The sequence below is a fragment of the Nocardioides korecus genome (assembly GCF_054778395.1).
This window is the reverse complement of the sequence record NZ_BAAGZO010000003.1, coordinates 1-115,343: the sequence shown is the minus strand read 5'-3', so window position 1 is coordinate 115,343 and position 115,343 is coordinate 1. Positions and strand designations below refer to the sequence as shown.

The window sequence follows — 115,343 nt, the reverse complement described above, 5'->3', positions numbered from 1 at the left end:
CGTACGCAGACCATCATCGACAGCGTCGACGTGGGGCTGCTGGAGCTGGACCCCGAGGGCGCCTACCGCTCGGTGAACCGGCAGCACGAGCACTTCATGGCGCTGGCCTCCCCGGACGGGCACCCCCGGACCGTGGGCACCCGCGGGTCGCTGTTCTGCGCCGACGGCGTCACCCCGCTCCCCGACGACCAGGTCCCGACCACCCGGGCGATGCGGGGGGAGCAGCTGGCCGACGACCTGTGCTGGGTGGGTCCCGACCCCGCCACCCGCCGCGGCCTGGCGATCTCCTCCACGCAGCGCCGGGCGCCCGACGGCCGGCTGCTCGGCGTCGTGCTGGTCTTCAAGGACGTCACCGAGCTGATCCGGGCGCTGCGGGTCAAGGACGAGTTCGTGGCCTCGGTCAGCCACGAGCTGCGCACCCCGCTGACCTCGATCATCGGTTACGTCGACCTGGTGCTCGAGGACACCGACGACGTCCCGGACGAGGTCCGCCACCACCTCGAGGCCGTGCGTCGCAACGCCCGGCGCCTGCGCCGGCTGGTCGACGACCTGCTCACCACCGCCGGCACCGGGGCCCGGTCCTCGGCCACGGACCTGCGCCCCACGCCGGTCCGGGTGAACGACCTGGTCGCGACCTGCCTCCGGGAGGCCCGCGGCCCGGCCGAGGAGAGGGGTCTCGCGCTGGAGCTCACCCCGACCGACGGCCCCGAAGACCCCGCCGGCCCGGGGGCCCTGGTGGTCCACGGCGACGAGGAGCGCCTGGCCCAGGTGCTCGACAACCTGGTCGGCAACGCCGTGAAGTACACCCCGCGCGGAGGCCGGGTCACCGCCGGGGTCACCGCCGAGGGCGACCAGGTGGTGGTCCGGGTCAGCGACACCGGCCGCGGGATCGCACCCGAGGACCTCGGCGAGATCTTCGACAGCTTCTACCGCACCGACGACGTGCAGGGCGACGCCATCCCCGGGGTGGGGCTGGGACTGGCCATCACCAAGCGGCTCGTCGAGGCCCACCACGGCGAGATCAGCGCCACCAGCCGGCTCGGCGAGGGCACCACCGTGGAGGTCCGGCTGCCCCGGATGACCGGGCCTCAGGCGTCCTTGCCCACGAACGGCGTCGAGTAGTCGCTCGCCGGCAGGGCGTCGAGCACCGCCTCGGCCTGCGCCGGCGTCATCTCGGCCCGCTCGCGCTCGGCCTGGATCACCTGGCGCAGCAGACGGGTCTCCCCCGCGGTCGCCAGGCCGGTGACCTCGGGGTGCCCGCCCAGGAGCCAGGCGATCGAGGCGGTGATGTGGTGCTGGTCGTCGAAGGGCTCGTACCAGGTCGCGTAGCGGTGCCGGTCGGTCGACTGGTCGGGCCAGGGCCGCCGGGCGATCATCTTGATGGTCATCAGGCCGACGTCGGCGGCCTGCACGGCCCGGACCAGCGCGGCGTAGTCCTCGGCGTACCCGGGGACCTGGAACAGCTTGCGGTTCAGCGGGGTCAGCACGGTGTCGAAGGGGAAGCGGCGCAGGCCCTCCAGGTGGACGGCGGGGGCGGCGTGGGTGTGCCCGGTGATGCCGATGGCACCCACCAGTCCCTCGTCGCGGGCTCGGACGGCGGCCCGGAGCGACCCGTCGTCGCCGGTGACGCGGTCCAGGTCGTCCATCGTGCAGACCGCGTGCATCTGCAGGAGGTCGACCCGGTCGGTCTGCAGCCGCTCGAGGGAGGCGTTGATCTGCGCCCACGCCTCCTCCTCGGTGCGCAGGCCGGTCTTCGTGGCCAGGAACACCCGGTCGCGGATGTCGCCCATCATCGGGCCGAGGCGGAGCTCGGCGTCGTCGTAGTCGGCCGCGACGTCGAGGTGGTTGATGCCCGCCTCCAGCGCCTCGGCGACCGAGGCGTCGGCCGTGTCCTGGTCGACCTCGGCGAGCGAGGCCGCGCCGTAGATCAGCACCGAGGAGCGGTGCTCGAGCCGTCCGAGCCGTCGGGTCTCCATGGGGTTCCTCCCTGAGTGGGGTGAGGGTGGGGTGAGGGTGGGGTGGGGGTTGCGGGACGAGGGGTGCCGGGGTGGCAGCGAGCGGCGCGGGCCGCTCGGGGACGGAGTACCCAGTCCGGGCCGGTCGCACCGTAGATTGACCTCCGTGACGGTCGTCCCCCTCTTCCCGCTCAACACGGTGATCTTCCCGGGGGTGAGCACCCCGCTGCACGTCTTCGAGGAGCGCTACCGCCTGCTCGTCAAGGAGCTGCTGACGATCGAGGACCCCGCCGAGCGCGTCTTCGGCATCCTGGCCATCCGCGAGGGCTACGAGGTGGGCGACTTCGGGCTGCAGTCGCTGCACCGCGTCGGCACGCTCGTGCAGCTCGGCGAGGTGGAGGAGTACGACGACGGCCGGTTCGACATCGAGGTGCTCGGACGCCAGCGGCTGCACGTGGTCGACTCCGACGCCACGGGGCCGTTCCTGCGCGGCGAGGTCGTCCTGGTCGACGACGTCGAGGAGCCCGGCGCCGCCGCCGAGGCCGAGCGCACCTTGACCACCTTCGAGGCCTACCGCGAGCAGCTCTCCCAGCTGCGGGGAGGACCGGTCCTGGCCGGCGACCTGCCGCACGACCCGGCGTACCTCTCCTACGCGCTGGCCAGCACCTGCCTGCTCACGCTCCCCCAGCGCCAGCTGCTGCTCGAGGCCGAGGGCGCGCAGGAGCGCCTGGGCACCCTGCGCCGCACGCTGCACGAGGAGATGCGGGCCATGCGCGCGCTGCCTTCGCTGCCGGCCACCGAGGTGGCCCGTACGCGCTGGTCGCCCAACTAGGACCGCGGCCGTGGCGCGACGCACCCCCGGCGGCACCCCGGCGACCGTGGCCCTGGAGCGGGCCGGCGTGCCGTTCACCCGGCACGCCTACGGCCACGACCCGGCCGTGGCGTCGTACGGCGAGGAGGCGGCGCAGGTCCTGGGACTGGACCCGGCCGCGGTGCTCAAGACCCTCCTGGTCCAGCTCGAGGGCCGCCCCGCCGGTCGCGCCGCCGAGCAGCTGGTCGTGGCCATCGTCCCCGTCGCCGGGACGCTGGACCTCAAGGCGCTGGCGGCGGCCGTGGGCGTCAAGCGGGCCGTGATGGCCGCCCCCGAGGCGGCCGAGCGCGCCACCGGCTACGTGGTCGGGGGGATCTCCCCGCTGGGGCAGCGCACCCGCCTGAGGACGGTCGTGGACCGGTCGGCGACGGACCTGCCGGTCGTCTACGTGAGCGGCGGCCGGCGCGGCCTCGACCTGGGGCTAGCCCCGGCCGACCTGGTGCGGCTGCTCGACGCCGTCGTCGCGGACGTCGGCCGCGCCTGACTCCCCGGGCCGCTCGGGCCCGTGCCGCTCCTCGGTGTGCTCGTCGCGGCGCAGCACCCACAGCTGCACCAGCGCCCCCAGGGCGGCCGCGGCCGGCAGCAGCAGCGTCACGCCCTGGGCGTGCAGCTTCAGCGGCACCGACGCCTTGCCGCCGTCGGGCAGCGCCCGGAGCGCGGTGACCACGTCGCCGGGGCCGAGGACGCGACCGAGGACCACCATGAGCAGGCTGGCCAGCGCCGCCCCGGCGACGGTGAGCACGACCATCAGCAGCGGGTCGCGGCGCCGCCAGGCCAGCAGCGCGATCCCACTGAGCAGACCCAGCGGCGTCGCGACCACCGCGAACCAGCCGTCGATGGCCACCTCGCCGGTGAGCTGCTCGGGGTCCAGCGAGGCCGCGTTGCCCACGCGGGTGGCCTCGGGCAGCGGGGTCAGGGCCCACCACAGCACGCCGGCCACCACCCCGAGGACGACGAACCACACCAGCACCACCAGCAGGTCGCCGACCCAGCCGGGCCGGCCTCCGTCGGCGCGCCCGGCGGACCCGGTCGTGGGAGCCGGTGCCGTGCCGGCGCTCATCCGAGGCACCCCGGACCCAGGATGTGCTTGAGGTCGCCGTAGAGCGCCGGCGAGGGCGAGACCCGCAGCCGGTCGTCGAGCCGCAGCAGCTGGGCGCCCTGCCGGGTGACCAGCTTCAGGCGCACCTCGGTGGTCCCCACGTGGGTGCGCAGCACCTCCTTGAGCTGCTCCACCACGGGCGGCGTGCACCGCGTCGAGGGCATGGTGATCACCACCGGCCCGGTCGAGCGGTCCTCCAGGATCGGGGTCGAGACCACCTTGCCGCGCAGCTCGGGCTGGTCCTTGCTCTTGTCCAGCCGGCCCTGCACGGCCACCACGGTGTCCTCGACGAGGAGGTGCGCGGCGAGCTGGTAGTCGCTGGGGAACAGCAGCACGTCGATCGCACCCTCGAGGTCCTCGATGGTCACGATCGCCCAGGCGTTGCCGGTCTTGGTGATCTTGCGGGTCACCGTGGTGATCAGTCCGCAGATCGTGGCGAAGGCGCCGTCGGGCCGGTCCTCGTCGGTCACCAGCTGGCCGATGGTGCAGTCCGCGGCGCTGGACAGGACGTGCTCGAGCCCGGTCAGCGGGTGGTCGGAGACGTAGAGGCCGAGCATCTCGCGCTCGTGGCCCAGCAGCGTCATCTTGTCCCACTCGGGGATGACGGGGATCGCGACGGAGACGCCGAAGCCGCCCTCGTCGGCGTCCATCCCGCCGAAGAGGGAGTCCTGGCCGATCGCCTCGTTGCGTTTGATGTCGACGTACTGGTCCACGGCGAGCTCGTGCACCGCCAGCAGCGCGCGCCGCCCGTGCTTCATCTCGTCGTAGGCGCCGGCCTTGACCAGTGACTCGATCAGGCGCTTGTTGCAGACCTGGGCCGGCACCTTGTCCATGAAGTCGGCGAAGTCGGCGAACCGCCCCTTCTCCTGGCGCGTGGTGATGATCTGCTCGACGACGTTCCACCCGACGTTGCGCACGGCGGTCAGGCCGAAGCGGATGTCGGTGCCGACCGGGGTGAAGTTGGCCTGCGACTCGTTGACGTCGGGCGGGAGCACCTTGATCTTCATCCGGCGGCACTCGTTGAGGTAGACCGCCATCTTGTCCTTGTCGTCCTTGACCGAGGTCAGGAGCGCGGCCATGTACTCGGCCGGGTAGTTGGCCTTGAGGTAGGCGGTCCAGTAGGACACCACGCCGTACGCCGCGGAGTGGGCCTTGTTGAAGGCGTAGTCGGAGAACGGCAGCAGGATGTCCCACAGGGTCTTGATCGCCGCGGCGGAGTAGCCGCGCTCGGTCATGCCCGCGGAGAAGCCGGCGAACTGCTTGTCCAGCTCCTCCTTCTTCTTCTTGCCCATGGCGCGCCGCAGGATGTCGGCCTGGCCCAGGGAGTAGCCGGCGAGCACCTGGGCGATCGCCATCACCTGCTCCTGGTAGACGATCAGCCCGTAGGTCTCGCCCAGCACCTCGGCCAGGGGCTCCTCGAGCTCGGGGTGGATCGGCACCACCGGCTCGCGGCCGGTCTTGCGACGGGCGTACTTGTTGTGGGAGTCGGCGCCCATCGGGCCGGGCCGGTAGAGCGCGCCGACCGCGGAGATGTCCTCGAACACGTCGGGCTGCATGCTGCGCAGCAGCGCGCGCATGGGGCCGCCGTCGAGCTGGAAGACGCCGAGGGTGTCACCGCGCTGGAGCAGGGCGTACGTCGCCTCGTCGGTCAGCTCGAGGTCCTCCAGCACGACCTTCTCGCCCCGGTTGGTCTCGATGTTGATCAGGGCGTCGTCGAGGACCGTGAGGTTGCGCAGCCCCAGGAAGTCCATCTTGATCAGGCCGAGCTTCTCGCAGGTCGGGTAGTCGAACTGCGTGATGATCGCGCCGTCGGCCTCGCGCTTGAGCACGGGGATGACGTTCTGGATCGGCTCGCTGGACATGATCACGCCCGCGGCGTGGACGCCCCACTGGCGCTTGAGGCCCTCGATGCCGATGGCGGTGTCGACGACGGTCTTGACGTCGTGGTCGCCCTCGTAGAGCGAGCGGAAGTCGCCGCCCTCGCTGTAGCGCTTGTGCTCGGGGTCGAAGAGCTGCTTGAGCGGGATGTCCTTGCCCATCACCGCGGCCGGCATCGCCTTGGTGATCCGGTCGCCCATGGCGAAGGGGTAGCCCAGGATGCGGCTGGAGTCCTTGACCGCCTGCTTGGCCTTGATCGTGCCGTAGGTGACGATCATCGAGACCCGCTCGCTGCCGTAGCGCTCGGTGACATAGCGGATCACCTCGCCGCGACGACGCTCGTCGAAGTCGATGTCGAAGTCGGGCATCGAGACCCGGTCGGGGTTGAGGAACCGCTCGAAGATCAGGCCGTGCACCAACGGGTCGAGGTCGGTGATCCGCATCGCGTAGGCGACCATCGAGCCCGCGCCGGACCCGCGCCCGGGCCCGACCCGGATGCCGTTGTCCTTGGCCCAGCCGATGAAGTCGGCCACGACCAGGAAGTAGCCCGGGAAGCCCATCTGGGTGATCACGCCGACCTCGAAGTCGGCGCGCGCCCGGACGGCGTCGGGGATCCCCTGGGGGTAGCGGAAGCGCAGGCCCTTCTCGACCTCCTTGATCATCCAGGAGGTCTCGTCCTCGCCCTCGGGGCACGGGAAGGCCGGCATGTAGTTGGCCTGCTCGTTGAACTCCACCTCGCAGCGCTCGGCGATCAGCAGGGTGTTGTCGCAGGCCTCGGGAAGGTCGCGCCACAGGTGGCGCATCTCGGCCGGGGACTTGATGTAGTAGCCGTCGCCGTTGAAGCGGAACCGCTTGGGGTCGCTCATCGCGCTGCCCGAGGAGACGCACAGCAGGTGCTCGTGGGCGCCGGCGTCCTCCTTGCGCACGTAGTGGGAGTCGTTGGTCGCGATCGGCGGGATGCCGAGGTCCTTGGACAGGCGCAGCAGGTCCGCCCGCACCCGGGTCTCGATGGACAGGCCGTGGTCCATCAGCTCGAGGAAGAAGTTGTCGCGCCCGAAGATGTCCTGGAACTCCGCGGCGGCCTGCCGGGCCTTGTCGTAGTCGCCGATCCGCAGCCAGGTCTGGACCTCGCCCGAGGGGCACCCGGTGGTCCCGATGATCCCGGTGCCGTGGGTCGAGAGCAGCTCGCGGTCGATGCGCGGCTTGTAGAAGAACCCGTCGATGTAGGCCTGGGAGGAGAGCCGGAACAGGTTGTGCATGCCCTGGGTGGTCTCGGCCAGCAGGGTCATGTGGGTGTAGGCGCCGGAGCCCGACACGTCGTCGTCGCCGCCGTCGTTCCAGCGCACGCGCTTGCGCTCGTTGCGCGGGGTGTTGGGGGTGGCGTAGGCCTCCATGCCGATGATCGGCTTGACGCCCGCCGACCGCGCCTTGGACCAGAAGTCGTAGGCGCCGAACACGTTGCCGTGGTCGGTCATCGCGATCGAGTCCATGCCCAGCTCGGCCGTGCGGTCCATCATGTCGGTCAGTCGCGCGGCACCGTCGAGCATGGAGTACTCGGTGTGCACGTGCAGGTGGGCGAACCCCTCGCGGCCTGTGCTGGTCCCTGAGGTCATGGGGTGCGATCAGCCCTTCCCGGGTGGTCTCGGTGCGGCAGGCGGGGTGGTGCCCCGGCACGCGTGCCGGGGGTCGAACGGGGGTCGAGCAGGGGGTCGAACGGGGGTGGAACGGGGGTCGTGCGGGTGCTGCGGGGAAGGCGGTCAGCCTACGTCAGCCCGGGGACAGGTCCCGACCCACCGGCGCGTCGGATCGGGTGCTGCGGGCGACGTACGCCCCTGCCAGGAGACCGCCCACGACCAGTGCCCCGACGGCGAGGACCACCCCGCCCCAGGCGTACGTCGACCACGCCTGCCCCACGGCGAGGCCGAACACGCTGGACCCGGCGTAGTAGGCCGCGACGTACAGCGCGCTCCCCCGGGTCGCGTGCGGCGCGGCCACCACTGGCGCCCACCCGGACGCCGTGGCGTGGGCGGCGAAGAACCCGGCCGTGAGCACGACCAGGCCCACGACGACCACCCAGAGCCGGTCCGGGAGCGTGAGCGCCAGACCGGCGCCCATCACCAGCGTGGCGCCCAGCAGCACCGGGGGCCGACCGACCTGGTCCGCGAGCCGTCCGGCCACGGCCGAGGCCACCGTGCCGGCCAGGTAGGCCAGGAACACCAGCCCGAGCACCGCCGGCGGCAGGTCGAAGGGGGCGGCCGAGAGCCGGTAGCCCAGGTAGTTGTAGACCGCCACGAAGCCGCCCATCAGCGTGAACGGCACCAGGACCACGGCCACCAGCGCGGGACGTCGCAGCAGCCGCGGCGCCGGCTCGCCGTCGGCGCTCGGGCCGGCGCCCCGGCCCAGCGCGGGGTCGGCCCGGGCCGGGGGGATCATCTTCCAGAAGGCGGCCGTGGCCACGGCCGCGGCCAGCGCCAGCGCGGCCACGCCCCAGCGCCACGAGGTGCCGTCGGAGACCCCGGCGGTGACCAGCCGCCCGCCGACGCCGCCCAGGGAGTTCCCGGCGACGTAGAGGCCCATCGCCGACCCGAGCCCGCGCGGGTCGACCTCGGCGCCCACGTGGCCCATCGCCACCCCCACGACCGCGGCCAGCGACACCCCGGAGAGCGCGCGCAGCACCACCAGGGTGGTCAGGTCGGGCGCCAGGGCCACCGCGGCGGTCAGCAGCACCGAGGCGACCAGGCCGACCCGCATCACCCGCACCCGGCCGACCCGCACCGCCACCGCGGCGACCGGGAGCACCGTCAGGGCCAGGGCCCCGGTGCTGGCCGAGACGGCCAGGCTGGCGGCGCTCGGCCCCGCGCCCAGGTCGGCCCCGATCTGGGGCAGCACCGGCTGCGCGGCGTACAGCAGACCGAAGGCGGCCAGCCCGGCCAGGCCGACGGCGGTGTTCAGCCGCCGGAAGCCGGGCGTCCCGGGGGCGTGGAGCTCCGGGCCGGTCACGGGGCGGAGGTCTGGCGGCGCTCCCAGGCGGCGAGGCTCTCCTCGATGACGGCGTGCATCAGGCGACGCACCTGCGCCGGGTCGAGGTCGGGCACCTGCCGGGCCATCCGCTCCACGATCTGCGCCTCGCGCTCGGGGTCGCGACCCTCGTGGCCCCCGGGGTCACCGGCGGCCAGCTTCTGGTCCTGGACGGCGGCGGTCAGCGCCGTGCGGCGCGCCAGCAGCACGGCCAGCTCGTCGTCGACGGCGTCGATGCGCCGGCGGAGGTACGCCGTGGGGTCGGCGCCCAGCCAGGCCATCTGGAGGTCGGGCTCGCCGTCGGCGTACCCCCGTCCGTCGGTGCGCTCCAGCTCGACCAGGCCCTGACGGCGGTAGAAGGCGCGGGCGCGGTCGTTGGACAGGTGGACGCGCAGCCCGAACCCCTCGGGACGCAGCGCGCGCACCAGGTCGAGGAACGCCGCCCCCACCCCGCGAGCAGCCCGCCCGGGGTGCACGAAGACGAGGTTGATCCACTCCCCCTCGAGCAGCAGGAACCCCAGCAGGGTGCCGTCGCGCTCGGCCACCCACAGCTCGCGTCCGGGGAGGTCGAGCAGGCCGAGCACCCAGGCACGCACCTGCTCCGGCGAACGCCGCTCGGGGATCTGGCCCGGTCCGCCGCTCGCGGCGACGAACACCTCGTGGACGCCCTCGAGGTCCTCGGGCTCGCCGGGACGCAGGTCGAAGGTCTCGGCCTCAGGCGGCACCGCGGACGACCTCGAGCGCCTCGGCCAGGTCGTCGGGGTACGACGACTCGTAGCTGACCTGCTCGCCGGTGCCCGGGTGCTCGAAGCCGAGCCGGACCGCGTGCAGCCACTGCCGCTCCAGGCCGAGCCGCTTGGCCAGGGTCGGGTCGGCGCCGTAGGTCAGGTCGCCCACGCACGGGTGCTTCAGCGCGGCCATGTGCACCCGGATCTGGTGGGTGCGGCCGGTCTCGAGGTGCACCTGGAGCAGGCTCGCGAAGCGGTGGGCCTCGAGGGTCTCGTAGTGGGTGACGCTGTGCTTGCCGTCGTCACGGACCGCGAACTTCCAGTCCGAGCTGGTGTGCCGCCCGATGGGGGCGTCGATGGTGCCCTCCAGCGGATCCGGGTGACCCTGGACCAGCGCGTGGTAGGTCTTGTCGACCGTGCGCTCCCGGAAGGCGTTCTTGAGCAGGGAGTAGGCGCGCTCGCTCTTGGCGATCACCATCACCCCGGAGGTGCCGACGTCGAGGCGCTGCACGATCCCCTGGCGCTCGGAGGCGCCGCTGGTGGAGATCCGGAAGCCGGCGCCGCGCAGGTGGCCCACGACCGTGGGACCGGTCCAGCCCATCGAGGGGTGGACGGCCACGCCGACGGGCTTGTCGATGACCACGATGTCGTCGTCGTCGTGGATGATCCCGATGCCCTCCACGACCTCGGCGACGACCTCGAGCGGGTCGGTCTCGTGGGGGAAGAACACCTCGAGCTGCGCGCCGGGCAGGAGCCGGTCGGACTTGACCGCACGGGCCCCGTCGACCTGGACGTGGCCGGCCGCGATCAGCTCGGCGCCGTGGCTGCGGGAGACCCCGAAGAGCCGCGCCAGCCCGACGTCGACGCGCTCGCCGCCCAGCCCCTCGGGGACGGGCAGGGTGCGGGACTCGCCGTCGGCGCTCACGAGCGGCCCTCGTGACGGGTGCCGTCGAGGCGCACGCCGCGCAGGAGCAGCACCACGAGCAGGACCGCCGCCAGGTCGATGCACACGTCGGCGACGTTGAAGATCGGCCAGTGGGGCAGGGCCAGGAAGTCCACGACGTGACCGCGCAGCGGACCCGGCGGCCGGAACAGCCGGTCGGCGAGGTTGCCGACGACCCCGGCGAGCAGGAGCCCGAGGGCCACCGCCCAGCCGCGGTGCCGCACCCGGCGCACGTAGGTCAGGACCACGACGGCCGCGACGACCGCGACCACCGAGATCACCGGGGTCATCGAGGCGCCGGCGCTGAAGGCCGCGCCGGGGTTGCGGATCAGCCTCAGCTGCAGCACCTCGCCCAGGACCCGCACCGGCGCGCGGCCGGTGAGCTCCTGCACGGCGAGCTGCTTGGTGCCGAGGTCGACCAGGAGGCCGAGGAGGCCCACACCGAGGGCGAGCGCGGGAGCGCGCCGGGACCCGCCGTGCCGGTCGCTGGGCAGGTCCGCGGGGTGGTCGTCGCGCGAGGTGCTGTCGGGCGACCGGTCGGTGCTCAGCGACGCTCCTCCCGCTGCTTGCACTTCAGGCACAGGGTCGCCCGGGGGAACGCCATCAGGCGGTTCTTGCCGATGGCCTGGCCGCAGACCTCGCAGGCGCCGTACGAGCCGTCGGCGATGCGCTCGAGCGCGTGCTGCGACTGCTCGAGCATGTCGCGCGCGTTGTGCACGATGACCATCTCCTGGTCGCGCTCGAACGACGCGGACCCGACGTCGGCCTGGTCGTGACCGGCGCCCTCGCCGGAGTTCTCGATCATGCCCGCGAGGTCGCCCTCGACCTCGGCGAGCTCGCCGGCAAGACGCTCGACGTCGTCGACGAGCTGGACCCGCACGGACTTCAGCTCGGCCTTGGTCCAGGGGTCCTCGCGGTCGAGGACGAGCAGGCCGGCGGCGGGCGCGACCTTCGTGGGCACGTCAGGGGTGGCCGGTGTGGCCGGAGTGGTCTGGGTCGTCATGTTCTCCACCGATGCCTTCTTCGCGGGGGTCGTGATGGCGGCGGACGGCGTGCTGGCCGCCGCTCCGCTCGCCGTGGTCGTGGCCGCTCGGTTCTCGACGGCTGGGGTGGCGGGGCTGACCGCCTGCTTCGTGGTCGCTGCTGCCATGGCGGAGAGATCCCTGTCAGTCAGGCGGTGCGCCCCGAGCGCACACGTGCTGGGCGTGAGGATATGTGGCCGCTCCAACCCCTACAAGCGCGACGACCCGGCGCAGGGGCGGGCCGGCTCCCCCGGGCGTGCGTAGACTGCTCCCACCGCACGGCGTGGACGGGGAACCGAGCCGCTGCACGGCCAGGAGCGAGTCGGGGACGGTGCGAGCCCGGTGGCACGGCAGTGGGGAGCATCACCCCCGAGCCGCCGGAAGAAACGTGTCCCTCCCGGGGGCCACGGACTAGACCCGGCAGCGGTGCCCAAGGAGCGGGTCGGCACGCACCACGCCGGCCAAGGAGGGTGGTACCGCGGGGCCCGGCGCACGCCGACCTCGTCCCTTCGTCACTGCACGCCGACGAAGGACACCCCCGTGAGCACCTACCAGCCCGTCCCGCCTCAGGTCGACCTGCCGGCCCTCGAGCGCGACGTCCTCGCCTTCTGGCAGCGCGAGGACATCTTCAGCCGGTCCGTGGCCAAGAACGCCGACCGCGCGGAGCCGGGTCCCTGGACCTTCTACGAGGGCCCGCCGACCGCCAACGGCCGCCCCGGCACCCACCACATCGAGAGCCGCACCTTCAAGGACGTCTTCCCGCGCTTCCGCACGATGCGCGGCCACCAGGTCAACCGCAAGGGCGGCTGGGACTGCCACGGCCTCCCGGTCGAGCTGGCCGTGGAGAAGGAGCTCGGGTTCTCCGGCAAGTCCGACATCGAGGCCTTCGGGATCGCGGCGTTCAACGAGCGCTGCCGCGAGTCGGTGCAGCGCCACGTGGACCTGTGGGAGCAGATGACCGACCGGATGGGCTGCTGGCTCGACATGCGCGAGCCCTACCGCACGATGGACCCCGAGTACGTCGAGTCGGTGTGGTGGGCGCTGAAGGAGATCCACTCCCAGGGCCTGCTCGTGCAGGACTACCGGGTCGCGCCGTACTGCCCCCGCGACGGGACGGGCCTCTCGGACCACGAGGTCGCGCAGGGCTACGAGACCGTGACCGACCCCAGCGTCTACGTGCGCTTCCCGCTCACCTCCGGCCCCCTGGCCGGCCGGGCCGCGCTGCTGGTCTGGACGACGACGCCGTGGACCCTGGTCTCCAACACGGCGGTCGCGGTGCGTCCCGACGTGACCTACGTCGTGGCCAGCAACGGCGAGGAGTCCCTCGTCGTCGCCGAGCCGCTCCTCGCGGCCGCGCTGGGCGAGGGCTGGACCCCGGGCGAGACCTTCACCGGGGCCGAGATGGAGCGCTGGACCTACCAGCGTCCCTTCGACCTGGTCGAGTTCCCGCCCGTCGAACCCGGCGCCACCGCCCCGCACCTGGTGGTGCTGGCCGACTACGTCACCACCGAGGACGGCACCGGCCTGGTGCACCAGTCGCCGGCCTTCGGCGAGGACGACATGGCCGTGTGCCGCGGCTACGGCCTGCCCGTGGTGGTGCCCGTCCAGGGCGACGGGCACTTCAAGGACGACATCGCGCTGGTGGGCGGTCAGTTCTTCAAGCACGCCGACGCCGACCTGGTCCGCGACCTGGAGACCCGCGGGCTGCTGTTCCGCCACGTCGCCTACGAGCACAGCTACCCGCACTGCTGGCGCTGCCACACCGCGCTGATGTACTACGCCCAGCCGTCCTGGTACGTCCGGACCACCGCGATCAAGGACCAGCTGCTGGCCCAGAACGAGGCCACCACCTGGTTCCCAGAGACGGTCAAGCACGGTCGCTACGGCGACTGGCTCAACGGCAACGTCGACTGGGCGCTCTCGCGCAGCCGCTACTGGGGCACGCCGCTGCCGATCTGGCGCTGCCACGACGACCACCAGGTCTGCGTCGGCTCGCGGGCCGAGCTCTCCGAGCTCACCGGCACCGACCAGTCGGCCCTGGACCCCCACCGTCCCTTCGTCGACGACATCACCTTCGCCTGCCCCACCTGCGGCGAGGTCGCCCGGCGGGTGCCCGAGGTCATCGACGCGTGGTTCGACTCCGGGTCGATGCCCTTCGCCCAGTGGGGCTACCCCCACGTCGCGGGCTCGGCCGAGCGGTTCGACCAGGCCTACCCGGCCGACTTCATCTCCGAGGCGATCGACCAGACCCGCGGCTGGTTCTACACGCTGATGGCCGTCGGCACGCTGGTGTTCGGCGAGTCGGCGTACCGCAACGTCGTCTGCCTGGGCCACATCCTGGCCGAGGACGGCCGCAAGATGTCCAAGCACCTGGGCAACATCGTGGAGCCGATCCCGCTGATGGACGAGCACGGCGCCGACGCCGTGCGCTGGTTCATGGCGGCCGGCGGGTCCCCCTGGGCCGCGCGCCGCGTCGGGCACACCACGATCCAGGAGACCGTCCGCAAGGTCCTGCTGACCTACTGGAACACCGTCGCGTTCCAGGCGCTCTACGCCAACCTCTCGGACTGGGAGCCCGGCCACGACGCGCCCGCGGCCGCCGACCGGCCCGTGCTCGACCGCTGGGCGCTGTCGGAGGCGCACCGCCTGGTCACCGACGTCACCGCCGCCTACGAGGGCTTCGACACCCAGCGCGTGGGCACCCTGCTCGCGGGCTACGTCGACGACCTCTCCAACTGGTACGTGCGCCGCTCCCGGCGGCGTTTCTGGGCCGGCGAGCCCGCCGCGCTGGCGACGCTGCACGAGTGCCTGGAGATCGTCACGCTGCTGATGGCGCCGATGACGCCGTTCGTGACCGAGCGGGTGTGGGGCGACCTGTTCGTCGCGACCTCGCCGCAGGCGCCCCGGTCGGTGCACCTGGCGGACTGGCCCGAGGCCGACGCCGGCCTGGTCGACCCCGAGCTCGGTGCGCAGATGTCGCTGACGCGGCGGCTGGTCGAGCTGGGCCGGGCGGCCCGTGCCGAGGCCAAGGTCCGCACCCGGCAGCCGCTGGGTCGCGCCCTGGTGGCGACCTCGGCGCACGACCGGCTCAGCGAGGAGCTGCGCCGCGAGATCGCCGAGGAGCTCAACATCGGCCGCATCGAGCCGCTCTCGGCGGCCGGGGCCGACCTGGTGGAGCACTCCGCCAAGGGCAACTTCCGGGCCCTGGGCAAGCGGCACGGCAAGGACACCCCGCGGGTCGCGGCCGCGATCGCCGCGGCCGACGCCACCGCGCTCGCGGCCGACCTGGCCGAGCACGGCCGGGCCACCGTCGAGCTCGACGGTGCGCCGGTCGAGGTGCTGCCCGAGGAGGTCATCGTCTCCGAGCGTCCCCGCGAGGGCTGGTCGGTGGTCAACGAGCAGGGCGAGACCGTGGCCCTGGACCTCGAGGTGACCCCCGCGCTGCGCCGGGCCGGGCTCGCCCGCGAGGTGGTGCGGATGGTGCAGGAGGCGCGCAAGACCAGCGGCTTCGAGGTCTCCGACCGGATCGTGCTGCGCTGGGCCACCGACGACTCCGCTGCCGGCGCCGAGCTCGCCGAGGCGCTGGAGGAGCACGTCGACCTGGTCGCCCGCGAGGTGCTGGCCACCACCGTCGAGCGGGTCTCCGTCGACGGCCCCGGGGCGGCCGGGGCGGACGGGGCGACCCACCGCGACGAGGACCTGGGGCTGGCCTTCTCCGTCGAGCGCGTCACCGGCTGAGCCGGGCACGCCGGCGCTCGGCCCGGCGTACGCCACGAGGGGGCCGCGCCGGTCGGCGCGGCCCCCTGGTGGGCGGCGGCGTGCTGGGCTCCGGCCGGGTCAGGACCGGGGCTGCTCCTCGCCCGGCGTGGCCGCGCCCTCCTGCTCGGCGGGGGCGTTGGTCGGGGAGGCGGCGGGGGCCGCGTCGCCCTGGCGGGCCTGGCCCTGGACGTGCTCGCTGGCCGCGCCCAGGATCGACTTGAGCCGCTTGGGGGCCGGGCCGTCACCGCCGTCGACCGAGCCGCCCTCGAGCTCGCCACCCTCGGAGTCGAGGGCCTCGAGCTGCTGGGTGAAGTAGCTGCGCAGACGGCTGCGGTACTCGCGCTCGAAGGCCCGCAGGGTGTCGACCTCGGCGTCGAGCCGGCTCTTCTCGCGCTCGACGTCCTCCAGGGCCGCACGACGGCGCCCCTCGGTCTCCTCGTCGAGCCGCTGGGAGCGACCGCGCGCCTCCTCGGCCACGCGGTCGGCCTCGGTGCGGGTGTCGGCCTTGAGCTTCTCGGTCTCCTCCTGGGCCCGGGCGCGCAGCGACTCCGCGTCGGTGCGGGCCGAGCCCACGATGGTGGCGGCCTGCTCCTCGGCCTCGGCCACGACCTGGTCGGCGTTGCGGGTGGCCAGCTCGAGCAGGCGGGTCGCGGCGGCGCCGGCCTCGGCGGCCGTGGTGACCTTGATCTGCTCGCTGGGGCGGGGACGGGTCGTGCCGGACGCGGCGGGCGTCGCCGGCTGGTCCTCCCCCGAGTCCTTCGCCGTCGCCGTGGCGGCGGCCGGGGTCGTCGTCGTGGGGGCCTTCGGGGTCGCCGACCCCGTGTCGCCGTCGTCACCTGTCGAGGCGCCGGCGCCCTTGCGCAGGCTCTCGTTCTCGGCCAGCAGTCGGGCCAGCTCGGCCTCGACCTCGTCGAGGAACGCGTCGACCTCGGCCATGTTGTAGCCCTCGCGCAGCTTCACGGGGGTGAACCGCTTGCTGCTCACGTCCTCGGGGGTCAACGCCATGTCTGTCACCTAGCTCTCGGGTCGCGGTGGGGCCCCGGGCCGCGCCGCCGGGTCGGGCCCGGCCGGGCGCGCACCGCGTCGGGGCCGCGGGCGCCTGCCACCCTAGCGTCGGAACGCCCCCGGCCGGCACCGCGGTCCGCGGCCACGACCGATGCGGGCGGTAGCGTCCGATCTCGTGATCGTCTGGCTGAACGGCACCCACGGCGCGGGCAAGACGACCACCAGCGCCCTGGTCCAACCGCTGCTCCCGGACGCCCGGGTCCTCGACGCCGAGAAGGTCGGCGAGACGCTGATGGACATCACCCCCGGGCTGCCGGAGACCGACGACTTCCAGCACTGGCCGCCGTGGCGGCCGCTCGTGGTCGAGACGGCCCGACGGGTCCTGGACTACACGGGCGGCACGCTGGTGGTCCCCATGACGGTCCTGGTGCAGGAGTACTGGCAGGAGATCAGCTCGGGGCTCGCGGGGCACGGGATCCCGGTGCGGCACGTCGTGCTGCACGCGGAGCAGGACGTGCTCCGCGATCGCATCCTCCACGACACGGTGATGGGGCCGTCGGCCTTCCGGCTCTCCCGCCTGGCGCCGTACGCCGAGGCGGCCCGCACCTGGCTGCACGAGGCCGCCGAGGTCGTCGACACCACGGGCAGGAGCCCCGCCGAGGTCGCTCGCCTCGTCGCGGAGGTCGTGACGGGCTGAGGACGACGTGGTCCGGGGCCCGCCCGGCGACCGGGTCAGCCGCGGAGCAGCAGGGCGGCGTTCAGGGCCCGGAGGACGTAGCAGATCAGGAGCAGGGCGATGAAGCTCAGGTCGACGGCCATGCCGCCCAGCCGCAGCGGCGGGAGCACGCGGCGCAGCGCCCGGACCGGCGGGTCGGTGGCGGAGTAGACGCCCTCGAGCACCACCAGGACAGGGCCGTGGGGGGTCCAGGAACGGGCGAAGTACTGGATCCAGTCGACGATCAGCCGCACGAAGAGCAGGGCGATGAAGACGCTGAGGACCAGCTCGATGACCTGGCCGACGATGTTCACGGGGCAGAGCCTAGGAGACCGCTCCTGAGCACCGCGATCAGCTCTGGTTGAAGAAGCCGTTCTCGGCCATCCGACGCTTGTCCTCGGCGGCGACCTCGACGTCGGGCGGGGACAGCAGGAAGACCTTGTTGGTGACCCGCTCGATGGAGCCGCGCACGGAGAAGACCAGGCCGGCGGCGAAGTCGACCAGGCGCTTGGCGTCGGTGTCGTCCATCTCGGAGAGGTTCATGATCACCGGGACGCCGTCGCGGAAGTTCTCGCCCACGACGCGGGCCTCGTTGTAGGTCCGCGGGTGCAGCGTGGTGATGCGCGAGAGCGGGGCCACGGTCGTCTCCGGACGGGGGGCGGGGGCCGGGCGGCGACGCTCGGCCAGGTGGGCCACGGTGGCGGGGTCGGACTCCTGGCGCGGGACCCGGGTCTCGGCACGGGGCTCGCGGCGCTGCTCCGGCTCGTCGTGGCCCTGCTCGGGATCGGCGTAGGCGCCGTCGGCGTAGTGACCGTCGGCGTCCTCGAGCAGGCCGAGGTAGACGCCCATCTTCCGCATCGCGCTCATGTCGTGGGTTTCCTCTGCTCTCGTGGCGCTCAAGGTGCACGCCGAGGTGTCTCGACGGCAGTGGGGACTTTACTTGACCGCGGGCCTCTGTCCGAGGACCGCGGAGCCGATCCGCAGGTGTGTCGCGCCGCTGGCGACCGCCTGCTCCAGGTCGCCGCTCATGCCGGCGGAGATCCAGGTCGCACCGGCGTGCGACTCCCGCACCTGCGCGGCCACCGACGCCAGCTGCGCGAAGGCGGCGGCAGGGTCGCCATCGCGCGGGGCGACCCCCATCACCCCGCGCAGGACGAGACCCTCGGCGCCCAGCACGCGCTCCACCAGGGCGGGCACCTGCTCGGGGTCGGCGCCGGCGCGACCGTCGGCCCCGGGCGGGTCGAGGCTGACCTGCACCAGGACGTCGAGGTCGCGGCCGCGCTCGACGGCACCCCGGGACAGCCCGGAGACCAGCTTGGCCCGGTCCAGGGAGTGCACCACGTCGACGTACGACGCGACGGCGGTGGCCTTGTTGCTCTGCAGGCCCCCGATGTAGTGCCACGTCAGCCCCAGGTCGGCGCACTCCTCGGCCTTCTCGACCGCCTCCTGGTGGCGGTTCTCCCCCACGTCGTGGACGCCGAGGGAGGCCAGCAGGCGCACGTCGGAGGCGGGGAAGAACTTCGTGACCGCGACCAGCGTGACCTCGCCCGGGTCCCGCCCGGCCTGCTCGCAGGCGGCGGCGATCCTCGCGCGCACCCGGGCCAGGCCCTGCTCCAGCGCGACGGCGCGATCGGGGGTGCGGTCGGGGGGTTTCATGCGCGCCTCCGCACGAGCCCGGCCAGACGGCCGGCGCGGGCCCCGTCGCGGCGGTAGGAGAACAGGTCCGGGGACTCCAGGGTGCAGCGCGACACGTCGTGCACCGGCACCCCGGCCCGGCGCAGCTGGGCGGCGACGGCGGCGCCGAGGTCCAGGGCAGTGGTGCCCCACGACGTGGTCGAGGCGGCCGACGGCTCGCGCTCGGCGACCTGCTCCCGCATCCGGGGTGGGACCTCGTAGCAGGCGCCGCAGACGTGCGGCCCCACCCAGGCCTCCACCTCACCGGCCCCGAGCTCACGCATCCGCTCGACCGCGGCGGTGACCGCGTCGAGCTCGACCCCCCGGCGGCCGGCGTGCACGGCGCCCACCACGCCACCGGGACCGCGATCCGGACCGGGCTCGTCGGAGCCGGTCTCGTCGGGCCCGGCACCGACCAGCAGGACCGGGACGCAGTCGGCGACCCGGACCACCAGCGCGACGTCCGGGAGGGTGGTCACGAGGGCGTCGCACCGCTCGAGGCCGGCCGCGGCCCGCGCGGGGTCGGTCACGGTGACGACGCGGTCACCGTGGACCTGCTCCATCCCGACCACGGTCGCCCCGGGCGCGAAGTCGGCCACCACCAGCTCGAGGTTGCGTCGTCGTACGCCGGTGGCACCCGCGAGGTGGGACCTCCCCGACGCCCCGGCGTGGTCCGGGTCCACGGCGAGGTCCAGGCCCGGAACCGGGCCCGGACCCGACTCCGGGGAGGGCTCCGTGGCGGGCACGCCACCGACCCCGCCGTGCCTGTCGGTGAACGCCAGGTCGACGGGGCCGGTGGTGCTGCGGTGGGAGTACACCGGTGAGCGACCGCCCTACTTCAAGAAGTCCGGGACGTCGAGGTCGTCGTCGCCGAACCCGTTCTGACGCGGCGCGGGCCGCGGGGCCGAGGTCGGGGCGGAGCCGCCCTGCGGCGCCGAGCCGGAGGTCTGCTGACCGCCGAACCCGCGCTGGGGGGCACCGGTCGAGCCGACGGTCACCGGCTCCCGACGCGGGGTGGACTCGGGCGCCCGACGCTGCTCGGCCAGGGCCCGGGCGGCGGCCCGGGTCTCCTCCTGGCTCTGCGGCTGCGCCTGGGGCGTACGCCGACCCAGCGGGGCCTCCTCGCGACGCTTGGGACGACCACCCTCGAAGCCGGCGGCGATGACGGTCACGCGGACCTCGTCACCCAGCGCGTCGTCGATCGTCGCGCCGAAGATGATGTTGGCGTCGGCGTGGACGGCGTCGGCGACCATCGCGGCCGCCTCGTTGATCTCGAACAGTCCGAGGTCGGAGCCGCCCGCGATCGAGAGCAGCACGCCCTGGGCGCCGTCGATGGACTCCTCCAGCAGCGGGCTGGAGACGGCGAGCTCGGCGGCCTCGACGGCGCGGTTCTCACCGCGGGCCGAGCCGATGCCCATCAGGGCCGAGCCGGCGTTGCTCATCACGGACTTCACGTCGGCGAAGTCGAGGTTGATCAGGCCGGGGGTGGTGATCAGGTCGGTGATGCCCGAGACACCCTGGAGCAGCACCTGGTCGGCCTGCTTGAAGGCGTCGAGCATGCTCACGTTGCGGTCGCTGATCATCAGCAGCTTGTCGTTGGGGATGACGATGAGGGTGTCGACCTCCTCGCGCAGGGTGGCGATCCCCTCCTCGGCCGAACCGGCGCGACGGCGACCCTCGAAGGCGAACGGGCGGGTGACCACACCGATCGTCAGGGCGCCGAGCGAGCGGGCGATCTTGGCCACGACCGGCGCGCCGCCGGTGCCGGTGCCGCCACCCTCGCCGGCGGTCACGAAGACCATGTCGGCGCCCTTGAGCACCTCCTCGATCTCCTCGGAGTGGTCCTCCGCTGCCTGCGCGCCCACGTTGGGGTTGGCGCCGGCGCCGAGGCCCCGGGTCAGCTCACGACCGATGTCGAGCTTGACGTCGGCGTCGCTCATCAGGAGTGCCTGCGCGTCGGTGTTGATGGCGATGAACTCGACGCCCTTCAACCCGACCTCGATCATCCGGTTGACGGCGTTGACTCCACCTCCACCGATACCCACGACCTTGATCACGGCCAGGTAGTTCTGGGGTGCTGCCACGGTGGGTGCCTCTCACTCTGTGCGGGCCGTCCCGCCCTGCTGCGGGACGGCTCCTGGGTGGATCCGCGAGGCGGATCCGGGGTTCGTGCGGGGGTCTGGCTGGACTGCTGCGGGGAAGGCCACCGGCCGGGAACCCTAACCCTGCAGTAGAGGGTTAATGTTATGTCAACCTGTGGTGGTGAGACGAAGTTAGGCGCACGGCCCCGGCACTCCAGCACCGACACGCGGCGCGCCGGAAAACTTTTGCCAGGAGATCGCCGGGCCCGGCGTGTCCCACCGCGTGTCGGCCCCGACGGCGGCCGACCGGCAGCAGGGCGCGCGCCGGTGCGCCGGGTCAGTGCGTCCGGGTCAGCGCGCCCGGGTCAGCGGGTGGTCGGGCGGCTGGGCACCGAGACGTCGATCTGGCGCACCGAGGCCGCGACCGACGGGAGCATCGCCTCGACGACCTGCGCCTTGAGCGCGGACTGCTCCGCGCTCCCCCACACGATCTTGCGACCACTTCTGAGCACCAGCGTGACCTGGTCGACGCTGGCGACGTCGGTGGTCTGCACGCGCCGGGCGATCGCCGGCGCGAGCGAGGCCACGACGCGGGCCCCCTCGGCCAACGCCTCGGACGCCGTGCCCGCCGGGGTGGTGATCAGCGGCAGACCGGCGGGACGCGACTGGTAGGAGCCGAAGAGCACGCCCTGCTCGTCGACGGCGCGCAGGCCCTGGCCCTGGTCGACCACCGCGACCGGGACCCGTGCGGTCACCACGATCCGCACGGTGTGGGGCCAGGAGCGGGAGACCTCGGCCCGACGCACGGCCGGGATGGTCTCGACGCGGGCGCGCACGGCCGACAGGTCGACCCGGGCCAGCGGCGTGCCCAGCGGCACCCGGGCGACCCGCTCGACCCGGGCCGCGGGCACCGAGCCGGACCCGCCGACCGAGGTCCGCTCCGCGGTGAGGTACGGCGAGGCGAGGACCAGCCAGCCGGTCCCCGCCACGAGGGCGGCGACCAGCACCAGCGCGAGGACGATGCGCCAGCGACGACGACGCCCGGCGTGGCGCCGCTTGGCGAACTCCGACCGCGCGATCCGCACGGTCGGCTCGTCAGGCCCCGCGGAGGTCGGCACCCGCGCACCGTCCCGGCCGTGGGAGGACCGCGAGGAGCGCGCGCGGCGGTCAAGCATCGACATCGGGTGCGCCTCCCCGGTCCCCACCGCGTGCTCCGGCGCCACGCTCGGCGAGCAGCTCGAGGACCTGCGGGCCGAGGAGGGTGACGTCCCCGGCCCCCAGCGTCAGGACGACGTCGCCGGGACGCGCCCGGTCGACCAGGTGACCGGCCACCGAGGACCAGGACGGCTCGAAGAGCACGTGCTCGGGGTCCAGCGGGACCGCCGAGGAGACCAGGAGGCCGTCGACGCCGGGCTCGGGCTCCTCGCGGGCGACGTAGACGTCCATCACCACGACCTCGTCGGCGGCCCCCAGCGCCACCCCCATGTCGTGACCGAAGATCCGGGTGCGCGACACCATGTGCGGCTGGAAGGCCACCACGACCCGGCCGTCGCCGGCCAGGGACCGGGCGGCCTGGAGGTCGCCGCTGATCTCCTGGGGGTGGTGGGCGTAGCTGTCGTAGACGCGTACGCCGCCGACCTCGCCCTTGAGCTCCATCCGGCGACGGGTGCCGCTGAAGGCGCCGAGCCCACGGGCCAGGTCCTCGAAGGCGAACCCGAGCCGGAGCCCGCAGGCCAGCGCGCACAGCGCGTCGAGCACGTAGTGGCGACCCGGGATGCGCAGCGTCACCTCGCCGAGCTCGCGGCCCCGGTCGACCACGGTGAAGGTGCTGGTCGAGCCGGCGAAGGTCAGTCCGGTGGCGCGGACGTCGACCCCCTCCTGCGTGCCGACGGTGACCACGCCGCGCCCGCGCTCCCGCGCGGTGACGGCCAGCGCCGCGGCCCCGGGGTCGTCGGCGCACAGCACCAGGAAGCCGTCGGGGTCGACCCGGTCGACGAACTGGTCGAAGGCGGCCCGGTAGGCCTCCTCGGTGCCGTAGTTGTCGAGGTGGTCGGCCTCGACGTTGGTGACCAGGGCGGCGTGCGGGGAGTAGACCAGGAAGGCGCCGTCGCTCTCGTCGGCCTCGGCGACGAAGATCTCGCCGCTGCCGTCGTGGGCGTTGGAGCCGGTCTCGTTGAGCTCCCCGCCGATCGCGAAGGACGGGTCGGCCCCGGCGTGCTGGAGGGCCACGGTGAGCAGCGAGGTGGTGGTGGTCTTGCCGTGCGTGCCGGCCACGGCCACGACCGTGCGGCCCTGCATCACCGACTCCAGCGCCGCCGAGCGCGGCAGCACCCGCAGACCCCGGCGTGCGGCCTCGACCACCTCGGGGTTGGTCTCGCGCACCGCGGTCGAGACCACGAGGGTGTCGGCGTCGGCGACGTGCGCCGCGTCGTGCCCGACGTGGCAGGTCGCACCCAGGGCGCGCAGGGCCTCCAGGGTGGTGGACTCCTTGGCGTCGCTGCCGCTCACCCGCAGGCCGCGGGCGAGCATGATCCGCGCGATGCCGGAGAGGCCGGCACCGCCGATGCCGACGAAGTGGACGGCACCGAGGCGGTCGGCCGGCAGCAGCTCGTCGGGAACGGGGACCTTCACGCCGCACCTCCGGCTGCTGCGTGGGACGGACGGCCGGCGGCGGCGAGGACGACCTGGGCCAGGCGTTCGTCGGCGTCGAGCGGGATCACCCCGGTGGCGGCCGCGGACATCGCGGCGAGGCGGGCGGGATCGGTCAGCAGGGCGGGCAGGTTCGCCGCGACCCACTCGGGGGTCAGCGCGGCGTCGGAGACCAGCAGCCCGCCGCCGGCGTCGACGACCGGGCGCGCGTTGAGCGCCTGCTCGCCGTTGCCGATCGGCAGCGGCACGTAGACGGCCGGCAGGCCCACCCCGGACACCTCGGTGACGGTGTTGCTTCCCGCCCGGCACAGGACCGCGTCGGCAGCGGCGTAGGCGAGGTCCATCCGGGACACGAACGGCACCACGACGTACGCCGGCCCGCCCGGGACGGTCTCGGGGGTGGCCTCGCCCGCGGGCCCGACCACGTGCAGGACCTGCACGCCGGCGGCGGCCAGCGCCGGCGCGGCGGCGGCCACGGACCGGTTGAGTCGCCGAGCCCCCTGCGAGCCGCCGGTGACCAGCAGCGTGGGGGCGTCGGCGTCGAGCCCGAACTCGGCGCGGGCCTGCGCGCGCAGCGCGGCGCGGTCCAGGGTGCTGATCATCCGGCGCACCGGCAGACCGGTGCAGGTCGCGTGGCGCAGCTCGGTGCCGGGGAAGCTGGTCGCCACGTGGCGGGTGAGCCGGGCGCCGAGCTTGTTGGCGACCCCGGGAAGGGCGTTGCCCTCGTGGACCACGATCGGCAGGCCGCGCCGCCGGGCGGCGAGGTAGGCCGGCACCGAGACGTAGCCGCCGAAGCCGACCACCACGTCGGGCTGCACCCGGTCCAGGACCTCCAGCGTGGCGTTGAGCGCACCGCGCAGCCGACCGGGGACGCGGGCCAGGTCGGCGCCGACCTTGCGGGGCAGCGGGACCGGCGGCACCAGCTCGAGCGGGTAGCCCGCCTCGGGGACCACCCGGGTCTCCAGCCCGCGGGCCGTGCCCAGGGCGGTGATCTCGACGTCGGGCACCAGGCGGCGCAGGGCCTCGGCGGTGGCGAGCAGCGGCGAGGTGTGACCCGCCGAGCCGCCCCCGGCGAGCAGGACCCGCAGCGGGGCCGGCGAGGCCGGCGAGGAGGACGCGCTCATCGGCCGCGGCCGTTCGAGGAGGAGCGCGTGCGCCGACCGGCGGCGGAGACGGTGCCGGGCCGGCCCGCCCGGGCAGCGCGGCCCGCACGGGGGGCGCGGGCACCCCGCCGGTCGGCCAGGGCGGCCTTGGCCTCGGGCTCGTTGCGGGCGAAGCCCACGAGCAGGCCCAGCCCGATCAGCGAGGGCACCAGGGCCGAGCCGCCGTAGGAGACCAGGGGCAGCGGGATGCCGATGACCGGGAGGAGCGCCAGCACCATGCCGATGTTGATGATCATCTGGACCATGAGCCAGATCGTCACCCCCGCGGTGACGTAGCGGACGAACGGGTCCTGGGTGGTCGCGGCCAGCCGGATGGCCGCCCAGGCGATGGCGCCGAACAGGCACAGCACGAGCAGGGTGCCGATCAGCCCGAGCTCCTCGCCCAGGACGGCGAAGATGAAGTCGGTGTGGGCCTCGGGCAGGTTGCCCCACTTCTGCTGGCTGGCCGAGAGGCCCTTGCCGAGCACGCCCCCGCTGGCCATGCCGAGGAGGCCGTGGCCGGCCTGCCAGCCGGCGCCCTTGAAGTCGGCGAAGGGGTCCATGAAGCTGGTCATGCGCAGCATCCGCTCGGCGTTCGAGGCCGCGAGGTAGAACACCAGCACGCCGACGGCGGAGAACGCGATCCCGAACATCCGGGCCGGCAGACCGACCACCCACAGCATCCCGAGCAGGATCGCGAACAGCACCAGCGCGGTCCCGAGGTCGTGCTGGATCACGACCAGGGCGCAGATCAGCACGATGACGGGCGCGACGGGGACCAGGGCGTGCTTGGGGTCGTCGAGCAGCCGCTCCTTGCGGGCGTAGACGTCGGCGGCCCAGATGATGACCGCCAGCTTGGCGATCTCCGAGGGCTGCACCGTCAGCGGCCCGAGCGCCAGCCAGTTGCGGTTGCCGTTGACGGCGAAGCCGAGGCTGGTCTGGGTCAGGATCAGCAGGACCACGGCGATGCCGACCGCGGGCCAGGCGAGCCGCCGCAACCAGCGGCGGTCCATCCGGCTCGCGGCCCAGGCGGCCGGCAGCCCGATGGCGACCCAGGTGAGCTGCTTGAAGAAGATGTAGTAGCTCGATCCGTGCAGCCGGAAGGAGTAGACGCTGGAGGCGCTGAGCACCATCATCAGCCCGATCGCCAGCAGCAGCGTGGAGCCGCCGAGGAGCAGGTAGTAGGACGCCAGAGGGCGCCGGAGCTGGTGGCGCAGGCCCACGAACCAGGTGCGCACCCCGCTCAGGACGCCGGTGGTGGCGCCGACGGACCCGGGGCTCCCGGTCCCGCCCGTCCGGGTGGAGACCCGTGGCTGGTGCTGCGTCTGGCTCGTGACGCTCACGGGTCCTCCTCGTCGCAGGTCCGGTCAGGACCTCGTTCCAACCTCTAGGTCTGGCTCCCCCGCCTGCGGACCACGGCCTCGGCGAAGGCGTCGCCGCGCGCGCCGTAGTGGGCGAACATGTCCATGGAGGCGCACCCCGGCGCCAGCAGGACGGTGTCGCCGGGTTGCGCCAGCGCCGCTGCCTCGGCCACGACACGGTCCATCGGACCGACCCCCGAAGTCTCTCCGGAGCCCACCTCGATCACCGGAACATCGGGCGCGTGTCGCGAAAGCGCCTCGGCGATGAGGGGGGCGTCACGTCCCAGGAGCACCACCCCGCGCAGCCGGTCGCGGACCGCGGTGACGAGGTCGTCGAACGAGGCTCCCTTGGCCAGTCCCCCGGCCACCCAGACCACCGGGTCGTAGGCCTGGAGGGAGGCCGCGGCGGCGTGCGGGTTGGTGGCCTTGGAGTCGTCGATCCAGGTCACCCCGTCGAAGGAGGCCACCTCGGCGATCCGGTGGCCGTCGGGGCGGAAGGCCCGCAGGGCGTCGCGCACGTGCACCGGCGCCACCCCGTGGGCGCGGGCCAGCGCGGCGGCGGCCAGGGCGTTGGCCACGAAGTGCGGTGCGGTGGTGGCCAGGTCGTCCAGGGTGGCCAGCTCGGCGGCCGAGCGGTCGCGGTCCTCCACGAAGGCCCGGTCGGCGAGCACGTCCTCGACCAGGCCGACCATCCCGATCGACGGCGTGCCGAGGGTGAAGCCGATGGCGCGGGCCCCCTCCGTGACGTCCGCGTCGCGGACCAGCTGCTCGGTGACGGGGTCGGCGACGTTGTAGACGCACGCACGGCGCACGCCGGCGAAGATCCGCCCCTTGTCGGCGGCGTACTCGGCCATCCCGTCGGGACCGGGGTACCAGTCGAGGTGGTCCTCGGCGACGTTGAGGACCACCGCGGACTCGGCCTGCACCGAGTGCACCCAGTGCAGCTGGAAGCTGGAGAGCTCCACGGCGAGCACGTCGTAGGGGTCGGGGTCCATCACGGCCTCGACGATGGGCAGGCCGACGTTGCCGCAGGCCACCGTGCGCAGGCCGGCCTGGCGCAGCATCGCCTCGAGCATCTGGACCGTGGTCGTCTTGCCGTTGGTGCCGGTGACGGCCAGCCAGGGGGCGGGCCGGGCGGGGTCGCGCAGGCGCCAGGCCAGCTCGACCTCGCCCCAGACCGGCACACCGCGCTCGACGGCCTGGGCCAGCAGGGGCGCCCGCGGGGACCAGCCCGGCGAGGTCACGACCAGGTCGACGTGCTCGGGCAGCACCGCGGTGGTGCCGGCGCCGAGCCGGACGGTCGCGCCCAGGCTCTCCAGCAGGTCGGCGCGCTCGCGGCGCTCGCCGGCCTCGGACTCGTCGAGCGCCGTGACGCGAGCGCCCAGGAAGGTGAGGTTGTCGGCCGCGGCGTAGCCGGAGACGCCGAACCCGGCCACGACGACGTGGACGTCGCTCCAGTCGCTCGTGCGGCCGAGCGCGGCGACCTGCTCGGGGGTGGGGCTCACGTGCCGGCCACCCACTCGGCGTAGAAGACCCCGAGCCCGGCGGCCACGAAGATGCCCGCGATCAGCCAGAACCGGATCACCACGGTGATCTCCTCCCACCCGAGCATCTCGAAGTGGTGGTGCAGGGGCGCCATCCGGAACAGGCGCTTGCCCTTGGTGGCCTTGAAGAAGCCGACCTGGAGGATCACCGACAGGGTCTGGATCACGAAGAGCCCGCCCAGCAGGGCCAGCAGGATCTCGGTCTCGGTCAGCACCGCGAGACCGGCCAGCGCGCCGCCGAGCGCCAGCGAGCCGGTGTCGCCCATGAAGATCTTGGCCGGCGAGGCGTTCCACCACAGGAAGCCGAAGCAGGCCCCCGTGATCGCCGCGGCCACCACCGCGAGGTCCAGCGGGTCGCGCACCTCGTAGCACTTCGGGCCGGCGGCGCGGCCGCACCACTGGTTGTTCTGCCAGATGTTGACCAGCGTGTAGGCGCCGAAGGTCATCACCGAGGCGCCGGCCGCCAGACCGTCGAGGCCGTCGGTCAGGTTCACCGCGTTGCTCGACCCCGCGATCATCAGCCAGATGAACAGGATCAGGACGACCGCCGGGAGGGTGAAGTCGCGGGGGTCGCGGATGAAGGAGATGGCGTGCCCGGCCGGCGTCTCGCCACGGCTGTCCTCGAGCCACTTCGAGGTGGCCAGCCACCCGAAGACCAGGGCGACGAAGGTCTGGCCGATGAACTTGGCGCGGCTGCGCAGGCCCAGGCTGCGCTGGCGCGAGATCTTGATGTAGTCGTCGAGGAAGCCCACGGTGCCCAGACCGACGAACAGGAACAGCAGCAGCAGCGCCGAGGCGCTGATGTGGTTGCCCGTGGTCAGGCTGGCGATGAAGTAGGCCAGCACCGAGGCCAGCACGATCACCAGACCGCCCATCGTCGGCGTGCCCCGCTTGGTGTGGTGCGTGGTGGGGCCGTCGTCGCGGATCAGCTGGCCGTAGCCGCGCTCGGCCAGCACCTTGATCGCGTAGCGGGTCCCCACGAGCGTGAACACCAGCGACAGGCCTCCGGACAGCAGGATGGCTCTCATCCGGCGTCCTCCTCTCCCCCGGGACGTGTCGCCGACCCAGCGTCGGCGAGCAGACGGTCCGCCACCTGCTCGAGCCGACCGGACCTGGACGCCTTCACGAGGACGACGTCGGGGCCCGCGACATTCTCGCTCAACCAGGACACCGCCTCGTCCACGCCGGGCACCAGACGGCTGCGTGTCGCGCCGTCGACGCCGGCGTCGCGGCCGGCAAGGGCCTCGTGCACGCCCCGCGCCCCCTCGCCCACCACGACGACCTCGTCGATGCCGAGGTCGGCGGCGAGCAGCCCCAGGGCGCGGTGCTCGTCGGACGCCGTCCCGCCCAGCTCGCGCATCTCGCCCAGGACGGCGACGGTGCGGCGCTCCCGGCCCATCCGGGCCAGGGTCTCCAGCGCCGACCGCATCGAGTCGGGGTTGGCGTTGTAGGCGTCGTTGACGACCACGAGCCCGTCGGCGCGCTCGTGGACCTCCATCCGCCACCGCGAGAGCCGCTCCAGGGAGCGCAGGCTGGCCGCGACCCGGTCCAGCGGCAGCCCCACCGCCCGGGCCACCCCGGTGACGGCCGCGGCGTTGAGGGCCTGGTGGGCACCCAGCAGGCGCAGGTCGACGTGCTCGGTGCGACCGAGCGCGGTCAGGTCGAAGGAGGGGCGGCCGAGGTCGTCGAGCACCACCCCCGAGAGGCGTACGTCGGCCCCGGCGGCCTCGCCGAACAGCACGACCGGGGCGTCGGTGCGACCCTCCATCGCGCTGACCCGGGCGTCGTCGGCGTTGAGGACCGCGACGCCGGTGCCGTCGTCGAGCGCCTCGACGATCTCGCCCTTGGCCTGCGCGATGGCCTCCTGGGAGCCGAACTCGCCGATGTGGGCGCGTCCGACGTTGAGCACCAGGGAGACGTCGGGCCGCGCGATCGCGCACAGCTCGGTGAGGTGGCCGATCCCCCGCGCACCCATCTCGAGCACGAGGTAGCGGGTCTCGGCGCCGGCGCGCAGCACGGTCAGGGGCAGCCCCAGCTCGTTGTTGAAGGACCCGGCCGTCGCCACGGTCGGCGCGTGGTCGGCCAGGACGTGGGCCAGCATGTCCTTGGCGCTGGTCTTGCCCTGGGAGCCCGTCAGCGCGATCACGGTCAGGGGCGCGGGTCGCCCGTCGGGTCCCTCGAGCCGGCGGCGCCGGTCCAGCACGACGCGCGCCAGCTCCTGCAGCGCGGCGCGCACGTCGTCGACCACCACGCCCGGCTGCCCCGTCGCCCGGCTGCCCAGGACGGCCGCCGCGCCCGAGGCGACCGCGGCGGCGGCGTGGTCGTGGCCGTCGGCCCGCTCCCCCACGAAGGCCACGAAGAGGCCCTCGGGCTCGGGCGACCGGGTGTCGAGGAAGGCGGGGCCGCGCACCACCGTGGCGTCCCCGGCGGCTCCGGCGTCGACGACACGGCCACCGACGGCGCGGGCGATCTCTCCCAGCGTGAGCGGGATCACGGGCGCTTCCTCTCCGAGGACCCCAGGGCGGCCCGGAGCTCCTCGCGGTCGTCGAAGGGGTGCACGGTGCCCGCGACCTCCTGGCCGGTCTCGTGGCCCTTGCCGGCCAGCACGACGGTGTCGCCGGGGCGGGCGAGCGCGACGGCACGGCGTACGGCCTCGCGGCGGTCACCGACCTCCAGCACCTCGGCGCGCTCGGCGTCGGGCACGGCATGGGCCCCGAGCAGGACCGCGGCCCGGATGGCGGCGGGGTCCTCGCTGCGGGGGTTGTCGTCGGTCACGACGAGCACGTCGGCCAGCCGCGCGCCGATCTCGCCCATCACCGGGCGCTTGCCGGTGTCGCGGTCGCCGCCGGCCCCCAGGACCAGCACCAGGCGACCGGCGGTGAGCGGTCGCAGGGCGGTCAGGGCGGCCTCGACCGCGTCGGGCTTGTGGGCGTAGTCGACGACGGCGAGGAAGTCCTGGCCCTCCTCGACCCGCTCGAGCCGACCCGGGACGCCCTCGCCGCGGGCGATCCCGTCGGCGACCGCGGCGGGGTCGAGGCCGCCCTCGCCGGCCAGCGCGATCGCGCACAGGGCGTTGTCGACGTTGTAGGCGCCCGGGAGCGGGACCGAGGCCGCGATCCGGTCGCCCTGCGGCGTGACCACGACGAAGGTGGAGCCGGTCGGGCCGGGGTCGACGTCGACCGCCCTCCAGTCGGCCTCGGCGCCGGACGGGGAGAACGTCACCATCGGCACGCCGGCGTCGCGGGCGACGTCCAGCAGCCGGCGACCCCAGGGGTCGTCGACGTTGGTCAGGCCGCGGCGGGTGCGCTCGGTGGTGAACAGCGAGGCCTTGGCGGCGAAGTAGTCCTCGACGTCGGCGTGGAAGTCCAGGTGGTCGCGCCCCAGGTTGAGGAAGGCGGCCGCGTCGTAGACCACGCCGTCCACGCGCCCCTTGACCAGGGCGTGGCTCGAGACCTCCATCGCGCACGCGCTGATCCCCTGCTCGACCATCACCGCGAAGAGCGCGTGCAGGTCGGGGGCCTCCGGCGTGGTGAGCGCGGTCTTGACCTCGACCCCGCCGATGCGGGTGCCGACGGTGCCGATCACGGCGGCGGGCACGCCGACGGTGGTCAGGGCCCCCTCGAGCAGCCGCGTGGTCGTGGTCTTGCCCTGGGTGCCGGTCACCGCGAGCAGCGTCAGCGCGCGGGCGGGCTCGGCGTGCAGGCGGGCGGCCAGGTGCCCCAGGACCGAGCGCGGGTCGTCGTGGACCAGCACCGGCACGTCGGCCAGGCGCGCGTCGGCGGCCACCAGCGCGGCCCCCTCGGGGTCGGTCAGGACGGCCACGGCGCCGGCGGCCACGGCGTCCGCGGCGTACGCCGCCCCGTGGACGCGGCTGCCGGGAAGCGCGGCGTAGACGTCACCCGCGCGCACCCGCTGGGAGCTCAGGGTGATGCCCGAGACCTCGACGGCGTCGGCACCGCGGGGCTCCAGGGTCGCGCCGGTCCACGCCACCACCTGGGCCAGGGGTGTCTGCGGCGGCGAGCTCGGCCTGAGCAGGTCGAGCGGGTCGGGCTGGTTCGAGTCGGACACCACGTGAGGTTACTGGTGGGGCAGGGTGGCGCCGCGACCCCACTGCGTCGGCAGGGCCGCCGGCGTGGTGCCGGTCGGGGGGACGGCGTACTTCTGGAGGACGTAGCTGAGGATCCGGCGGAAGACCGGGCCCGCGGTGCCGCCGCCGCTCGCGCCGGCGCCGGGCTGCTTGATCACGACGTAGACGGTGAAGCGGGGGTTGTCGGCCGGCGCGAAGCCGGCGAAGGAGACCGCGAGGCCGCCCTGGGCGTAGCACTTGCAGGCGCCACCGACCTCCTGGGCGGTGCCGGTCTTGCCGGCGACGCGGTAGCCCGCGATGCCGGCGCCGGGCGCGGTGCCGGCGCCCTCGGTGGTGACCATCTCCATCATCTGGGCGGTCTTGCTGGCGGCGTCGGCGCTGATCACCCGGCGCTGGGTCGTGGTGGCCGTGCCGACGGTGGAGCCGCCGGCCGTGGTCTGCCGCCCCTCGACCAGGCTGGGGCTGACGTAGGTGCCGCCGTTGGCCACGGCGTTGACGCCGGTGGCCATCTGGAGCGCGTTGACGCCCAGGCCCTGGCCGAAGGAGATCTGGGCCCGGGTCAGGGGGGTCCAGCTGGAGGGCCTGGGGAGCAGGCCGCGGTTCTCGCCCGGTACGCCGACGTCGGTCAGGCGTCCGAGGCCGAAGGCGTCGAGGTAGCTCCACAGCTGGGTGGGGGTGAACTGGGTCGCCGCCATCGTGGTGCCGATGTTGGAGGACTGGGCGATCACGCCGGCCATGGTCCAGTTCATCAGCGGGTGGTCGAACCAGTCGTGGATGACCCGGTCGGTGACCTGGAGCTGGTTGGGCACCCGGAACCGCGTCGCCGGGGTCACCTTGTGGGCGTCGACCAGGCTGGAGATGGTGAAGACCTTCTCGACCGAGCCGGGCTCGTAGAGGTCGGTCAGCCCGGTCGCGCCGAGCTGGGACACCGGGCTCTTGCCCGGCTGGTTGGCGTCGAAGGTCGGGTAGTCGGCGAAGGCCATCACCTCCCCCGTGCGGGTGTCCATCACCACGGCGGTGCCGGACTTGGCCTTGGCCGTCTGCACGGCCGTGCGCAGGGCGCGCTGGGCGTACCACTGCACGTCGCGGTCGATGGTGAGCCGCAGGTCCTTGCCGTTGACCGGCTTGACCTCGGAGTTGTCGCCCAGGGGGATCCGGTTGCCGCCGCCGACCTCGTAGGTCTCCTTGCCGTTCTTGCCGGCCAGGATCGAGTTGAAGCTCTGCTCGAAGCCGCCCCCGGGCTTGCCCGCGTCGTTGACGAAGCCGACCAGGTTGGCGGCCACGTCCTTGGAGGGGTAGTAGCGCAGCGGGTCGGACTCGGTGTCCACGCCGACGTAGCCCTTGGCGTGGAGCTGGTCGACCACGCTCTGGGCCAGGGTGGAGGGCACCCGGCGGGCCAGGTAGGCGAAGCGGGACTTCTTCTGGGAGAGCTTGGTCAGCAGGTCGAAGTAGTCCAGGTCGAGCTTGGCGGCCATCAGCTTGGCGATGGCCTCGGCGTCGGGTGCGGTGCGCGAGGGGTCGGCCACCAGCATCGAGCCGGCGACCGACTCGGCCAGGGGGACGCCGTTGCGGTCCAGGATCCGTCCGCGCTTGGCCGGCAGCTCCACGGTCACCAGGCCGGAGGCGTCGGCACGGCTGGCGTAGGCGCTCGAGTCGACTCCCTGCAGCTGGAACAGCCGGGCGCCGAAGAGGCTGAGCAGCATCGTGATCAGGATCAGGGCAACGCGCAGCCGCAGGTGGGCCGCGCCCCGAGCGCCCCGGACCCTCGCCCTGGGCCCGCCGGGTCCACCGTTCCTGCCGGCTCGGTCACGAGCGGGTCGTCCGGAGGTGCGCCCGGACCGGGGTCGCGGCGGTCGTGCAGAGGTCAACGAGGTGCTCCGGACGTCGCGGTGCTGGAGGAGGAGGCGGTGCTGCCACTCTTCCTACCTGCTGCGCCGGTCGAGGCGGTGGAGGCGCCGCGGGTGTCGGCACCCGACTTGGCGGCGCGGGCGGCCGGGGCGGCCTCGACGATGATCGTGCGGCGGGCGATGGCGGCCGGCACCTGGGCGGGCAGCGGGTTGATCCGGACCGCGTCGCCGCTCGTGGTGGGCGTCGGGGTGCCGAGGATCCGACCGTCGGAGAGGCGCACGAACGCCGGGGTGGCCGGCGCCACCATGTGCAGCTCCTGCTTGGCGGTCCGCGCCAGGGTCTGGGGGTCGCGCAGCTGGTCGAGCTCCATGCTCAGCGACTGCTCCTGGGCGGTGAGCGTCGAGACCTTCTGCTGCAGCGCCGTGGCCTTGAACGAGGCCTGCTGCATGTTCGTGTTGAACATCAGGAGACCGACGACGCCGGCCACCAGCATCCCCAGGACGAGCACGGCGAAGGGGGTGCGGGCCGCCTGGGTGCGGCCCAGGGCGCGCGGGGGGACCACGGTGAGGCGGGCACGCTCCACGGCGGCCTCGGCGAAGCGGGGGACGCGGGTGCGGGCGACCCTGGCGGCGACGGACTCGGTGCTCATGACGGTGCTCCCCTGGTGGCGGACCTGGTGGCGGGCGACGGGTCCGAGCGGCCCGTCGGGTTGCTGTTGACGCGCTCGACGGCCCGCAGGCGGACCGAGGCGGCGCGTGGGTTCTGGGCGATCTCCTCCGGCGTGGCCTTCTCGGCCCCGCGGGTGACCGGGCGCAGCGGCGGCTCGAAGCCGGCCGGCACGACCGGCAGGTCGTGCGGGACGCGCGAGGTGGTGCCCTGCGCGAAGGCCTGCTTGACCAGGCGGTCCTCGAGGGAGTGGTAGCTCTCCACGACGACCCGCCCGCCGAGCCCGATCGCCGCCACGGCGGCGGGGACGGCGCGCTCGAGGACGCGGAGCTCGTCGTTGACCTCGATGCGCAGCGCCTGGAAGGTGCGCTTGGCGGGGTGTCCACCCGTACGCCGGGCCGGGGCCGGGATGGTCGCGTAGAGCAGCTCCACCAGCCGGGCCGACCGGTCGAACGGCTCGGTCTCCCGGGCCTTGACGACGGCCCGGGCGATCTGGCGGGCGAACTTCTCCTCGCCGTAGACCCGCAGGACGCGGGTGAGGTCGCCGACCTCGTAGGTGTTGAGCACGTCCGCGGCGGTGGGTCCCTCGCCGTCGTCCATGCGCATGTCCAGCGGGGCGTCCTCGGCGTAGGCGAAGCCGCGCTCGCGCACGTCGAGCTGCATCGAGGAGACGCCGAGGTCGAACAGGACCGCGTCGAGGTGGTCCAGCTCGAGGTCGACCAGGACGTCGGGGATCTCGTCGTACACCGCGTGCACGAGGGTGACCCGGTCGCCGAACGGCCTGAGCCGCTCACCGGCGCGCTCCAGGGCGTGGGGGTCGCGGTCGACGCCGATCACGCGGGCCTCGGGGCAGCGCTCGAGCACGGCCTCGCTGTGACCACCCAGGCCGAGGGTGGCGTCGAGGAGGACCGAGCCGGGGCGGTCGAGCGCGGGCGCCAGCAACGCGACGACCCGGTCGAGGAGGACCGGGACGTGGAGGGGGCTCGGCACGGGTCGTTCAGCTCCCGAACCGGACCAGGACGGTGAGCACGGCGGCGACCGCCACCGAGCTGAGCGCCGAGAAGGCCATCACGGCCAGGGAGTCGCGGACCTCGTGGCGCACGCGCCGGCGGCTCCGGGCGCCCGAGTGGTCCCGGGGGTCCCGAGGGTGGAGGGCACGAGGTGCGGTGGTGGTGCTGGCCATCGGGTCCGACCCCCTTCCGAGCGTGTGACGTGAGGAGCGGTGGTCGCAGGGCCAGGTTCTCCGTCCGCCCGAACCGGGGAGTCCGTCTGACACCGGGGAAGGTGCGTCAGAAGGACCGGGAGGGGCGGACGCGAGCCTCGCCCTGCGATCACTGCTCTGGAGTTGTGTGGTGCTGGTGCTGCGTGCGGGGGGCTCCTAGAAGCCGGGGAAGACCTCGTCCTGGAGGTTGGCGAAGGCCTGCTCCTGGTCGGCGGTGTAGCGGGCCCACGAGGCGGGCTCCCAGACCTCGATCCGGTCGTAGACGCCGATGACGACGGCGTCGCGGTCGAGGCCGGCGTACTGCCTGAGCTCGGGGGTGACGGTCACGCGGCCCTGCTTGTCCGGGACCTGCTCGGTCGCCAGGGCGAAGAGCATCCGGCCGTAGGCGCGCAGCCGCGCGTCGGTCTGCGAGGCGTTGCGGAACTTCTCGGTGAAGACGGCGAAGTCGGCTTTCGTGCGGATGTCGAGGGCGCGCTCCTGACCACGGGTGATCACCAGGCCCTCCTGCATGTCGTCACGGAACTTCGCGGGGAGGAAGAGACGGCCCTTGTCGTCGAGCTTCGGGGTGTAGGTGCCGGAGAACATCCCGTGCTCCCCTCGCCCCACCCTGATCGACCACTCAGGAGCCGTCTTCCTCCACTGCGCACCACTTTACTCCACTCTCCACCACGGTCAACCACATTTGGACCACGTCGCTCCCCCGTTCACCCCGGATCGCGGCCCGCGCGCTCCCCTGGCCCGGGTCGCTGGACCAGCCCGGGTGTGGGGGTGTGCGCTTGACTGGGCCCCGGGACCAGGGCCGATCGGGCCGCGGTGCCCGGGTGGGGAGAAGTGGGGAACGTGGTGGAGCAGCAGCGAGGCACGGCCGGGCCGCGGCCCGACGACGTCCACGAGGTCCGCTCGGTCGTGGAGCGCCTGGAGGCCAACGTCGCGACCGTGATCGAGGGCAAGCCCGAGGTCGCCCGCGCCGCCGTCGTGACGCTGCTGGCCGCCGGGCACCTCCTGATCGAGGACGTGCCGGGCGTCGGCAAGACCACGCTGGCCAAGGCGCTGGCCCGCTCCGTGGACTGCACCGTGCGGCGGATCCAGTTCACCCCCGACCTGCTGCCGTCGGACGTCACCGGCGTCTCGGTCTTCAACCAGGACACCCGTCGCTTCGAGTTCCGACCGGGCGGGATCTTCGCCAACCTGGTGGTCGGCGACGAGATCAACCGGGCCAGCCCCAAGACCCAGTCGGCGATGCTGGAGTGCATGGAGGAGGGGCAGGTGACCGTCGACGGCACGACGTACGCCCTGGAGGCGCCGTTCATGGTGATCGCCACCCAGAACCCCCTGGAGATGGAGGGCACCTACGCCCTCCCCGAGGCCCAGCGCGACCGCTTCATGGCCCGGATCTCGATGGGCTACCCCGTGGAGTCCGCCGAGATCGCGATGCTCTCGGCCCGCGAGGGCGTCAGCCCGATCGAGGAGCTCGAGCCGGTCACCGACGCGGCCGAGGTGCGCAAGCTGATCGAGGTCACGGCCTCGGTGCACGTGTCCCGGCCGGTGCAGGAGTACGCCGTCGCGCTGGCCACCGCCACCCGGCGCTCGCGCGACCTGCGCCTGGGCGCCTCGCCGCGCGCCACCCTCCAGCTGGTGCGCGCCTCGCGCGCCCGGGCCGCCATCGACGGCCGTGCCTACGTCCTGCCCGACGACGTGCGCGAGCTCGCGCCCCTCGTGCTCGGCCACCGGCTGCTGGTGACCCTGGAGGCCACGATGGCCGGACGGACCGCCGACGACGTGGTGCAGCAGGTGCTCGAGCGCGTGCCGGTGCCCCCGCCGGCCCCCGCCGGTCGCTAGGGACGCCGGCCGTGCGACACCTGACCGTCCGTGGGCGCTGCTTCCTGGCCTGCGGCGTGACCGCCGTCATCGGCGGGATGGTGGTCGGTGAGCGCGACTTCGTCCGGCTCGGGCTGCTCGCGGTGCTGGTGCCGCTGCTCAGCCTGCTCGCGGTGCGGCGCGAGCGGCGCACCGTCCGGCGCCTGGAGGTCCACCTGCGGCTGCCGGCCTCGCACGTCGAGTCCGGCGGCACCGCCCGGGTCGAACTCGAGGTGGTCAACACCGGCGGTCGCGCCGCGGCCACCACCGTCGAGCTCGTCCTGCCGCCGGCCCTGGGGGGCCCCCGCCGCGCCCGGCTGCCCGCGCTGCTGCGCGAGGGCCGCGCCTCGCTGCACCTCGAGCTGCCCACCGGCCCTCGGGGCCACGCCGTGCTCGGACCCGTGCGGGTCCGCTCCACCGACCCCCTGGGCATGGCGGTGGCCCGCTCGACGCTGCCCGCGGCGGCCGACCTCCTGGTCACACCCCGGACCGAGGCGCTGGCCCCGGTCGGGCCGACCGGGCGACCCACCGGCGCCGGCGCGCGCACGGTGCGCGAGGTGCTGGGGGGCGGGACGCCGGACGTGTCCGTGCGGGAGTACGCCCTCGGCGACGACCTGCGCCGGATCCACTGGCCCACCAGCGCCCGGGTCGAGGAGCTGATGGTCCGGCGCGAGGAGCAGGAGTGGCGGCCGAGCTGCACCGTGCTCCTCGACGACCGGGTGGTCGGCTACCCGGGCTCGTCCTCCCCCTCCCCGGACTCGGCGTTCGAGCGGGCCGTCGTCGTGGCGGCCTCGGTGCTGGGCGCCCTGGCCGACCAGGACGTCGACGCCCGGCTGGTGACGGCGAGCGGCGCGACGGCGCGTCCGGGCGGGGCCGGGCGAGCCGGCCGCTCCGCGGGGGACTCCCCCGGCGCGCACCCGCTGGGGCACCGGGTCGAGGGCGGGTCGCACCCGGTGGCGCTGGCCCACCAGCTCGAGCGGCTCGCGCTGATCACGCCGAGCCGGGTGACCCAGCTGGCCGACGGCACGGTCCGCGAGCTGCTCGACCGCACCCACGGCGCCGGCTCCCGCGGGGCGGTGGTCGCGGTGCTCGGTCGGGTGGATGAGCCGGACCAGCGCCTCCTGGCCGGGGTCGCTGCCAGCGGTCGGTCGGCGTACGCCGTGGTGCTGGGGGTGGAGACCTGGTCCGCACCACCGGCTGCCTCGGGCTCCGAGGCGCCCACGGCGGCGGCCCTGCTCCGGGCCGGCTGGCGGGCCGGGACGCTGACGCGCGGCGGGTCGGTCGCCACGGTCTGGTCTCAGCTGGCCGGGGTCGGGGCGACCGGGTCGGGGGCGGGTCGGTGAGGCGGGCGCCCTGGCGGCCGGGGCCGCCCCTGCTCGCGCTGGTGACCTCGCTGGTCGTGCTGCTGTCGTGGTCCGGGATGGTCGAGCGGCCCGGGCTCCACCTGCTCGCCACGGCGGCGGTCGGGGTGTTCGTGGCGCTGGTCGGGAGCGGGCTGCGGGTGCTGGGCCTGCCGGCGTACGCCGTGGTGACGGCGCAGCTGGCCGGCGCCGTCCTGGGGCTGAACGCCGCGTTCGCCGGCGGTCGGTCGGTGCTCGGGGTGGTGCCGACGTGGGGGTCGCTGGAGCGCCTGGACCTGCTCGTGGTCGAGGGCGGACGGACGCTGGACTACTACGCCTCCCCGGTGGGGGCCGCGCCGGTCGCGACCGCGGCCCTGCTGACGGCCTGCGGCCTGGCGGTGGTGCTCGCCGTGGACCTGCTGGCCTGCGGCCTGCGACGCCCGGCCCTCGCAGCGCTGCCGCTGCTGGTCGCCCTCGCGGTCCCGATCTCGATCCTCGACTCCGGTTTGACGGTGCCCGTCTTCGTCGTCGCGGCCCTGCTGTTCGCCCGCCTGCTGGTCACCGCCGGCCCGGGGCAGGACGCCGCCGACGAGGGCCCGTCGGGCAGCCCCTCGAGCACCTGGTGGCAGGTGGGCGTCGGCGCCGTGGTGCTGGCCCTGCTCGCCGCTCCGCTGCTGCCCGTCGGCGAGCCCCTGCGGCGGGCCGGCTCCGGGACCAGCGCCGGCAGCGGCGGCGGCGAGCGACTCGAGGTGGTCAACCCGTTCGTGCGGCTGCGGCGCGACCTGCTCGAGCAGCGCGACGTCCCGCTGCTCTACGCCCGCACCGAGGCAAGGCGCACGTCGTACCTCACCACGACCGTGCTCGACCGCTTCACCAGCCAGGACTGGCACCCCTCGCCGCGCCTGCTCAGCCCGCAGAACGGCGCGGACGGCATCTTCCCCTCCCCGCCGGGCCTGGCCACGAGCCTCGGCGGCACCGAGTCGCAGTGGCAGCTCCAGCTCGCCCCGTCCTTCGCCACCCTGTGGCTGCCGCTGCCCTCGCCCGTGCGTCAGGTGGCGGTGCAGGGTGACTGGCGCTACGACTCCCGCACCCTCGACGTGGCCCACGTCGGCGGCGACGCCCCCCGCTCCCTGTCCTACTCCGTCACGGCCTTCGAGCCGGCGCTCACGCCCCAGCTCCTCACCCGCGCCCGCCCCGCCCCGGCGCGGCTGCGGCAGGAGATGACGGCGCTGCCGGACAACCTCCCCTCGGTGATCCGCCGTCAGGCCCGCGCTGTCACCCGTGGCGCCACCACTGACTACGCCAAGGCGGTGGCGCTGCAGGAGTGGTTCCGCTCCAAGGGCGGGTTCACCTACTCCCTGGACCAGCGCAGCGGGTCCGGGATGCAGCTGCTGGCCGACTTCGTCACCACCAGCCGGGTCGGCTACTGCGAGCAGTACGCCGCCGCCATGGCCGCCATGGGACGCACCCTCGGGATCCCGTCGCGCGTGGTCGTGGGGTTCCTCGACGGGAAGCGCCAGGCCGACGGCCGCGTCCTCTACACCACGGCTGACCGGCACGCCTGGCCCGAGATGTACTTCTCCGGCGCCGGGTGGGTCCGCTTCGAGCCCACGCCCGCCTCACGGACCGGGGCCACACCGGCGTACACCCGTCCGGAGGCGAGCGCCCCCACGACCGCCCCCACGCCGACGGCGGCTCCGACCCCGCGGGCCACGCGGCAACCCACCCCGACCCCGGTCGAGCAGCAGCGCAACGACCCGTCGTCGCAGACCTCCGGCTCGGGGCACCCGGTGCTGACCGTGCTGCTGGCCGGTGGGGGCGCGCTCCTGCTGGTCCTCGTCCTCGCGCTGCCCGGGTTGCTGCGTCGTCGGCAGCGACGCCTCAGGCTGGCCCCCCACGACGCCGGCCACCTCCCCGAGGGGGCGTGGTCGGAGCTGCGCGCCACCGCGCTCGACCTGGGCCTGGCCTGGCCCGAGGACCGCTCACCGCGCGAGCAGGCGCGGGCGCTCGGGCGCCAGGTCGACCCCGGCCCCGAGGACACTGCCGCCCTGGACCACCTGCTCGGGGAGGTCGAGCGCAGTCGCTACGCGCCGGGCGCGGGCCTACCGTCGCGCGGCCACGCGGGTCACGCCGTCGCGGTGCTCGACCGTGGTACGGGAGCCGGTCCGGAGGCACGGGCGCGCCGCGGCGGCGACGGTGCCGGGGCGACGAGGACCGTCGCTGCCGTGGAGCGGTGGTGCCGGTTGATGGCGCGCTCTGTCGACCGTCCCGAGGCCGGGCGACGCGGCCGGGTGCGGGTGTGGCGGGCGCGGCTGCTGCCGGCCTCCCTGCTCGACCGACGCGGCCCGGGGTAGCAGCGGTCGTCCGCCGGTCGGGTCACCCGCCGTTGGCCAGGTCGTCGTCGCAGATCGGCCCGGGAGACGTCGCCTCGGGCGTGCGCCACCGCATCGAGCAGGCGCTGCCTCGTCGGTGGGCGCCGCCTCGTCAGCAGGCGCCGCCTCGTCGGTGGGTCAGAAGCCCTGCTGGCGACGGCGCTCCCACCGCTGCTCCATGCGCTGCATGAAGGTGCCGGTGGGCTTGGGCGAGGAACGACGGGCGGCCGCCTTCGGGAGCTTGCGCGACGCGCGACGGGTCCGGCGCTCACCGCGGCCGCCCTGGATCACGTCGAACCGGTGCGGGTGGTCGTCGAAGTCGAAGAGCTGGTCCTCGCTGCGGGCGGGCTTGGCCGGCGGGGCATGACGCCCCCGCCAGGCGGCGAGCCCGATCGTGGCCGAGGCCAGCATGACCACGAACCCGACGATGCCGAGCCAGGTCTGCTGGCTCATGGCGCCGCCCATCAGCAGGGCGACCCCGAGGGCGAAGACGACGGCGGCACCGACGCTGCGCAGCTTGGCGGCCCGCGCCAGCGTGCTGCCCCGCAGCGTCGAGACGAACTTGGGGTCTTCCTGGGCAAGGGCCTGCTCCATCTGCTCGAGCAGTCGGAGCTCCTCTTCAGAGAGCGGCACGTCAACCTCCCAGCGACCTGGTGCTCTCTCGAGTCTAGGCAGGGTGTGGTCACGGCGGTAGACGGGTCCCCAAATTGTGGGCCGACAACTTCGGGTGGCGTCATGGCCGATCGCCCATCAGCAGCGTCGCACGGCGTACGGCGCCCCCACCGAAGCGCAACGCCGCGGCGTCACCGGCCCGGTCGACCTCCTCCCACCCCTGCTCGCGGGCCCCGAGGACGAGCTGGCGCTGCACCTGCTCGCGCGGGACGAGGCCCTCGACCCGCACCCCGACCAGACGGATCCGCGCCCGTTGCAGGCCGAGCGCCGCGAACAGCGCACTGGCCGTGGCGTGGACCTCGCTGGTGACGTCGGTGGCGTCGGACAGCGTGCGCGAGCGGGTCACGGTGGTGAAGTCGGCGAACCGCACCCGCAGGGTGACGGTGCGCCCCACGACGCCGGCGCGCCGCATCCGGCCGGTGACCTTGGCCGACAGTCGCAGCAGCTCCCGCAGCACCACCGCCCGGTCGTCGACGTCGCGCCCGAAGGTCTCGTCGGCCCCCATGCTCCGGTCGGGCTCGTGGTCGCCGCGGCGGGGCGTCAACGTGCGCCGGTCGGTGCCCCACGCGAGGTGGTGCACGTGGGTGCCGGCGGCCACGCCGATCCCGCGCTGCAGGGTGCTCACGGGGGTGTGGGCCACGTCGCCGACGGTCCTCAGGCCCAGCCGGTGCAGCTGCTCGCGGGTCTTCTCCCCCACGCCGTACAGCTCCCCCACGTCGAGGGGGTGCAGGAACCGCGTCACCTCGCGCGGTCGCACCACGACCACGCCGTCGGGCTTGGCCCGGCGGCTGGCCAGCTTGGCCACCGACAGCGAGCCCGCCACCCCGACCGAGCAGGTGATCCGCTGCTCGTCGGCGACCCGGGCCCGGATGTGCTCCGCGATCTGGCGCGGGCTCCCCCAGCGGCGGGTGGCGCCCGAGACGTCGAGGAAGGCCTCGTCGACCGAGAGCGTCTCCACCAGCGGGGTGACCTGGCGGAAGATCTCCATGACCGAGGAGGAGACGCTCTCGACCTCGGCGTAGTCGGGGGCCAGGACCACGGCCTCGGGGCACATCCGACGGGCGCGGGTCATCGGCAGCGCCGACCGGACGCCGTGGCGCCGGGCCGGGTAGTTGGCGGCCAGGACCACCCCGCGGTGCCCGCCTCCCACGATCACCGGGACGTCGGCCAGGTCCGGTCGGTCACGGGTCGCCACGGACGCGAAGAAGGCGTCCATGTCGACGTGCAGGAACGGGCAGTCGTGGGACAGGTCGAGCCTCACCGCGCACCACCGTGCCGGGGCGTGCCGGTCAGGACCCCGGCAGGCTGCGCGGGGAGCTCCGGGTCGGGTTCAGCGAGTGGCGACGACGTGCAGCTGGCTGGCCACGGTGAGGTACTCCGGGCGGGTGGAGGCAGCGCGCTCCAGCTCCAGCAGCGCCGCCGATGCCCCGGGCTCGAGGTCGAGCAGCGAGGACGGCACCAGGTCGGTGAACACGCGCACCCCGTGGATGCCCGCGACGGTGAAACCGGCCTGCTCGAGCAGGTCGGTGACCTCCTCGGCCGCGAAGCGTCGCTCGACGCCGCGCGAGCCCTCCCGGGCGACGTCGCCGACCAGGAGCGCCGAGGCCTGCGAGAAGTGTCCGGCCATGGCCCGCGCGAGCACGGCCGCGTGACGCTGACCGACCACGAGCGACAGGCTCCCGCCCGGACGCAGCACCGAGGCGATCGTGCGCAGCGCGGCCACGGGGTCGTCGACCAGGCCGAGCACCCCGTGGCAGAGCACCAGGTCGAGCCCCCCGTCCGGCGCCAGCTCGGCCAGGCCGGCCAGGTCGCCCTGGAGACCGGTGACCCGGTCGGCGACGTCCTGCTCGGCGGCCCGTCGGGCCAGCGCGGCCAGGGCGTCGGGGCTGGGGTCGACCACCGTGACGCGGTGGCCCCGCCCGGCGACCCGCACCGCGAACCCGCCGGTGCCGCCGCCGATGTCGAGGACGCGCTGCTCGCGCGGCTCCCCCGCGTCGCCAGCGCCGCCGTTCGCCGCTGCTGCGCCCGCCGAGCCCTCGAGGAGGGACTGGACGGCCTCCCAGACCACGGCGGTGCGGGCGCTGGTACGGCGTTCGTAGGGGCGTTCCACGAGGGCCACTCTAGGGGCCCGCCCGGGCCACGGCGCTCGGGCTCGGCGGCCGGTCGACTCATCCGGCGCTCCCGGGGCTGCGGTGCCACAGCTTGCGTGCCACCTCGCCGGTGACCGTGCCTGGCGACGGACCGGCCGGGGCCACGTCGGCGTACGGCGACACCCTGAACCCGCTGGTGTGCACCAGCACCCGGGTGGGACCCGTCCCACCGACCCCACCGGGTCCGCCGGACCCGTCGGCCGCCGCCGACGACCTCGTCGCGCCGTCGGGCTCGTGGCCCGGCCGCGTCATCCGCGCGTGCACGGCGTCCATGCCGGCGGTGGTCCACAGGTCGTGCAGGGCACCGAGGTCCCAGGCGCCGGTCGCTCGCACCGAGACCCCGCGGCGTCCGGTGCGGCGCAGCTCGCCGCGGACCACGAGCAGCCAGCTGCCGAACACGGTGGCGGCGTAGGGACCCTGGGCGTCCTCGAAGAAGGTGGCGTCGACGGGCCCGGTCCCGTCGTCCAGGGTCAGGAAGACCACCCGACGCCCCGAGCGGATCGGCGGGGTCTGGGTGGCCACCTTGACCCCGGCGACCAGGAGCTCCGAGTGGCTGCGGGCGGCAAGCAGGTCGACGGACCGGGTGGTGCCGAGACGGTCCAGGAACGCGGTGTGGAAGTCCACGACGTGGCGGCTGGCGTCGAGCCCGAGGATGTCGAGCTCGGCGCGCACCCGGTCGGAGTCCGTCATCTCCGGGAGGCCGCTGCCGTCCCGGGCGCCGGTGTCGGGCAGGTCGAGCGACAGCTGCACCGACGACGCCTGCGGTCGCCGCACGGTCGGGGTGGACGGGACCGGGAGGGCACCGGTGGGAGCGGTCGCGGACGGGAGGTCGGTGGTGCGTCGCGTCCCGGTGGTGCCGCGGCCCCGCGCACGCCTCCAGGTGGCTGTCCGGTCGGAGGACCGCTGCAGCCGGTCGAGGTCGCCGACCTCCAGGAGCAGGTCGCGACGGGTGACCCGGTGCCGGCGCCCGGCGCCCGCGGTGGCCCCGATGCCGTGCACGGAGTCCAGGGCCCCGGCCTGGACCAGGCGCTCGAGCACGGGCCGAGAGACCTGGGTGCGCTGCCAGAGGTCGGTCAGCGAGACGTACGGCGCCCCCTCCCGGGCCACCACGATCCGCTCGACCTCACCGTCGTCGATCCCCCGGACCTCCGACAGCGCGATCCGGATCCCCCACCCGTGACCGGACCAGGGGGGCTGGTCGCCTCGACCAGGGGCCGGAGCGCCGCCCGGCTCCTGGCTCGGGCGACCCATCGGGTCCGGCCACGGGTCGTCGGTCCTCTGGTCGTGGACCTGGCCGCGACCGGGGTGATCGCGCGGTTCCTCAGCCCTCGCGAGGGGCAGCGTCCGGTAGATGCCCCCGCGCGGTCGGATGCGGTCGGTGGTCGCCTGGATCCCCAGGCCCTCACCCGGCTGCGGGAGCGGGGTGGCGTCGGGCAGCTTCTCCACGGCGTACGCCGACCCGCTGGCGTTGACGTCGAGACCCAGGATCGCGATGCCGAGGTGACGGGCGTCGTCGAGGATCAACCGCTTGGGGTACATCCCGGGGTCGTGGGTCAGCAGCCCGGAGATGAAGTGCGCCGGGTAGTGGGCCTTGAGCCAGGCCGACTGGTAGGTCGGCAGCGCGAACGCGGCGGCGTGGGCCTTGCAGAAGCCGAACGACGCGAAGGCCGCGATCACGCTCCAGAGCTGCTCGACCACCGGGAGCGGGTAGCCGCGTCCGAGTGCGCGCGGGAAGAACCACGTCCGGGTGTCGGCCATCCCCTCGGCGTCGCCCAGGGCCCGGCGCCGCACGTCGCCCTCGGCGTAGGTCACCCCGGCGAACTCGGCGATCATCTCGATGACCTGCTCGTGGTAGACCACCACGCCACGGGTGCGCTCCAGGATCGGCCGGAGGTCCGCGTGCAGGTAGCGGGCCTCGCGCCACCCCTGCTTGACCTCCAGGTAGGGGGTGATCATGTCGCTCTTGACCGGCCCGGGCCGGAACAGCGAGATGTCGGCGATGATGTCCTCGAAGGTCTCGATGCCGGACTTGCCGACGAGCTCGCGCTGACCGGGTGACTCGATCTGGAAGACGCCCAGGGTCTTGGCCGCCGAGATCATGTCGAAGGTCCGGGAGTCGTCGAAGGGCACCTGCACCTCGTCGTCGAGGTCGACCTCGATCCCCTCCACCCGGCGGATCTCGGCCACCGCGTGCGCCATCGAGGACTGCATCCGGATGCCGAGGACGTCGAGCTTGAGCAGACCGAGGTCCTCGACGTCGTCCTTGTCGAACTGGCTCATCGGGTAGCCCAGGGCGCTCGGCTCGACGGGGGTCCGGTCGAGCAGCGAGCGGTCGGAGAGCAGCACCCCGCACGGGTGCATGGCGATGTGCCGCGGGAGCCCGTCCAGGCTCTCCACCAGCCGGAAGAACAGGTCGAAGCTGCCCCACTCCCCAGCGGCGGCCTCACGGGCGAGACCCGTGGCCCGCAGCTCGGGCAGGTCGCGCAGGGCGAGCCGGGCGTCGCGCGCCCGGACGTGCGGGAACGCCTTGGCGATGGCGTCGACCTCTCCCACCGGCATCCCCAGCGCCGCCCCGACGTCACGGATGGCGTGGCGCACCTTGTAGGTGTCCATCATCGACACCGTCGCGCACCGCACGCGGCCGTAGCGCGCGAAGATCGCGTCGTAGACCTCCAGCCGGCGGGCGGACTCCACGTCGATGTCGATGTCGGGCAGCGAGCGCCGCAGCGGGGACAGGAAGCGCTCCATCAGCAGCCCGTGGCGCAGCGGGTCGACGCCGGAGATGCCGAGCAGGTAGTTGACCAGGCTGCCGGCCCCCGACCCGCGCGCGGCGCTGCGGATGCCCATGTCGCGCACCATCGCGGTGACGTCGCCGACGGTGAGGAAGTAGGGGGCGTACCCCAAGATCGAGATCGTCTCCAGCTCGTCCAGGAGCCGCTTCCAGATCCGCTGGCGCGGGGCACCGCCGTAGCGGCGGCCCACCGCGGCCTCGCACCGGGCGCGCAGCGCGGCGTCGGCGGCGGTCTCGCCGCGGACGGTGATCGCGGGCCGGGCCGCACCGACGATCTCGAGCTCGGGGAGGTGGACCTCTCCCAGCCCGAGATCGGCACCGGGGTCCAGGACGCACCGGTCGGCCACCGCGCGGGTGGTCGCGAGCAGGTCGCGGGCACCCCGCTCGCCGAGGCCGGCCTGCCGTCCGACCTCCTCGGCCACGAGCCGCATCTGCTGGCCGGACTTCAAGAACCCCTCGGCGTTGCGCCGGTCGAGGTGGCGCAGGTCCATCGGCACCAGCCGCCGGGCGGCGTCCAGCACGTCGATCGTGGGGGCGTCGAGCCGGTCGGCGTAGCGCACCACGTTCGTCAGGACGACCGGGACGTGCGGGCCCCGGCCCGACCGACCCGCGGCCACCCCGACCATCCGGGCGGCGTGCGTCGCCGTGCCCGGCCCAGCACCGGGAAGCCGGTGGGAGACCACCTCGACGACGACCTGCTCGCGCCCCACCAGGTCGCACCAGCGCCGCAGCACCGTCGTCGCGAGGTCGTCGCGCCGCGCGGTGGCACAGCGACCGAGCTCGGAGGCCGGCCCGAGGAGGACGCGTACGTCGTGCCCCGCGACGTGCTCGGCCACCAGCGCGTCGTCGCAGACCGGCGTGCCCCGCGCGCCGGCCCGGTGGGTGGCCGAGACCAGCCGGCACAGTGCCGCCCACCCGTCGCGGCCGCTGGCCAGGAAGGTGACCCGGGGCAGCCGGGCGTCGCGGGAGGCCCCTCCCCGGACGGGCGTGCGCGACCCGGCGCCGGCCCTGGGCACGCGGCTGCCGACGACGCCGTGCTCCGACGGCACGGCCGGGTCGGGGGTCAGGGCCAGGTCGACCCCCAGGATCGGCCGGATGCCGGCTGCCCGGGCCGCCTTGACGAACCGCACCGCGCCGTAGGTGCCGTCACGATCGGTCAGGGCGAGCGCGTCCATCTCCTGCTCGGCGGCCCGCTCCACCAGGACGTGGGGGTGGGACGCACCGTGCTGCAACGAGAAGCCCGAGGCCACGTGCAGGTGCACGAACGGGTCCGGCACGTCGTCTCCTGGGATATCGTCGGGGCAGTCAGGGGTCGGGGGGGCGGGAGCGTCGGGCCGATCAGGCCACCCGGATGGGGAGGTGCTCGGTCAGCCCGAGCGAGGTCTCCACCAGGGCCAGGAAGTGGTCGGCGTCGCGGACGAGGTCGTCGGCCTCGCGCTCGGTCACGGCCCGTCGCGACCCGGCTTCGGCAGCCGCCCGCTTGGACGCGCCGGCGGCGAAGAAGGTCGCCCACTCGGACAGCTCGGGGGCCACCTCGCTCAGCAGGACCCAGGCGTTCTTCTGGCGCCCCCGCCGCGGCGCCGAGACCGGTCGTGCCCGGGCGGCGAGCAGCGCGGCGGTGGCCCGGAGGGCGGAGACGTGGGCGTGGGCGTAGCGCTCGGGGACGGTCGGTGCGGTGATCGCCTCGCGCAGCGACTCCGCGGCCCGCTCCAGGTAGGAGTGGGTGGCCGCCGGCAGGAACGACGGGGCGTGCATGCCGCGCCCGCCGGAGATCCTCGTGGTGGTCATGTCGACTCCCTCAGTCCATCGCCCGGGTGAGCTGCCAGCTGCCCTCGGCCCAGCTGAAGACCAGGTCGAAGACCCCGTAGCCGGGGTCGTGCCCGGGCGCGGACGCCGCCGCCACCCGGCCCCGGGCCGCCGCCACCCGCCACACCTCGCGCTCGCGGAGCAGGTCGGCGTCGGCGACCGAGCCCCCGGGACCGCCGGGGACGAGAGCACCACCGGGCACCGGGTCACCCGTGCGCCGTGCCCACCACGCGCCGGTCTCCACCCAGTGCGCGACCACGTCGCGCACCTGCCAGAGCCGGCCCCGCCACAGGAACTGCTCCGGGTCCTCGTCCGCACCCCGGCGCACCTCCACCGGATCGTCGTAGCGCCGCATCCTGCTCCTCCTCGTGATGTCTGCAGCCGTCTCGACCCGCTGTCAGCGCCCCGGTGGAGGATGGGGGTCGAGGTCATCCCCCACCGAGGCAGTCGTTCGAACACGTGTTCGAACAAGGACCAAGGTACACCGGCGGTCCGACAGGACGTCAAGACCGGATCGGCGCTACGTTCCGTGCATGTCGCCAACCGACGAGCACCCCTCCGTCACCCGCTTCCGCGCCGAGCTCGCCTCCCGCGGTGGCACCGGCCGGATCGTCGTCCTGCCCGACTCCGTCCACACCGCCGCGCTCGCCGCCGAGGCGCTGGGGTGCGAGGTCGGCGCGATCGCCAACAGCCTGCTGTTCCGGGTGCCCGCTCCGTCCGACGGACCGGACACGGCCGCCGGCGACGCGCCCCGCGACGCGGCAGCGGCCGGCGCTGCGGGCGAGCCGGTCCTGCTGCTCACCAGCGGGGAGCACCGGGTCGACACGGGGCGCGCCGCCGAGCGGATCGGCGTACCTGCCCTGACGCGGGCCGACCCCACCTTCGTGCGCCGCCACACCGGCCAGGTCATCGGCGGGGTCTCCCCCTTCGACCACCCGGCCCCGCTCCGCACGTTCCTGGACCCCTGGCTGGCCCGACACGAGGTCGTCTGGGCCGCCGCCGGCCACCCCGCGGCCGTCTTCAGCACCACCTACGAGGAGCTGCAGCAGATGACCGGCGCCACCGTCCTCGACGTCACCTGAGCCACCAGCGCACTGCCCAGGAGCTCCACCTCCTCGGGCGACCGATGACGTTCTGGGGTGATCGTTCGGCCGAAGAGGTGACCTTTCCCCGGTTGACCGGGGAAACGCACCGGACCTCCGCGGCCGATCAGACGGGTGGTCGGCCGAACGTTCACCCGACCACCCGACTGGTCCCCGGCCAGCCGGGGATCAGTCGGTCCCCCGGCACCGCCTAGGGTGAGGCGCATGGCGCGGGTGGCGGTCGTGGGGGGCGGGTACGCCGGGCTGGCGACCGCGGCGCGGCTGGCCAAGCTGGGCCACGAGGTGACCGTCCTGGAGGCCGGTGACCGGGTCGGCGGGGCCGTCGGCTTCGTCGAGAAGGACGGGTTCCGCTGGGACGCCGGGCCCTCCCACACCCTGCTGCCGGCGGTGCTGCGCGACCTGTTCCGCAAGTCGGGCCGCCCGCTGGAGCGCGAGCTCGACCTGGTGCCGGTGCAGCCGGGTCGCCGCCACGTGTTCGAGGACGAGACCGTGCTGGACCTGCCGGTGGGCAGCCGCGGGGACCAGATGGCCGCCTGGGACGAGCTCGGGCCGGGCCTGGGCGCCAGCTGGTCGGCGTACGTCGACACCTTCGCCGACGACTGGGAGGCGCTGCGCCGCGACTACTTCGAGCGGCCGTGGTCGCGCGAGCACGCCGGCAAGCAGGCCACGGCGCTGCTCGGCACCCGGATGACGCTGCACAAGCTCCTCCTGCGCTCGTTCAAGGACCCGCGTCAGCGCGAGGTCGCCGGCCTCGCCGCCACGATGGAGGGGCACGACCTGCGCAACGTGCCCGCGTGGGTGGGCCTGTGGACCTACGTCGAGCAGAACTTCGGGATCTGGACCTCCCCCAGCGGCATGGGCGCGCTGGCCGAGGCGCTCACGGGCCGGCTGCGCACCCGCGGCGTGACCGTCCTGACCGGCACCCCGGTGATCGACCTCGTCCTGCACCAGGGCCGGGCCTGCGGCGTGCGCACCCCGCAGGGCGTGGTCGACGCCGACGTCGTGGTGGTCGCGGTCGACCCCCGCCGGATGCCGGCCCTGGCCCCCCACGTGCAGCGCACCACCCCCGCCGTGCCGCCCGTGGTGTGCCACGTCGGCCTGGTCGGCGAGGTCCCGGACCTGCCCCACGAGACGGTGCTCCACGGCAACCCCCTGATGGTGGTCCGCACGGGCGGTCGGGCCCCGGAGGGCGCCCACGCCTGGACGGTCCTGGCCCGCGGCCAGATCGCCGAGGACGTCATGACCGCCGTGCAGCGCGCCGGCATCCGGGTGCGCGACCAGGTCGAGGTGCGGGTCGACCGCAGCCCGCTGGACCTGGTCCGGGCCTGGAACGGGTCGCCCTCGGGCGTGCTGTGGCAGGGCCGCGCCACCGTCACCCGCCGCCTGGGACCTCGTACGCCGATCCCCGGCGTGCTCGCCGCCGGCGCCCACGCCACGCCCGGAGCCGGGCTGCCCTCGGTCGGCCTCTCGGCCGCCCTGGTCGCCCAGGTCCTCGGCCCCGCCGACTGACCCGACCGACGAGCCCCCTCAGGCTGAGAGCGACAGCGCCGACCAGATCTCGCGCGTGGCCTTGGAGCGGTTCAGCGTGTAGAAGTGCAGCCCGGGCGACCCGGCGGCCAGGAGGTCGTCGCACAGCTCGGTCGCGATCGCCATCCCCTCGGCCCGCACCGCCGCGGCGTCGCCCTCGTGGGGCAGGATCCGCGCCAGCACCTCGGGGGGCATGTCGCGCCCGGAGAGCTCCACCATCTTGGTCATCGAGCCGATCCCCAGGATCGGCATGATCCCCGGGATGATCGGCATGTCGACCCCGGCCGCGGCGGCCCGCTCGACCAGCCCGACGTAGTCCGACGCGCGCAGCACCATCTCGGTGACCGCGAACTCCGCGCCCGCGTCCTGCTTGGCCCGCAGGACGGCGACGTCGTCGTCGAGGGAGGCCGCGTCGCGGTGGCCCTCGGGGAACGCCGCGACGCCGATGGAGAGGTCCTCGGTGCGCCGCACCAGCTCGACCAGGTCGGAGGCGTGGTCGACGCCGCCCTCGGTGGGGACCCAGTCGGTGCCCGGGCCGTCGGGCGGGTCGCCGCGCAGGGCCAGCACGTTGTGGACCCCGGAGCGGACCAGGTCGGCCAGGATCCGCTCGAGCTCGGCGGTGGTGTGGCCCACGCAGGTCAGGTGGGCCATCGGCAGCAGCGAGGTCTCCTGCGCGATCCGGGCCGTGATGGCCAGGGTCCGGTCACGGGTGGTGCCGCCGGCGCCGTAGGTCACCGAGACGAACGTCGGGTCCAGCGGCTCGAGCTCGCTGATCGAGCGCCACAGCACCTCCTCGCCGGCCTCGTCCTTGGGCGGGAAGAACTCGAAGGAGAACGACCGGCCGTCTCCTCGCAGGAGGTCGCCGATGCGCCTGGCATCGATGCGTGGGGCCCCGGACATGTGGTTGAGCCTACGGGGCTAGTCTCGCCGGGTGACCGCGCTGCACACGGGTTGGGACGCCGCACGGTTCCGCGCCGACGTCGAGGCCGCGCTCCAGGACTTCGTCACCGCGCGCATCCGCGGGCTCGGCGACCTCGGCCCGGATGCCGAGCGCCTGCTCGAGCACGCCCGCACGAGCGTCTCGGGCGGCAAGCGCCTGCGGGCCGCCTTCTGCTGGTGGGGTCACCAGGCCGTCGAGCCGGTCGCCGGCGGCCCCGGCGGCGGGGACGAGGCCGCCCTGCTGCGCGCGTGCGCCGCCCTGGAGCTGCTCCACGCCAGCGCCCTGGTCCACGACGACCTGATGGACGCCTCCGACGTGCGCCGTGGCCGGCCCTCGACCCACCGCGCGTTCGAGCAGCTGCACCGCGAGCAGGGCTGGACCGCCGGCTCCGAGCAGTACGGCGCCTCCGCCGCGATCCTGCTCGGCGACCTCCTGCTGAGCTGGTCCGACGAGATGCTGCGCACCTGCGGCCTGCCCGCCGAGCGGGTCCTGGCCGCCCTGGGCTACTTCGACCTGACCCGCACCGAGGTCGTGGCCGGTCAGTTCCTCGACGTCTCGGTGCAGGCCCGCGGCACCGCCGACGTCGAGACCGCGATGACCGTGCTGCGCTACAAGTCCGCGAAGTACTCCATCGAGCGGCCCCTGCACATCGGCGCCGCGCTCGGCGGCGCCACCCCCGAGGTCGTCGACCAGCTCACCCGCTTCGGCCTCCCGCTGGGCGAGGCCTTCCAGCTGCGCGACGACCTGCTGGGCGTCTTCGGCGACCCCGAGGTCACCGGCAAGCCCGCCGGCGACGACCTCGTCGAGGGCAAGCGCACCGTGCTGGTCGCCCTGGCCCTGGACGCCCTGCCGCCGGCGCAGGCCCGTCTGCTCGACTCCTCGCTCGGCCAGCCGCTGGACGCCGTCCGGGTCGCGCAGCTGCGCGACCTGATCGACTCCTCCGGGGCGCGCGAGCAGGTCGAGACCGTCATCGACCACCTCACCGGCACGGCGCTGACGGCCCTGGACCGCGCGTCGGTGCACGACGACGCCCGCGAGGCACTGGTCGCGCTGGCCGACCAGGCGACCCGCCGCACCGTCTGACCGGCCACGCCGGCCAGCTCCGGCCCGGTCCGGCGGCACCGCGGACCCCGGGTGGGGCAGCGCCTACAGCGCGATCGCCTGCGCCCGCCGCTTGACCTCGGAGCCGCGGTTCTCGCGCAGCGCGTCGATCGGGCGCCCCGGGAGGGTGTCGTCGGGGGTGAACATCCAGGTCAGCATCTCGTGCTCGGTCCAGCCGCCGTCCGAGAGCATCGTCAGCAGGCCGGGGACGCCCTTGACGATCTCGCCGTCCATGATCAGCTCGGCCGGGACCTGCTGGCCCGCACCGGGCACGGGCACGGCCGCGGCGAGCTGGTGCTCGCGGATGAACTGGCGCACCTTGCTGACGGTCACCGACAGCGCGGTCGCGGCGTCCTTCCAGTCCAGCCATGCGGGGATCAGGACCCCGAGGTCGACCTGGCTGCTGTCCGGAGAAGGGTCGTTGCTCACGCAGGCCATGCTGCCACCACGCCGCCCCCGACGCCTCACCTCCCCGGTCACGGACCCCCGAGCGCCTAAACTCCAGCGAGTCGGGTCCCTTCCCCGTCCCGGCGCCTGGAGGAGACGTGAACCGCACCGCCGACGCGTTGGTCGGACAGGTCCTCGACGGCCGCTACCGCGTGGGTCCCCGGATCGCGCGCGGCGGGATGGCGACGGTCTACGAGGCCACCGACCTGCGGCTGGACCGCACGGTGGCGGTCAAGGTCATGCACGAGGGCCTGGCCGACGACGACGAGTTCGTCCGCCGCTTCCAGCGCGAGGCCCGCTCGGCGGCCCGCCTGTCGCACCACAACGTGGTCTCGGTGTTCGACACCGGCGACGACGACGGCACCCTGTTCCTGGTGATGGAGCACGTCCCGGGTCGCACCCTGCGCGACGTGGTGCGGGCCGAGGCGCCGGTGTCGCCCTCGCGCGCGCTGGCCCTGGTCGAGCCCGTGCTGGCCGCGCTCGGGGCGGCGCACGCGGCCGGCCTGGTGCACCGCGACGTCAAGCCCGAGAACGTCCTGCTCGCCGACGACGGTCGGGTCAAGGTCGCCGACTTCGGGCTCTCCCGCGCGGTCAACGCCGAGACCCAGCACACCGCGACGGGCGGGGTGCTGATCGGCACCGTCTCCTACCTCTCCCCCGAGCTGGTCGTCGCCGGGGCCGCCGACGCGCGCGCCGACGTCTACGCCGCCGGTGTCCTGGTCTACGAGCTGCTCACCGGCCACAAGCCGCACCAGGCCGACAGTCCCCTCCAGGTCGCCTGGAAGCACGTGCACGAGGACATCCCGGCCCCCTCGGCGCGGGTGCCCGGCATCCCGGCGTACGTCGACGCGCTGGTGGCCCGCGCCACCGCCCGCGACCCCGACCTGCGGCCGGCCGACGCGCGCGTCCTGCTCCAGCAGGTGCGCCGGGTGCGCACCGCCCTCGACCAGGGCGTCACCCGCGACGACGACCTGCTCGCCGACCTCACCTCCACCAGCCGGCTGCACGGACGGGAGGGGTACGCCGACACCGGTGACGAGCTCCCCGACCAGATCCTGGCCCCCGCCGACCTCGGCCGGGTGCTGGACCGCGAGCACGACGCCCGCGAGGACCCGCACGGCCACCTCCTCGAGCCGGCCGGGGCCCGCACGTCCACCACGCCTGGCGGCCCTGGCGGCCCGGCGCTGCTCGCGCCCCAGCAGCGGACCGGCGGCCCGGACGAGCCCACCACGTGGACCCGTCGCGGCGCCTACGACGGGGCCGGCGTCCCCGACCAGGGGACCGACCGGACCGACCAGACCGACGACTGGGCCGGCTGGACCGAGCCCACCGGCCGGACCGGCGGCCCCACCGACCCGACCGGCCCGGTCTCCCCGGCGGCGCCCCGTCGCCGCGGACGCGGCCCGCTCACCCTGGTCGCCGTCCTGCTCCTCGCGCTGCTGGTCGGTGTCGGCGGCTGGTGGTTCGGCGTCGCCCGCTACACCGCGACCCCCGGCGTGCTCGACCTGACCACCGCGGCCGCCAAGGCCCGCCTGGCCGACGACGGCCTGTCCCTGCGCCTGGCCGGGCAGGGCTGGTCCGAGACCGTCGCCAAGGGGCACGTCCTGCGCACCGACCCCGCCCCGGGCGACCGCGTGCTCAAGGACGGCACCGTGGGCGTGGTCCTGTCCCGCGGCCCGGAGCGCCACGACGTACCCGTCCTGCGGGGCTCCACCCTCGACGACGCCCAGCAGGCCGTCCTGGACGCGCACCTCGACTTCGGTCGGGCCGTGCAGCGCTACGACGACTCCGTCCCGCGCGGTGAGGTCATCTCCAGCGACCCCAAGGCCGGCACCCCCCGGCCCCGCGGCAGCGCCGTCGACGTCGTCGTCAGCCGCGGACCCCGCCCGATCCCCGTCCCGGACTGGACGGGCAAGGACGCCGACAAGGCGACCACCGCGCTGCGCAAGCTCGGCTTCGAGGTGACCACCACCCGTCAGCACAGCGACACCGTCGACCAGGGCGAGGTCGTCACCCAGACCCCCGACAGCGGCACCGGCGCCAAGGGCGACACCGTCACGCTGGTGGTCTCCCAGGGCCCCGTCCTGGTCACGGTCCCGCGCATCACCGGCATGGGGCTGGCCGACGCCCGCGCCGCCCTGGAGGCGGCCGGGTTCAGCGTCCGGGTGACCCACGCGTCGATCTACCTGGGCCTTCAGTACGTCGCGTCCTCCTCGCCCGGGTCCGGCGACCGCGCCCCGAAGGGCAGCACGATCGTCGTCCGGGTCGTCTGACCCCGTACCGTCCGGAACCGGGCCCGACCCCAGCTCCAGCACCGGTCCGGACCCGTCCCGGACTCGTCCCGGAGCCGTCCTGCGGCCCCGGACGCCCTCGTCCCACGTGTCACTTCTGCCCCTTCAGTCACACGGGTCACGCTGGTAACGTCGCGAACCGTGCCCGGCGCGCCCACGTGCCGGACGACGAGAAGCCGCCGTCGGACCGCTGCGTCCGGCGACTACGGAGGCCACCGTGACCCGCACCCGACACCCCCAGCCGCCCGAGTCGACCCGGACCCCGCCGCGCCGGGTCGCCCGGGCAGGAGCCGCCGGCGTCGCCACGCTCGTCGCCGCCGTCGGGCTCGGCGGCACGCTCGCGCCGACCCCGGCCGTCGCCGCCCCCGGCGCCCACCCGACCGTCGCCCACCCCGCCCTCGCGGCGGCGGCCTCGACGGGTCGTCGCTGGCCCGGGCACCCCGATCGCTACCTCCTCGCCCACCGCGTCCGCCCTGGCGAGACCGCGACCTCGCTGGCCGTGCGCTACCACGCCTGGACCCGGGAGCTGGTGCGGCTGAACCACCTCGGTCACGGCCGCGCCCTCTACGTCGGTCGGGTCGTCACGATCCCCGTCGTGGTCTCGGCCTACCGCCGGGCCTACGGGCACGGTCCCGCCTCCGGCGGACCATCCGGGGGCTCGAGCTCGGGCTCGGGCTCCCACGCGACCTCCGGCGGGGGCTGGCGGCACGCGGACCTGAGTCGTCGGCAGGTGGCCGGCGTGGTCCGGCGCACCGCGCGGCGGCACGCGGTCCCCTCCTCCCTCGCCCTGGCGATCGCCTGGCAGGAGTCGGGCTGGCAGCAGCGCCGGATCTCCAGCACCGGCGCGATCGGGGTGATGCAGGTGATGCCCGACACCGGCCGCTGGATGAGGGCGTACGCCGGTCGCCCGCTGCACCTGCGCGACACCCACGACAACGTCCTGGCCGGGGTGCTCACCCTGCGGGTCCTGCGCGCCTCGACCAAGCACGACCGCGCCGCCATCGGCGCCTACTACCAGGGCCTCGGCGCGGTGCGGGAGCACGGCCTCTACCGGGACACGAAGGCCTACGTGCGCTCCGTGCGGGCCATCCAGTCGCGGCTCGTGCGCACCGGGTCGCCGTACTGAGCCACCGGGCCGCGCACCTCCGGGTCCCGGGTCGCCGCACCTCGGCCGGTGCCGCCTAGGCTGCGCGCGTGCAGCAGAGGGACGAGCGTCGGGTCGCCCTCGCCGCGACCCTGGCCCTGCTCGGCATCACGGCCGCCTGGGGATCGACGTTCTTCCTGATCCACGACCTGCTGAGTCGCGTGCCGGTCCCGGACTTCCTGGCCGTGCGGTTCGCGATCGCCTCGGTCGCGATGCTCGCGGTCGCCCCGCGCGCCGTCACCCGGCTCCCCGCCGCGGCCCGGCGGCACGCGGTGGTCCTCGGGGTGCTGTACGCCGGCGCCCAGCTCCTCCAGACCGCCGGGCTCGCGCGCACGCCAGCCAGCGTCTCGGGCTTCATCACCGGGCTGTACGTCGTGGCCACCCCCCTGCTGGCCGCGCTCGTGCTGCGCACCCGGATCGGCCGGGCGACCTGGCTCGCGGTCCTCGTCGCCGTCGCCGGGCTCGCGGTGCTGACCCTGGGCGACCTCGGGACGGCCGCCGGGGCGTCGTACGGCGAGGCGCTGACCCTGGTCTCCGCGGTCGTCTACGCGCTCCACATCGTGGGCCTCGGCGCCTGGTCGACGCCCGCGGACGCCCTGGGCCTCTCGATCGTGCAGTGCCTGGTGATCGCGGTGGTGTGCGGCGTCGCGGCCGCTCCCGGCGGGATCACGCTGCCCAGCGGGCCCCGCGCCGGCGCCGACTGGGTCTCGATCGTCTACATGGCCCTGGTCGCCGGCGCCCTGGCGCTGTTCGGGCAGACCTGGGCCCAGGCCCACCTGCCGCCGACGCGCAGCGCGATCGTGATGAGCATGGAACCGGTCTTCGCGGCCGTCTTCGCCGTCGTGCTGGGCGGTGAGCAGGCGACGCTGCGGATGCTGCTGGGCGGCGGGCTGGTGCTGGTCGCCATGCTCGTGGTGGAGCTGGCGCCGCGCCGGCCGGTCGAGGGCGAGGTCCAGCACCTCGTGGTGTGAGGCCTTCCACATCGTGGGACCCCCGTCTCGCGGCTCGGACAGCCCCGTTGCGCGGTCCTAGGCTCGGCCCATGGTCGTCGTCATGTTGCCCGGAGCCACCGAGGAGCAGATCGCCCACGTCACCGAGCGGGTCGAGGCCACCGGCGGTCAGGCGTTCGTGAGCCGGGGCGTCGTACGCACGATCATCGGGCTGGTGGGCGACATCGAGTCCTTCCACGGGCTCAACCTGCGCACCATGGCCGGCGTCCAGGACGTCTACCGGATCTCCGACCCCTACAAGCTGGTCAGCCGCCAGCACCACCCCGAGCGCTCGACCGTGCACGTCGGGCCGGCGGGCCGGCAGGTGCCGATCGGTCCGGAGACCTTCACCTTCATCGCCGGCCCGTGCGCCGTCGAGACCGCCCAGCAGACCCTCGAGGCGGCCGAGATGGCCAAGGCGGCCGGCGCCACGCTGCTCCGGGGCGGTGCCTACAAGCCCCGCACGTCGCCGTACGCCTTCCAGGGGCTGGGGGTCAAGGGCCTGGAGATCCTCGCCGACGTCCGCGAGATCACCGGCCTGCCCGTGGTCACCGAGATCGTCGACGCGCGCGACGTCGCGGTCGTGGCCGAGCACGCCGACATGCTCCAGATCGGCACCCGCAACATGGCCAACTTCGGGCTGCTCCAGGCGGTCGGCGAGTGCGGCAAGCCGGTGCTGCTCAAGCGCGGGATGACCTCGACGATCGAGGAGTGGCTGATGGCTGCGGAGTACGTCGCCCAGCGCGGCAACCTCGACGTCGTCCTGTGCGAGCGCGGCATCCGCACCTTCGAGCCGGCCACCCGCAACACCCTCGACGTCTCGGCCGTGCCGGTCGTGCAGGCGACCAGCCACCTGCCGATCATCGTCGACCCCTCGCACGCGGGCGGCCGGCGCGACCTCGTCGTCCCCCTCTCGCGCGCCGGGATCGCCGTCGGCGCCGACGGCGTCATCGTCGACGTCCACCCCGACCCGGAGAACGCCCTCTGCGACGGCCCCCAGGCCCTCCTCGGCGCCGACCTCCGGGCGCTGGCCCAGGCCGTCCGCCAGCTCCCCCCGATGGTCGGCCGCCGCGTCCTGACCCCCTGAGCAGGGGGGGGCGAGGCGGCCGCGGAGCCCGCTTGCAAATCGGGGTTGGAGACGCTCCACGAGACCCAGTCCGGCGCGGGGGCGTCCTCACCCACGAAACTGCCTCGCTGCACACGACGCATCGTGTGCAAGGAGGCAGTTTCGGTTCATCACCTGGGAAACCGGTCGGCCCGGCCCCCAGGGACCTGCCGACGCTACCCGGCCAGGATCCGGCTGAGCACCAGGGCGGCGTCCTCGACGTCGAGGCGGTCGACGTCGAGGTGGGTGAGCATCCGCAGCTTGGTCGGGCCGACGGCGCCGACCAGGACGCCCTGGGCACGGGCCGCCTCGACGACCGCGGGGGCGTCGGGCACGTCGACGACCACGATGTTGGTCTCGGTCAGGGCCGGGTCCATCCCGCAGGCCTCGGCCAGCAGCTGGGCGTGCCCGTGGTCCTCGACGAGCCGCTCGACGTGCTGGTCCAGGGCCCACAGCGCGCCGGCGGCGAGGATGCCGACCTGGCGCATGCCGCCGCCCATCCGCTTGCGCAGGACGCGCAGCCGCTCGACCTGCTCGGTCGACCCCATCACCACCGAGCCCACCGGCGCCCCCAGGCCCTTGGAGAAGCAGACCGCCATCGTGTCGGCGACCGCGCCGTACGCCGACAGCGGCGTGCCCGTCGCGACGTGGGCGTTCCAGATCCGGGCGCCGTCGACGTGCACAGCGCAGCCGAGGTCGTCGGCCAGCGCGCGCAGCGCCCGCAGGTCCTCCAGGGGCAGCACCGTGCCGCCGGCGAAGTTGTGGGTGTTCTCCACCGAGATCGCCGCCGTGCGCACGAAGAACGGGCCCATGTCGGGGGCGTGCATCTCGCGGATCGCCTCGAGGTCGACCTGGCCGCGGTCCTCGCGCCAGGTGCGGCTCGTGATCCCGGTGAAGGCGCCGTGCGCGCCGAGCTCGGCGCGCAGGATGTGCGCCCGCGCCTCGCAGAGCACCTCCTCGCCCGGGCCGACCAGCGCCGCGACGGCCAGGACGTTGGCCATCGAGCCGGTCGGGGTGAACAGCGCCGCCTCGAAGCCGAACCGCCCGGCGACCTCCTCCTGGAGCTCGTGGACCGTCGGGTCCTCGTCGTAGACGTCGTCGCCCACCTCCGCGCGCGCCATCGCGCGACGCATGTCCTCGGTGGGGCGGGTGACGGTGTCCGAGCGCAGGTCGATCATGCTCCCGAGACTAGGCAGCGCCGGTCCTCCTCACTCCAGCAGGTCCGGGGTCACCCACTCCCGGCCGAGCACGTGCTGGTCCAGGAAGGCCAGCACGGTCTGGTTCCACACCTTGCTGTGGCCGGGCTGGAGCACCCAGTGGTTCTCGTCGGGGAAGTAGAGGAACCGGTGCGGCATCGACCCGTCCGCGGCCTCGGCGCGGGAGGCCAGGTCGGTGAACAGCCGCAGCCCCTCCCCGATCGGGACGCGGTAGTCGCGGTCGCCGTGGATGACCAGCATCGGGCTGACGATGGCGTCGGCGTGCAGGTGCGGGGAGTTCTCGCGGGCCATCTCCGGGGTCATCTCGCGCGCCCAGTACCAGGGGGCGTCCGTGGTCGGGCCGAACTGGTCGAGCGCCCACAGGCTGGCGTGCGTCACGATCGCCCGGAAGCGGTCGGTGTGGCCCGCGACCCAGTTGGCCATGTAGCCGCCGAAGGAGCCGCCCATCGCGGCGGTGCGGGTCTCGTCGACGTCCGGCCGGGCCTCGGCGGCGTCGGTGGCGGCCATCAGGTCGGTGTACGGCGCGCCGCCCCAGGCGCCCCAGCCCCGGGCGATGAAGTCCAGGCCGTAGCCGGTCGAGAGCGCGGGGTCGGGGAGCAGCACGGCGTACCCCCGGGCCACGGCGATCCAGGGGTTCCAGCGCCACGACCAGGCGTTCCACGACCCCAGCGGCCCGCCGTGGATCCACAGCAGCAGGGGCGCGGGGTGCTCGGGCGAGGCGTCGTCGGGCAGGCACAGCCAGGACCGGACCCGGGTGCCGTCCTCGGCGGTGGTCTCGACCTCCTCGAGGCGGCCCGGGAGCGCCGGCGGCTCGAGCGGGCCGCGCAGCGGGACCGAGTCCTGGTCGGGGGTGGTGGCGTCGAGGCGGACCGGGCGCGCGGGCTCGGCGTACGACGACCGCATCGCGAACACGGTGCCGCCGTCGGGCGAGACCTGCACGTCGGAGTAGGCGAACGCGTCGCCGGTCAGGCGGGTCACCTCGCCGCTGGCGACGTCGATCCGGAACACGGGCGCCCGGCCGTCCTCGTCGGCGGTGGTGATCACGGCCGACCCGTCGGGGGTCCAGTGCGCACCGTGGGGCCAGCGGTCCCAGCCCTGGCCGAGGACCTGGAGCGACCCGTCCGCCAGGTCGAGGACGGCGAGGTCCAGGTCGGTCGGGGCGTACGGCGTGGAGCGGATCTCGCGCACCAGGGCCACCCGGGTGCCGTCGGGACTGAACCGGGGCGATCCGAACTCCGCCTCCGGGTCGTCGAGCAGCGTGCGTCGCTCGCCGGTCGCGACGTCGACCAGCGCCAGCGTCTCGCGCACCCCGCCGCGCTCGGGCTCGAGCCACACCGTGACCACGCGGGAGCCGTCCGGGCTCACGTCGAAGCCCCCGCCCGACACGCCCTCCAGGGAGCGCCCCGGGCGCGGGGTCAGGTCGCGCAGCTCCAGGGTGGGATCGGCCTCCCCGGCAGCAGCCGGGTCTGCCAGCGGCCCGCCCACGAAGATCCGGGCCCGGTCGGGGCCGAGGTCCTGGTCCCAGAACCGCACCGGGGCGCCCTCGTGCAGGATCGCGGCGACCTTGGCCTTCGTGCGCGCCTCGCGCACGTCCCGGTCGGCCCCCTCGTCGGTCGCCGAGGGGAACGTCGCGGCCACGACCGCGACGTGCCCGGTGCCTCGCGCGACCCGGACGGCGTCGACGCCACCCGCCCGGGTGGCCACCACCCGCGCCTCGCCGCCCCCGGCGGGCAGCAGCCACAGCCGCGCGGTCTTCTCGTCCCCGCCCGGGTCGCTCTTCGCGGCCCCCGGGTCGGGCCGGGTGGAGGTGAACAGCAGCGAGCCGTCGGGCAGGTACGCCGCCCCCGACTCCCCCGCCGCGCTGCGGGTCAACCGGCGCGCCGGCCGCTCCCCGGCGGGGTCGACCTCCCACAGCGCCGTGACGAACCCGTTGCGGTCGGGGTTCAGCGACTGGACGGACGTGACCAGCCGGTCACCCGCGGGCGAGAGCACCAGCCCCGACCCCCGTCCGAGGGCCAGGTAGTCGTCGAGGTCGTGGAACGGGGTCGTGGGCCGTGCGGCTGCCGAGTCAGTCATCCCGTCTTGCTATCACGGGTCCCTGACAGGACCCCGTCGGACCGGTCCGCGGTGGTCGTCGTACGCCCTGGTCGGCCGCGGGCGCCGTGCCGGGCCGCCACCTCATCGGCCAGAAGGTGACCTTGTCGGGTGAACGTTGGGCCGACAAGCCGACTGATCCCCGGCTAGCCGGGGATCAGTCGGTCCACTACGCAGCCGCACCCGCCGCCACCCGGGCCGGCTCCAGCGCCAGCGCGAGGATCTCGGCGACGTCGGCGACGGGCCGGACGTCGAGGGCCTCGAGGACCTCGGCGGGCACGTCGTCGAGGTCGGGCTCGTTGCGCGCGGGGATGAACACGGTGGTCATCCCGGCCCGCTGGGCCGCGAGCAGCTTCTGCTTGACCCCGCCGATCGGCAGCACCCGGCCGTTGAGGGTCACCTCGCCGGTCATGGCGACGTCGCCGCGCACCGGGCGGCCGGTGGCCAGGGAGGCCAGGGCGGTCACCATGGTGACGCCGGCCGAGGGACCGTCCTTGGGCACGGCGCCCGCCGGCACGTGAAGGTGCAGCGACCGGTCCAGGGCCGTCGCGTCGACGTCGTGCTCGGCGCCGTGGGAGCGCAGGTAGGACAGCGCGATCTGCGCCGACTCCTTCATCACCTCGCCGAGCTGGCCGGTGAGGTGCAGTCCGCGCTCCCCCTCCATCGCGGTGGCCTCGATGAAGAGCACGTCGCCGCCCAGGCCGGTGACGGCCAGGCCGGTCGCGACGCCGGGCACCGCGGTGCGCTCGGGGGCCTCGGGGGTGAACCGCGCCCGCCCGAGGAAGTCGCGCAGGTTCTCGGCCGTCACGTCCACGCGGGTCTCGGACCCCGACGCGAGCCGGGTCGTCACCTTCCGCAGGACCTTGGCCAGCGCCCGCTCGAGCTGGCGCACGCCGGCCTCGCGGGTGTGCTGGCCCGCGACCAGGCGCAGCGCCTCGTCGGAGATGCTCACCTCGTCCTCGGTCAGCGCCGCCCGGGCGAGCTGTCGCGGCAGCAGGTGCGTGCTCGCGATGGCGACCTTGTCCTCCTCGGTGTAGCCGTCGAGGGTGACGACCTCCATCCGGTCCAGCAGCGCGTCGGGGATCGACTCCAGCACGTTGGCGGTGGCCAGGAAGACCACGTCGGACAGGTCGAGGTCGAGCTCGAGGTAGTGGTCGCGGAAGGTGTGGTTCTGCGCCGGGTCGAGCACCTCGAGCAGCGCCGCGGCCGGGTCGCCGCGGTAGTCCGAGCCCACCTTGTCGATCTCGTCGAGCAGCACGACCGGGTTCATCGAGCCGGCCTCGGAGATCGCCCGGACCAGGCGGCCCGGCAGCGCGCCGACGTAGGTGCGCCGGTGGCCGCGGATCTCGGCCTCGTCGCGCACGCCGCCCAGGGCGACGCGCACGAACTCCCGGCCCAGGGCGCGGGCCACGGACTCCCCCAGCGAGGTCTTGCCGACGCCGGGAGGACCGACCAGGGCCAGCACGGCGCCCGAGCCGCGACCCCCGACGACCTCGAGGCCCCGCTCGGCGCGACGGGCGCGCACGGCGAGGTGCTCGACGATCCGGTCCTTGACGTCGTCGAGGCCGTGGTGGTCGGCGTCGAGCACGGCCCGGGCGGCGACCACGTCGGTCGAGTCCGTCGTACGCCGCTCCCAGGGCAGCTCGAGCACGGTGTCCAGCCAGGTGCGCAGCATCCCGGCCTCGGGACCCTGCTCACCGGCCCGCTCCAGCTTGCCGACCTCGCGCAGCGCGGCCTCGCGCACGGCCTCGGGCAGGCCGGCCGCCTCCACCCGGGTGCGGTAGTCCGCGGAGCCGGCGGCCTCGTCCTCGCCGAGCTCCTTGCGGATCGCGGCCAGCTGCTCGCGCAGGAGGAACTCGCGCTGCCGCTTGTCCATCCCCTCGCGCACGTCGTCGCTGATCTTCTCGGTGACCTCGAGCTCGGCGAAGTGGTCCCGGGCCCAGCCCAGCACCCGCTCCAGCCGGGCGGCCACCGCCGGGGTCTCCAGCAGCTCGCGCTTCTGCTCATCGGTCAGGTACGGAGCCCACCCGGCCAGGTCCGCCAGCTCGGAGGGGTCGGTGATCCGCTGCACGTTGTCGATGACCTGCCAGGCGTTGCGGCGCTGGAGGATCGCGATCACGACCTTGCGGTAGTCCTCCGCGACCCGGCGCACCTCGTCGGTCACCTCACCCGACTCGGCGCCCACCGGGTGCGCCTCGACCCACAGGGCCGCCCCGGTGCCGGGCACGCCGGAGCCGATCCGGGCGCGCTCGCCGGCCCGGAGGACCACGGCGGGGGCGCCGCCGGGCAGCTGGCCGACCTGCTCGACGACCGCCACGACGCCGTACGTCGGGTAGCGGTCGGCCAGGCGTGGCGCGAGCAGCAGGGTCGCGGGCTCCTCGGCGGTGGCCGCGGCGCGGGCGGCGTCGACGACCGGACGGGTGTCGGCGTCGAGCTCGACCGGCACGACCATGCCGGGCAGGACGACCAGGTCGGGCAGGGACAGCAGCGGGAGGGTGAGCACGTCAGCCACGGGATTCCTCTTTCCTTGAGTCTGACTGCCTCAACTTCGGGGATCGAAGCGGTGTTCCCGAGCCGCTGTCCGCCCAGGGCGAACAGCGCGACCCCGTGCTCGGTCGGCCCGCTGCGGCCCCCTGGCTAGGGTCGCCCCACCAGGACCCCGGCCCGTCCGGCGCGGGGGCCCGACGAGCGGAGGACCGACGTGGCAGGTGGAGCGGGACGGACCCACGACGTGGTCGTCGTCGGGGCGGGGCTGGCGGGCCTGGCCTGCGCACGCACCCTGGGGCGGCTGCGGCCCGACCTCGACGTGGTGCTGCTCGAGGCCGGCGACGCCGTCGGCGGCCGGGTCCGCACCGACCACGTGGACGGCTTCACCCTCGACCGCGGCTTCCAGGTCCTCAACACCGGCTACCCCGAGCTGGGTCTCGCCGAGGACCCCGTCGACCTCGACGCGCTGGACCTGCGCCGCTTCGACCCGGCCGTGGGGCTGCGGGTCGGGGGCAGGCGCTACACCCTCGGCAACCCGCTCCAGCGGCCCTCGACGGTCCTCGGCGCCCTGCGGCTGCCGCTCGGCGGGGTCCGGGGCAAGGCCGCGCTGGCGGCGTACGCCGTGTCGTGCCTGGGGCTGCCCGCGAGCCGTCTGCGACGCCGCGACGACGTCTCCTCGGCCCGGGCGTGGGAGCGGGCCCACGTGCCAGACGACGTCGCGCGACGGGTGCTGCGCACGTTCTTCGCCGGGGTGCTCCTCGAGGACGAGATGAGCACCAGCCGGCGGTTCACCGACCTGATGGTCAAGATGTTCGTGGTGGGCGACTCGACCGTGCCCGCCCGCGGGATGCAGGCGCTGCCCGAGCAGCTCGCCGCCCGCCTCGCCCCCGGGGTCCTGTCCCTGGGCACGCCCGTGCACGGGCTCACCGCCTCGTCGGTCACCACCGACGACGGCGCGACCACGGCCCGGGCGGTCGTCGTGGCCACCGACGCCTGGGACGGCGCCGGGCTGCTCCCGGGCCTGCGGACCCCGCCCGCCCGGGGCGTGACGACCGTCTACCACGCGGCGCCGGAGTGGGACGGCGCGTCCTCGATGCTGCTGATGGACGCCGACGACTCCCCCGTGGCCAACTCGATCGCCATCAGCCGAGCGGCCCCGGAGTACGCCCCGCCCGGGACCGTCCTGGTCTCGACCTCGCTCGTGCACCCCGTGGGGGTCGACCCCGACGGCACGCAGGTGCGCAGCGTGCTGTCGCGGCTGCACGGCACCGACGCGCGGGCCTGGGAGCACGTCGCGACCTACGACCTGCCGCACGCCCTGCCGGGAATGCCGGCCCCGCACCCGTTCCGGCGTCCCGCGCGCGTGGACACGGGGAGCGGCGAGGTCTGGGTCGCCGGCGACCACCGCGACACCAGCTCGATCCAGGGCGCTCTGGTCTCCGGGCGCCGCGTCGCCGAGGACGTCGCCGCCACCCTGGCCTGACCCCCGGACGCACGACAGCGCTCCGGACCTCCCCCAACCGGGTCCGGGGCGCTGCTGCGGGACTGGTGCGCGCCGGCTCAGCCCAGGTGCAGGGTGCGCATGACCTGCCGCGCCATCTGCTGCTCGCCCAGCGCGTTGGGGTGCACGATCACCGGGTTGGTGGTGCCCACGACGGGCTCGATCCACCGCACGCCCAGCGGCTTGCAGGCGTCGTGTCCGTTGGAGACCTCGGCGAAGGTGACGTAGCGGGTGCCGGTCCTCGCGGCGGCCCGCTTGACGGCGTCGTTCAGCGTGCGCTGGAGGCTGCGCAGGTAGGGCACGTCGCCGTCGGCGATCGGCAGCTGCGGGTAGCAGCGGCCCGAGGTCGGGACGATCCAGGGGTAGTCGGCGATGGAGACCCGCGCGTGCGGGGCCCGGCGGTGCACGTCGCGCAGCGCCTTGACGATGGCCGGGTAGGTCTTCGTGCGGATGGTGTCCTCGAAGGAGGAGCCGTAGGTGTCCTTGCAGGGGCTGCCCTGCCCCGCAGAGGCGGTGCCGAGGGCGCCGCAGCGGACCACGGAGTTGATGAAGACGCCGCTGTCGTTGCCGCCGATGGTCATCGTGACCAGGCGGGTACGGCGGCCCAGCGCGTCGAGCTGGGGCGCCACACCGGGGAACTGCGACTCGCGGTAGTCCTTGGTCTCCGCGCCGCCGCAGGTCACGTCGGTGAGCTTCGCGCCGATGCGCTGCGCGATGAGGTGGGGGTAGTTCAGGGACGACTGCGTGCACAGCGGGTTGGACCCCACGGCCAGGGGCTCGACGCCCGACGCGGCGCTGTAGGAGTCCCCCATGGCGACGTAGTTCAGCCCGCCGCTGGCCGAGGAGGCGGGCGCCGAGGCGACACCGGCGACCCCCAGGCTCAGGGCCGAGGCCAGGGAGAGGGACAGGGCGGTCAGGCGGCGGCGCATGGGGCTCCTCGGGATCGCGGGCGTCGTGCGTTCGTGGAGGTCCAACGCACGACCCCCCGTTCGCGTTACGGACGTCACACGCAGCGCGCGAGGGCCGGCCCTACACAAATGTGTGGCCACTGCACCTGTGAGACCGCAAGCCGACGCATCCGCTACACAAATGTGTGGGAACCGCGCCCGCCACGTCCCCACCGCGCCGCATCCGCTACACAAATGTGTGGGAACCGCGCCCTTCACGGACCCACCGCGACGCATCCGCTACACAAAAGTGTGGCAACCGCGCCCGCCACGTCCCCCCTACCCGGGACCGCCCGAGCGGCTAGACGTTGCCGATGACCGAGGTGACCCGGATCCGCAGGGCGACCCGGTCGGGGTTCTCGCGGGGCTGGCGGTAGCGGCCGGCGTAGCGGCGCACGGCCTCGGCGACGGAGTCCTCGTCGTCGAGGACCTCCGCGGTGCCCTCCAGGGTCGACCAGCGTCCGCCGTCGACCTGGCAGACCGCCACCCGGGGGTCGGCGCCGCTGCGCAGGTTGGCGACCTTCTGCGACGTCCGCGAGGTGATCCCCCACGCGACACCGGTGCGGCCGTCGTCGTCGGGGACCACGACGATCCCCATCGGCACGACGTGCGGAGACCCGTCACGGCGCAACGTGGTCACCGTGCACAGGTGCCGCTCGGTCCAGAAGTCGAGGTGCCCGTCGGTCAGCGCGTAGGTGCGGGGCACGGCTCAGGCCTTGCGGAGCATCTCGGCGACCAGGTAGGCCAACTCGAGGGACTGCACGCGGTTCAGGCGCGGGTCGCACACCGACTCGTAGCGGTTGGCCAGGTCGGACTCCAGCAGCTCCTCGCCGCCGCCCACGCACTCGGTGACGTCGTCGCCGGTGAGCTCCACGTGGACGCCGCCGGGCCAGGTGCCCACCGAGCGGTGCACGTCGAAGAAGCCCTGGACCTCCTCGATGACGTCGTCGAAGCGCCGGGTCTTGTAGCCCGAGGAGGCCTCGAAGGTGTTGCCGTGCATCGGGTCGCAGACCCAGGCGACCTGGACGCCCGAGGCGGCGACCTTCTCCAGCAGCGGCGGCAGGTGGTCGCGGATCTTGCCCGCGCCCATCCGGGTGATGAAGGTGAGCCGGCCGGCATCGTTGGTCGGGTTGAGCTTGGCGGCCAGGGCGATCGCGTCGTCGGCCGAGGTGGTCGGGCCGAGCTTGACCCCGATCGGGTTCTGGATGTGGCTGAGCAGCTCGACGTGGGCGCCGTCGAGCTGACGGGTGCGCTCGCCGATCCACACGAAGTGGCTGGAGACGTCGTACGGCAGCTGGGTGCGGCTGTCGGTGCGGGTCAGGGCGTGCTCGTACTCCAGCACCAGCGCCTCGTGGCTGGAGTGGAAGTCGACCCGGTGGAACTCGTCGGGGTCGGCGCCGATGGCGGACATGAAGTTCAGCGCCCGGTCGATCTCGGCGGCCATCTGCTCGTAGCGGCGGCCCACCTCCGAGCCCTTGACGAAGTCGGTGTTCCAGGTGTGCACCTGGCGCAGGTCGGCGTAGCCGCCGGTGGTGAAGGCGCGCACGAGGTTCAGGGTCGCGGCGGAGGCGTGGTAGACGTCCACCAGGCGCTGGGGGTCCGGGACCCGCGACTCGGGGGTGAAGTCGAAGCCGTTCACCGCGTCGCCGCGGTACGCCGGCAGGGTGACGCCGTTGCGCGTCTCCAGGTCGGAGGAGCGCGGCTTGGCGTACTGCCCGGCCAGGCGGCCGAGCTTCACGACCGGCACCGAGGCGGCGTACGTCAGCACGACGGCCATCTGGAGCAGCACGCGCAGCTTGTTGCGGACGTTGTCGGCCGTGACGCCGTCGAAGGTCTCGGCGCAGTCGCCACCCTGGAGCAGGAAGGACTCGCCGCGGGCGACCGCGCCCAGCTTGGCCTTCAGGTCGTCGCACTCACCGGCGAAGACCAGCGGCGGCATCCGGCGCAGGCGCGCCACGGCGGAGTCGACGGCCGCGCGGTCGGGGTACGACGGCTGCTGGGCCGGGCCCAGGGCGTGCAGGGCGGCGAGGTCGGGAACGGGAGCAGACACCCGTCCAGGGTACGGCGCGGCTGCGCGCAGGAAGAATCCGCCGGCGCTGGTGGACCCCGGCGCCCCGCGCCCGGTCAGCCGCCCAGGTGGTCGACGTCCTCGAAGCGGCTGTCGGCCGCGCCGGTCACCCGGTTGAGGACGAAGGTGACCGCCCAGAGCACGACCCCGAGCAGGAGCAGGCCGCCGGCGATCTTGTACTGCACCAGGTCGGCCTCCAGCCGGGCCCACGGGCCGAGCAGGTAGAGGCAGGCGACGGCCCCGACGACCGGGATCACGGTGGGGGCCGTGAACCCGCCGGGGTGGCCCGGGTCGCGCCGCAGCACCAGCACCGCCACGTTGACCACGGCGAAGACCGCGAGCAGCAGCAGGGCGGTGGTGCCGGCCAGCGCCGCGACCACCGAGTTCTCGGCCTGGAGCCGCACGACGACGATCAGGCCCAGCGCCAGCAGCGTGGTGAACAGGATCGCGGCCCACGGCGAGCGCCGCCCGGGCAGCACCTTGCCCAGCCCGCGGCAGGACGCCCTGGTTGGCCATGCCGTAGATCAGCCGGCTGGCCATCAGCATGTTGATCAGCGCGGTGTTGGCCACCGCGAAGACGGTCATGAACGGGAACACCTTGTCGATCGGCAGGCCCGGCGCACCGATCCGCACGACGTCGAGCAGGATGCCCGCCTCGGGGTTCTTCGGCTCCGCGATCTGACCCGCGGGGATCACCGCGACGACCGAGACCGCCACGAGCATATAGATCAGCACCGCGATCCCCAGCCCGGTGAGCATCATCCTGGGGAAGATCCGCTGGGGGTCCTTGGTCTCCTCGACCATGTTGACCGAGTCCTCGAAGCCGACCATCGAGAAGAACGCGATCGCCGTGGCGATCGTGACCGCGGCGAAGAGACCCTTCTGGTCGGGGTTCTCGAACACCGTGATCCGCGCCAGGTCGGCCTTGCCGCCGCCGATCGCCGCGAAGCCGATCACGATGACGATGGCCAGCGCGGCCATCTCGACGATGGTCAGCACCACGTTGAACTTCACGCTCTCGCCCACGCCGCGCAGGTTGATCGCCGCGAGCAGCAGCATGAACAGCAGCGCCACGACCAGCGTCGCGCCGTCCCCGGTCGGGACCGCGTCGATGCCCTCGTGCAGCCCGATCAGCAGGTTGCTGGCCAGCAGCCCCGAGGACGTCGAGGCGCTCGTGATGCCCGAGCAGACCACCGCGAAGGCCACCAGGAACGTCACGAAGTGGATCCCGAACGCCTTGTGGGCGTAGAGCGCGGCGCCGGCGGCCTGGGGGTACTTGCAGACCAGCTCCAGGTAGGAGAACGCGGTCAGGGTGGCCACGGCGAAGGCGACCAGGAACGGCAGCCACGCCACGCCCCCGACCTGGCCGGCGAGCTTGCCGGTGACGGCGTACACGCCTGCTCCGAGGATGTCGCCGACGATGAACAGGAGCAGCAGCCCCGGGCCCATCACCCGCTTCAGGTCGCCCTGCTCGGGTCCGGAGCCCCCAGAGCCCTCGGTCTCGCGGTCGCTGGTGGTCGCTGACATGACGCCTCCCCCTGGACGGTCCGGCCCTGGCCGGACCGGGTGGTGCACCCGCAGGTGAGCCGTGCGCGCGGGTCGTGAGCACCCCACTGTGCTGGGTGCCGCACCGCGCCCGCAACCCGCGCGGGTCACCCGTAACCCAGCCGTGACGGCCCGCGGCCCCCTCGGTCGGGCCCCGCCGGGAGGGGCGGTCAGCCGAAGAAGACCTCGGCCTCGGCGTACTCCTCGGGCTTGACCAGCTTGAGCTCGCCGGTGCCCTCGATCAGGGGGACCCGCTCGATGTTGGTGCCGCGCAGGGCCATCATCGTGCCGAAGTCGCCCTCGTGGACGGCGTCGACGGCGTGCAGGCCGAAGCGCGTGGCCAGCCAGCGGTCGAAGGCCGTGGGGGTGCCGCCACGCTGCACGTGGCCGAGCACGACCGCGCGGGCCTCCTTGCCGGTGCGGTGCTCGATCTCGCTGGCGAGACGGTCGCCGATGCCGCCGAGGCGGACGTGCCCGAAGGCGTCCTTCTCCCCGGAGACCAGGCTCATCTCGCCACCCTCGACCGGGACGGCGCCCTCGGAGACCACGAGGATGGGGGCGAAGTGGTCCTCGAAGCGGCGCTCGACCAGCGCGCAGACCTTCTCGATGTCGAACGGCTTCTCCGGGATCAGCACGACGTTGGCGCCGCCGGCGAGGCCGGCGTGCAGCGCGATCCAGCCCGCGTGCCGGCCCATGACCTCCACGACCAGCACGCGGTGGTGGGACTCCGCGGTGGTGTGCAGGCGGTCGATGGCCTCCATCGCGATGTTGACCGCGGTGTCGAAGCCGAAGGTGAAGTCGGTGGCGTTGAGGTCGTTGTCGATCGTCTTGGGGACGCCCACCACGTTGACGCCGAGGTCGTGCAGCCTGGTCGCGACGCCGAGTGTGTCCTCGCCGCCGATGGCGACCAGCGCGTCGACCCCGAGCTCGGCGAGGTTGGACTGGATCCGCTCCACGCCGCCCTCGACGGAGAACGGGTTGGTCCGCGAGGAGCCCAGGATCGTGCCGCCGCGCGGCAGGATCCCGCGCACCTGGGCGATCCCCAGCTCGCTGGTGACCCCCTCCAGAGGACCCTTCCAGCCGTCCCGGAAGCCGACGAAGTCCATGCCGTACTCCGTGACGCCCTTGCGCACGACGGCTCGGATCACGGCGTTGAGGCCCGGGCAGTCACCTCCACCGGTCAGGACTCCGACGCGCATGCTTCTCCTCGGGTGAGTGTCGATTTGAACGTTCACATCGTGTCGGGCCGCCGGACGGATGTCCACCACGCCCGGGCGGGCCCGTCACCCGAAGGCGTCCGCCGCCGCCTGGACCCGCGCCACGTGGGCCGCCCACCAGTCCGCGCCGCCCATCTCGTCGTGGTCGGGTCCGGCCGCGCCGTCGATCAGCTCGCGCAGCACGTCGGCGTGGCCGGCGTGCTGGGCGGTCTCGTGCAGCACGTGCACGAGCAGGTACCCCACGGTGGTGTGCCGCCGGTCCTCGGGCCACCACGAGACCGTCGCCGGGGCGTCCGGACCCACCGCCCGGACGGTGGAGTCGGTGTGGGCCGCCGCCCGCCGGTAGAGGTCGAGGACCCAGTCGCGCGACTCGTCGGGGGTGGCGTACATGTCCAGGGCCTGGTCGTAGGACTCGTCGTCGTCGAAGGGCAGCTCGATGCCCGAGGGTCGGCCCACGCACTGGTCGAAGTAGCTCACCTCGCAGCCGGCCAGGTGCTTGACCAGCCCGAGCAGGTTGGTGCCGCTCGGGGTCATCGGCCGACGCACCGCGTGCTCGTCGAGACCCTCGAGGCGGTCCAGGACCCGCTCGCGCGAGCGACGCAGGTAGCGCAGCTGCAGCTCGACGTGCGCGGGGAGGTCGGGTCCGGCGGAGGTCTCCATCCGGCGACCCTAGGACGTCCGGGGGAGGTTCACGACCCCTCGAGGCGGGCCAGCTCCTGCTCGGCCTGCTCCTGGGCGCGCCGGGCCTGCGCGACGGCCTCCTCGGCGTCCTCCCGGGCGGCCTCGGCCTCCTCGACCTCGTCGTCGACCTCGTCGGCCCGCTCCTCCAGCTCGGCCAGGCGGCGGCGCAGCTCGTCGGCCTCGGCCTGCAGCTGGAGGCGCCGCGCCTGCAGGGTCTCCAGGGACGCCTCGACCTCCTCCAGCCCGGCCGTGGCGGCGGCCAGCTCCTCGACGGCCGCCTCGAGCGCCTCCCGGGCGGCCTCGAGCCGCAGCCGGTCGTCGCGCACGACGTGCAGCGACGGGACCTCCGGTGGGGCCGGCGCGTCCGCGGGCGTCGCGGCCACGTCGAGCGCCTCGGGCACCGCGACGACCCCGGCGACGTCGACCTCGGAGACGCCGGTCGAGGTGAAGGTGGTCACCAGCCGGCCCGTGCGCACGACCTGCGCGGCCACGGGGTCCAGCATGGCGGCGGTCAGCACGCCCTCGACCTGGTCCAGGACCGGGCCGCTCAGGCGCACCCCCTCCTCGCGGGCCAGGGTGCGGGCGGTCGTGGTCAGGGCCGCGGTCAGCTGGCGTCGCTGGCGGGTCAGGGCGCGCAGCTCCTCGCCGTCGAGGGCGGCCGCCGCGGCCCGGAGCGAGTCGGCGAGGTCGAGCACGCCGGCGATCTGGCCGGCCTCCCGGCGTACGAGACGGTTCAGGGCCCAGGCCGCCACCGAGGGCCGCTTGAGCCTCTTGACCCGCGCTGCGAGGGCCTTGTCGCCGGCCCGTGCGCACTCCTTGGCCGCGGCGTCGCGGGTCCCGGTGAACGCCTCCGGCGTCCCGGCGTACAACCGCTCCGCGACGGCGAGGAGCTCCTCGGACCCGGCGTCCGTGGCTCCCGGGGATCCGGTCGCGTCCGCGGGTGGGGTCATGTCCACCACGCTAACGCCGTCCGCTCCGGGCCCCGCGCCGCTAGCGTGCCGGGCATGGCCCCTTCCACGCCCCGGCTACCGATCGAGGCGTACGCCGCCATCGGGGACGGTCACACCGCAGCCCTGATCGGGATCGACGGGTCGCTGGACTGGCTCTGCCTGCCCCAGTTCGACTCCCCCGCCTGCTTCGCCTCGCTGGTCGGGGAGCCGCAGAACGGCCACTGGGCGCTGACCCCCGTGGGCGAGCACACCGCGGAGCGCCGCTACGTCGGAGACACCGCGGTCCTCGAGACGACGTACACCACCGCCGACGGGGTGCTGCGCGTCACCGACCTGATGCCGACCGGTGACCGCCGCGCCGACGTCGTACGCCGGGTCGAGGGCGTCAGCGGGACGGTCCTGGTCCGGCACAGCTGGGTGGTCCGCTTCGACTACGGCCGGGTCCGACCCTGGGTGCACCGCCAGGAGGTCGCGGGCCAGACCGCGCTGGTCGCCGTCGCCGGCCCCGACATGCTGGTGCTCTCGGGCCCCCGGATCCCGCCGCCGGTCGACGGGCACCACGAGGAGGAGATCGCGGTGCGCGAGGGCGACCGGCTCGACTTCGTGCTGACCTGGGTGCCGTCGTACCGGCCCGTGCCCGAACCGCCCGACGTGGACGCCTTCCTCCAGCACACCCTGACCGAGCAGCAGGCGTGGGCCGACGACTGCGACTACGACGGGCCGTGGCGGCAGGAGGTCGTGCGCAGCCTGGTCACCCTGCGCGGCATGACCCACGTCGACACCGGCGGCATCGTCGCGGCGATCACCACCTCGCTGCCCGAGGACTTCGGCGGCGAGCGCAACTGGGACTACCGGTTCTGCTGGCTGCGCGACGCCGCGCTCACCCTGGAGGCGCTGATCGCGGCGGGCCGCAGCTCGATCGCCCACCACTGGCGCGGGTGGCTGCTGCGGGCCGTGGCCGGCGACCCCGCCGACATGCAGATCATGTACACCGTCGACGGCGGTCGGCACCTCGACGAGGTCGAGCTCGACCACCTCTCCGGGTACGCCGGCTCGCGCCCGGTGCGCATCGGCAACGGGGCGGTGCGGCAGCGCCAGACCGACGTGCTGGGCGAGGTGATGTGCGCCCTGGCCCTGGCCCGCGAGCACGGCCTGGAGGAGACCGCCGACTCGTGGTCGCTCCAGCGCACCCTGGTCGAACAGCTCGCCACGACCTGGGAGGAGCCCGACAACGGCCTGTGGGAGATCCGCGGCCCGCTGCGCCGGTTCACCCACAGCCGGGTGATGGTCTGGGCCGCCTTCGACCGCGCCGTCCAGGCCGTCGAGGAGCACGGGCTCGAGGGGCCGGTGGAGAGGTGGCGCGAGCTGCGCGACCGGGTCCGCGCCGAGGTCCTCGAGCACGGCTACGACCACGACCGCGGCACCTTCACCCAGCACTACGACACCGACGAGGTCGACGCCTCCCTGCTGGTGCTGCCCCAGGTGGGCTTCCTGCCCGGCGACGACCCCCGGATGCTGGGCACGATCCGGGCCGTCGAGGAGGACCTGATGCACGACGGGCTGCTCCTGCGCTACCGCACCCAGTCCGGTGTCGACGGGCTCCAGGGCGACGAGCACCCGTTCCTGGCCTGCTCGTTCTGGCTGGTCTCGGCGTACGCCGGAGCGGGGCGGGTCGAGGACGCCGAGGCGCTGATGGCCCGCCTCCTGGACCTCGCCAACGACGTCGGCCTGCTCAGCGAGGAGTACGACCCCGAGCACCGGCGGATGGTCGGCAACTTCCCGCAGGCCTTCTCCCACCTCGCCCTGGTCGGGGCCGCCGTGCGACTGGCCCGAGCGCGTTCCGGAACCGGCTCGGGCCACGTCGCCCCCTAATCCGGTCTAGTCCGTTTCAGGCGGTTCCTCCCGCGCCCTCCCGCTCACCACCTGGGAGTCAGCACACTGGGCTCACCACCGGGCGACGCGGACACCGCGTCCCCCGGGGAGCCGGGTCCCAGCCCGGCGCGAGCACCAGGAGGACCCGTGACCCTGCACCACGACGAGATGTTCGCCGACGAGACCGTCGCCGCGAGCACGCCGCGAGGCGTCACCCGCCTCGTCCCGGCGCAGTCACCTGGGGAGCACGACGCCCTGCCGGACGGCCCCCGCGCCCTCCCCCAGGTCGACCCCGAGGCCCCGGCCCCCGAGACGACGGCCGACGTCCTGCCCCTGGTCGCGCCCACCGACTCCCCCACCCCGTGGGGCGCGCAGTCGGCGAAGGCGGAGTGGACCGCCCCGCAGCCCGGCCGGCTCGTCTGCGCGGGCCTGCTGCTGGTCGCGCTGGCCGGCACCGGGGTGCTCGGGTGGCGCTACTACGACAGCGGCTCGTCCGCGGACCTGACCGCGCTGGTGGTGGGCCTCGCCGTCGTGGTCGTGCTCTGGGGCCTGACGGTGATCGCCACCCCCCAGGTGGTGACCGTGCGCGGCGCGGTCCTGACGGTGTTCTCCGGCCGTGACGAGGAGCGCTACGACCTCAGCGACCTCCACCAGCGCGTCGACGTGACCGGCGAGCCCGGCTCAGCGTGCTGGGCGCTGGTCCTGCACCGCCGCGACGGGTCGGCCCGCGTGCTGCGCGACGCCGACGTCGACGCCGTCGCCCTCGACGCCCTCGTCCGGGACCACCGGGACCGGGCCGCCCAGCGGGCCGCCGACCGCGAGCGCCGCTTCACCCTCTGAGGCCCCGCGGCCGCCGGCCTCGGCGCGCACCACGACCACGCCGGCGAGGATGAACAGGCCGCCGACCAGCTGCACCGCGCGGGGCAGCTCGCCCAGCAGGAGCCAGGCGAACAGCACCGCGAACATGACCTCCGAGAGGCCCACGAACGAGGCAAGCTTGGGGCCCAGGATGCGGGCCGCCACGATCCCGGTGGTGTACGGCGTGACCGCCGCGACGAGCGCGAGCTCGAGCACCGCCAGCCACCACGGCATCGAGACCCCGCCGAGCGCGACCGTCGTGGGCGGGAACTCCATCGGCAGCAGGCCGAGCACGCCGAACACCGCGAAGCCGACCGAGGCGAACACCAGCCCGCCCCCGGCCAGGGCCAGCGGCGGCAGGGCCGTCTCGTGGGTGCTGCCCGAGAGCAGGTAGTAGGACGCCAGGCCGACGGCGGCCAGCAGCCCCCACGCCACCCCGACCAGGTCCACGGCCACGCTGCTGCCCCCGAAGGAGCCCAGCGGCACCACGTCGAGCACCAGCGCCAGACCGGCCAGGGCCAGCACCACGCCGACCACCGTCGGGCGCCCGGGCCAGCTCCGGGCCGCGACCGCCTGCCACACCACGACCAGCACGAGCCCGAGGTACTCCAGCAGCAGCGCCACCCCGACCGAGAGGTGACCCACGGCGTAGGAGAAGGCCAGCTGCGGCGTCGCCACGGCCCCGATGCCGTAGCCCACGACCAGCCACCACTCGCTGCGCAGCAGGTGCCAGCGTCCCCGCATGACCCGCGCGGTCGGCACCAGCAGCACCAGCGCCGCCCCGGCCACCCGCAGGAAGGTCACCGACCCGGGGGTCCAGCCGGTCTCGAGCATCGCCTTGGCGACCGGCCCCGACGTGGCGAAGCTCGACGCGGAGACCAGGGCGATCGCGATGCCGACCCCGGTGCCGGTCGGGGGCGTGCGCACGGGACCGGCGGCGGGGCGGGCCGTGGCCCGGCGGGCACGGGGCGAGGTCGTCACGCGAGCACCTTCTGTCAGGAGTGAAAGGACGGGACGGTCCTGACGCTAGGCTGTCCGCAGGACAGGAGTCAAGATGACCTTCACCCATGACACCCAGATCGCCCTGAACGCCGCCGCGGCCCTGGTCAACACCGACCCCGGGGGCGGGTCCGACGAGGACCCGCTGGGGACCCTCGCCGGACTCCAGACGTTCCTCGACGAGGTCGGCTGGCGCTCCGGGCGCTCGGGCGACGAGGCCGAGCTGCACGCCGTGCGCGCGCTCCGGCCACAGCTGCGCGAGCTGTGGTCGCTCGGGGAGCTGGCCCTGGTCGAGCGGGTCAACGAGATCCTGCTGCGGTTCCGGGCCCTCCCCCAGGTCGTGGAGCACGACGACCTGGGCTGGCACATCCACGCGGTCCCCCGCGACGCGCCGCTGGCGACCCAGATGGTGGTCGAGGCCGCGATGGCGATGACCGACGTGCTCCGCGCGGGCGAGCTGGACCGCCTCAAGACCTGCGCCGCCGCGGACTGCGACGCCGTCGTCGTCGACCTGTCGCGCAACCGCTCCAAGCGGTTCTGCGAGGGCGGGTGCGGCAACCGGGAGAACGTCCGCGCCTACCGCGACCGGCTGCGCGGCGAGGAGGTCTGAGGACTCCCCGACCCGGGGTCAGCCCCGGGGCTCGGACGCGGCGGCGCGCTCGGAGCGGTCGCGCAGCACGTCGCGGGTGAACTCCACCCCCGAGGTCACGGTCAGGACCACGGCGACCAGCAGCAGCAGCGCCGAGATCCACCAGACCACGTCGCCGAAGACGGCCCAGGAGCCGGTGAGCAGGCCGAACGGGGCGATGAACCCGCCCAGCGCCACGGCCTGCACGGTGGTCTTGACCTTGCCGCTCTGCTTGGCCGGCATCACCACGTGCTTGGCCACCGAGAGGCGCGCCGCGGTCACGCCCCACTCGCGCACCAGGACCAGGACCGCGGCGGTCCACCAGATCCAGGCCGGCATGAAGTCGTGGATCACGGCCAGCCCGATCAGGGCCATGCCGGTCATCGCCTTGTCGGCGATCGGGTCGGCGATCTTGCCGAAGTCGGTGACCAGGTCGTGCTTGCGGGCCAGGTCCCCGTCGATCTTGTCGGTGGCCATGGCGAGCACGAACACGGCGTACGCCGCCCAGCGCCAGCCGAGGTGGTGACCCCCGTCGTGCAGCAGCACCCACCCGAGCACCGGGACCATCGCGATCCGCAGCGTGGTCAGGGCGTTGGGGACGTTCCAGTTGCTCACCGTGCGCGTCGCGACCGGCTCCTGGCTGCCGGCGAGATCCTCGGTGCCGCTCACGAGCGGTCCCCGGAGCCGACCGGGCGGGCGACCAGGTCGACGCCCTCGGTGCCGACCACCTCGGCCCGCACGAGGTCGCCCACGCGGAGGCCGGCCACGTCGCCCTCGAGGAACGTCGACCCGTCGACCTCGGGGCCCTGGTGGGCCGCGCGACCCTCGACCTCGTCGTCCTCGAGCGACTCGACCAGCACCTCGACCAGCTCGCCGATGCGCTCCTCGGCGCGCTGCGCCGTGAGCTCCTCGGCCAGGGCGGTGACGTGCTCGACGCGCTCGCGGATCTCGTCCTCGTCGAGCTTGTCGGCGAAGCCCTCGGCCTCGGTGCCGTCCTCGTCGGAGTAGCCGAAGATCCCGATGGCGTCCAGGCGGGCCCGGGACAGGAAGTCGCAGAGGATCTCGAAGTCGGCCTCGGTCTCGCCGGGGAAGCCCACGATGAAGTTCGAGCGGGCGCCGGCCAGCGGGGCCTGGGCCCGCGCCTGCTCCAGCAGGCCGAGGAACGACTCGGAGTCACCGAACCGGCGCATCCGGCGCAGCACGGGGTTGGAGGCGTGCTGGAAGGACAGGTCGTAGTACGCCGCCACCCCGGGGGTGCGGGCGATCGCGGTGACCAGGCCCGGACGGGTCTCGGCCGGCTGCAGGTAGGAGACCCGCACGCGCTCGACGCCCTCGACCGCGGCCAGCTCGGGCAGCAGCGTCTCGAGCAGGCGGAGGTCGCCGAGGTCCTTGCCGTAGGACGTGGAGTTCTCGCTGACCAGGAACAGCTCGCGCGCTCCCTGCTCGGCCAGCCAGCGGGCCTCGGCCAGCACGTCGGAGGGGCGGCGCGACACGAACGAGCCGCGGAAGGCCGGGATCGCGCAGAAGGTGCAGCGGCGGTCGCAGCCCGAGGCCAGCTTGAGCGGGGCCATCGGGCCGGAGTCGAGTCGGCGCCGCTCGCCGTGGCCGGGCTGGTACGCCGGGGCGTCGACCCGCTCGGCCGGCGAGATCGGCAGCAGCAGCCGGCGGTCCTGCGGGGTGTGCGGGTGCTGGGTCTCCCCGGCCAGGATCGAGCGCAGCCGACCGGCGATGTCGGGGTAGGAGTCGAAGCCCAGGACGGCGTCGGCCTCGGGGAGCGAGTCGGCCAGCTCCGAGCCGTAGCGCTCGGCCAGGCAGCCCACGGCCACGACGGCCTGGGCGGACCCGCTCTCCTTGAGGTCGGAGGCGGCCAGCAGGGTGTCGACCGAGTCCTTCTTGGCGGCCTCGACGAAGCCGCAGGTGTTGACCACGACGGTGTCGGCCTCGGCCGGGTCCTCGACCAGGCGGAACCCACCGGCCTCGAGGCGACCGGCGAGCTCCTCGGAGTCCACCTCGTTGCGGGCGCACCCCAGGGTCACCATGGCCACCGTGGAGGTGGGGGCGGACGGGGAGCTCGGGGAGGACCCGGAGGTCTGCTGGATAGTCATAGGCCGAGCCAAGTATGCCGGACTCGCGCCCCTGACCCCACCACGGTGGTCTAGCGGGACCCGACGCTCTTGCTCGCCGCCGCGGCGCCCTGGCCCACGACGCCCTGGTCACGACCCAGGTAGGAGACGTGCACGGCCCCGCCGTTGCTCGAGGTCACCTCGAAGGGAGCCAGGCCGATCACCTGCTGGCGCTGCCCGTCGGCGAGCCGGCCGGCCCACAGGATCCGGCCGCCGCGGTCGCGCACGACGACCTCGGGGGTGGCGCCCGTGGCGCGCACCTCGACCGGGGCCAGGCTGCTGGCCGGCTGCTGCTTCTCCGAGGACGCCAGGCCCGCGGAGTCCACGACCTGAGGCGCCGGGCTGACCAGCTCCTGCGGGGTGTCGTCGGCGAGGCGGGACACGCCCCAGACGCCGGCCAGGACCAGGACGGAGGCGGCCATGAGGCTCCAGCGCGGGCCGCTGTGGGCCGCACGGACGCCGCCGCCGATGCCGCTGGCGAGCTCGGCCTCGAAGACCTGGCGCGCCTCGATCTCGGGCGAGGCGTAGTGCTCGTCGTACAGCGCCACCAGCTCCTCGGCGTCCAGGCCGAAGATCCGCGCCAGGGTCCGCAGGTGACCGCGGGCGTAGAAGTCGCCGCCGCAGGCCTCGAAGTCGTCGACCTCGATGCGCTCCAGGACGTGGGGCCGGATCCGGGTCCGCTCCCCCAGCGTGTCGATGCTGAGGCGGGCACGGTGGCGGGCGGCGTTGATGCGGGGGCCGATCACGGGGTGCTCGGGGCCGCGGGGCTCCTGACCCCCGAGGTCGTCCAGCCGGGCGACGAGCACGGGCACGGGCCGCTGCGCCGCGGCCAGCGTCGACCCGGTGGTCGCGGACGCACCGGCCGGCTCGAGGTCCTCGGCGTCCTCGTCGCGGCGCGCGCGCTGCTCGGGGATCGGCGGCGGCGTGGGCAGCACCCGCACCGACTCCCGGACGACCTCGGCGCGCGAGGCGGGGCGGGTGGCCCGACCCGGCTCGACCGGCTCGACCTCGTCCTCGGTCTCCTCGACGGCGTCGACGGGGTGGTCGGCAGCGTGCTCGACGGTGTGGTCGACGGTGTGGTCGAGCGAGTGCTCGGCAGCGTGCTCGACGGGGTGCTCAGCGGGGACGTCGGCGTCGGTCTCGACCTCGGACCGGTCCTGGTCCTGGTCCTGGTCCTCGACGTCCGCCTCGGTCGACGGGCGACGCTGGCCGGCGCGGGCGACCCCCAGCGCGACCAGGCGACGCAGCTCGCCGAGCCGGTCGCGGGTCGACGTGCGGGGGCCGGTCTCGTGCCCAGCCTCGTCGGCGGTCTCCTCGGCGGCCTCGCGGGCGGTGTCATGGGCGGGAGCGTCGTCGACGTCGACGGACGCCGGGACGACCGCGATCTCGTCGGTCTCCTCGAAGCGGGTGGAGAAGGTCGACGTGGCGACCTCCTCACGGGCGTCGGCCTCGTCGGGCTCGTCGAGCCCGTCGGCGTCGTGGACGTCCTGCTCGGGAGCCGACTGCCAGGGACGACGACGGTCGCGCCAGCGCACCGGGGCGCCGAAGTCCTCCAGCTCACGGGCCGCCGGCTGCTCCGCGAACTCGTGGTCACCGGAGTGCTCGGGGTGCTCGGGGTGCTCGGGGTGCTCGGAGACCTGGGCCGGATCGGTCTGGGTCTCGGAGTGGGGGACGCCGGTGAGCACCAGGACGGGCACCTCGCCGCTGGCGAGGGAGTCCAGGTCGGTGACCAGGTCGCCGGTCAGGCCGTCGTGGTCGACGCGGGTGGTCATGCCCAGGGGCACCGAGAAGCGCTCGTGGGCGTCCTCGGTGACGGGGTGCACGACGACCTCGCCGTCACGCAGCCACGAGCCGGGTGAGCGGACCTCGACGTGGGCGACGTCCTGCCAGCGCAGCCCGCTCCAGGTCCGGCCGCGCCGCACGCGCACGCCGTGCTCGTCGGCCACCAGCAGCGGTGCCCGGCTGTCGCGGACCACGAGCAGCTGGAGCACGCCGATCGCGGCCAGGACCAGCGTCAGCGCCCAGTCCACGGGCGACCCCGTCTGGAGCGCCCTCGCGAACCACGCGACGGTCATCACCGACGCCAGGAGCGCCACCACCGCGGCCACCGCGGCGTTGTGCCGCACAGTCACACCCATCACTGCTCTCCCTGCAGGGTCGCGATCACGTCGTCGAGGTCGTCGGGCTTGATCATCACGTCGCGGGCCTTGGAGCCCTCGCTGGGCCCGACCACCCCGCGGCTCTCCAAGATGTCCATCAGGCGGCCCGCCTTGGCGAACCCGACGCGCAGCTTGCGCTGGAGCATCGAGGTCGAGCCGAACTGCGTGGACACCACCAGCTCGATGGCCTGGACCACGAGGTCCATGTCGTCACCGATGTCGTCGTCGAGCTCGCGCTTGGAGGTCGCGGCGACCGTGACGTCCTCGCGGTAGCTGGGCTCGAGCTGCTGCTTGCACTGCTCGACCACCTGGGCGATCTCGGCCTCGGTGACCCAGGAGCCCTGGACGCGCACCGACTTCGAGGCGCCCATCGGCAGGAACAGCCCGTCGCCCTGGCCGACCAGCTTCTCCGCACCCGGCTGGTCGAGGATGACCCGGCTGTCGGCCAGCGAGCTGGTCGCGAACGCCAGCCGCGAGGGCACGTTGGCCTTGATCAGACCGGTCACCACGTCCACCGAGGGGCGCTGCGTGGCCAGCACCAGGTGGATGCCGGCCGCGCGGGCCAGCTGGGTGATCCGGACGATCGCGTCCTCGACGTCGCGCGGCGCGACCATCATCAGGTCGGCGAGCTCGTCGACGATCACGCACAGGTAGGGGTACGGCGCCAGCACGCGCTCGCTGCCCGGGGGCACCTGCACCTTGCCGGCCCGCACCGCCTTGTTGAAGTCGTCGACGTGGCGGAAGCCGAAGTTGGCCAGGTCGTCGTAGCGCAGGTCCATCTCGCGCACGACCCACTGGAGCGCCTCGGCGGCCTTCTTGGGGTTGGTGATGATCGGGGTGATCAGGTGCGGGATGCCCTCGTAGGCGTTCAGCTCGACCCGCTTGGGGTCGACCATGATCATCCGGACCTCGTCGGGGGTGCTGCGCATCAGCAGCGAGGTGATCATCGAGTTGATGAAGGACGACTTGCCCGAGCCGGTGGCGCCCGCGACCAGCAGGTGCGGCATCTTGGCCAGGTTGGCGACCACGAAGCCGCCCTCGACGTCCTTGCCCAGGCCGACCACCATCGGGTGGTGGTCGTTGCGGGCGTTGTTCGACCGCAGGACGTCGCCGAGGGAGACGACCTCCTTGTCGAGGTTGGGGATCTCGATGCCGACCGCGGACTTGCCCGGGATCGGAGAGAGGATCCGCACGTCGGCCGAGGCCACCGCGTAGGAGATGTTCTTGGCGATGCCGGTGATCTTCTCGACCTTGACCGCCGGGCCGAGCTCCACGACGTACCGGGTCACCGTCGGGCCCCGGGTGTAGCCGGTGACCTGGGCGTCGATGTCGAACTCCTCGAGCACCTGGGTCAGCTTGGCCACGACGTCGTCGGAGGCCTTCGACCGCGCCTTGTGCACCGAGCCGGGCTTGAGCACCTCGCTGTCGGGCAGGGAGTAGGTCACGTCGCCGGAGAGCGCGAGCTGCTCGACGCGCGCCGGCAGCGGGGTGTGCGGCGGCGGCTCGAGGCCGCCACCCGTCTCGTGGGCGGACTCGTCGTCGGGCTCGGCCGGCGTCGCGTCGTCGTATGCGGCGATGTCGAAGGGGGCGGCGCCGTCGGCGGAGGGGTCCGCCACCACCGGGTCGCGACGGCGGCGCGAGCGCTTGGCGACCTCGCGCGCGGCCATCGGGTCCTCGTCCAGCAGCGGGGTGTCGTACGCCGGGTCGCCCATGTCGGGGTCGATCTCGTCGGTCCCGGCCGTGCGCCGCGAGCGGCGCGGGGCCTCGAGCGCGGCGGGCTCCTCGTCCCAGTCCTCCACGTGGCGACCCATGATCCGGTCGCCGAGCTCCCGCAGCCGCGCGGGCACCTGGTAGACGGGGGTGGCGGTGACGACGAGGACGCCGAAGACGACCAGCAGGACCAGCAGCGGGACCACGACGTACGCGGTCTGGAGCAGGTCGACGAGCAGCTTGGCGACCACGAAACCGACGGCTCCGCCGGCCTGCTGCAGCGGCCGGGTGTCGCCGAGGCGCGGCGTGGGCGAGCCGTTGGCGATGTGCACGATGCCCAGGACGCCGACGAGCAGGGCGCCCCAGCCGATCACCTGGCGACCGGCCGGGCCGTTGCGCTCGGGGTCGCGCAGGTTGCGCCAGGCCACGAAGACCAGGAGCACCGGGACCAGCCAGGCGACCAGGCCGACCGAGCCGGCCACGACGGCGCGGACCGCGTCGCCCAGGCTGCCGGGCAGCTGCCACCAGACCGCTCCGGCGACCACGACGGCCAGGCCGAGCAGGAACAGGCCCGCGCCGTCTCGGCGGTGCTCGGGCTCGAGCTCGGCGGCTCCGCGGCCCATGCCACGCACGGCGCCGCCGACGAGGTGGGCCAGGCCCAGCCACGCGGCGACCACGACGCGGGCGAGCGCGATGAAGACGGTGGCGACCGGGCCGGTGCCGGTGCGCACGGCACGGGGTGCGGGGCGGCCTCCGCGTGCGGCGGGCTTGCGCGCAGGTGTGCGGGAGCCGCCCTTGGCGGGACTCTTGCCGGAGCTGCGCGAGGAGCCCTTCGCGGGGCTCTTGGCCGTGCTGCGGGCAGGGCTCTTGCTCGGCGTGCCCTTGCTGCGCGACGCCGGCGGGGAAGACGTACGGGTCGCCATGCTCGGAATCTACCCCGACAGCACCGTGCGCCCCGTGCGTCACACGCCGCACCACGGGCACCAGACCGCGTCAGTCGCGTGACGAGCTAGTCCCTGACGAGGTGCTGGGCCGATGTCCGAGATGTCCAGCCGGATCGTCAGGGACCACCCAGTCCCCGGCGCCTACCCCTCGAGGACGATGGCGGCCTTGCCGGTGCCGGCCAGGGGCACCCGCAGGCGGAAGGTGCTGCCGACGCCGAGCTGGGAGGAGACCAGGATCTCGCCGCCGTGCATGTGCGCGATGCGGCGCGAGATGGCCAGGCCCAGGCCGGTGCCGGGGATCGACAGCGCCTCGGGGTTGCTGGAGCGGTGGAAGGCCGAGAACAGGTGCACCTGGTCGGCGACGGAGATGCCCAGGCCGGTGTCGGCGCAGGAGACGAAGCCGTGGGTGTCCTCCACGCCGACGCGCAGGTCGACCGAGCCCCCGGGCAGGGTGTACTTCACGGCGTTGCTGGCCAGGTTGTCCACGACCTTGCCGAGCTCGTCGGGGTCGGCGGTGATCATCACCGGCTCGGTCGGCATGGTCAGGGTCATCGTGACCCCGCCCTGGGCCGCGGCGAGCGTCATCAGCTCCATGGACCCCTCGACCAGCTTGCGCAGGTCGACCTCGCGGCGCACCGACTCCCGCTTGTCCTGGACCTGGGAGTAGTTCAGGAGGTTCTGCACCAGGCGGTTGAGCCGGTCGGCGTTGCGGGAGATCGCCTCCACCGAGCCGATCCCGGTGTCGAGGTCCTCGAGCAGCTCGACGTGGCCGATGATCGAGGTCAGCGGGGTCTTGAGCTCGTGGGAGATGGTCGCGATCAGCTCGCCCTTGTAGCGGTCCAGCTCCTGGAGCTCGCCGACCAGGTGCCGCTCGCGCTCGTAGAGCCGGGCGTTCAGGACGACCCGACCCAGGGTGCGGCCGACCTCCATCACCGCCTGCTGCTCCTCGTGGGTCCAGGGGCTGGACTCGGCGTCGCGGCCGAGCAGGACGTAGCCCAGCAGCTCGCGACCCACCGCCACGGGGGCGAACATCAGGCTGGCGCCGTCGCTGGGACCGAGCAGCTCCCGGACCAGGTCGACCTGCTCGGGGCTCAGGCCGCCGTCGACCTCGGCCAGGTTGGCCCGGCTGACCAGCACCGGGCGCCCCAGCTCGGAGGCCCGCATGGCCAGGATGCTCTTGACCGCGATCACCGCGGGCCGGGTCTCCCGGTCCTCGGGCGGGTACGACGCCGACTGCTCGACCTGGTCGAGGTCGCCGGAGGGGAAGCAGCGGATCCACAGGTGCTCGGTGGCCAGGCCCTTGGCGATGGCCTGCGCCGCCTCGCGCAGCGACAGGTCGAGCTCGGCGAGCTGGCCGGCCGAGGACACCGCGCGGAGCATGTCGCCCATCCGCACCTGGTCGCCGAGCCGCTCGCGCTGCTGGGCGTTGTACATCGCCAGGCCCGCCTGGACCACGAACATCTCGAGCAGCTCGCGCTCCTCGCGGTTCGGGATCCGGTTGCCCGGGGGCAGGTCGACCGACATGTTGCCGAGCAGCTGGCCGGTGGCGGAGTAGAGCGGGGCGTAGAGCGCGTCGAGCGGGTGCCACGCGTCGGGCCCGGCGGTGGGCTCGAAGTCCGGCACCCACGCCGACTGCTCGAGGGCGTTGGGCAGGCGGTCGTGCGGGACGAAGCGCAGCACGCCCCACTCGTCGGCCTGCGCGAACTCGTTGAAGATCGAGGCCACCGGCGTACGCCGACCCATCACCTGCTCGCGCACCTCCGGCGGGCCGGCCACCGTGGTCATCACGAAGGTCTCGCCCTCGAGCCGGGCGATCGCCGCCACGCCGTACCCGAGCACCTCGACGACCCCGTTGGCGATCTCGTCGAGGACCTCGGCGAGGTCGTTCGACGAGTTGACGCGCAGCATCAGCTCGTAGAGTCGGCGGATCCCCTCGGCTCGAGGGACCTCGGTCAGGTGCATGCGGCTCGGGCTCCCGGAGACCTCAGGTGGACGGACAGGGCCACACGCGTGGACCTGTGCCACGAGTCTAGGGTGACTTGTCCGATTTCTTGGGTGGTTTGGCCCAGTACCGAGGCTACGCCCGTGAAGACCGGCTCGGATGGTCCCCAGGAACCAGTTGCACTAGACCTCCAGCACCACCGGGACGATCATCGGTCGGCGGCGCAGACGCCCTCCGGCCCAGCGTCCCACGACCCGTCGGATGGTCTGCTGGAGCTGGTAGGTGTCGTCGACGCCCTCGGCGCGGGCCTTGTCCAGGGCGGCCACGATCGGGCCGGTGATCTCGTCGAAGGCACTGTCCTGCTCGGCGAATCCGCGGGCGTGGATCTCGGGCCCGCTGACGACCTTGCCGCTCTGGGAGTCCACCACGACGATGACCGAGATGAACCCCTCCTCGCTGAGGATGCGGCGGTCCTTGAGGGAGTCCTCGTTGACGTGCCCGATCGAGCTGCCGTCGACGAAGACGTAGCCGCAGTCGACCTTGCCGACCACGCGGGCGCGACCCTTGACCAGGTCGACGACCACGCCGTCCTCGGCGATGACGACGTTCTCGTCCGGGACGCCGGTCGCCCGGGCCAGGGCGGCATTGGCCAGCAGGTGCCGGATCTCGCCGTGGACGGGCATCACGTTGCGCGGCTTGACGATGTTGTAGCAGTAGAGGAGCTCACCGGCGCTGGCGTGGCCGCTGACGTGGACCAGGGCGTTGCCCTTGTGGACCACGTGGGCGCCCCAGCGGGCGAGCCCGTTGATCACGCGGTAGACGGCGTTCTCGTTGCCGGGGATCAGCGAGGAGGCCAGGACGACCGTGTCGCCCTCCTCGAGGTGCACGAAGTGGTGGCTGCGCTGGGCGATCCGGCTCAGCGCCGAGAGCGGCTCGCCCTGGGAGCCGGTGGAGATCAGCACGACCTTGTCCGGCGGCATGTCGGCGGTGGCCTTGGGGTCGACCAGCAGGCCGTCGGGGACGGTGAGGTAGCCCAGGTCGCGGGCGATCCCCATGTTGCGCACCATCGATCGACCGACGTAGGCGATCTTGCGGCCGTTGGCGGCGGCGGCGTCCACGATCTGCTGGACGCGGTGCACGTGGGAGGCGAAGCAGGCCACGATGATGCGCTTCTCGCTGGTCGCGAAGACCCGGGCGAGGACCGGGGAGATGTCCTTCTCCGAGGTGGTGAAGCCGGGGACCTCTGCGTTGGTGGAGTCGGTGAGGAACAGGTCGACGCCCTCCTCCCCCAGCCGGGCGAAGGCCCGCAGGTCGGTGATGCGGCCGTCCAGCGGCAGCTGGTCCATCTTGAAGTCGCCGGTGTGGAGCACCGTGCCGGCCGGCGTGCGGATGGCCACGGCGAGCGCGTCGGGGATCGAGTGGTTGACCGCGACGAACTCGAGGTCGTAGGGGCCGAAGGAGATCCGGTCGCCCGCGGCCACGATCGACTGCACGGGGTTCTTGATCCGGTGCTCGCGCAGCTTCCCGCCCAGCAGGGCCAGCGTGAGCTGGGACCCCACCAGCGGGATGTCGTTGCGCTCGCGCAGCAGGTAGGGCACGGCGCCGATGTGGTCCTCGTGGCCGTGGGTCAGCACCAGCGCCTCGACGGCGTCGAGCCGGTCCCGGATGGCGCTGAAGTCGGGGAGGATCAGGTCGACCCCGGGGTGGTTCTCCTCGGGGAAGAGCACGCCGCAGTCGACCAGGAGCAGCCGTCCGGCGTGCTCGAAGACGGTCATGTTGCGTCCGACCTCGCCGAGTCCCCCGAGGGGGATCACCCGCAGGCCGCCCTCGGGCAGCGCGGGTGGGGCGGAGAGCTCGGGATGGGGGTGGCTCACAGCAGTCCTGCCTTCTGGATCGCGGCCCTCAGGTCCGCGACCTCGTCGTCGTCGAGTGGTACCAGGGGTCCACGCACCTGGCGGTTGTCCAGCACACCGAGCAGCTCCATGGCGGCCTTGGCGGTGGTGGCGCCGTAGTTCGGCACCCCCATCACCGCCCCGACCACGGGCAGCAGCTCGGTGAAGGTCTCCAGCGCCGCGGCCGGGTCGCCCGCGTCGAAGCTCTCGACCACGCGCCGCAGCTCGCGACCCACGACGTGGGCGGCGACCGAGACGATGCCGCACGCCCCGTGGGCGAGGTAGCCCAGGAGCAGGCCGTCGTCCCCGGCGTACACGTCGTAGCCGAGCTGGCGCAGCGCGATGGTGTCCACCGGGTTGCCGGTGGCGTGCTTGACGCTGGTCACGTTGTCGAGCCGTCGGGCGGCCTCGTAGGTCTCCAGGCCGATGGCCTGGGCGGTGCGGCCGGGGACGTCGTACAGCATCACCGGGAGGCTGGTGGCCCGGGCGACCTCGGTGAAGTGGTGCAGGATCCCGGCCTGGCCGGGCTTGTTGTAGTACGGCACCACCAGCAGCACCGCGTCGACGCCGACCTGCTCGGCCGCGATCGCCAGCTCCACGGAGTGGGCCGTGGAGTTGGTGCCGACACCGGCCACGACCGTGCCGCGGTCGCCGACGGCGTCCTTGACCGCCCGCAGGATCTCGGTGTCCTCGGCGACCGTGGTGGTCGGCGACTCCCCGGTGGTGCCGCTGACCACCACACCGTCGTTGCCGTGGTCCAGCAGGTGCTGGGCCACCCGGCCGGTGCCGTCGGGGTCGACCGCTCCGTCGGGGGTGAACGGCGTGACCATCGCGGTCAGGACGCGGCCGTAGGGGGCGACAGGCAGGCTCATGGGGCCTAGGTTATCCGCCGCGGACCCGGCCGCCCCGCCGCGTGGCCGTGGGGAGGACCAGGACGACGGGGCCCGAGATGGCCTATCTTCTTCGACCATGAGCGAGAGCCAGCAGCCTCCCGACCAGTACGGCCAGTCCTGGGGCCAGCAGCCCGGCCAGCCGCAGGGTGGGGCGATGGCCCCGCACGAGGGTCAGTTCATGCTCGGCCACCTCGGCCAGGAGTACGGCCCCTACGGCTACGTCCAGCTCCAGCAGATGGCGGTCGCCGGCCAGATGAAGGGCGACGCCCAGCTGCGCGACGTCCGCGGCGGCGGCTGGTTCCAGGCCAAGCAGGTGCCGGGGCTGTTCTCGCACCGCGAGTGGCTCACCACCGTCCTGCTCTCGTGGTTCCTCGGCTCCTTCGGCGTGGACCGCTTCTACCTCGGCTACACCGGCCTGGGCGTGGCCAAGCTGCTCACCCTGGGCGGGTGCGGGATCTGGCACCTGATCGACCTGGTCCTGGTGCTGATGCGCAAGGTCCCCGACGCCGACGGCCGCCCGCTCCCCTAGCTCACACCGCCGTGGCCCGCTCCAGCCACACCCGGTGGAAGAGCTCGGCCTCCTCGCGCCGGACCTCGCGCCACTCCCCCTCGTCGTACGCCGGGTAGCGGACGTCGCCGCCGGGCGTGAGGTGCACGTGGGTCAGCACCTGCTCGCCCGCGTGCGGCATCAGGGCGGCGTACACCTGCGCGCCGCCGGCGACCATCACCTCGCCGGGCAGCGAGCGGGCGATCTCCAGCCCCGTGGCCACGTCGTGGGCCACCTCGACGCCGGGGTGGTGCCAGTCGGGGTCCCGGGTGAGCACCACCGTCGTGCGACCCGGGAGCGGGCGACCGATGGACTCGAAGGTGGTGCGCCCCATCAGCAGGGTGTGCCCCAGGGTCAGCTGCTTGAAGAAGGCCTGCTCGCCGGGCACGTGCCAGGGGATGTCGGGCCCGTCGCCGATGGTGCCGTCGGTCGCGACGGCGGCGACGAGGACGACCCGGGCGGCAGCCTCAGACGGCAATGGGGGCCTTGATGCCGGGGTGGGGGTCGTAGCCCTCCACCGCGAGGTGCTCGAGGTCGAAGCCGTCGATGCTGGTCACCGAGGGGTCCAGGCGCAGCGTGGGCAGCGGCCGCGGCTCGCGGGTCAGCTGGAGCCGGGCCTGCTCGAGGTGGTTGGAGTAGAGGTGGGCGTCGCCCAGGGTGTGCACGAAGTCGCCGACCTCGAGCCCCGTCACCTGCGCCACCATGTGGGTCAGCAGCGCGTAGGACGCGATGTTGAACGGCACGCCGAGGAAGACGTCGGCGGAGCGCTGGTAGAGCTGGCACGACAGCCGCCCGGGCGCCCCGTCCACCCCCGGCGCGACGTAGAACTGGAACATCGTGTGGCACGGCGCCAGCGCCATGTCGGGGAGGTCGGCGACGTTCCACGCCGAGACCACGTGGCGGCGCGAGGACGGGTCGCGGCGCAGCTGCTCGACCACCTCGGCGAGCTGGTCGACGTGGCGGCCGTCGGGCGTGGGCCACGAGCGCCACTGGTGCCCGTAGACGGGGCCCAGGTCGCCGTCGGCGTCGGCCCACTCGTCCCAGATCGAGATGCCGCGCTCCTGGAGCCAGCGCACGTTGGTGTCGCCGCGCACGAACCACAGCAGCTCGCCGAACACCGACCGGGTGTGCACCTTCTTGGTCGTCACCAGGGGGAAGCCCGCGCGCAGGTCGAAGCGCATCTGGTGGCCGAAGACGCTGCGCGTGCCGGTGCCCGTGCGGTCGGGCTTGTCCACGCCCTCGTCGAGGACCCGGCGGAGGAGGTCGAGGTAGGCCTGCATGGGCGACAACCTACCCGCGTGGCAGGCTGGAGCGGTGAGCACCGGACCACGCTGGAACGACACCGCGGCAGCAGGCCGTCGGTGCTGATCGGCCTGCTCGCGGCCCTGGCCGCCGCCGTGCTGTTCGGGGCCACCGCGGTGCTCCAGGCGGTCGTCGTGCGCCGGTCGGGGCTGGTGTCGTGGCCGATGGTGGGCGTCACCGGTGGCTACGTGCTCGGGTGGGGGTTCCACCTGGTCGCGATCTCGCTGCTGCCGCTCTACCTGGCGCAGATGGCCATCGGCGGCTCGTTGGCCGTGACCGCGCTGGCCGCCTCGCGGGTCGTCCGCGAGCCCCTGGCCCGCCGGCACTGGTGGGCCATCGGCGCGATGGTCCTCGGGTTCGCGGCCCTGGTCGCCTCCGCGGCCGCCCCGGGCCGCTCCCACCAGGTCGGTCACCTCACCCCCGCGCTGTACGTCGTCCTGGCCGTGCTCGCCGTCGGCGGGCTGCTCGCGTGGCGCCTGCCCGCCCCCCGCGGGGGCGTCGCGCTGGGCCTCCTCGCCGGGCTGGCGTACGCCGGAGCGCCGATCGCCACCCGCGACCTCGAGCACGTCACCCTCGACCTGCACGTCCTGCTGCCCGCGCTGACCGTGCCCCTGTTCGGCACCCTGGGGTTCGTGCTCCAGTCGGTGGCCCTCGAACGCGTCTCGGTCACCGCCGCCACGGCCCCGATGGTGCTCCTGGAGACCTTCGTGCCCGCCGCCCTGGGCGTGCTGCTCTTCGCCGACCGGGTCCGGCCGCACCTCGGGGTCGTGGCCGTGCTGGCCTTCCTGGTGGCCACCGCCGGGGCGCTGGTGCTCAGCGGTGCCGAGGGCCGGCTCGAGGACCTGGAGGGGTCCGGTCCACCACCGGGCACGCCCGGGCCGCACGGGGAGCGCGCCGGTGACCTGCACCGGTGAGCCGTGCGGGCGGCCGCACGTGCTGAGATGGTCCGCGTGAGCCAGGACCTGCCCGACCCGACCGTCCGCGACGCGACGCGTCCCGACCACGGGCACCCCTCCGCCCCCGACGGCCCCTCCGCCGGGGGCAGCACCTCGGGCCCGACGGCCGACGTCTCGGTGCGGGTCGCCTGGGCCGACGACGCCGAGGCGGTGGCCGCGGTGCAGGTGCGCGCCTGGCGCGAGACCTACGCCGACCTGCTGCCGGCCGAGGTGCTGGCCTCCCTGGACCACGCGAGCATGGCCGAGGGCTGGCGCCGGGCCCTGGCCGCCCCGGGCGACGCCCGCCACCGCGTGCTGGTCGCCCTGGAGCGCCACCTGGTGACGGGCTTCGTCGTCACCGGCCCCACCACCGACCCCGACCACGACCCGGTCGCCACGGGCGAGCTCAGCGACCTCACGGTGGACCCCCACCAGCGCGGGTCCGGTCACGGCTCGCGGCTGCTGACCGCGGCCGCCGAGACCCTGGAGGCCGACCGCTTCACGGTCGCGGTCTCCTGGCTGCCGGTCGGTGACGACGCCCGACGCGCCTTCCTCACCGGGGCCGGGTGGGCCCCCGACGGGGCACACCGCTCGCTCGACCTGCTCGGCGACGGCACCACCGTGGTCAAGCAGGTGCGGCTGCACACCCGCCTCGTCGACTAGGGGCCGGGGTGGGGGGTGCGCGGTCCCGGCAGGAGCAGGGCGAGTCCGTCCGCTCGGTGGTCCGGGACGGGATCGCCGTGGGCGTGGCGACCGGTGCCTACGGCATCTCCTTCGGCGCGGTCTCGGTCGCGGCCGGGTTCTCGGTCGCCCAGACCTGCGCCTCCTCCCTGCTGATCTTCACCGGCGCCAGCCAGTTCGCCCTGGTCGGCGTGGTGGCCGCCGGCGGGAGCCCGCTGGTGGGCGCCCTGTCCGGGCTGCTGCTCGGCACCCGCAACACGCTCTACGGCCTGCAGGTGGCCCCCCGGCTGGGCCTGCGCGGTTGGCGTCGGGCGGCCGCCGCGCACCTGGTCATCGACGAGTCCACGGCCATGACCGTCACCCGGTCCGACCCCGTGCTCGCCCGGACCGGCTTCCACGCGACCGGGCTCGCGGTCCTCGTCCTGTGGAACCTCGCCACCCTGGCCGGTGCGCTGCTGGGCGACGCCGTCGGCGACCCGCGCGACTACGGCCTCGACGCCGCCGTCGGCGCTGCGTTCCTCGGTCTGCTCTGGCCTCGCCTGGACGCGGCCCGGCACCGGGTGGCGGCCGTGCTGGGCGCCGCGGTGGCCCTCGCGCTGGTGCCGCTGGTCCCGGCCGGCGTGCCCGTGCTCGCGGCCGCCGTCGTCGCACTGGGCCTGGGCCTGCTCCGCCCGACCGGCCCGGAGGAGGCGTCGTGACCCCGGTGGGCGCGTGGGCGGCCGTGCTGGGCTGCGCGGCCGGCTGCTACCTGCTCAAGCTGGCCGGCGTCTCGGTGCCGCAGCGCGTCCTGGACTCCCCCGGCGTACGCCGTGTGGCCGGGCTGCTGCCGGTCGTCCTGCTCGCGGCGCTGGTCGCGGTGCAGGTGCTCGCCGTGCGCACCGCGCACGGCGGCGCGCTCGCCGTCGACGCGCGCCTCGCGGGGCTGGGCGTCGCCGTGGCGGCGCTGCTGCTGCGCCTGCCGTTCCTGGTGGTGGTCCTGGCCGCCGCCGTGACCGCCGCGGGGATCCGGCTGCTCGTCTGAGCGCCGCGGGTCGGGCGGTCGACCCGGGACACGACCGCGGCCCGTCCGGTGCCGCCCGAGACGGGGCACCGGCCGGGCCGACGGGTGATGGGTGGGGAGCTCGTATGCCCAGTACGAGCTCCCCACCCGGGGATGCCTGGCCGACGTGGGGGTGACGTCGACTCAGGCCACGGACACCGCGCTCCAGGCGCTGGCGACCGTGTTGTACTGCGTGCTGCCCGCGCCGTAGAGGTCCTTGGCGGCGTTCAGCGTGGCGGTGCGAGCACCGCTGTAGTTGGTGTTGCTGGTCATGTAGACGGTCAGCGCGCGGTACCAGATCCGCTGCGCGGCGTCGCGGCCGATGCCGGTCACGGTCGAGCCGTTGCAGGTCGGGCTGTTGTGCGCCACGCCGTTGATCGTCTTGGCCCCGGAGCCCTCGGCGAGCAGGTAGTAGAAGTGGTTGCCGATGCCCGAGGAGTAGTGCACGTCGGCGGTGCCGGCGGTGGGCGACCAGCAGTTCAGCGACTGGCCGTCGGAGGCCGGGTTGTCCATCCGGCGGAATCCCTGGTGCTTGGCGAGGTCGAACTGCTCGCCGATCAGGTAGTCGCCCGGGTCCTTGGGGTTGTTGGCGTAGAACTCGACCATCGTGCCGAAGATGTCGCTGGTGGCCTCGTTGAGGCCGCCGGACTCCCCGGAGTAGGTCAGGCCGGCGGTGTTCTCGGTGACGCCGTGGCTCATCTCGTGGCCGGCGACGTCGAGCGACACCAGCGGGCCGTAGGAGACGCCGTCGCCGTCGCCGTAGGTCATCTTGGTGCCGTCCCAGAAGGCGTTGACGTAGTTCTTGCCGTAGTGGACCCGGTTGTAGGAGCCCTTGCCGGTGCCGAAGATGCCGTCGCGGTTGAAGGTCGACTTGTAGTAGTCCCAGGTCTCGTTCGAGCCGTACTGCGCGTCGGCCCCGGCCGTGGCGCGGTTGCTGTTGAGCCCGTTGCCGAAGGTGGTGGTCGGGCTGGTGATCAGCGTGCCGGCCTTGCAGCCCATGCCGAGGGCCTGGCAGAGCTGGCTGTCCTGGGCGTTCTTCATGTCGGTCGTGTAGGTCCCACCGCGCACGCCGTCGTTCTTGAGCTGGTAGGTGCTGCCCGACTTGGTCACGCTCAGGGGCACCGTGCCGCTGTAGAGCGTGTTGCCGGTGCCGTCGACGTTGACGATCTCCTGCTCGGTGCGCAGGACGCGACCGGTGCCCGCGTCGACGTACGTCGCGAGGCGGCTGGGGGTGCCGTTGTCCTGGGTGCCGCCGGAGACGACCTTCCAGGCCAGCCGGGGCGTGGCACCGAGGGCGTCGACGACCAGCGTCGAGCCGGAGACCTTCGTGCCGGCGACCGCACGGGTGACGCGGCTGGGGGCCAGCGCGGCGGCACCGGCGGCAGCCTTGCTGACCGCCGGGGTGGTCGAGAGCGAGGGCGCCGTGCCCAGGGTCAGGCTGCTGCCCTTCCAGGCACCGTCGCGGGCCTGGTGGACCACCAGGTCGCCGCCGACGACCGGCAGCCCGCGGTAGGTGCGGTGCAGGCGGGTGTGCGTCGTGCCGTCGGCGTCCACGAGGGTGCCGGCGGCGGAGAAGTCCTGGCCGGCGCCGAACCGGCTGGCCGCCCCGTGCGACTCGGCCGCGGCGATCGCGCGGTCGGCGCGGGACCCCGACGGGGCCGCCGTGGCGGTGGGGGTGACGGCGGCGGCGGTCGCCGCGGCCACCGCTGCTGCACTGAGGAGCGTCACGCTCGTGCGCATGTGGATCCTTCACTCTGGGCGGGAGCGGGGACGACCATGCGCCCCCCGGGTCCCCTCCAGCGTGCCCGTCGCAGGCTCCGATGGCACCAGCTCGGCGCCTTCACGGACCTGCGTTGCACGAACGTGCAACGGTGCACGATCGAGCGGGGCGAGCAGCCTCGGCCCTAGAGGTCGAGCAGCTCCTCCAGGCCGACCGTCAGCCCCGGGCGGTCGGAGATCGCGCGCACGGCGCGGAGGACCCCGGGGGCGAAGGACGCGCGGTCCATCGAGTCGTGCCGGATCGTGAGGGTCTCCCCCACGCCGCCGAGCAGCACCTCCTGGTGGGCGACCAGGCCGCGCACGCGCAGGGCGTGGACGGGGACGCCGTCGACGCTGGCGCCACGGGCCCCCTCGAGCGAGGTGGAGGTCGCGTCGGGGGCGGGGTCGAGGCCGGCGTCGCGCCGGGCGGCCGCGACCAGGGACGCCGTGCGCCGTGCGGTGCCCGACGGCGCGTCGGCCTTGTCGGGGTGGTGCAGCTCGACGATCTCGACCGACTCGTAGAAGCGGGCGGCCTCGGCCGCGAACCGCATCATCAGCACGGCCCCGATCGAGAAGTTCGGCGCGACCAGCACCCCGGTCGACGGCGCGTCGGCGAGCCAGCCGCGGAGCGTGTCCAGCCGCTCGTCGTCGAAGCCGGTGGTGCCCACGACCGCGTGGATGCCGTGCTCCACGCAGAACTCCAGGTTGCCCATCACGACGTCGGGGTGGGTGAAGTCCACGACCACCTCGGCGCCGGCCTCGACCAGGGTCTGCAGGTCGTCGCCCGCGTCGACCCGGGCGACGAGCTCGAGGTCGTCCTCGTCCTCCACCGCGGCGCACACGGCGCTCCCGACCTTGCCCAGCGCGCCGAGCACGCCCACCTTGAGAGTCACGGGGCCAGGCTAGTCACCCGCCGGGCCCGCGGCGGCCACCACCTGCGGGCGACGGGTCCTTGCCGTGGTCGTGCGTGTGCCCCTAGCGTCGCCGGATGAAGTCGCGCACGGGTGGCATGTGGTGGGGCACGGCGGTCGAGGTGGCGGACCCGGCGCGGCTGGCCCGGTTCTACTCCGAGCTCCTGGACTGGCCGCTGGTCCACGAGGAGCCCGGCACGGCCGTGCTGGCCTCCGCGCCGCCGGACGCACCCGGGGGTGCGGTCTTCCACGTGTTCATGGCCGTCGAGGACTACGTCCCCCCGACCTGGCCCGGGGTCGAGGGCGCCCAGCGGGCGATGATGCACCTCGACCTCCAGGTCGGCGACCTGGAGGAGGCGACGGCCGAGGCGGTCGCGCTGGGCGCGACGCCGGCCCGGCACCAGCCGCACCCCGACCACCTGCGTGTGCTGCTGGACCCGGCGGGCCGGCCGTTCTGCCTGTGCCTGGAGACCGAGGGCTGAGGGCTGGCGCGCCTCAGGCGGGGCCGACGGTGGCCAGGGTCTGCGGCTGGGTGTAGAGCTCGCGGGCCAGGGCGTGCACGTCCTCGACGGTCACGGCCTCGATCAGGCCCAGGACCTCGTCGACCGAGCGCATCCGCTGCTGGAACAGCGCGGCCTCGCCCAACCGGGTCATCCGCGAGCCGCTGTCCTCCAGGCTCAGCACCAGACCGCCGCGCATCTGGCCCTGGCCGCGGCGGACCTCGTCGGCGTCGAGCCCGTGCTCGGCGACCGCGGCCAGCTCCGAGCGCACGACGGTGAGCAGCTCGTCGGCCTTGCCGGGCAGCGAGCCGGCGGCGACGCCGGTCATGCCGGCGTCGGAGTAGCCCAGGCCGAAGGAGTAGACGGAGTACGCCAGGCCGCGACGCTCGCGCACCTCCTGGAACAGCCGGGAGGACGATCCGCCGCCGAGACCGGCGTTGAGCACGCCGAGGGCGTAGCGGCGGGGGTCCGAGCGGGTCAGGCCCTGGACGCCCAGCACGATGTTGACCTGCTCGAAGGGCCGTGAGGTGCGGGCCTCCCCGGTCAGGAACGTGCGGGGGGCCGCCGCGACGCGGGGCGCGACGGGCTCCTCGTCGTGGTCGAGGAAGCCCCGGCGCCCGAAGGCGCGGGTGGCCCGTCGCACGACGTCGTCGTGGTCCACGTTGCCGGCCACCGCGAGCACCGTGGTGCCCGCGCGGTAGCGGCTGCGGTAGTAGTCGTCGACCTGGTCGCGGGTCAGTGCCCGGATCGAGTCGGCGGTGCCGGCGATCGGGCGGGCCAGCGGGGTGCCGGCCCAGGCCGTCTCGGCGAACAGGTTGTGCACGACGTCGTCGGGGTCGTCGTCGTGCATGGCGATCTCGTCGAGGATCACCTCGCGCTCGGCCTCGACGTCCTCGGGGGTGATCGAGGAGGAGGTGAGCATGTCGCCGAGCACGTCGAGGGCCACGGGGAGGTCCTCGTCGAGCACCCGGGCGTGGTAGCAGGTGTACTCGCGCGCGGTGTAGGCGTTGAACTCCCCGCCGATCTCGTCGAGAGCGGCGGAGATGTCCATCGCCGAGCGGGTCGGGGTGCCCTTGAACAGGAGGTGCTCCAGGAAGTGCGACGCGCCGTTCAGCTCGTCGCTCTCGTCCCGGGACCCCACCTGCACGAACACCCCGACCGCTGCGGAGCGGACCCCGGGCATGTGCTCGGTGACGACGCGCAGACCGCCCGGGAGGACGGTCCGGCGCACGCCGTCGGGAAGCGTGCTCACGCCCGGGGTCGGATCACTCGGAGTCGGACTCGTCGGCCGAGGAGGCCTCGCCGGCCGCCTCGTCGACGACCGGGATCAGCGACAGCTTGCCGCGGTCGTCGATCTCGCCGATCTCGACCTGGAGCTTCTGGCCGACCGAGACGATGTCCTCGACGTTGTCGACCCGCTTGCCACCGGCGAGGGCGCGCAGCTTGCTGATGTGCAGCAGGCCGTCCTTGCCGGGCAGCAGCGAGATGAACGCGCCGAAGTTGGTCGTCTTGACCACGGTGCCGAGGTAGCGCTCGCCGACCTCGGGCATCGTCGGGTTGGCGATGGCGTTGACCGCGGACCGGGCGGCCTCGGCGGCCTCCCCGTTGGTGGCGCCGATGTAGACGGTGCCGTCGTCCTCGATCGACAGGGTCGCGCCCGTGTCGTCCTGGATCTGGTTGATGACCTTGCCCTTGGGCCCGATGACCTCGCCGATCTTGTCCACGGGGACCTTCACGGTGATGATGCGCGGGGCGTGGACCGACATCTCCTCGGGGCCGTCGATGGCCTCGGCCATGACCTCGAGGATGGCCAGGCGCGCGTCGCGGGCCTGGGTCAGCGCACCGGCGAGCACCTCGGCCGGGAGGCCGTCGAGCTTGGTGTCGAGCTGGAGCGCGGTCACGAACTCCTTGGTGCCGGCGACCTTGAAGTCCATGTCGCCGAACGCGTCCTCGGCGCCGAGGATGTCGGTCAGGGCGACGAACTCGTCCTTGCCGTCGACCTGGCCCGAGATCAGGCCCATCGCGATGCCGGCGACGGCCGCACGCAGCGGGACACCGGCCTGGAGCAGCGACAGGGTCGAGGCGCAGACCGAGCCCATCGAGGTGGAGCCGTTGGAGCCCATGGCCTCGGAGAGCTGGCGGATCGCGTAGGGGAACTCCTCGCGGGTGGGCAGCACGGGCAGCAGCGCGCGACGGGCGAGCGCACCGTGGCCGACCTCGCGACGCTTGGGCGAGCCCACGCGGCCGGTCTCACCGGTGGAGAAGGGCGGGAAGACGTACTTGTGCATGTAGCGGCGGTGCTTCTCCGGGGACAGCGTGTCGAGCTGCTGCTCCATCTTGAGCATGTTCAGCGTGGTGACGCCCAGGATCTGGGTCTCGCCGCGCTCGAACAGCGCCGAGCCGTGCACCCGCGGGATGACCTCGACCTCGGCCGAGAGGGTGCGGATGTCGGTCAGGCCGCGACCGTCCATGCGGACCTTGTCGCGCAGGACGCGCTCGCGGACCAGCGACTTGTTCAGCGAGCGGAACGCCGCGCCGATCTCCTTCTCGCGGCCCTCGAACTGGGCCCCGATCTTCTCCAGCAGGTCGGCCTTGACGGCGTCGAGGCGCTCCTCGCGCTCCTGCTTGCCGGCGATGGTCAGCGCGGCGGCGGTGTCGTCCTTCGCGGCCGACTCGACGGCGGCGTACACGTCGTCCTCGTAGTCGAGGAAGATCGGGAAGTCCTGGACCGGCTTGGCGGCCTGCTTGGCCAGCTCGGCCTGGGCCTCGCACAGCTGCTTGATGAAGGGCTTGGCGGCGTCGAGCCCGGTGGCCACGACCTCCTCGGTGGGCGCCTGGGCGCCCCCGCGGACGAGGTCCCAGGTCTGCTCGGTGGCCTCGGCCTCGACCATCATGATGGCGACGTCACCGGTGTCGGTGACGCGACCGGCGACGACCATGTCGAAGGTCGCCTGCTCGAGCTGCTCGTGGGTCGGGAACGCCACCCACTGGTCACCGATGAGGGCGACGCGGGTGCCGCCGACAGGGCCGGAGAACGGCAGGCCGGAGAGCTGGGTGGAGGCGGACGCGGCGTTGATGGCCAGCACGTCGTAGGGCTGGTTGGGGTCCAGCGCCAGGACGGTGATGACGACCTGGACCTCGTTGCGCAGACCCTTCTTGAAGGTCGGGCGCAGCGGGCGGTCGATCAGGCGGCAGGTGAGGATCGCGTCCTCGCCGGGACGACCCTCGGACCGGAAGAACGAGCCGGGGATCTGGCCCACGGCGTACATCCGCTCCTCGACGTCGATCGTCAGGGGGAAGAAGTCGAAGTGGTCCTTGGGGTGCTTCCCGGCCGTGGTGGCCGAGAGCAACATGGTGTCCTCGTCGAGGTACGCCGTGACGGCGCCGGCGGCCTGCCGCGCGAGCAGCCCGGTCTCGAACTTGACGGTGCGCTGGCCGAACGTCCCGTTGTCCAGCACCGTCTCGACGGCAATGACCTCAGGGGTGGCGATGTTGTCAGACAAGAGTGGTTGTCCCTCTCGTTGCGGAGACGATCCGCGACCCGCATCTTCCAGCCGATCTTCGATCGAGGCGCTTCGAGTCCCTCGTGGGGCTCGAACCGCCACTACCGAGGACCGGGGCGTGGCTCGCGGACCGTTCCTGGTGTGGGTGGTGAATGGAGTTGTGTCTAGCAGAACGGCCCACCCCGGAGGGTGAGCCGTTCGGGTGTCAGCGGCGCAGGCCGAGGCGCGAGACGATCGAGCGGTAGCGCTCGATGTCGGTGCTGCTCAGGTAGTTCAGCAGCCGGCGGCGCTGGCCCACGAGCAGCAGCAGACCACGACGGCTGTGGTGGTCGTGCTTGTGCTGCTTGAGGTGGTCGGTGAGGTGGGAGATCCGGTGGCTGAGGAGCGCGATCTGCACCTCGGGGGAACCGGTGTCGCCCTCGCCGACGGCGTACTCGGCGATGATCTTCTTCTTGGTCTCTGCGTCGGTACCGATGGACACGGTCAGCTGCCTTCTCTCTCGTGGTCGTTGCGCGGCGCGCCGGGGCCTGTTCACCCGGGCACTCTGGTTCCGCGGCCGTCATGACGGCGTCGTCGCCCGTGACGGGCAACCCCCCGAGGCTACCAGCGCGCCGCCCGCACACCGAATCGCCGGGACGCGGACCCTCTCTGTCGGGGTCAGGCTCCCAGCAGGCGCTCCAGCAGCAGGGGTACGGCGTCCACCCCGGTCACCTCGCCGATCCGGGCACCGCTGGTGCGGGCCAGGTGGTGGGCCTCGTCGCAGTCCTCGGCCGGCGCCAGGATCACCAGCTCGTCCAGGCTCGCCGCCGTGGCGGTCGGGTCGACCTCGTCGGTGGAGCGGCAGTCCGAGAGCAGCACGGTCACGCGGCGCGCGGCCCGCGAGCGGGCCAGCTGGGCGTGGGCCTCCTCCAGGGCGGCCGTCACCGAGGTCATGCCGTGCCCGCGCAGGGCCAGGACGTCGGTGACCACCTCGACCGGGTCGCGCGAGCCGCCCAGCGGGCTGACCACCTCGGCGTGGCGGGCGAAGGCGACCAGCGCGTGCTCGCCGGGCGAGCGCAGCAGGCAGGCGGCCGCGGTCACCGCCGCGGTAGCCAGCCGGGTCCCCGACATCGAGCCCGACCGGTCCACGACCAGGCACAGCGCCAGCTCGGGGCGGCCCCAGTCGCGGGCGGTGAGCTCGTCGAGGGCGGGGTGGCGGCCCTCGCCGCGGGAGGCCGCGACCGCCTCCATCGAGGCGTCGAGGTCCAGCTCGCCGCCGAGGTGGGCCGGCACCGCCCGCGGACGCCCGATCCCGCGCCGCCGGGCGGTACCGGCGCGCACCCGGTCCAGGACCAGCTGAGGGACCAGGCGCCGCACCTGCCGCCGGAGCTCCTCGTCGGTGGCCGAGGACATCGACACCAGCAGCGGCAGCACGTCGTCCGGGTCGTCCTCGAGCGCCTGCTGGACCGCGGCCAGGTCGAGCTCGCCGACCTCGGGCGAGAGCTCGGCGAAGCGGGGGTGCTTGTCCAGCTGGGCCCGCCCGGTGGTCGGCGCGTTGGTCGACCGCGGACGCGAGCGCTGGTCCTTCGGGGGCGCTGTCGTGTCTCGGCCGCCCGCCCCGGGGGGCGGCCTCAGCGTTCCCCCGGCGACCCCACCTCGCCGTCGCGGTCGCGGCCCGGGTCGTCGGGGTCGTCGGTGGGCTCGGGGCCGAAGACGTCCTCGTAGAGGCCGGTGACGACCTCCTCGGGGGTGCGCCGGCACGACTCGTGCAGCTTGATCCGACCGGTCAGGGCGGCGTGGGCGGCGACCAGACCGGTGCGCCAGTGGTCGATCGGCACCCCGCGCATCGCGCTGAGCTGGCTGCCCAGGGCGACCAGGTCGAGCGCGCCCCGCACCGAGGACCCGACCCGGACGTCGGGGTGGTCACGGGTGGAGCGCACGAGCTCCACGACCTGCGCCCGCCAGGCGGGGTCGACCTCGACAGCGCGGCCCGCGACGATCGCCTGCTCGGCGTCGAGGGACTGGTAGCCCATCGCGATCCGGCAGGTGCGGTCGTAGAGCGCCGAGGAGATCCGGGCCGTGCCGACGGCGTCGTAGGGGTTCATCGCCGCGACCAGGGCGAACCCCTGGTCCGCGACCACCCGGCCGAGCCGGGGCACGGTGATCTCGCCCTCGGACATCACGGTGAGCAGGACGTTGAGGGTCTCCTCGGGGATCCGGTTGAGCTCCTCGACGTAGAGCAGCCCGCCGGCCCGCATGGCCTCCAGCAGCGGCCCGTCGACGAAGATGTCGGGCCGGTAGCCCTTGGCCAGGACCAGCGCCGGGTCGAAGTGCCCGACCAGGCGGGCCGGGGTCAGCTCGGCGTTGCCCTCGACCAGCACGAAGTCGACGTGGCGACCCGAGGCGACCTGGCGCAGCAGCGTGGACTTGCCGGTGCCGGGCGGCCCCTCGAGGACCACGTGGGCCCCGCTGCGCAGGGCGGCCTCGAGCAGCTCGGCCTCCAGCTCGCGGTCGACGACGGGGGGCACGCTCGACCGGGTCGAACCGGTCGGCGCACCCCCCTGACGGGTGTCGGTCACGCGTGCTCGTGGACGACCACGCCGCGCACGTTCTTGCCGGCCAGCAGGTCGTCGTACCCCTCCTGCACCTCGTCGAGGGTGTAGGTGCGGGTGATGATCTCGTCGAGCTTGAGGTCGCCGGACTGGTAGAGCCCGAGGATCTTGGGGATGTCGGTGGTGGGGTTGCAGTCACCGAACAGGCTGCCCTTGAGGGACTTGCGGTAGAGGGTCATCACGGTGCCGGGGAGCTGGATGTTGGGCTCCATCACCTTGTTCAGGCCGGTCAGCACGACCACGCCGCCCTTGCCGACGGCGTTGAAGCCGCCCGCGACGATCTCCGAGGTCATCAGGCCCGGGGTGAGGATCGCGGAGTCCGCCATCTGGCCGCGGGTCAGGTCGGTGATCGCCTCCTGGGCCTCCTCGACGGTGGCGAAGGCGTGGGTGGCGCCCAGCTCCATCGCCTTCTCGCGCTTGTTCTCCAGCGGGTCGACGGCCACGACGTACTTCGCCCCGGCGTAGCGCGCGCCCTGCACCGCGTTGATGCCGATGCCGCCGACGCCGGAGACCATGACGGTCTGGCCGGGACGCACGTTGGCGGTGTTGACCGCCGAGCCCCAGCCGGTCGGGACGCCGCAGCCCACGAGGACCGCCTTCTCCAGCGGCAGGTCGTCGTCGACCGGGACGCAGGAGTTCTGGTGGATGACGCCGTACTGGCTGAAGGTGCCGAGCATGCACATGGCGCCGTAGTCGCCGCGCTTGCCCTTGTAGGGGAAGTGCTCGCCGGGCAGGTAGCCCTCGAGGATCGTGGCGCCCATGTCGCAGATCGACTGCTGGCCCGAGGCGCAGTAGCGGCAGGTGCCGCAGTTGGGGATGAAGGAGCAGACCACGTGGTCACCGACCTTGACGCGGGTGACGCCGGGGCCGACCTCCTCGATGATGCCCGCGCCCTCGTGGCCCAGGACCATCGGCAACCGGGCCTCGAGGTCGCCGTGGGCGACGTGGACGTCGGAGTGGCACAGACCGGCGTGGGTGTAGCGGATCAGCACCTCCCCAGCCTGGGGCTTGTCGAGCTCGAGCTCCTCGATCTCGATGGGTTTGCCGGCCTCGACGACGACGGCGGCGCGAGTCTTCATGGGTCCTCCTGGGAGTGGGCGGGACTGCCACCGGCGTGGTTCCGGGATGTGACGCGGACCACACCGACGTGTGACACCACAATGACGACACGGACGAGTCTTGTCGAGAGCCAGGCCCACCGGAGCGTGGCAGGATCTCGCCATGGCCGACACCGAGACCCGACTGACGGCGTGCAACCTGTGCGAGGCGATGTGCGGCCTGGTCCTCACCCTGGAGCGGGGCCCCGAGGGCACCCGGGTCACCGACGTGCGCGGCAACCCCGACGACCCGCTGTCGCGCGGGCACGTCTGCCCCAAGGGCGTGGCCATCGCCGACGTGTGGGCCGACCCCGACCGCCTGACCAGGCCCGTGCGCCGGGTCGGCAGCGGGCCGGACGCGACCTGGGAGGAGATCTCCTGGGACGAGGCGCTCGACCTCGCCGCCGACGGGCTGGCCCGGGTCGCGGCCGAGCACGGTCGCGACGCGGTCGCGGTCTACCTGGGCAACCCCAACGTCCACTCGCTGGGCTCGATGACCCACGGCACCCGGCTGGTCAAGACCCTGCGCACGCGCAACACCTACAGCGCCACCTCGGTCGACCAGCTCCCCGCGCAGCTGATGGCCTGGCAGCTCTACGGCCACCAGCTGCTGATCCCGGTCCCCGACCTGGACCGCACCGACTTCTTCCTGGTCGTCGGGGCCAACCCGATGGCCTCCAACGGCTCGCTGATGACCGTGCCCGACTTCCCCGCCCGCCGCCGCGAGCTGCGGGCCCGGGGCGGTCGGATGGTCGTGCTCGACCCGCGCCGCACCGAGACCGCCCGGATCGCCGACGAGCACCACTTCGTGCGTCCCGGGTCCGACGCGGCCGTGCTGCTCGCGATGGTGCACGTGATCCTCGCCGAGGACCTCGCCACTCCCCCGGCGTACGTCCGCGACCTCGAGGCGGTCCGCGCGGCGGTGGCCGACCTGACCCCCGAGCGGGCGGCCGAGGCCTCCGGCATCGACGCGGAGGAGATCCGCCGGCTGGCCCGCGAGCTCGCGGCCGCCGACCGCGCCGCGGTCTACGGCCGGATGGGCCTGTCCACGCAGGGCTTCGGGACGCTGGGCCAGTGGGCGGTGCACCTGCTCAACGCGCTCACCGGCAACCTCGACCGCGAGGGCGGCGTGATGTTCACCGAGCCCGCCATCGACCTGATCGGGCGCGGCCTCGTCGGCCGCGGCCACTTCGGACGCTGGCACAGCCGCGTGCGCGGCCTGCCGGAGTTCGGCGGCGAGCTCCCGGTCAGCGCGCTGCGCGAGGAGATCACCACCCCGGGCGAGGGCCAGGTGCGCGCGATGGTGACCATCGCGGGCAACCCCGTGCTCTCCACGCCCGACGGCGCCGGGCTGAGCGCGGCGATGGCCGACCTGGAGCACGTCGTGGCGATCGACCTCTACCTCAACGAGACCACCCGGCACGCCACCGTCGTGCTGCCGCCGGCCTCGGCGCTGGAGCGCGACCACTACGACCTGGTCTTCCACGCCCTGGCGGTGCGCAACACCGCCCGCTTCTCCCCCGCCGTGGTGCCCAAGCCCGAGGGCTCCCGCCACGACTGGGAGATCTTCCGCGACCTGGCGCTGCGGCTCGCGGCCCGGCGCCCTGCTCCCGTCTCCGGCGGCGGTGCCGTGGCCGGCGCACGCCGACGGGCGCGGCGCGCCGTGGCCGATCTCACCGACCGGGCAGCGCTCTCCGCCAGCCCGACGGTGCTGGTCGGCGCGCTGCTGCTGGCCGGCCGCAAGACCACGCTGGGGGCCCTGCGTCGGCACCCCGAGGGCGTCGACCTCGGCCCGCTGCGGCCGGTGCTGCCCGGTCGGCTGCGCACCCGCAACGGCCTGGTCCACCTGGCGCCCGAGCTGGTGGTCGCCGACCTGGCCCGGCTGCACGCCTGGCTCGACGAGCCGGCCCCGAGCGGTGACGAGCTGCTGCTGATCGGCCGCCGGCACCAGCGCACCAACAACTCCTGGATGCACAACACCCCGCGCCTGACCCGCGGCAAGGCTCGGCACCAGCTGCTGATGCACCCCGACGACGCCGCCTCGCGCGGCGTCGAGGACGGCGCCCGCGTGCGGGTCGCCTCCCGGGTGGGCGAGGTCGTCACCGAGGTGGTCACCACCGCCGACGTGATGCCGGGGGTGGTCTCGCTGCCCCACGGCTACGGCCACCAGGTCGACGGGGAGCGGGTCGACGGGACCCGCACGCAGGCGGCGAGCCGGGTCCCAGGCGTCTCGATCAACGACCTCACCGACCCCGAGCGCCTCGACATGTCGGGCAACGCGGCCTTCAGCGGGGTCCCGGTGACGGTGCTGCCCGCGTGAGTCCGCGCGACCCCGGACTCACCGTCCTCGCCGACCTCCCCGAGCACCGTCGTCACCTGCTCGAGCGCCGGCTGGAGCGCTGGCTGCCCGACCTCGACGAGGCCCTGGCGCTGCTCTACCCCGACACCGGCCCGGTGCGCGAGCGGCTCGTCGACCTGGCCTGCCGGGCCTTCGCGGACCGGTCCGAGGAGCTGCACGACCTCGACCTGCGCCGCTCGCTGGCCCCGGACTGGTTCCAGCGCCCCGAGACGATCGGCTACGCGGCCTACGCCGAGCGTTTCGCCGGCGACCTGCGCGCGGTGGCCGACCGGTCGGCGTACCTCCAGGAGCTGGGGGTGCGCTACCTGCACCTGATGCCGCTGCTGACCCCGCGCGAGGGCCCCGACGACGGCGGGTACGCCGTGGCCGACCACCGCACCGTGCGCGCGGACCTGGGGACGACCGAGGACCTCCGAGCGCTGACCGCCACGCTGAGGTCGTGCGGGATCAGCCTGTGCCTGGACCTCGTCCTGAACCACGTCGCCCGCGAGCACGAGTGGGCCCGGCGGGCGCGCGCCGGCGAGGCGGCGTACCGCGACTACTTCCTGGTCTTCGGTGACCGCGAGCTGCCCGACGCCTACGAGGCCACGATGCCCGAGGTGTTCCCCGACCTCGCGCCCGGCAGCTTCACCCACGACGAGGAGCTGGACGGCTGGGTCTGGACGACGTTCAACCACTTCCAGTGGGACGTGAACTTCGCCAACCCCGCGGTCCTGGTGGAGTACGCCGACCTGGTGCTGACCCTGGCCAACCACGGCGTCGAGGTCCTGCGTCTGGACGCGATCGCGTTCACCTGGAAGCGGCTGGGGACCACGAGCCAGAACCAGCCCGAGGTGCACGCCCTGACCCAGGCGCTGCGCACCGTGGCCCGGATCGCGGCCCCGGCGCTGCTGCTCAAGGCCGAGGCCATCGTCGGGCCCCAGGACCTGCTCGCCTACCTGGGGCAGGGCCGGCACCACGGCAAGGTCAGCGACCTGGCCTACCACAACTCGCTGATGGTGCAGACGTGGTCGATGCTGGCCAGCCGCGACGTGCGCCTGGCGACGCGGGCGCTCCAGCAGCTCGGGACCCCACCGAGCACGACGGCGTGGATCACCTACGTGCGCTGCCACGACGACATCGGCTGGGCGATCGACGACGCCGACGCCGCCGCGGTGGGCCTCGACGGGCCCGCCCACCGCGCCTTCCTCTCCGACTTCTACTCCGGCGCCTTCCCGGGCTCCTGGGCCCGCGGGCTGGTGTTCGGGGAGAACCCCCGCACCGGGGACCGGCGGATCTCCGGCACCACCGCGGCCCTGGCCGGGCTCGAGGCCGGCGACCCGCACGGCGCCGCGCGGGTGCGGCTCGCCCACGCGGTCGCGCTCGGGTTCGGCGGGCTGCCCGTGCTGTGGTCCGGCGACGAGCTGGGGATGGGCAACGACCCCGACTGGGCCGCCGAGCCGGGCCACGCCGAGGACAACCGGTGGGCGCACCGGCCGCGGCTGCCGCGACCGCTGCCGCCGGACACCCACGGGGTGGGCGCCGACCTGCGGCACCTGCTCGGCGTACGTCGCACGCTGCCGCACCTGCACGCGAGCGTGCCGGCCGAGGTGCTCGACCCCCGCGACGACGGGGTGCTGCTGGTGGCACGACGGCACCCGCTGGGCGCCTTCCTGATGGCCTGCAACGTGACCGACCGCGAGGCCCACGTGCCGGGCGAGGTGCTGCGCTCGCTCGGACTGGACCTCGCGGACGTGGTCGACCACCTCACCGGCGAGTCCCCGGCGTACGGCCAGACCTGGCAGTACGCCGTGTCCCTGGCGCCGTACCAGACCGCGTGGCTGACCGCGCGCGGGTAGTCCCTGACGATCTGGCTGGACGAAGCGGACACGAGACCCCCACTTCGTCAGGGACCACCCCGCCGACCTCGGACCTCAGAGGACCCCGGCGCCCTGGAGCACCAGCAGGATCCCGAAGATCGCGAACAACGTGGCGGCGCCGTACTTGATCGCCTTCTCGGGCAGCTTCGTGGCCATCGCGGCGCCGACGACGATCGCGAGGGCGTCGGCCAGCACCATCCCCACGGTGCTGCCGATCCAGGTGCCGAGCCAGCCCTCCTGGGTGGCCAGGGTGATGGTGGCGAGCATGGTCTTGTCGCCGAGCTCGGCGAGGAAGAACGCGACGCCGACCGCGACCAGGGCGGTGCGGGTGGCCGACCGGGCCTTGTCGGCCTCGGCCTCGGTGAGCTCGTCGCCGCGCAGGGTCCACAGCGCGAAGCCGAGGAACGCGACGCCGGCGACGACGGAGATCACGCCCTGGTACTCCGCGAACGAGGTGCCGATCAGCGCCCCGATCCCGACCGAGAACAGGTGGACCACGGCGGTCGCCACGGTGATGCCGATCAGGACGTCACGGGCGCGGTAGCGGGCGGCGAACGTCATCGCCATGAGCTGGGACTTGTCGCCGAGCTCGGCGACGAAGATGACGGCGGTGCTGAGCAGGAACGCGGACACGATGGGTCCTCCTTCGTCGGACGCCTCACGACGAAGAAGGACGACGTCCCCTCGACCGCGGGACGCCATGGGGATGGGTCACTGGGTCGAGAGTCTCGTCCGCCGACCGGAGCCGGCCCGCTGCACCGGAGGCCCCGGGGGTCTTCGGACCCGGGGACTCAGCATGTCGACGCAGCGATCGGGGACTACTCCCTCTCGTGCTCCCACCCTAGCGGACGGGGAGGCGTGCCTCCCTGGAGCGGCAGGGCAGAATGGTGGCATGCTCGACGATGCCGAGATCGCGGCGCTGACCCCTCAGGAGCGGCGCGACCTGATCGTGCGGCTGTCCCGCCCCGCCGACGAGATCGTGCACCCCCGCGCCCAGCGCGCCCGCGAGCTGTGGGTCGGGGCGCTCGCGCTGGGTGCCGGCGCCCTGGCGCTGTGGATCGTCTTCCTGGTCCTGACGCTGCCGCGGGAGTACAAGGCCCGCAACTGGGACCTGACCTGGACCGGCTTCGACCTGCTGCTCCTCACCATGGTCGTCTCGACGGCCGTGCTGGCCTACCGCCGTCGCCAGGTGGTGGCGCTGAGCGGGTTCGCGACGGCGATGCTGCTGGTCTGCGACGCCTGGTTCGACGTGGTCACCGCCCACGGCCACGACCGGTTGTACTCCGTGCTCAGCGCGGTGGTCGTGGAGATCCCGACGGCCGCGGCGCTGGTCTTCGTGTCGTTCCGGGTCCTGCGGCTCGCGGCGATCCGCAACTGGGCGATCCCGACGTCGGGTCGCGTGTGGGACATCAAGATCCCGCTGCCGAGCGGCGAGGACCCGGCCGTGCGACGCACGCGCCGCCAGCGCGAGGACACCTCGATCGGCACGGCCCCCTAGGACAGGAGCCGGCGGGTGCGCTCCACGTCGTCGGCCATCTGCACCAGCAGCGGCTCGACGCCCTCGTAGGCCACCATCCCCCGGATGCGCGCCTCGAAGGTCACCTCGACCTCGCAGCCGTAGAGCTCGAGGTCGGTGCGGTCCAGCACGTAGGCCTCGACCCGGCGCTCGCGCTCCCCGGCGAAGGTCGGGTTGGTGCCGACGCTGATCGCGGCGGGCCAGGCCTCCCCACCCGCACCGGCGCCCTGGCGCACGCGGACCCGTCCGGCGTAGACGCCGTCGGCCGGGGCGGCCAGGCCCGTGACGGGCACGTTGGCCGTCGGGTAGCCCAGCTCGCGGCCGCGCTGGTCCCCCTGCACGACCACCCCGACGACGGAGAACGGACGCCCCAGCGCCTCGGCGGCACCCTCGACGTCGCCGGCGGCCAGGCAGGTGCGGACGTACGTCGAGGACCACACCTGCGGCCCGCCGTCGAGGTCGATCCCCTCGGCGAGGAAGTCCGCCTCCCGGCCGGCTGCGGTCAGGAAGGCGACGTCGCCGGCGGCTCGGGCTCCGAAGCGGAAGTTGGCGCCGACGACGACCCCGCGGGCGTGGAGACCCTCCACCAGGACCCGGTCGACGAACTCCTGGGGCGTCCAGGCGGCGACCTCGCGGGAGAAGGGCACGACCAGCACGTCGTCGACACCGGCGGCCGCGAGCAGCTCGCACCGGCGCTCGGGGGTGGTCAGCATCGTGGGGGCGTGCTCGGGACGCAGCACCGCCATCGGGTGCGGGTCGAAGGTCACGGCCACGACGGGCAGGCGCTCCCCGGGGGTCTCGGCCGCGAGGTGGTCGGCGAGCTCACGCGCCCGGCGCACGACGTGCTGGTGACCCAGGTGGACGCCGTCGAAGTTGCCCACGACGGTGACGGTGCGTCCGAGGTCGTCGGGCACCTCGTCGAGGGATCGCCAGGTTCGCACGGTCGAAGACTCCCACACGGTCGGTCACGCACCGGCGCGGGTCACCCCCCGGAGCGTCCCTCGAGGGCCTCGGGCGGGCCCCGGGCGGACCTCGGGCGGACCCCGAACCGGCCGCGGGGTCAGACGAAGACGGCGACGGCCTTGGCCAGCGGTCCGGACTGCTCGTAGAGCGCGAGGAACTCCCCGTCGGGGGCGAACACCGCCACCGGGGGTCCCCCCGCGGCGACCCCGGCCTCCGCGGCCAGGTCGCGCTCGAGCCGGCGCCCGAACCGGACGTCGGTCGCCGCCGCCTCGTCGAGGTCGACGCAGGCGAAGGTCTCGCGGGCCGCCACGGCGATCGGGACCAGGGCGACGTCGTCGGCCAGCTGCTCCAGGGTGCGGGCGCGGTCGAGGCCGAAGGCGCCGACGGCCGTGCGGCGCAGGGCCGTCAGGTGACCCCCCACCCCCAGGGCGGAGCCCAGGTCGCGGGCGATCGCCCGGATGTAGGTGCCGCTCGAGCAGTGCACGACGACGTCCACGTCCGGACCCCGCACCTCGCGGACCTCCAGGGCGCTGATCCGGACCCGGCGCGACGCGAGCTCGACCTCCTCGCCCGCCCGCACCCGCTCGTAGGCGCGGCGGCCGTCGACCTTGATGGCCGACACGGTCGAGGGGATCTGGTCGATCTCGCCCACGAAGGCGGCCAGCGCGTCGCGCACCTGCTGCTCGGTGACCTCCGCGACCGAGGCGGTCGCGACGACCTCGCCCTCGGCGTCGTCGGTCGTGGTGCTCTGCCCCAGCCGGATCGTGGCCTCGTAGACCTTGTCGGTGACCAGGAGGTGGCCGAGCAGGCGGGTCGCCCGCTCGACGCCCAGCACCAGGACACCGGTCGCCATCGGGTCCAGGGTGCCTGCGTGCCCGACCTTGCGGGTGCCGGCCAGCCGCCGCACCCGGGAGACGACGTCGTGGGAGGTCAGCCCGCCGGGCTTGTCGACGACGACCAGCCCGCTGGGCACGCCCGTGGAGCGGGGGGCTCCGCTCACGCGGGGTCGGCCTGCTCGTCGGCCTCGTCGGACTCGTCGGGGATCTCGCGAGGCTTCTTGTAGGGGTCGGCCTCGCCGGCGTACGCCGCGGTGCCGTCGGTCGGGCCCTTCGCCGCGTCGGCGGCGCGGACCCGCTCGAGCAGGTCGTCGATCTGGCGGGCGGTCTCGGGCAGCGCGTCGTGCACGAACTCCAGGGTCGGCACGTGCCGCATCCCCAGCTGCTTGCCGACCTCGGAGCGGATCAGGCCCTTGGCCGAAGCCAGCGCGGCAGCGGTGCCGTCGAGGTCCGCGGCGTCGTGCTGGCCGGTCGAGCCCAGGACGGTGTAGAACACGGTGGCCTGCTGGGCGTCACCGGAGACGCGGACGTCGGTGATGGTGACGAAGCCCAGGCGCGGGTCCTTGACGCGGCGCTCGAGCATCTCGGCGACGATCACCTGGATCCGGTCGGCGATCTTGCGGACACGGGGACTGGGCATCGCGGGGTCTCACTTCTGCGTCGGTGGAGCGGTGGTCCGAGCGGGCCCGGTCGTGCTGGGCCGGCTCGGGTGGGACAGGAGCCTGGGTGGAACGGGAGCGGGGGGCGCCGGCGACCGCCGACGCCCCCCACCACGCACGGCCTCAGGCCCGCGGGATCTCCTTCATCTCGAAGGCCTCGACGATGTCGCCCTCCTTGATGTCGTTGAAGCCGCGCAGGACCAGACCGCACTCGAAGCCCTCGCGGACCTCGGACGCGTCGTCCTTCTCGCGCTTGAGCGAGGCCAGGTCGAGGTTGTCCGCCACGACCGACCCGTCACGGATCAGGCGCACCTTGGCGTTGCGTCGCAGGACACCGGCGGTGACCATGCAGCCTGCGATGTTGCCGATCTTGGAGCTGCGGAAGATCGCACGGATCTCCGCCTGGCCCAGGGTCGACTCCTCGTACTCCGGCTTGAGCAGGCCCTTGAGCGCCGCCTCGATCTCCTCGATGGCCTGGTAGATCACCGAGTAGTAGCGGATCTCGACGCCCTCGCGGTCGGCCATCTCGGTCGCCTTGCCCTGGGGGCGGACGTTGAACCCGATGATGATCGCGTCGGAGGCCGCGGCCAGGTCGACGTTGGTCTCGGTGATCGCACCGACACCGCGGTCGATGACGCGCAGCGACACCTCGTCGCCCACGTCGATCGCGGCCAGCGAGTCCTCGAGGGCCTCGACCGAACCGGACACGTCGCCCTTGAGGATCAGGTTGAGCTCCTGGCTCTTGCCCTTCTCCATCGAGGCCATGAAGTCCTCGAGGCTGCGGCGCACGCGACGCTTGGCCTGCATGGCCGCCCGCTCGCGGGCCTCGCGCTTCTCGGCGATCTGGCGGGCCATCCGGTCGTCCTCGACCACGATGAAGTTCTGACCCGCACCGGGGACACCGGAGAGGCCGAGCACCATGGCGGGACGCGAGGGGTAGGCCTCCTCGATGTTGTCGCCGTGCTCGTCGAGCATCGCCCGGACGCGGCCGTGGGCCGGTCCGGCCACGATCGAGTCACCGACGCGCAGCGTGCCGCGCTGGACCAGGATCGTGGCGACGGGGCCGCGGCCACGGTCGAGGTGGGCCTCGACGACCAGGCCCTGGGCGTCCTGCTCGGGGTTGGCGCGCAGGTCCAGCGAGGCGTCCGCGGTCAGCACGACGGCCTCGAGCAGGTTGTCGAGGTTGAGCTGCTCCCGGGCGGAGACGTCGACGAACATGGTGTCGCCGCCGTACTCCTCGGGGACCAGGCCGTACTCGCTGAGCTGGCCACGCACCTTGGTGGGGTCGGCGGCCGGGACGTCGATCTTGTTGACCGCGACCACGATCGGCACGTTGGCGGCCTTCGCGTGGTTGAGCGCCTCGACCGTCTGCGGCATGACGCCGTCGTCGGCCGCGACCACGAGGATCGCGATGTCGGTCGCCTGGGCACCACGGGCACGCATGGCGGTGAACGCCTCGTGACCGGGGGTGTCGATGAGGGTGATGTACCGCTCGTCCCCGTCGACCTCGGCCGCGACCTGGTAGGCACCGATGTGCTGGGTGATGCCACCGGCCTCCTTGTCGACGACGTTGGCGCTGCGCAGCGCGTCGAGCAGCTTGGTCTTTCCGTGGTCGACGTGACCCATGACGGTGACGACGGGGGGCCGCGCCTCCAGCATGTCGTCGTCGCCCTCGTCGGAGCCGAACTGCACGTCGAAGGAGTCGAGCAGCTCGCGGTCCTCGTCCTCGGGGGAGACGACCTGCACGACGTAGTTCAGCTCGTCGCCGATCAGCTGCAGGGTGTCCTCGTTGACCGACTCGGTCGCGGTGACCATCTCACCGAGGTGGAACAGCATCTGCACGAGCGAGGCCGCGTCGACGCCGATCTTCTCGGCGAAGTCGGTCAGCGAGGCACCGCGGGCCAGGCGCACGGTCTCGCCGTCGCCCTTGCGGACCCGCACGCCGCCGATGGTCGGGGCCTGCATGGCCTCGAACTCCTGACGACGGGCGCGCTTGCTCTTGCGACCGCGGCGCGAGGGCCCGCCGGGACGACCGAAGGCGCCCTGCGTGGTGCCGCGCTGGCCGGGACGGCCACGACCCGGACCGCCGGGACGGCCACCCGTGGGGGGACCACCGAGGCCACCACCGGGAGGGGCGTTGAAGCCGCCGCCGCGCGGCGCTCCGCCGCGGGCGGGGGCGCCGCCACGCGCACCGGGGCCACCGGGACCACCGGGGCGGGCACCGGGACCGCCGGGACGACCGCCGCCGGGGCTGAAGGCCGACGGGGACTTCGGCATCATCGCCGGGTTGGGGCGCGGCATGCCGTCGCGGGAGGCCGGCGGACGGGGCGGGCGCTGGTCGCTGCTCGTGCCGCCACCGGCGGGCGCACCGGCGCCACCGGGCTGCGGGGCCGAGGGACGACGGCCCATCCCCTGGGTCGAGGAGAACGGGTTGTTGCCCGGGCGCGGTGCGCCGGGACGGGCCGGGCGCGGACCGGGCTTGAAGCCCGAGCCGCCGGACGGCGACGCGGACGCGGCCGGGGCCTCGTCCTGGGGGGCCTCGGGCTGGCGCGGGCCGGGACGGGCCGCGGTGTCCTGACCGGACGGGCGCGCCGACTCGGCGGCCGGGGCCGACCGCTCGGGCTGCTCCGTCGGCTCGGGCTCGGCCGGGGCGGCCTG

At 73.9% G+C, this 115,343-nt stretch carries 93 protein-coding genes and 2 pseudogenes (1 of these 95 running past the window's edge); 27 read left to right on the top strand and 68 right to left on the bottom strand.

Annotated features, from left to right (window positions below):
* Positions 1-1,122, top strand: partial view of a PAS domain-containing sensor histidine kinase gene (locus tag ACYVDA_RS06720; RefSeq protein WP_460816351.1) — the 3' portion only. It extends 813 nt beyond the left edge of the window; only the last 1,122 of its 1,935 coding nucleotides appear in the window; its start codon lies beyond the left edge, outside the window; the stop codon is at positions 1,120-1,122.
* Here the strand turns inward: ACYVDA_RS06720 and ACYVDA_RS06715 are convergent.
* A complete protein-coding gene (locus tag ACYVDA_RS06715) occupies positions 1,089-1,976 on the bottom strand; it encodes an aldo/keto reductase (protein WP_460816348.1) in 888 nt (295 codons plus the stop codon). The two genes, ACYVDA_RS06720 and ACYVDA_RS06715, sit on opposite strands and share 34 nt — an antisense overlap.
* Positions 1,977-2,121: 145 nt before the next feature.
* On the opposite strand from ACYVDA_RS06715, the gene ACYVDA_RS06710 reads away from it, so the two are divergent.
* A complete protein-coding gene (locus ACYVDA_RS06710; protein ID WP_460816345.1) occupies positions 2,122-2,787 on the top strand; it encodes an LON peptidase substrate-binding domain-containing protein in 666 nt (221 codons plus the stop codon).
* 10 nt (positions 2,788-2,797) lie between these two features.
* The gene (gene ybaK / locus ACYVDA_RS06705; RefSeq protein WP_460816344.1) at positions 2,798-3,310 is read left to right on the top strand and encodes a Cys-tRNA(Pro) deacylase; all 513 of its coding nucleotides are present in this window, start codon (positions 2,798-2,800) and stop codon (positions 3,308-3,310) included.
* Here ybaK and ACYVDA_RS06700 read toward each other — a convergent pair.
* The 7 genes from ACYVDA_RS06700 to ACYVDA_RS06670 form a co-directional block, all read right to left on the bottom strand.
* Positions 3,248-3,886 carry a hypothetical protein gene (locus tag ACYVDA_RS06700; RefSeq protein ID WP_460816342.1) on the bottom strand — a complete coding sequence of 213 codons (639 nt, stop codon included), beginning with the start codon at positions 3,884-3,886 and terminating at the stop codon, positions 3,248-3,250. The two genes, ybaK and ACYVDA_RS06700, sit on opposite strands and share 63 nt — an antisense overlap.
* Positions 3,883-7,416, bottom strand: coding sequence for a DNA polymerase III subunit alpha (dnaE, locus tag ACYVDA_RS06695; protein ID WP_460816340.1), 3,534 nt, complete (start codon positions 7,414-7,416; stop codon positions 3,883-3,885). Before dnaE ends, ACYVDA_RS06700 begins: the two co-directional genes overlap by 4 nt.
* 154 nt (positions 7,417-7,570) lie before the next feature.
* Positions 7,571-8,803, bottom strand: coding sequence for an MFS transporter (locus ACYVDA_RS06690; RefSeq protein ID WP_460816337.1), 1,233 nt, complete (start codon positions 8,801-8,803; stop codon positions 7,571-7,573).
* On the bottom strand, positions 8,800-9,546 hold the full coding sequence (locus tag ACYVDA_RS06685) for a GNAT family N-acetyltransferase (protein WP_460816336.1): 747 nt from the start codon (positions 9,544-9,546) through the stop codon (positions 8,800-8,802). Before ACYVDA_RS06685 ends, ACYVDA_RS06690 begins: the two co-directional genes overlap by 4 nt.
* Positions 9,536-10,474 carry an RluA family pseudouridine synthase gene (locus ACYVDA_RS06680; protein WP_460816334.1) on the bottom strand — a complete coding sequence of 313 codons (939 nt, stop codon included), beginning with the start codon at positions 10,472-10,474 and terminating at the stop codon, positions 9,536-9,538. The genes ACYVDA_RS06685 and ACYVDA_RS06680 overlap by 11 nt, the downstream gene beginning before the upstream one ends.
* Entirely contained in the window at positions 10,471-11,064 is a 594-nt protein-coding gene (gene lspA / locus ACYVDA_RS06675; RefSeq protein ID WP_460816331.1) for a signal peptidase II, read from the bottom strand. The genes ACYVDA_RS06680 and lspA overlap by 4 nt, the downstream gene beginning before the upstream one ends.
* Positions 11,037-11,642, bottom strand: coding sequence for a TraR/DksA family transcriptional regulator (locus ACYVDA_RS06670; protein WP_460816328.1), 606 nt, complete (start codon positions 11,640-11,642; stop codon positions 11,037-11,039). Before ACYVDA_RS06670 ends, lspA begins: the two co-directional genes overlap by 28 nt.
* A gap of 412 nt (positions 11,643-12,054) precedes the next feature.
* Between ACYVDA_RS06670 and ileS the strand changes: the two genes are divergently transcribed.
* Complete coding sequence (gene ileS / locus ACYVDA_RS06665; protein ID WP_460816326.1) at positions 12,055-15,252, top strand: isoleucine--tRNA ligase; 3,198 nt, start codon at positions 12,055-12,057, stop codon at positions 15,250-15,252.
* 99 nt (positions 15,253-15,351) lie between these two features.
* Here ileS and ACYVDA_RS06660 read toward each other — a convergent pair whose 3' ends face one another.
* Positions 15,352-16,278: a DivIVA domain-containing protein gene (locus ACYVDA_RS06660; RefSeq protein WP_460816324.1), complete on the bottom strand. Its 927-nt coding sequence runs from the start codon at positions 16,276-16,278 to the stop codon at positions 15,352-15,354.
* Positions 16,279-16,453: 175 nt separating this feature from the next.
* Between ACYVDA_RS06660 and ACYVDA_RS06655 the strand changes: the two genes are divergently transcribed.
* On the top strand, positions 16,454-16,975 hold the full coding sequence (locus ACYVDA_RS06655) for an AAA family ATPase (protein WP_460816322.1): 522 nt from the start codon (positions 16,454-16,456) through the stop codon (positions 16,973-16,975).
* Between the two features lie 35 nt (positions 16,976-17,010).
* On the opposite strand, the gene ACYVDA_RS06650 is transcribed toward ACYVDA_RS06655, so the two are convergent.
* From ACYVDA_RS06650 to mraZ, 17 genes are all read right to left on the bottom strand, one after another.
* The gene (locus ACYVDA_RS06650) at positions 17,011-17,307 is read right to left on the bottom strand and encodes a YggT family protein (protein ID WP_460816320.1); all 297 of its coding nucleotides are present in this window, start codon (positions 17,305-17,307) and stop codon (positions 17,011-17,013) included.
* A 37-nt stretch (positions 17,308-17,344) separates the two neighbouring features.
* Positions 17,345-17,860, bottom strand: coding sequence for a cell division protein SepF (locus ACYVDA_RS06645; RefSeq protein ID WP_460816318.1), 516 nt, complete (start codon positions 17,858-17,860; stop codon positions 17,345-17,347).
* A 69-nt stretch (positions 17,861-17,929) separates the two neighbouring features.
* Complete coding sequence (locus ACYVDA_RS06640) at positions 17,930-18,649, bottom strand: YggS family pyridoxal phosphate-dependent enzyme (RefSeq protein ID WP_460816316.1); 720 nt, start codon at positions 18,647-18,649, stop codon at positions 17,930-17,932.
* Positions 18,646-19,413, bottom strand: a complete 768-nt coding sequence (locus ACYVDA_RS06635) for a polyphenol oxidase family protein (protein WP_460816314.1) — start codon at positions 19,411-19,413, stop codon at positions 18,646-18,648. Before ACYVDA_RS06635 ends, ACYVDA_RS06640 begins: the two co-directional genes overlap by 4 nt.
* 87 nt (positions 19,414-19,500) lie before the next feature.
* Positions 19,501-20,751 (bottom strand): cell division protein FtsZ, encoded by a 1,251-nt coding sequence (gene ftsZ / locus ACYVDA_RS06630; RefSeq protein ID WP_460816311.1) that lies wholly within the window; start codon positions 20,749-20,751, stop codon positions 19,501-19,503.
* A gap of 362 nt (positions 20,752-21,113) precedes the next feature.
* Complete coding sequence (locus ACYVDA_RS06625; RefSeq protein ID WP_460816308.1) at positions 21,114-21,929, bottom strand: cell division protein FtsQ/DivIB; 816 nt, start codon at positions 21,927-21,929, stop codon at positions 21,114-21,116.
* Positions 21,916-23,379 carry a UDP-N-acetylmuramate--L-alanine ligase gene (murC, locus tag ACYVDA_RS06620; RefSeq protein WP_460816305.1) on the bottom strand — a complete coding sequence of 488 codons (1,464 nt, stop codon included), beginning with the start codon at positions 23,377-23,379 and terminating at the stop codon, positions 21,916-21,918. Before murC ends, ACYVDA_RS06625 begins: the two co-directional genes overlap by 14 nt.
* A complete protein-coding gene (gene murG, locus ACYVDA_RS06615; protein ID WP_460816301.1) occupies positions 23,376-24,521 on the bottom strand; it encodes an undecaprenyldiphospho-muramoylpentapeptide beta-N-acetylglucosaminyltransferase in 1,146 nt (381 codons plus the stop codon). The genes murC and murG overlap by 4 nt, the downstream gene beginning before the upstream one ends.
* Positions 24,518-25,882 carry a putative lipid II flippase FtsW gene (gene ftsW, locus ACYVDA_RS06610; protein ID WP_460816299.1) on the bottom strand — a complete coding sequence of 455 codons (1,365 nt, stop codon included), beginning with the start codon at positions 25,880-25,882 and terminating at the stop codon, positions 24,518-24,520. The genes murG and ftsW overlap by 4 nt, the downstream gene beginning before the upstream one ends.
* A gap of 44 nt (positions 25,883-25,926) precedes the next feature.
* The gene (gene murD, locus ACYVDA_RS06605) at positions 25,927-27,420 is read right to left on the bottom strand and encodes a UDP-N-acetylmuramoyl-L-alanine--D-glutamate ligase (RefSeq protein WP_460816297.1); all 1,494 of its coding nucleotides are present in this window, start codon (positions 27,418-27,420) and stop codon (positions 25,927-25,929) included.
* Entirely contained in the window at positions 27,402-28,472 is a 1,071-nt protein-coding gene (mraY, locus tag ACYVDA_RS06600) for a phospho-N-acetylmuramoyl-pentapeptide-transferase (RefSeq protein WP_460816295.1), read from the bottom strand. The genes murD and mraY overlap by 19 nt, the downstream gene beginning before the upstream one ends.
* A complete protein-coding gene (locus ACYVDA_RS06595; protein WP_460816293.1) occupies positions 28,469-29,938 on the bottom strand; it encodes a UDP-N-acetylmuramoyl-tripeptide--D-alanyl-D-alanine ligase in 1,470 nt (489 codons plus the stop codon). Before ACYVDA_RS06595 ends, mraY begins: the two co-directional genes overlap by 4 nt.
* Positions 29,935-31,512, bottom strand: a complete 1,578-nt coding sequence (locus ACYVDA_RS06590; protein WP_460816291.1) for a UDP-N-acetylmuramoyl-L-alanyl-D-glutamate--2,6-diaminopimelate ligase — start codon at positions 31,510-31,512, stop codon at positions 29,935-29,937. Before ACYVDA_RS06590 ends, ACYVDA_RS06595 begins: the two co-directional genes overlap by 4 nt.
* A gap of 9 nt (positions 31,513-31,521) precedes the next feature.
* Positions 31,522-33,234, bottom strand: coding sequence for a peptidoglycan D,D-transpeptidase FtsI family protein (locus ACYVDA_RS06585; RefSeq protein ID WP_460816289.1), 1,713 nt, complete (start codon positions 33,232-33,234; stop codon positions 31,522-31,524).
* Between the two features lie 161 nt (positions 33,235-33,395).
* Positions 33,396-34,028 (bottom strand): hypothetical protein, encoded by a 633-nt coding sequence (locus ACYVDA_RS06580; protein ID WP_460816286.1) that lies wholly within the window; start codon positions 34,026-34,028, stop codon positions 33,396-33,398.
* Positions 34,025-35,035 (bottom strand): 16S rRNA (cytosine(1402)-N(4))-methyltransferase RsmH, encoded by a 1,011-nt coding sequence (gene rsmH, locus ACYVDA_RS06575; RefSeq protein WP_460816283.1) that lies wholly within the window; start codon positions 35,033-35,035, stop codon positions 34,025-34,027. The genes ACYVDA_RS06580 and rsmH overlap by 4 nt, the downstream gene beginning before the upstream one ends.
* Positions 35,036-35,423: 388 nt before the next feature.
* Positions 35,424-35,852 (bottom strand): division/cell wall cluster transcriptional repressor MraZ, encoded by a 429-nt coding sequence (gene mraZ / locus ACYVDA_RS06570; RefSeq protein WP_460816280.1) that lies wholly within the window; start codon positions 35,850-35,852, stop codon positions 35,424-35,426.
* 258 nt (positions 35,853-36,110) lie between these two features.
* Between mraZ and ACYVDA_RS06565 the strand changes: the two genes are divergently transcribed.
* From ACYVDA_RS06565 to ACYVDA_RS06555, 3 genes are read left to right on the top strand one after another with little or no spacing between them, the layout of a single operon-like run.
* Positions 36,111-37,106 carry an AAA family ATPase gene (locus ACYVDA_RS06565; protein ID WP_460816277.1) on the top strand — a complete coding sequence of 332 codons (996 nt, stop codon included), beginning with the start codon at positions 36,111-36,113 and terminating at the stop codon, positions 37,104-37,106.
* An 11-nt stretch (positions 37,107-37,117) separates the two neighbouring features.
* Positions 37,118-38,467 (top strand): DUF58 domain-containing protein, encoded by a 1,350-nt coding sequence (locus ACYVDA_RS06560; protein WP_460816274.1) that lies wholly within the window; start codon positions 37,118-37,120, stop codon positions 38,465-38,467.
* Positions 38,464-40,818, top strand: coding sequence for a transglutaminase family protein (locus ACYVDA_RS06555; protein ID WP_460816271.1), 2,355 nt, complete (start codon positions 38,464-38,466; stop codon positions 40,816-40,818). The genes ACYVDA_RS06560 and ACYVDA_RS06555 overlap by 4 nt, the downstream gene beginning before the upstream one ends.
* 156 nt (positions 40,819-40,974) lie before the next feature.
* Here ACYVDA_RS06555 and ACYVDA_RS06550 read toward each other — a convergent pair whose 3' ends face one another.
* The 6 genes from ACYVDA_RS06550 to ACYVDA_RS06525 form a co-directional block, all read right to left on the bottom strand.
* Positions 40,975-41,469, bottom strand: coding sequence for a DUF3040 domain-containing protein (locus tag ACYVDA_RS06550; protein WP_460816268.1), 495 nt, complete (start codon positions 41,467-41,469; stop codon positions 40,975-40,977).
* A 100-nt stretch (positions 41,470-41,569) separates the two neighbouring features.
* Positions 41,570-42,769 carry a DNA polymerase IV gene (gene dinB / locus ACYVDA_RS06545; RefSeq protein ID WP_460816265.1) on the bottom strand — a complete coding sequence of 400 codons (1,200 nt, stop codon included), beginning with the start codon at positions 42,767-42,769 and terminating at the stop codon, positions 41,570-41,572.
* Positions 42,770-42,838: 69 nt separating this feature from the next.
* On the bottom strand, positions 42,839-43,618 hold the full coding sequence (locus ACYVDA_RS06540; protein ID WP_460816262.1) for a methyltransferase domain-containing protein: 780 nt from the start codon (positions 43,616-43,618) through the stop codon (positions 42,839-42,841).
* A gap of 58 nt (positions 43,619-43,676) precedes the next feature.
* Positions 43,677-47,726: a DNA polymerase III subunit alpha gene (locus ACYVDA_RS06535; RefSeq protein ID WP_460816260.1), complete on the bottom strand. Its 4,050-nt coding sequence runs from the start codon at positions 47,724-47,726 to the stop codon at positions 43,677-43,679.
* Between the two features lie 61 nt (positions 47,727-47,787).
* On the bottom strand, positions 47,788-48,237 hold the full coding sequence (locus ACYVDA_RS06530; protein ID WP_460816258.1) for an SAV_6107 family HEPN domain-containing protein: 450 nt from the start codon (positions 48,235-48,237) through the stop codon (positions 47,788-47,790).
* Between the two features lie 10 nt (positions 48,238-48,247).
* Positions 48,248-48,610 (bottom strand): DUF6504 family protein, encoded by a 363-nt coding sequence (locus ACYVDA_RS06525; RefSeq protein WP_460816256.1) that lies wholly within the window; start codon positions 48,608-48,610, stop codon positions 48,248-48,250.
* 178 nt (positions 48,611-48,788) lie between these two features.
* Here ACYVDA_RS06525 and ACYVDA_RS06520 point away from each other — a divergent pair, with 178 nt between their 5' ends.
* Both ACYVDA_RS06520 and ACYVDA_RS06515 read left to right on the top strand, forming a co-directional pair.
* Positions 48,789-49,337, top strand: coding sequence for a YbaK/EbsC family protein (locus ACYVDA_RS06520; protein ID WP_460816252.1), 549 nt, complete (start codon positions 48,789-48,791; stop codon positions 49,335-49,337).
* Between the two features lie 225 nt (positions 49,338-49,562).
* Positions 49,563-50,867, top strand: a complete 1,305-nt coding sequence (locus ACYVDA_RS06515; protein ID WP_460816250.1) for a phytoene desaturase family protein — start codon at positions 49,563-49,565, stop codon at positions 50,865-50,867.
* An 18-nt stretch (positions 50,868-50,885) separates the two neighbouring features.
* On the opposite strand, the gene metF is transcribed toward ACYVDA_RS06515, so the two are convergent.
* Positions 50,886-51,785, bottom strand: coding sequence for a methylenetetrahydrofolate reductase [NAD(P)H] (gene metF, locus ACYVDA_RS06510; protein WP_460816248.1), 900 nt, complete (start codon positions 51,783-51,785; stop codon positions 50,886-50,888).
* A gap of 31 nt (positions 51,786-51,816) precedes the next feature.
* Between metF and ACYVDA_RS06505 the strand changes: the two genes are divergently transcribed.
* Positions 51,817-52,908, top strand: a complete 1,092-nt coding sequence (locus ACYVDA_RS06505) for a polyprenyl synthetase family protein (protein ID WP_460816246.1) — start codon at positions 51,817-51,819, stop codon at positions 52,906-52,908.
* A gap of 63 nt (positions 52,909-52,971) precedes the next feature.
* Here ACYVDA_RS06505 and ACYVDA_RS06500 read toward each other — a convergent pair whose 3' ends face one another.
* Positions 52,972-53,355 (bottom strand): Rv2175c family DNA-binding protein, encoded by a 384-nt coding sequence (locus tag ACYVDA_RS06500; RefSeq protein WP_460816244.1) that lies wholly within the window; start codon positions 53,353-53,355, stop codon positions 52,972-52,974.
* Between the two features lie 116 nt (positions 53,356-53,471).
* On the opposite strand from ACYVDA_RS06500, the gene ACYVDA_RS06495 reads away from it, so the two are divergent.
* The 4 genes from ACYVDA_RS06495 (at position 53,472) to aroF (ending at position 58,884) form a co-directional block, all read left to right on the top strand.
* Positions 53,472-55,646 (top strand): PASTA domain-containing protein, encoded by a 2,175-nt coding sequence (locus ACYVDA_RS06495; RefSeq protein ID WP_460816242.1) that lies wholly within the window; start codon positions 53,472-53,474, stop codon positions 55,644-55,646.
* A 235-nt stretch (positions 55,647-55,881) separates the two neighbouring features.
* Positions 55,882-56,790, top strand: a complete 909-nt coding sequence (locus ACYVDA_RS06490) for a transglycosylase SLT domain-containing protein (RefSeq protein ID WP_460816239.1) — start codon at positions 55,882-55,884, stop codon at positions 56,788-56,790.
* A 68-nt stretch (positions 56,791-56,858) separates the two neighbouring features.
* A complete protein-coding gene (locus tag ACYVDA_RS06485; protein ID WP_460816237.1) occupies positions 56,859-57,779 on the top strand; it encodes a DMT family transporter in 921 nt (306 codons plus the stop codon).
* Between the two features lie 70 nt (positions 57,780-57,849).
* On the top strand, positions 57,850-58,884 hold the full coding sequence (gene aroF, locus ACYVDA_RS06480) for a 3-deoxy-7-phosphoheptulonate synthase (RefSeq protein WP_460816235.1): 1,035 nt from the start codon (positions 57,850-57,852) through the stop codon (positions 58,882-58,884).
* Between the two features lie 194 nt (positions 58,885-59,078).
* On the opposite strand, the gene ACYVDA_RS06475 is transcribed toward aroF, so the two are convergent.
* The 3 genes from ACYVDA_RS06475 to lon form a co-directional block, all read right to left on the bottom strand.
* Positions 59,079-60,080, bottom strand: coding sequence for a threonine aldolase family protein (locus ACYVDA_RS06475; protein ID WP_460816232.1), 1,002 nt, complete (start codon positions 60,078-60,080; stop codon positions 59,079-59,081).
* A 30-nt stretch (positions 60,081-60,110) separates the two neighbouring features.
* On the bottom strand, positions 60,111-62,195 hold the full coding sequence (locus ACYVDA_RS06470) for a S9 family peptidase (RefSeq protein ID WP_460816230.1): 2,085 nt from the start codon (positions 62,193-62,195) through the stop codon (positions 60,111-60,113).
* Positions 62,196-62,382: 187 nt separating this feature from the next.
* Positions 62,383-64,725: an endopeptidase La gene (lon, locus tag ACYVDA_RS06465; protein ID WP_460816228.1), complete on the bottom strand. Its 2,343-nt coding sequence runs from the start codon at positions 64,723-64,725 to the stop codon at positions 62,383-62,385.
* A gap of 189 nt (positions 64,726-64,914) precedes the next feature.
* Between lon and ACYVDA_RS06460 the strand changes: the two genes are divergently transcribed.
* The gene (locus tag ACYVDA_RS06460) at positions 64,915-66,183 is read left to right on the top strand and encodes an NAD(P)/FAD-dependent oxidoreductase (RefSeq protein WP_460816227.1); all 1,269 of its coding nucleotides are present in this window, start codon (positions 64,915-64,917) and stop codon (positions 66,181-66,183) included.
* Between the two features lie 77 nt (positions 66,184-66,260).
* Here the strand turns inward: ACYVDA_RS06460 and ACYVDA_RS06455 are convergent, their stop codons facing one another.
* From ACYVDA_RS06455 to ACYVDA_RS06420, 8 genes and pseudogenes are all read right to left on the bottom strand, one after another.
* On the bottom strand, positions 66,261-67,130 hold the full coding sequence (locus tag ACYVDA_RS06455; protein WP_460816225.1) for an SGNH/GDSL hydrolase family protein: 870 nt from the start codon (positions 67,128-67,130) through the stop codon (positions 66,261-66,263).
* Between the two features lie 319 nt (positions 67,131-67,449).
* Entirely contained in the window at positions 67,450-67,854 is a 405-nt protein-coding gene (locus ACYVDA_RS06450; RefSeq protein ID WP_460816223.1) for a pyridoxamine 5'-phosphate oxidase family protein, read from the bottom strand.
* Between the two features lie 3 nt (positions 67,855-67,857).
* Complete coding sequence (locus tag ACYVDA_RS06445) at positions 67,858-69,198, bottom strand: class II 3-deoxy-7-phosphoheptulonate synthase (protein ID WP_460817131.1); 1,341 nt, start codon at positions 69,196-69,198, stop codon at positions 67,858-67,860.
* A gap of 74 nt (positions 69,199-69,272) precedes the next feature.
* Positions 69,273-69,695: a hypothetical protein gene (locus tag ACYVDA_RS06440; protein ID WP_460817129.1), complete on the bottom strand. Its 423-nt coding sequence runs from the start codon at positions 69,693-69,695 to the stop codon at positions 69,273-69,275.
* 64 nt (positions 69,696-69,759) lie between these two features.
* A pseudogene (locus ACYVDA_RS06435) lies at positions 69,760-70,665 on the bottom strand (APC family permease); the annotation flags it as partial.
* Between the two features lie 266 nt (positions 70,666-70,931).
* The gene (locus ACYVDA_RS06430) at positions 70,932-71,960 is read right to left on the bottom strand and encodes a 6-phosphofructokinase (RefSeq protein WP_460816221.1); all 1,029 of its coding nucleotides are present in this window, start codon (positions 71,958-71,960) and stop codon (positions 70,932-70,934) included.
* Between the two features lie 84 nt (positions 71,961-72,044).
* Entirely contained in the window at positions 72,045-72,638 is a 594-nt protein-coding gene (locus tag ACYVDA_RS06425; RefSeq protein WP_460816219.1) for a DinB family protein, read from the bottom strand.
* Positions 72,639-72,667: 29 nt separating this feature from the next.
* Positions 72,668-73,609, bottom strand: a complete 942-nt coding sequence (locus tag ACYVDA_RS06420; RefSeq protein ID WP_460816217.1) for a hypothetical protein — start codon at positions 73,607-73,609, stop codon at positions 72,668-72,670.
* A gap of 54 nt (positions 73,610-73,663) precedes the next feature.
* Here ACYVDA_RS06420 and ACYVDA_RS06415 point away from each other — a divergent pair, with 54 nt between their 5' ends.
* Complete coding sequence (locus ACYVDA_RS06415) at positions 73,664-75,481, top strand: glycoside hydrolase family 15 protein (protein WP_460816214.1); 1,818 nt, start codon at positions 73,664-73,666, stop codon at positions 75,479-75,481.
* Between the two features lie 681 nt (positions 75,482-76,162).
* Here the strand turns inward: ACYVDA_RS06415 and ACYVDA_RS06410 are convergent.
* Positions 76,163-77,320, bottom strand: a complete 1,158-nt coding sequence (locus ACYVDA_RS06410) for an EamA family transporter (protein WP_460816213.1) — start codon at positions 77,318-77,320, stop codon at positions 76,163-76,165.
* Positions 77,321-77,393: 73 nt separating this feature from the next.
* On the opposite strand from ACYVDA_RS06410, the gene ACYVDA_RS06405 reads away from it, so the two are divergent.
* The gene (locus ACYVDA_RS06405) at positions 77,394-77,948 is read left to right on the top strand and encodes a CGNR zinc finger domain-containing protein (RefSeq protein ID WP_460816210.1); all 555 of its coding nucleotides are present in this window, start codon (positions 77,394-77,396) and stop codon (positions 77,946-77,948) included.
* Between the two features lie 18 nt (positions 77,949-77,966).
* Here ACYVDA_RS06405 and pgsA read toward each other — a convergent pair whose 3' ends face one another.
* From pgsA to dapA, 7 genes are all read right to left on the bottom strand, one after another.
* Positions 77,967-78,635, bottom strand: coding sequence for a CDP-diacylglycerol--glycerol-3-phosphate 3-phosphatidyltransferase (gene pgsA, locus ACYVDA_RS06400; protein ID WP_460816208.1), 669 nt, complete (start codon positions 78,633-78,635; stop codon positions 77,967-77,969).
* Positions 78,632-80,071: a 30S ribosomal protein S12 methylthiotransferase RimO gene (gene rimO, locus ACYVDA_RS06395; RefSeq protein ID WP_460816206.1), complete on the bottom strand. Its 1,440-nt coding sequence runs from the start codon at positions 80,069-80,071 to the stop codon at positions 78,632-78,634. The genes pgsA and rimO overlap by 4 nt, the downstream gene beginning before the upstream one ends.
* A 50-nt stretch (positions 80,072-80,121) precedes the next feature.
* Positions 80,122-82,227: a helix-turn-helix domain-containing protein gene (locus tag ACYVDA_RS06390; protein WP_460816204.1), complete on the bottom strand. Its 2,106-nt coding sequence runs from the start codon at positions 82,225-82,227 to the stop codon at positions 80,122-80,124.
* Positions 82,227-84,881, bottom strand: coding sequence for an FtsK/SpoIIIE family DNA translocase (locus tag ACYVDA_RS06385; protein WP_460816202.1), 2,655 nt, complete (start codon positions 84,879-84,881; stop codon positions 82,227-82,229). The genes ACYVDA_RS06390 and ACYVDA_RS06385 overlap by 1 nt, the downstream gene beginning before the upstream one ends.
* Positions 84,882-85,043: 162 nt before the next feature.
* Positions 85,044-86,864, bottom strand: a complete 1,821-nt coding sequence (locus ACYVDA_RS06380) for an ATP-binding protein (protein WP_460816200.1) — start codon at positions 86,862-86,864, stop codon at positions 85,044-85,046.
* Positions 86,865-87,026: 162 nt separating this feature from the next.
* Complete coding sequence (locus tag ACYVDA_RS06375; RefSeq protein ID WP_460816198.1) at positions 87,027-88,718, bottom strand: ribonuclease J; 1,692 nt, start codon at positions 88,716-88,718, stop codon at positions 87,027-87,029.
* Complete coding sequence (gene dapA / locus ACYVDA_RS06370; protein WP_460816196.1) at positions 88,715-89,608, bottom strand: 4-hydroxy-tetrahydrodipicolinate synthase; 894 nt, start codon at positions 89,606-89,608, stop codon at positions 88,715-88,717. The genes ACYVDA_RS06375 and dapA overlap by 4 nt, the downstream gene beginning before the upstream one ends.
* Positions 89,609-89,705: 97 nt before the next feature.
* Here dapA and ACYVDA_RS06365 point away from each other — a divergent pair, with 97 nt between their 5' ends.
* Positions 89,706-90,158 (top strand): TM2 domain-containing protein, encoded by a 453-nt coding sequence (locus ACYVDA_RS06365; RefSeq protein WP_460816194.1) that lies wholly within the window; start codon positions 89,706-89,708, stop codon positions 90,156-90,158.
* 1 nt (position 90,159) lies between these two features.
* Here the strand turns inward: ACYVDA_RS06365 and ACYVDA_RS06360 are convergent, their stop codons facing one another.
* Both ACYVDA_RS06360 and ACYVDA_RS06355 read right to left on the bottom strand, forming a co-directional pair.
* A complete protein-coding gene (locus tag ACYVDA_RS06360; protein WP_460816192.1) occupies positions 90,160-90,654 on the bottom strand; it encodes a dihydrofolate reductase in 495 nt (164 codons plus the stop codon).
* Positions 90,644-91,456: a thymidylate synthase gene (locus tag ACYVDA_RS06355; protein WP_460816190.1), complete on the bottom strand. Its 813-nt coding sequence runs from the start codon at positions 91,454-91,456 to the stop codon at positions 90,644-90,646. Before ACYVDA_RS06355 ends, ACYVDA_RS06360 begins: the two co-directional genes overlap by 11 nt.
* A gap of 18 nt (positions 91,457-91,474) precedes the next feature.
* On the opposite strand from ACYVDA_RS06355, the gene ACYVDA_RS06350 reads away from it, so the two are divergent.
* The 4 genes from ACYVDA_RS06350 to ACYVDA_RS06335 are packed head-to-tail and all read left to right on the top strand — an operon-like array spanning position 91,475 to position 94,115.
* Positions 91,475-92,392: a hypothetical protein gene (locus ACYVDA_RS06350; RefSeq protein ID WP_460816188.1), complete on the top strand. Its 918-nt coding sequence runs from the start codon at positions 91,475-91,477 to the stop codon at positions 92,390-92,392.
* A 36-nt stretch (positions 92,393-92,428) separates the two neighbouring features.
* Positions 92,429-93,076 carry a GNAT family N-acetyltransferase gene (locus ACYVDA_RS06345; protein ID WP_460816186.1) on the top strand — a complete coding sequence of 216 codons (648 nt, stop codon included), beginning with the start codon at positions 92,429-92,431 and terminating at the stop codon, positions 93,074-93,076.
* 8 nt (positions 93,077-93,084) lie between these two features.
* A complete protein-coding gene (locus ACYVDA_RS06340) occupies positions 93,085-93,792 on the top strand; it encodes an AzlC family ABC transporter permease (RefSeq protein ID WP_460816184.1) in 708 nt (235 codons plus the stop codon).
* Positions 93,789-94,115: an AzlD domain-containing protein gene (locus tag ACYVDA_RS06335; RefSeq protein ID WP_460816182.1), complete on the top strand. Its 327-nt coding sequence runs from the start codon at positions 93,789-93,791 to the stop codon at positions 94,113-94,115. Before ACYVDA_RS06340 ends, ACYVDA_RS06335 begins: the two co-directional genes overlap by 4 nt.
* A gap of 162 nt (positions 94,116-94,277) precedes the next feature.
* Here the strand turns inward: ACYVDA_RS06335 and ACYVDA_RS06330 are convergent, their stop codons facing one another.
* Both ACYVDA_RS06330 and dapB read right to left on the bottom strand, forming a co-directional pair.
* Complete coding sequence (locus ACYVDA_RS06330; RefSeq protein ID WP_460816180.1) at positions 94,278-95,873, bottom strand: M4 family metallopeptidase; 1,596 nt, start codon at positions 95,871-95,873, stop codon at positions 94,278-94,280.
* Between the two features lie 164 nt (positions 95,874-96,037).
* Positions 96,038-96,784 (bottom strand): 4-hydroxy-tetrahydrodipicolinate reductase, encoded by a 747-nt coding sequence (gene dapB, locus ACYVDA_RS06325; protein ID WP_460816178.1) that lies wholly within the window; start codon positions 96,782-96,784, stop codon positions 96,038-96,040.
* A gap of 95 nt (positions 96,785-96,879) precedes the next feature.
* On the opposite strand from dapB, the gene ACYVDA_RS06320 reads away from it, so the two are divergent.
* Positions 96,880-97,284, top strand: a complete 405-nt coding sequence (locus tag ACYVDA_RS06320; protein ID WP_460816176.1) for a VOC family protein — start codon at positions 96,880-96,882, stop codon at positions 97,282-97,284.
* A 13-nt stretch (positions 97,285-97,297) separates the two neighbouring features.
* Here the strand turns inward: ACYVDA_RS06320 and ACYVDA_RS06315 are convergent, their stop codons facing one another.
* The 6 genes from ACYVDA_RS06315 to ACYVDA_RS06290 form a co-directional block, all read right to left on the bottom strand.
* Positions 97,298-98,554, bottom strand: coding sequence for a M16 family metallopeptidase (locus ACYVDA_RS06315; protein WP_460816174.1), 1,257 nt, complete (start codon positions 98,552-98,554; stop codon positions 97,298-97,300).
* Between the two features lie 13 nt (positions 98,555-98,567).
* Complete coding sequence (locus ACYVDA_RS06310; protein ID WP_460816171.1) at positions 98,568-100,805, bottom strand: polyribonucleotide nucleotidyltransferase; 2,238 nt, start codon at positions 100,803-100,805, stop codon at positions 98,568-98,570.
* A 205-nt stretch (positions 100,806-101,010) separates the two neighbouring features.
* Positions 101,011-101,286 (bottom strand): 30S ribosomal protein S15, encoded by a 276-nt coding sequence (rpsO, locus tag ACYVDA_RS06305; protein ID WP_460816169.1) that lies wholly within the window; start codon positions 101,284-101,286, stop codon positions 101,011-101,013.
* Between the two features lie 176 nt (positions 101,287-101,462).
* Complete coding sequence (locus tag ACYVDA_RS06300; protein ID WP_460816166.1) at positions 101,463-102,218, bottom strand: vWA domain-containing protein; 756 nt, start codon at positions 102,216-102,218, stop codon at positions 101,463-101,465.
* 197 nt (positions 102,219-102,415) lie between these two features.
* A complete protein-coding gene (locus tag ACYVDA_RS06295) occupies positions 102,416-103,363 on the bottom strand; it encodes an AAA family ATPase (RefSeq protein WP_460816164.1) in 948 nt (315 codons plus the stop codon).
* Positions 103,360-104,475, bottom strand: coding sequence for an NDMA-dependent alcohol dehydrogenase (locus tag ACYVDA_RS06290; protein WP_460816161.1), 1,116 nt, complete (start codon positions 104,473-104,475; stop codon positions 103,360-103,362). The genes ACYVDA_RS06295 and ACYVDA_RS06290 overlap by 4 nt, the downstream gene beginning before the upstream one ends.
* Positions 104,476-104,617: 142 nt before the next feature.
* Here ACYVDA_RS06290 and ACYVDA_RS06285 point away from each other — a divergent pair, with 142 nt between their 5' ends.
* Together ACYVDA_RS06285 and ACYVDA_RS06280 are read left to right on the top strand one after the other, a co-directional pair.
* Positions 104,618-106,813, top strand: a complete 2,196-nt coding sequence (locus tag ACYVDA_RS06285) for a molybdopterin-dependent oxidoreductase (RefSeq protein ID WP_460816159.1) — start codon at positions 104,618-104,620, stop codon at positions 106,811-106,813.
* Positions 106,810-108,690, top strand: coding sequence for an alpha-amylase family glycosyl hydrolase (locus ACYVDA_RS06280; protein ID WP_460816157.1), 1,881 nt, complete (start codon positions 106,810-106,812; stop codon positions 108,688-108,690). The genes ACYVDA_RS06285 and ACYVDA_RS06280 overlap by 4 nt, the downstream gene beginning before the upstream one ends.
* Before the next feature lie 75 nt (positions 108,691-108,765).
* Here ACYVDA_RS06280 and ACYVDA_RS06275 read toward each other — a convergent pair whose 3' ends face one another.
* A complete protein-coding gene (locus tag ACYVDA_RS06275) occupies positions 108,766-109,344 on the bottom strand; it encodes a TMEM165/GDT1 family protein (RefSeq protein ID WP_460816154.1) in 579 nt (192 codons plus the stop codon).
* A gap of 259 nt (positions 109,345-109,603) precedes the next feature.
* Here ACYVDA_RS06275 and ACYVDA_RS06270 point away from each other — a divergent pair, with 259 nt between their 5' ends.
* Positions 109,604-110,209: a hypothetical protein gene (locus ACYVDA_RS06270; protein WP_460816152.1), complete on the top strand. Its 606-nt coding sequence runs from the start codon at positions 109,604-109,606 to the stop codon at positions 110,207-110,209.
* Here ACYVDA_RS06270 and ACYVDA_RS06265 read toward each other — a convergent pair.
* The 4 genes and pseudogenes from ACYVDA_RS06265 to infB all read right to left on the bottom strand — a co-directional run.
* On the bottom strand, positions 110,206-111,168 hold the full coding sequence (locus ACYVDA_RS06265) for a bifunctional riboflavin kinase/FAD synthetase (protein ID WP_460816150.1): 963 nt from the start codon (positions 111,166-111,168) through the stop codon (positions 110,206-110,208). The genes ACYVDA_RS06270 and ACYVDA_RS06265 overlap by 4 nt on opposite strands.
* Positions 111,169-111,287: 119 nt before the next feature.
* A complete protein-coding gene (gene truB / locus ACYVDA_RS06260) occupies positions 111,288-112,190 on the bottom strand; it encodes a tRNA pseudouridine(55) synthase TruB (protein ID WP_460816148.1) in 903 nt (300 codons plus the stop codon).
* Positions 112,187-112,666, bottom strand: a complete 480-nt coding sequence (rbfA, locus tag ACYVDA_RS06255; protein WP_460816146.1) for a 30S ribosome-binding factor RbfA — start codon at positions 112,664-112,666, stop codon at positions 112,187-112,189. The genes truB and rbfA overlap by 4 nt, the downstream gene beginning before the upstream one ends.
* 142 nt (positions 112,667-112,808) lie before the next feature.
* Positions 112,809-115,343, bottom strand: a pseudogene (infB, locus tag ACYVDA_RS06250) (translation initiation factor IF-2); the annotation flags it as partial.

Excerpts from the sequence above, each read along its gene's own strand:
- ACYVDA_RS06380 (WP_460816200.1), bottom strand. The coding sequence starts at position 86,864 with ATGCACCTGACCGAGGTCCCTCGAGCCGAGGGGATCCGCCGACTCTAC.
- dnaE (WP_460816340.1), bottom strand. The coding sequence starts at position 7,416 with ATGACCTCAGGGACCAGCACAGGCCGCGAGGGGTTCGCCCACCTGCAC.
- ACYVDA_RS06520 (WP_460816252.1), top strand. The coding sequence starts at position 48,789 with ATGTCGCCAACCGACGAGCACCCCTCCGTCACCCGCTTCCGCGCCGAG.
- ACYVDA_RS06660 (WP_460816324.1), bottom strand. The coding sequence starts at position 16,278 with ATGGCGTTGACCCCCGAGGACGTGAGCAGCAAGCGGTTCACCCCCGTG.
- ACYVDA_RS06290 (WP_460816161.1), bottom strand. The coding sequence starts at position 104,475 with ATGAAGACTCGCGCCGCCGTCGTCGTCGAGGCCGGCAAACCCATCGAG.
- ACYVDA_RS06425 (WP_460816219.1), bottom strand. The coding sequence starts at position 72,638 with ATGGAGACCTCCGCCGGACCCGACCTCCCCGCGCACGTCGAGCTGCAG.
- ACYVDA_RS06330 (WP_460816180.1), bottom strand. The coding sequence starts at position 95,873 with ATGCGCACGAGCGTGACGCTCCTCAGTGCAGCAGCGGTGGCCGCGGCG.
- ACYVDA_RS06525 (WP_460816256.1), bottom strand. The coding sequence starts at position 48,610 with ATGCGGCGCTACGACGATCCGGTGGAGGTGCGCCGGGGTGCGGACGAG.
- dapA (WP_460816196.1), bottom strand. The coding sequence starts at position 89,608 with ATGAGCCTGCCTGTCGCCCCCTACGGCCGCGTCCTGACCGCGATGGTC.
- ACYVDA_RS06515 (WP_460816250.1), top strand. The coding sequence starts at position 49,563 with ATGGCGCGGGTGGCGGTCGTGGGGGGCGGGTACGCCGGGCTGGCGACC.
- ACYVDA_RS06285 (WP_460816159.1), top strand. The coding sequence starts at position 104,618 with ATGGCCGACACCGAGACCCGACTGACGGCGTGCAACCTGTGCGAGGCG.
- ACYVDA_RS06715 (WP_460816348.1), bottom strand. The coding sequence starts at position 1,976 with ATGGAGACCCGACGGCTCGGACGGCTCGAGCACCGCTCCTCGGTGCTG.
- mraY (WP_460816295.1), bottom strand. The coding sequence starts at position 28,472 with ATGAGAGCCATCCTGCTGTCCGGAGGCCTGTCGCTGGTGTTCACGCTC.
- ACYVDA_RS06355 (WP_460816190.1), bottom strand. The coding sequence starts at position 91,456 with ATGCAGGCCTACCTCGACCTCCTCCGCCGGGTCCTCGACGAGGGCGTG.
- ACYVDA_RS06320 (WP_460816176.1), top strand. The coding sequence starts at position 96,880 with ATGAAGTCGCGCACGGGTGGCATGTGGTGGGGCACGGCGGTCGAGGTG.
- metF (WP_460816248.1), bottom strand. The coding sequence starts at position 51,785 with ATGTCCGGGGCCCCACGCATCGATGCCAGGCGCATCGGCGACCTCCTG.
- ACYVDA_RS06405 (WP_460816210.1), top strand. The coding sequence starts at position 77,394 with ATGACCTTCACCCATGACACCCAGATCGCCCTGAACGCCGCCGCGGCC.
- ACYVDA_RS06385 (WP_460816202.1), bottom strand. The coding sequence starts at position 84,881 with ATGGCGACCCGTACGTCTTCCCCGCCGGCGTCGCGCAGCAAGGGCACG.
- ACYVDA_RS06580 (WP_460816286.1), bottom strand. The coding sequence starts at position 34,028 with ATGAGCACCGAGTCCGTCGCCGCCAGGGTCGCCCGCACCCGCGTCCCC.
- ACYVDA_RS06470 (WP_460816230.1), bottom strand. The coding sequence starts at position 62,195 with ATGACTGACTCGGCAGCCGCACGGCCCACGACCCCGTTCCACGACCTC.
- rimO (WP_460816206.1), bottom strand. The coding sequence starts at position 80,071 with ATGACTATCCAGCAGACCTCCGGGTCCTCCCCGAGCTCCCCGTCCGCC.
- ACYVDA_RS06700 (WP_460816342.1), bottom strand. The coding sequence starts at position 3,886 with ATGAGCGCCGGCACGGCACCGGCTCCCACGACCGGGTCCGCCGGGCGC.
- ACYVDA_RS06455 (WP_460816225.1), bottom strand. The coding sequence starts at position 67,130 with ATGCGCCGCCGCCTGACCGCCCTGTCCCTCTCCCTGGCCTCGGCCCTG.
- mraZ (WP_460816280.1), bottom strand. The coding sequence starts at position 35,852 with ATGTTCTCCGGCACCTACACCCCGAAGCTCGACGACAAGGGCCGTCTC.
- ACYVDA_RS06640 (WP_460816316.1), bottom strand. The coding sequence starts at position 18,649 with ATGAAACCCCCCGACCGCACCCCCGATCGCGCCGTCGCGCTGGAGCAG.
- ACYVDA_RS06530 (WP_460816258.1), bottom strand. The coding sequence starts at position 48,237 with ATGACCACCACGAGGATCTCCGGCGGGCGCGGCATGCACGCCCCGTCG.
- ACYVDA_RS06430 (WP_460816221.1), bottom strand. The coding sequence starts at position 71,960 with ATGCGCGTCGGAGTCCTGACCGGTGGAGGTGACTGCCCGGGCCTCAAC.
- ACYVDA_RS06475 (WP_460816232.1), bottom strand. The coding sequence starts at position 60,080 with ATGATCGACCTGCGCTCGGACACCGTCACCCGCCCCACCGAGGACATG.
- ACYVDA_RS06415 (WP_460816214.1), top strand. The coding sequence starts at position 73,664 with ATGGCCCCTTCCACGCCCCGGCTACCGATCGAGGCGTACGCCGCCATC.
- ACYVDA_RS06670 (WP_460816328.1), bottom strand. The coding sequence starts at position 11,642 with ATGGCAGCAGCGACCACGAAGCAGGCGGTCAGCCCCGCCACCCCAGCC.
- ACYVDA_RS06625 (WP_460816308.1), bottom strand. The coding sequence starts at position 21,929 with ATGTCGATGCTTGACCGCCGCGCGCGCTCCTCGCGGTCCTCCCACGGC.
- ACYVDA_RS06645 (WP_460816318.1), bottom strand. The coding sequence starts at position 17,860 with ATGAGCGCGATGCGGAAGATGGGCGTCTACCTCGGCCTGCTCGAGGAC.
- ACYVDA_RS06585 (WP_460816289.1), bottom strand. The coding sequence starts at position 33,234 with ATGCTGCTCAGCCTCTTCGGCGCCCGGCTGTTCCAGCTGCAGGGAGTC.
- ACYVDA_RS06420 (WP_460816217.1), bottom strand. The coding sequence starts at position 73,609 with ATGACCCCACCCGCGGACGCGACCGGATCCCCGGGAGCCACGGACGCC.
- aroF (WP_460816235.1), top strand. The coding sequence starts at position 57,850 with ATGGTCGTCGTCATGTTGCCCGGAGCCACCGAGGAGCAGATCGCCCAC.
- rbfA (WP_460816146.1), bottom strand. The coding sequence starts at position 112,666 with ATGCCCAGTCCCCGTGTCCGCAAGATCGCCGACCGGATCCAGGTGATC.
- murG (WP_460816301.1), bottom strand. The coding sequence starts at position 24,521 with ATGAGCGCGTCCTCCTCGCCGGCCTCGCCGGCCCCGCTGCGGGTCCTG.
- ACYVDA_RS06390 (WP_460816204.1), bottom strand. The coding sequence starts at position 82,227 with ATGGGTGTGACTGTGCGGCACAACGCCGCGGTGGCCGCGGTGGTGGCG.
- ACYVDA_RS06365 (WP_460816194.1), top strand. The coding sequence starts at position 89,706 with ATGAGCGAGAGCCAGCAGCCTCCCGACCAGTACGGCCAGTCCTGGGGC.
- ACYVDA_RS06270 (WP_460816152.1), top strand. The coding sequence starts at position 109,604 with ATGCTCGACGATGCCGAGATCGCGGCGCTGACCCCTCAGGAGCGGCGC.